Below are 98,315 nucleotides of genomic sequence, written 5' to 3'. Positions count from 1 at the left end.
TAGCCGACTGGGCCGTCCTGACCGGGGTCATCATCTACCTGCGCCGCCACGAGCTGGCCTGGGTGGCTGATAGTAGCCACCAGGGTCCCGACATCTGGGCCCAGGTGGGCATGGCTGCAGCGCTCTTTGCCATCATGACCTCATTCGTCACCTCCTACGCCCGGGCCCGGGCCGAGGCGGAGGGCTTCGAGGCCAAGAACGGCATCGCCACCAGGTCGGACCGGCTGGTCATCATCCTGGTGGGCATGGCCCTGACCGGGGCCGGGCTGCCCCTGGCCATACTCAGCTGCTTCCTAGTCCTGCTGGCCCTGCTGGGCATCGTCACCGTCTGGCAGCGGATCAGCCACGTTGCCAAGGACATGAGCCGCAACCCGCAGCCTGCCAACCCCAACCACGAGTGAGCCTATGCCGGATCGACTGCTCATCTTTCTGGCGCAGCACGCGCGTCTGGTGCCCGAGCGGCTGCTGCGTGGCCTCTTCCTGGCGGCAGCCGACCTCTGCTGGCTCTTCCGGATAGGCGGTGTCAGACAGCTGGAGCGCAACCTGGCCCATGTCATGCCAGAGGCCGACCGTCGTAATCTGCGGCGCACCTCGCGCCAGGGCATGCGCTCCTACTTTGTCTACTTCGTCGAAGCCCTGACAGTAGGAGCGCGCACCAAGGAGCAGCTGCTGGCACGCATACACGGCGGCGGCAACGCCTACCCGGCTCCGGCCAAGACCGACATCGGCCTGCGCTCCCTGCCCATCGGCATGGGCCACCAGGGCAACTGGGATTACGCGGGTTTCTGGGCCTGCTCCACGGTCGGTCAGGTCACCACGGTGGCCGAGCGGCTGAGGGACCAGGGGATGCTCAACACCTTCGCGGACATCCGTCGCCGCCTGGGCATGAACATCCTGCTGACTGGTGAGCCGGACATCACCGGCCGTCTGACAACCCTGCTGCGGAAGCCTGATCAGGTGGTGCCCCTGCTGGCCGACCGCGACCTGAGCCGCCGAGGCGTCTTCGTCAAGGCCTTCGACTCCTGGATTCGCGTGGCCGCAGGTCCTGCCGTCATCGCCCTGGATGCCCGTCTGCCCCTCTATACCGTGAACATGCACAGGGAAAAGCTGACGGGGGAGCGCCGCCGGCAGGCCAAGACCCCATATGGCTATGTCTGCCAGGTGGACGGGCCCATCGCCATCGAGCCCTACCTGGAGATGCCCCGGGAGCAGGCCATCAACGACCTGACCCAGGCCTGGGTGGACCAGTGGGCCCAGGGCATTCGCGAGCATCCCGAGGACTGGCACATGCTCCAGCCGATTTTCCTTGAGGATCTGGATCTTTCCCGGATGCACGACCTGCCGGACTTCATCCTGGCCCAGGCATCCAAGAACAAGGGAGGTGACGGGCATGAAAGCACCCGAACAAAGGTCTGAGCAGGAATCAGAGCGCGCCGCCATCAAGGCGCCCCTGCGGGTGGGGATCATCTCGCCCTACTCCTTCGAGACCCCGGGCGGTGTCCAACTGCACATCCGCGACTTCGCCAGGCATCTTATGGACCGCGGCCACCAGGTGCAGGTTCTGGCCCCGGGCCGACGCACCCAGGACATGCCCCTCTGGGTGCATACCACCGGCTCCTCCCTCTCCATCCCCTACAACGGATCCGTGGCCAACCTGAGCTACTTTGGCGTGGCTGGCCACAAGACCCGGCAGTGGGTCAGGCAGGGTCACTTCGACATTCTGCACCTGCACGAGCCCGAGGTGCCCTCCCTGAGCCACAAGCCCCTGCGGCCCGGATTCATCCCCTGCCCCTATGTAGCCACCTTCCATGCGGCCTTCGATACAACGCCGCTGGCTCTGAGACTGACCAGACGCTACCTGCGCCGATACCTGGCCAACATCAGCCAGGCCATCTTCGTCAGCCCCTCGGCCATGCAGAACGCCAAGAATCTGCTGGAGCCGGGCATACCCAGCCAGATCATCCCCAACGGCATCGAGACCAGAGCCCTGCGCAATGCCCGGCCGCGCCCGGAATGGCAGGGGAGCGAGCGGGAACCCACCATCGGATTCCTGGGACGGATGAAGGAGGAGCGCAAGGGGTTCAAAATCTTGGCCCAGGCCGCACCTGCCATTTTGCAGCGCGTGCCCGGAGCCCGCTTCCTGTGTGCAGGGGACGGCCAGGCGGAGGCCCGGAAAATACTTGAGGACGTCGATCCCGGACTGGCCCGGCACTTCACCTTCCTGGGTCGGATCAGCGACGAGGACAAGGCCTCCTTCTACCACAGCCTGGGCCTGTATGTGGCACCACAGACTGGGGGAGAGAGCTTTGGCATCGTGCTGGTCGAGGCCATGGCGGCAGGCTGCCCGGTGGTGGCCTCGGACCTGCCAGCCTTCGAGGATGTCTCCCAGAACGGCCGAAGCGCACGTCTGTTCACCACCGGAAACCCCCAGGACTGCGCCCGGGCGGTCCTTGAACTGCTGGACGACCGACCTGCCCGCCTGAACCTGGCCTCGTGCGGAATGCGTCGTGCCAGCGACTACGACTGGGATCGGGTCACCGACCAGGTTCTGGATGTCTATGCCCGGGCCTTGGCGGCCCGGCCCGATCATCGCCGTGGACTGCTGGGCAGGCTGGTGGGCCGGAAGGCTGGTTCTCCTTACGATGAAGCCCCCACGGAAGGGCCTGAAAACTCGTAAAATTGTCGAAGAGCGGAACTAGAATTCCATTCGTTTACGCATTCGTACCGTCAGGAGACATATGTCAGGGCATTCGAAGTGGGCGACCACCAAGCACAAGAAAGCAGCCATCGACGCTAAGCGTGGCAAGCTCTTCGCCAAGCTGATCAAGAACATCGAGATCGCTGCCCGCACCGGCGGCGGTGACCCCGACGGCAACCCCACCCTCTACGACGCCATCGTCAAGGCCAAGAAGTCCTCCGTGCCCGCAGACAACATCACCAGGGCCGTCAAGCGTGGCTCGGGCGAGGAGGCCGGAGCAGCCAACTACGAGACCATCGTCTACGAGGGCTACGCTCCTGCCGGCGTGGGCATCATCATCGAGTGTCTGACCGACAACCGCAACCGCGCGGCCGCCGAGGTCCGTTCCACCCTGACCAAGGGCGGCGGCTCCCTGGCCCAGAACGGATCGGTCAGCTTCAACTTCGAGCGCAAGGGCCAGATCATCGTCCCCTCGGAGGGACTGGACTACGATACGGTCTTCGAGAAGGCCGCCGAGGCCGGTGCTGAGGACGTGCAGGACAACGGCGAGAGCTACACCGTGCTGACTGCCCCCGGCGACATGGTCAACGTCCGCAAGGCCCTCCAGGACGCCGGTATGGACTACGACTCCGCCGACCTGGTCCTCAACCCCAAGAGCGAGGTCACCCTGGACCTGGACTCCGCCCGCAAGGTCTCCAAGCTGATCGACAACCTGGACGACCTGGACGACGTGCAGGAGATCTACAGCAACTGGACTGCGCCCGACGAGGTCATGGCCCAGTTGGACGACGAGTGACCTTATGATCGTTCTCGGCGTCGACCCGGGGCTCACCCGATGCGGCGTTGGCGTTATTGAAGCCGGTGCATCGCGCCGGCTTTCCTTTGTTCATGTGGACGTCGTGCGCTCAGACCCCGAACAGAGCCAGGACCTGCGCCTGCTGGCCATCTACCAGGGGCTGACGGCCGCCCTGGACCGTTTCAGCCCCGACGTGGTATCCATCGAGCGGGTCTTCGCCCAGTCCAATCACAACACCGTGCTGGGAACCGCCCAAGCGGCAGGGCTGGCCATGCTGGGAGCGGCACAACGGGGGATTCCCGTGGCCCTGCACACACCCACCGAGGCCAAGATGGCCGTGACCGGCAACGGGCAGGCTGACAAGATCCAGGTGCAGCGGATGGTGGCCCGCATTCTCGGGCTCAACCAGCTGCCCAAGCCCGCCGATGCCGCCGATGCTCTGGCCCAGGCCATCTGCCACGCCTTGCGACCTGCCGGGGCCATCCAGGGCGGTGAACGCGAAGAGCATCTGACCCAGGCCCAGCGTCAATGGGCCCAGGCCTCTGCCAAGTTTGGAAGGCACCGGGGAGTCCAGCGAGACATGTAAGCTGATTCGAACAGACGTTCGATTCCATCGAGGGGTGATCAAGTGCTGGCAATGCTGACCGGGCGGGTGGCCGCCATCGAAACAGGCTCTGCCGTCATCGATGTTTCGGGGGTGGGTTTCGAGGTGCGCATGCCCCAGTCGGATCTGGCCTCCATGCGGGCCGAATCCACGGTCACCGTCTACACCGCACTGTCCCTGACCCAGGACGCGCTGACCCTCTACGGGTTCCTCAGCCGCACCTCCAAATCCCTCTTCGCCCAGCTGCAGAAGGTCAGCGGCATCGGACCGCGCGTGGCCCTGTCCATCCTTGCCACCCTGAACTCGGACCAGCTGGCCCAGGCCGTGGCTGACGGCGATGCTGCGGCCCTGTCCCGTGCGCCGGGCCTGGGCAAGAAGGGCGCTCAGAAGATCATCCTCGAACTCTCCGGCAAGCTGGATCTGGATGCCGGCACAGGCACGCAGGGACCCGCCCAGACCGACGATGGCGCCCACCAGGTGGTTGAGGGACTGATCTCCCTGGGCTGGCTCCAGCGTGATGCCGAGCAGGCCGTGGAGCAGACCTGCAGCGAGGGCGGATACACCCTGCCCCTGCAGTCGGCCGACATTCCCAAGGTGCTCAAGCAGGCCCTGACCCGGCTGGACAGGGGGCGCTGATCCATGGCTGACAAGCAGATGTCTACGGGATACATTGACTCCCAGAATGGCGACGCCCAGGAGGAATCCCTGCGGATGGTCTCGGCCAGGCCCATCGAAGGCGAGCCTGTCAGCGACGAGGAGCTACGTCCTGAAACCCTGGACGGGTTCATCGGTCAGCCCCGGCTCAAGGCCCAGCTGGGGCTCTTCCTTGAGGCCGCCAAAAAGCGGGACGTGGCCCCGGATCACATCCTGCTGGCAGGCCCTCCAGGTCTGGGCAAAACCACCCTGGCCATGATCGTCGCCCACGAGCTGGAGGTGCCCATCCGCGTCACCTCGGGCCCGGCCGTTCAGCATGCCGGCGACCTGGCCTCCATCCTGAGCTCCCTGGAGGCCGGCGAGGTGCTCTTCATCGACGAGATCCACCGCCTGCCCAGGGCCGCCGAGGAGCTGCTCTACATCGCCATGGAGGACTTCCGCGTGGATGTCATGGTGGGCAAAGGCCCCGGAGCATCCTCCATTCCGCTGACCCTGCCCAGGTTCACGGTCATCGGCGCCACCACCCGTGAAGGCATGTTGCCCTCGCCCCTGCGGGCTCGTTTCGGCTTCACCGCCCATCTGGACTTCTACCCGGAGGAGGAACTGGAGAAGCTGGTCGAGCGATCGGCCAAGGTCTTGGGCATTGTCCTGCAGGATGATGCCGCCCATCAGCTGGCCCTACGCTCCCGTGGCACGCCCAGAATCGCCAACCGCCTGCTGCGCCGGGTGCGCGATTGGGCCATAGTCCACGATCTTCCCCAGGTCGGCCCCGATGACGTCAAGCAGGCCCTGGCTCTCTACCAGATCGACTCAGAGGGGCTGGACCGCCTGGATTTGGCCGTCCTCAAGGCCATTGTCAACAGTTTCGACGGCGGTCCAGTGGGCCTGAACAATCTGGCCGCCATGGTGGGCGAGGAGGCCGAGACAGTCGAGACGGTCTGTGAGCCCTACCTGGTGCGCGAGGGCTTCCTGGTGCGCACCCCAAAGGGCCGTGTGGCCACCACCAAGGCCTGGGAGCACCTGGGCCGCAAACCGCCCGAGGATGTCATGAAGCTGTTCTAGACTGGGGTCTTCGCAGCAATGCACATCGCCGTTTGATGCCCGCCAAAACAAGGAGTGGAAACAACCATGGGATCCATGCTTTTCATGATCGTCATCATCGCCCTGATGATAGCCATGATGTGGGGAAGCTCCCGCAAGAGCAAGCAACAGCAGGCCGCCGTGCAGGACTTCCGCCAGTCCCTGCAGCCCGGTGACGAGGTAGCCACCACGACTGGTCTTCTGGGCAAGGTCGTCTCCGTGGACCTGGAGAAGGAGCAGGTGGTCATCGACTCCGAGGGTTCGCAGTCCCGCTGGCGCATCCAGGCCATCACCAAGCCCCCCATCGTTCCCGCCTACATCCACGACGACGAGGTTGACGAAAACGGCAACCCCCTGCCCGAGAATGCGGATGCCCCCGCCGAGGTCACCGACGCTGAAGACACCACCGCCGACGATGCTGCCACAGAGAACTCTGCCGCCTCCGAGGGCAAGGATGAGGCCGAATCCAGGTCGGATTCCGAGCCGGAGCCGGAAGACGAATCAGACACGGCCGAGACTGAGGATGAGGAAAAGTCCGATGACGCTGACGAATCGGATGCGTCCAAGGATTCCAAGGATTCGGATTCGACTTCCGCCAAGTCCTGAACATCATACGCGCGCCACACCTTCCGTCAGGCTGACTCCGAACGGAAACGCGGCGCGCGTATGATGGCCCCGGCAACCACTTCCAAGGAGCAAGACAGAAAGAAGATCATGGCTCAATCGGACGATATCAAGGTTGGAGAACTTAAGCAGGTGGGCGATGACGACGCCGCTTATCTGATCTCATTGATCCGTACCATTCCGGACTTTCCCAAGAAGGGGATCCTTTTCAGGGACTTCATCCCGGCCATGTCGGATCCCAGGGGATTGGCCATCATCCTCGACGCCATGAAGCGCACCCTGCCCGTCAAGCCGGAGGACTTCGACCTGGTAGCCGGGCTCGAGGCTCGCGGCTTCTTGATCGGCCCCCAGCTGGCCTGCGACCTGGGTAAGGGCTTCCTGCCCATGCGCAAGGCTGGCAAGCTCCCCGATCCTACCTACAGCCAGGAATACGCACTCGAATACGGCAACGCCCGCATCGAAATCGAGCAAGGCTCCCTGCGCCCTGGTCAGCGAGTCCTGATAGTGGACGACCTGATCGCCACCGGCGGTTCCGCCCAGGCAGCTGCACGCCTGGTGGAGCAGGCCGGAGGCCAGGTGGCTGGTTTCAGCTTCGTCATGGAGCTCAACGGTCTGGACGGTCGCAAGGCTCTGGGCGCCTACCCGGTCACCTGCCTGATGAACATGCCCGCCTGAGCACGATTGGGGGACCATCACCATGGATTTGTACGAATACCAGGCCAGGCAGCTGCTCGCTGAACATGGCATCTCCCAGCCAAGGGCCGTCTATGCTTCAACCGCAGAAGAGGCCGGCCAGGCAGCCGACGTCATCGGCTATCCCTGCATGATCAAGGGCCAGGCCACCATCGGCCACCGGGGACAGGCCGGAGCCGTCAAGCGGGCCGAGAATCACGAGCAGGCTGTGGCACTGGCTGAGGCCATCCTGCCCATGAACATCGATGGCCATCCGGTCAGCGGGATCCTGGTCACCGAGGCCCGCAACATCCTGCACGAGTACTACCTGTCCATCTCAGTGGACCGCACCTCCAGGGACTACGATGTCCTGGCCACGGCCAGCGGCGGCACCGAGGTGGAGACCATCGCCCGCGAGCATCCCGAATCGGTTCGGCGCCTGCACATCGGCCCCCTGGAGGATTTCGACAGGCAAGCCGCCCGCACCATGGCCGAGCGCATCGGCTTCTACCATGCCGATCTGGAGCAGGCCGCGCAGATACTTCTGGGCATGTGGCACACCTTCCAGGACAGTGACGCAACCCTGGTCGAGATCAACCCCCTGGCCAAGGTGGGCGACCCTGATGACGAAGCCACCAAGCACCTGGATGCCCTCGATGCCAAGATCTCCCTGGACGGGAACGCAGCCTTCCGGCACGACGGCTGGAAGCGGTTCACGGACCCAGCCCAGGTCGACCCTCTGGAAGCCAAGGCCAAGGCTGCAGGCTTGCACTACGTCCATCTGGACGGCCAGGTAGGCGTCATTGGCAACGGCGCAGGACTGGTCATGAGTTCCTTGGATGCGGTGGCCGGGTCAGGAAAGCGCCAGGGCCTTCCTATCAGGCCCGCGAACTTCCTCGACATCGGCGGCGGAGCCTCTCCTGAAGTCATGCGTACCAGCCTGGACGTGGTCCTTTCCGACCCCAAGGTCCGTTCGGTCATGGTCAACGTCTATGGAGGCATCACCTCCTGCCAGCAGGTGGCCCAGGGCATCCTGACCGCCGTGGATGCTGAGGGTGAGCAGGACCAGAACGACGACCGGCCCATCGTGGTCCGCTTCGACGGCAATGAGGCTGCCGAGGGGCTGGACCTGCTGGCCAAGGCCCAACAGCCTCGGCTCAAGGTGGCCCGCACCATGGAGGAGGCGGCAGACCAGGCCGTGGCCCTGGCCGCCCAGGCAGGAAAGGAGACGGGACGATGACACTCTTCATTGAAGACGGCGCCCCCGTCATGGTCCAGGGCATGACCGGTCACCAGGGCATGGTCCACACGGCCCACATGATGGCGGCCGGCACCAACATCCTGGCCGGAGTCAACGCCCGCAAGGCCGGAATGACGGTTGACTTCGACGGTCCGGACGGCCAGACCCGTCATGTGCCCGTATACGCCGACTGTGCAGCCGCCCGCCAGGCTACCGGAGCCCGCACCTCCGTGGTCTTCGTCCCGCCCAGATTCGCCAAGGATGCCATGGTCGAGGCTATCGAGGCCGGCATCACCCTGATCGTGGTCATCACCGAGGGCATTCCCGTGGCCGATACCGCATACTGCGTGGCCCTGGCCAGGGAACGCGGCTGCCGCATCGTCGGCCCCAACTGCCCAGGACTGATGACCATGTCCGACCGGCCCAACGGCGTCGGCGTGGATCTAGGTATCATCCCACAGGGCATCGCCGGTCGCGGCCCGCTGGGACTGGTCTCCAAGTCCGGCACCCTGACCTATCAGCTCATGGGGGAGTTGTCCTCCATCGGCTTCACCGCCTGCCTGGGCATCGGCGGCGACCCCATTGTGGGCACCACCATGCTGGAGGCCCTGCAGGCCTTCAACCGCGATCCTGAGACCAAGGCCTGCGTCATGATCGGCGAGATCGGCGGCTCGGCTGAACAGGAGGCCGCCCACTGGGCCTCCACCCACATGACCAAGCCCATCGTGGCCTATATCGCCGGCTTCACCGCCCCAGAGGGCAAGCAGATGGGCCACGCCGGAGCCATCATCTCGGGCGGCAAGGGCACGGCCGCCGACAAGAAGGAAGTGCTTGAGTCCGTCGGCATCAAGGTGGGCACCACACCCGGCGAGACGGCCCGCCTGACCCGCGACCTGCTACGGGAGCATGCCATCATATGACCGACAGGGTGAAAGTGTGGCTCCGGGGGGCCCTCGAGGCCTTCCTAGCCATACTTATCTACACTGTCGCCCTCGGCGCCTGCATGGCCCTGCTCCTGCTCATCATTTCCATTGAGGAGGGCGGGCCATCACTGTCCATGGCCACTGTGGCCCTGACAGAGACCATCACCCTGCTCACCCAGGGCTGTGGATTCACGGCCGGGGCCCTGACCCTGACCATCATCCCCCTGCTGCTGACCGGCCTGCTGATCTGGATGATTCGCTCCCTGGTCAGTCGACTGGGCATGTCCGTCGGTGGTTGCATTGCCGGCCTGGTCGTCTGGGTGCTGTGCAGCCTCATCCTCATGCAGGGCAGTCAGACCGTCCAGGTGGACACCACCCCGGTCATTCTTTTGCGGACCAGCCTGGTCTTCCTATTGGGTTACGGCTGGGCCTGGGTCCGCTCTGAACCGTTCCGCCAGGCTTTTACCAAGCGAATCAAAGAGGCCGTGCCCGTTCAGGTTCGCAGGACCATTCGGCTCGGGCTCACGGCAGGATTGATACTCTTGGCCGTCATGCTGGTCGCCGGCCTGATCGCCCTGATTGTATGGATTGCCCTCTATCACGGAGACGTGGGTCGTCTGTTCAAACTGACACGTATGGGCACCGCCTCGGCTGTAACGACCAGTCTGGCCTCCCTGGCCTGGCTGCCCAATCTGATCATCTGGGCTACCTCCTGGCTCTTCGGAAGCGGTTTCAACATCGGCGGGCTGGCGACCTTCACCCTCTGGTCAGGACACGCCTCAAGTCTGCCCTCGCTGCCCCTCTTCGGGCTGTTTCCGGAGCCAGTCTCCCGGCAGGAGGTTCGTCTGCTCCTGCTCAACCTGCCTCTGCTGGCCGGAGTGGTTGCGGGCATTCTTCTGCTTACCGGACCATGGGGTGTCAGAATTCACGCCGCTGTGCGCCAAGCGGGACTGAAATCCCGGGATACCGCAGTTTGCTTCCTGATGGCAACCTTGGCCATGGCCCTGACCTGGCTGGTCACCCTGCTCGGTCTTGCCCTGCTTTTCCAGCTCTCCAACGGGGCCCTGGGCCGCCAGCGTCTGGCCGGAGTTGGCGTACCCATAGCCTCCTCCCTGCGCATGATCGGGACCTCCCTGGGGGTCGGCCTGCTGGGAGTATGGCTGCTGGCACTCGTCATCGCCGCCCTGATCATCATCAAGGACATCCTGATTGACTATCTGCGTCAGGCAGACATCAAAAAAACTTCCGCCAAGGCGGAAAACAAGGAAAAACACAACCAATCACGCGGTCAGGGGAGAAAGGAGTCCAAGGCAACCGACCGAGCAGACACACCACGACAGGTTTCGTCCACCCGCAGACCAGGCAAGTAGGTCCGAAGGTGGCGGGGCGCCTCGGCATTCAAGCATAGGAGTAGGAGTTTCCATGGTCACCACGAATCGAACCATCAACCGAGCACTGGTCTCGGTCTACCACAAGCAGGGTCTTGAGGCCCTGGCATCGGCCTTCCGCCAGGCAGGCACCGAGGTCGTCTCCACCGGCAGCACCGCAAAGAAGCTGCAGGATCTGGGCGTCCAGGTCACCCCGGTGGAAAAGGTCACCGGTTTTCCCGAGAGTCTTGACGGCCGGGTCAAAACCCTGGATCCGCACATCCATGCCGGGCTGCTGGCCGACATGACCAATCCCGACCATGTCCAGCAACTCAAGGACTTGGGCATAGCCCCCTTCGACCTGGTGGTGGTCAACCTCTACCCCTTCGAACAGACCGTCCTCGAGGGCGCCGATGCTGACCAGTGCCTGGAGCGCATCGACATCGGCGGCCCTGCCATGATCCGGGCCGCCGCCAAGAACCATGCCAGCGTGGCTGTGATCACCGACCCTGACGACTATGCCCTGGCAGCCGACCGCATCGCCTCCGGCACCGGTTTCAGCCTGGCCGAACGCGGACGTCTGGCTGCCAAAGCCTTCGCCCTGACCGCCTCCTATGACGCGGCCATCGCCGAGTGGACAGCACGTACATGGGTTGACGACAAGCAGGACAAGGCCGAGGATCAGAAGCCAGCCCAGGCGTTGACTCGCACCTGGCGTCTGGCCAGCCAACTGCGCTACGGGGAGAACCCCCACCAGAAGGCCGCCCTCTACCTGGACCCGTTGGACCGGGACGGTTTCGCCGCCGCAGAGCACCTGGGCGGAGCCAAGGAAATGAGCTACAACAACTACGTGGATGCGGATGCCGCCTGGCGCTCGGTCTGGGACTTCCCCGACCTGCCCGCAGTGGCCGTGGTCAAGCACTCCAACCCCTGCGGTCTGGCCGTGGGGGAGGACACCGCCCAGGCCCACCGCCGCGCCCACGCCTGCGACCCCATGAGCGCCTATGGCGGGGTCATCGCCGCCAACCGCACGGTCACCCTGACCATGGCCCAGCAGATCAAGCCGGTCTTCACCGAGGTGATTGTGGCTCCAAGCTATGAGCCCGAGGCCCTGGACCTGCTGCGGACCAAGAAGAACCTGCGCATCCTGTCTGTGCAACGCCGCCCGCGTCAGCGCCCGATCATCCGTCAAATCGACGGGGGAGCCCTGGTGCAGACGCCCGACCTGATCGACGCCCCGGGAGACGATCCCTCCACCTGGCGTCTGGTCTCAGGCAACCCAGCCGACCAGGCAACCATGGATGATCTGACCTTCGCCTGGCGGGCCATCCGCTCGGTCAAGTCCAACGCGGTACTCCTGGCCAACCAGGGAGCCACCGTGGGCATCGGCATGGGCCAGGTCAACAGGGTGGACTCCAGCCACCTGGCAGTCGAGCGGGCCAACACCCTGGATGAGGGCCGTAACCGCGCCAAGGGCTCAGTGGCCGCATCCGATGCCTTCTTCCCCTTCGCGGATGGTCTGGAATATCTGATCCAGGCCGGCATCAGGGCCGTGGTGCAGCCGGGAGGATCCATCCGTGATCCAGAGGTGATCAAGGCCGCCCAGGATGCCGATCTGACCATGTATCTGACCGGGACACGCCACTTCTTCCACTGATAAAACCGGACCCTGCGGTCAAATGTCGCCCTGCGGCAAATTCTTTGACCGCAGGGTCCAATGCGGTGATATGCTGAATGAACTGACCAGCGATGATGCTGACTAGGTACCCATAATTCGAAGGAGATATTGTGACCTATCAGACAGTCAATCCTTTTAACAACCAACTGATCAAGACCTATCCAGATGCCACCGATGAAGACCTGGAGAACGCCCTGGCCCGTGGCCATGACCTCTACAAGACCTGGCGCAAGCAGGAGGGCCCCGGTGACCGTCCCGCACAGCTGCGTCAGGTTGCCAAGCTCTTCCGTCAGAACGAGGATACCCTGGCAGCCAACATGACCCTGGACATGGGCAAGCTGGTGGGCGAGGCCCGCGCCGAAGTGGAGCTGTGCGCTGACATCGCCGACTATTTCGCCGACCACGCGGAGGAGCTGCTGGCTCCCGTCCCCCTGGACAACCCCGCCGGCAAGGCCTACTACGTCAAGCAGGCCACCGGCATCGTGTTCATGGTTGAACCTTGGAACTTCCCCTACTACCAGATCATGCGCGTGTTCGCCCCCAACTTCATTCTGGGCAACCCCATGATCCTCAAGCACGCCTCCAACGTGCCGGGTTCGGCTGTGGCCTTCGAACAGACCGTGAAAGAAGCAGGAGCCCCCGAGGGCAGCCTGACCAACCTCTTCGTCAACTATGACCAGGTGGACCGTGCCATCGCCGATCCCCGCGTCTCTGGCGTGGCCCTGACCGGGTCGGAGCGCGGCGGCGCCTCCGTGGCCAAGTCGGCTGGAGCCAACCTGAAGAAGTCCTCCATGGAGCTGGGCGGCAACGACGTCTTCATCGTCCTGGATGACGCTGACTGGGATCTGCTCAAGAAGGTGGCCCCAAGCGCCAGGCTGACGAACGCCGGCCAGGTCTGCACCTCCTCCAAGCGCTTCGTCGTCACGGAAAAGCACTACGATGACTTCGTCTCGCTCATCGTCGATGCCTTCTCACACGCGGTTCTGGGCGATCCCAGCAACCCCGAAACCACGCTGGCCCCCATGTGCATGGTCTCCGCCCGCGACAACCTGGCCAAGCAGGTCGAAAGCGCTGTGGCCGGTGGAGCCAAGGTCGCCTACGGCAACAAGCCCTATGATTCGCCGGGGGCCTTCTTCACCCCGACGGTTCTGACGGACATCGACCGTAACAACCCTGTCTACAACCAGGAAATGTTCGGCCCTGTGGCCTCCATTTACAAGGTGGCCAACGAGGATGAGGCCATTGAACTGGCCAACGACTCCAGCTACGGCCTGGGCGGTGTGGTCTTCTCCTCGGATACCGACCATGCGGATGCCCTGGCCCGTCGCATCGAGACCGGCATGACCTTCATCAACGGCGGATGGGTGACCATGCCTGAATTGCCCTTCGGCGGCATCAAGAACTCCGGCTACGGCCGCGAGCTCTACAGCCTGGGCTTCGACACCTTCGCCAACGAGCATCTGATCTTCCAGCACAAGAACTGATCGGACTGCTCCGGCTCCTTGTTGAAACAGCGACCGTGCCATCATCGTCCAAGGGCGATGGCGGCACGGTCGCTTTGCGTCAACAGCACTGGTAGGCTCGAACCGACAGAGCATGTGCGGAAGGCAGGAGAACATGGCAGACGCGGCTAAGACTGAAAACCCGAACCTCAAGCCCCCGCAACCGCCCAAGACTTCTGGTCGAGGCCACCCCTTCGTCTCGGAGGCTCAGGAGGGTCGTCCTATCTGCGAGGCCATCATCTTTCTCGTGGTGCTTGTCGCCGCGCTCGTGGCCTTCTGCGGATACACATGGGCCGCGACTGGACTGGTGTCCGTCGCGGCCCTGGTTTGCGGCGCCCTGCGTCTGATCCTGAAGGAACGCAGCCCCTGGAAGGTGCGGTCGGTGCCCTTCGATGCCTTCATCAGCATCGCCCTGGGCATTGGCCTGCTGGTCACCTACACCAGCATTCAGCTGATGCTGTGACCCCTCTCAGCTTTCAGTAGGCTTGTCTTCGGATTGATCATCACTGTCTTCTGTTTCCGAAGCAGTATGAAGGGGCTCGACCTGCAGATCGGGAATGGTTCCTGCATTAGCGGGGGCAACAGCATCCTTTCCAGCATCAGCATCCTGCTCTGCATCGGAATCGGATAGAGACGATACATCGACGGTCTGAGCCGTGGTGTCTGCAGGGGCGGTCGTGTCAGTTGTATCAGCAACAGGGGTTTGAACCGGAGCAGGAGATGCCTGGGCACCTGCGGGAGCAACGGCATCAGCCTGAGCATCCGAGCCCGCCTGAGCCTGGGCACTGGGGGCAAAAGCATCAGCTTGTGCTTGTGCCTGAGCATCTGCATCCACCTGTGCAACTCGCTGCGCATCAGTGGCAGCGCCCATGGCACGCATGGCCATGTTGTCGGTGATGATGCTGGTCATGATGATAACCAGGGCCACCAGAGAAGCAGCAAGCAGGGGGCAGATCCAGAAGAGCCAGAGCTGCGAGATCGGGCTGACGGCCATGTGCTTGGACTGGGCGAAGATGGCGATGCCAGTGGAGCGAGCGGGGTTCAGCCCCGAGCAGGTGATGGGGTAGGTGACCAACACGCCGACGCCATAGGCCAGCCCGGTGTAGAGAGCATGGTTGCGGCGGGCACGGCCGTCAGAGCGCAGGGTGGTGATGGCCGCAGCCACCACGATCATGCAGCCGATCAGCTCAACCACGATGGCCATGGGCGCCCCGAAGGCGATGTGCTGCTGACCCAGGGTGGCCGCAGCGGGCGAGCCGCCGGAAAAACCGTTGACCGAGAACATGAGCCAGGTCCTGTCCGGCACGGATTTGCTGACCGGCACAAGGGCAACGGCAAGTGCGCCAGCGCCAATAGCGCCGATCACCTGGGCGACGATGTAGATCAGACCATCCACCATGCTGATCTGTGAGGTGAACATGGCGGCCACGGTCACGGCGGGGTTGAAGTGTCCGCCGGAGACGCCGCCCAACATGGCCGTCACGACCAGGTAGGTCAGGGCGGTTCCCAGGACCGGCAGCACCACACTGGGCTGGCCCATGACCAGCTGGCCGAAGCTGTAGGACAGGTAGATGACCGCGCAGATCAGGAAGGTGCCCGCCAGCTCGGCGGCGGCACGAATCCAACGAACATCACGAGGCCTGATCCGCCTGCGGACGGGCTTTGCGGCAACCTGCCCGTCGGCCTGTTCGAGGACCGGCTCAGCACTTGCTTCCATAGTCATGTTCCCCACCTTGCAATCCCTTCGACGACAATGAACAACAACAGCTTCCAGCTTAGGGCAAGCCAACAACACTTCCCTAGGCTCCGATATAGTATGATATGACCTTTTGGCGGCTGCGGTCGCCCGGAACGTTAACCGTTACATATCTATCAGGCCACGTTGGGAGAACGATGCCACATCCATACACACAGGCGATCAGAGCGCGCGAACAGGGGGAGGAAGGCATCCGCCTCCAGAAGGTGCTGGCCCAGGCCGGATTCGGCTCTCGTCGCAAATGCGAGCAGATCATCACCCAGGGCAGGGTCGAGGTCGACGGCGAGCTGGTCACCACCTTGGGCAGCCGGGTGGACCCATCCCACCAGCAGATCCGCGTTGATGGATCGCGCATCCATCTGAACGACAAGCATGTCACCCTTGCCCTGAACAAGCCCCGTAAGGTCCTTTCGACCATGGACGACCCCAAGGGCCGGTTCACCCTGCGCGACATCATCGGGGACCGCTACGAGCGGGTCTTCCACATGGGCAGGCTGGACTATGACTCCGAAGGCCTGATCCTCATGACCGACGACGGGGAGCTGGCCCAGCACGTCATGCACCCGCGCTACGAGGTGGAGAAGACCTATATCGCCACGCTCAGCGGCCACATTGGCGGCAATGTCTGCCGGCGGCTGGTCACCCAGGGTGTGGAGCTGGATGACGGCCTGATCCGCCTGGACCATTGCGCCATCATCGACCACAACCGCGAGCACACCATCGTCAAGGTGGTCCTGCATTCGGGCAAGAACCGGATAGTCCGGCGCATCTTCGGCGCCATCGGCTACCCGGTGACCCGGCTGGTGCGCACCCAGATCGGCCCCATCCGACTGGGCGAGATCCGTCCTGGCTCCTATCGGGTGCTCTCTGCAGCTGAGATCAAGGCTCTGGATAAGGAGGTCGGACTGTGATCACCGTCGCCATCGATGGCCCTGCGGGAGTGGGCAAGTCCTCCACCTCGCGGGCCCTGGCCAAGCATTTCGGCCTGGCTTACCTGGATACGGGCGCCATGTACCGGGCGGTCGCCCTATGGTGCATGGACCGCGGGCTGGACCTGGACGCGGACCAGCCCGACCAGGAGGCGATCACCGAGGCCGTGGCCGAATCCATCACCGGTGGCCACCTGGTCATGGGACTCGACCCCGAACATCCCAGAGTCAGCCTGGACGGTCGTGACGTGGATGAAGAGATACGCTCTACCAGGGTCTCCGAGCATGTCTCCGTAGTCTCTTCGATTCCGGCTGTGCGACATGTCCTCATCGCCGCTCAGCGGGCCATCATGGCCGACCAGGAGCGGGGCGTGGTGGCCGAAGGACGGGACATCACCACCGTGGTGGCCCCGGATGCCCAGGTCCGTGTACTGCTGACAGCCCGTGAGGAGGTCCGCCAAGCCCGTCGAAGCGGCCAGGCCCAGGCCGGGTCAGCCGGCGCCGAGGATCTGGCTGCCCGGGATGCCCGGGATTCCAAGGTCACCTCCTTCATGAGCGCAGCCGACGGGGTGACCACCGTGGACAACTCCGATCTGACCTTCGAGCAGACCCTGCAGGTCCTGATCGATCTGGTCTCCTCGGCCATGGAGGAGGACTCCTACGACGAGTACGCCCGGAACCTGGACGACTATGAGCTGGATGAAGAAGACCGCGCCCTGTTGGAGGGCGGCTCCGAGAACCAGGATGATCAGGACCAAGGCCCCAAGGCCGTGGGCGTGCTGGCCGTGGTGGGAAGGCCCAACGTGGGCAAGTCCACCCTGGTCAACAGGATCCTCGGCCGCCGTGCCGCCGTGGTCGAAGACACCCCTGGAGTGACCCGGGATCGTGTCAGCTACGAGGCCGAATGGGCCGGCACCCAATTCAAGCTGGTGGACACCGGCGGCTGGGAGAGCGATGTGGAGGGTATCGAATCCGCTATCGCTTCCCAGGCACAGGTAGCCGTATCCCTGGCTGATGCCGTCATTCTGGTCGTGGATGGCCAGGTGGGGCTGACCGCCAGCGACGAGCGGATCGTCACCATGCTGCGAGCCGCCGGCAAGCCGGTTGTCCTGGCTGTCAACAAGCTGGATGACCGGATGGCCGACTACACCGCCTCCGAATTCTGGAAGCTGGGCCTGGGCGAACCCTATGCCATCTCCGCCATGCATGGCCGGGGTATAGGTGACCTGCTGGACGCCGCGTTGGAACAGCTCGGCAAGGCTGAGAAGACCTCGGGATTCCTCACCCCGGAGGGCCTGCGCCGGGTGGCCCTGGTCGGGCGGCCTAACGTGGGCAAGTCCTCCTTGCTCAACCAGCTGGCCCACGAGGAGCGGGCCGTAGTTCACGATGTGGCCGGCACCACCCGTGACCCGGTCGACGAGGTGGTACAGGTGGACGGCGAGGACTGGCTCTTCATCGACACCGCCGGCATCAAGCGTCGCCTGCACAAGATCTCGGGGGCCGAGTACTACTCCAGTCTGCGCACCCAGGCGGCCATCGAACGCTCGGAACTGGCGCTGATTCTCTTCGATGCCTCCCAGCCCATCGCCGATCAGGACTTGAAGGTCATGAGCCAGGCTGTGGATGCGGGTCGGGCCATCGTCCTGGTCTTCAACAAGTGGGATCTGCTGGACGACTTCGGCCGCCAGCGTCTTGAACGGCTCTGGCAGACCGAGTTCGATCGGGTCACCTGGGCCGAGCGGGTCAACCTGTCTGCCAAGACCGGCTGGCACACCAACCGGCTGGCCAAGGCCATGCGCACTGCTCTGGAATCATGGGATAAGCGCATACCAACCGGCAAGCTCAACTCCTTCCTGGGCAAGGTTCAGGCTGCACACCCGCATCCGTTGCGGGGCGGCAAGCAGCCGAGGATCCTCTTCGCCACCCAGGCTTCGACCAGGCCGCCGCGTTTCGTGATCTTCGCCACCGGCTTCCTGGAGCACGGCTACCGCCGCTACCTGGAACGCTGCCTACGCGAGGAGTTCGGCTTCGAGGGCACTCCCATCCAGATATCCGTGCATATCCGCGAAAAGAAGAAGCGCAAATAAAGAAGGTCCCTGGGCCGGTTCTTTAGTCGGCCCAGGGACCTTGCCTTCTCGACTAGACGGCCTTGTTTGCAAATCCTTGTAGAAAGAACTGTGTTTCTGGACATTTCTTGTATTTAGGGGACCTCCAAATCCTTCCAAAAGATTCAGATAGTCCCCATTACGTATATGCAGATCTGTTATTTGCAGTCTCCTTCAAACCACTCATTGCATATAAGCACTAGCGGTGGTACACGGGTCCGCCCTGCCCGGCATACTTTCTGCCAGCGTATGAACCATAGGCACATATGAGTACAAGGACGATTGCCAGAGCGGTTCCACAGGTCCAATAGAGTCTGACTCCGCTATAAGCCAAGGCAGACAGGATCATGACCACGCCCAGAATCATGAAGAGCACCCCGCCAAACTGCTGACAACGGCGCCAAGCCTCGCGGCTGGCGTAGGCACCTGGCACCCGGAAACCGCTGATGCCGTTGGGTCTGGTTTTAGGAGCAAGATTGCCGATGACTATGAGAGTCAGACCGGTCAAAAGCATGGCGACCTTATCAATGCCGAAATCCGTCGGCCACCAGCCCCAATGAGGATCAGCGTAAGCTAATTCGAACAGATCTAAAACCGCAAGAATAATCTGCATGCATAGACCACCCAGCAGAAAAACGGTCAAGGTATGTCCCACTTCATCACCACGTTTAATCAAATATGCGCGCAGGACGATCATGAGGATGGTCCAAATCAGCGCAATGACAAGACAGAAGCAGGGCATCCAAACCAGCCCCTGGGGAGAGCCCCAGCGGTCCACCTGGTTCTGTGCGTTCCAATGAAGCGGTACGTTTTCATTCGGTAGACGATTGACCACTATGCGGCTTACGCCCAGCATGATTATCCCCGGCAACCACTGAGCCGCGACAAGGGTCGGGACGAACCGACCCGCTTTGCTGCCATCCGCCATGAGAGTCTCCTTAGGATTCAGAAACCGCCGTCGAACCAGTTTCCTTGCTCACAGTCTGAGGCTCAGACACACTTCTCTTGTCGCTGGCGCTGGTCCGCAGGCGGTAGAGCCACTGAATAGTGCTGTCCAGCACGCTCAGATTGAGTTCGTAGATGACCCTGGTGCCCTGCTTGTGGCCGACAATCAGGTCTGCTTCTTTCAACTTCCGCAGATGATAGGACAGCTTGGATGGCGTCATTCCCAGCTTTTCGGCCAGGCGTCCAGCCTCCATGCCGCCCTGCTCCAAAAGATCCAGCACACGACGACGCAGGGGATCAGCCAGAGCCGCTGTTGTTTCTTGAATAGCCATAAGTCTCCTTTTTCGATGATTTTCTCTAGTATTTGCATGCTAACATTGTTTCAACCAATATTGTATATCTTCTTCAACTTTTATGCGCTTTTCACTCACTGAGCGCAAAATAATTGACAATCGCCCGGATTGATGCCTGGCGTGGCGACATTAAACTGTTGAACATACCTACTTTTCTGAAGCCAAGGCTGATTGGGGAGAACATTGGCTCAAACCCGGTGAGCCAGACCCGATCTGAGGTCATGCTACTATGAATAACTTCGGCGAATAGGAGAATTTGCGGCATGGGCGAAAATGGAATAAAAGTCAACATTGGCAAGGCCGCCATCTTCGATCTCGACGGCACTCTTCTGGATTCTATGGGAGTCTGGAAGGAAATCGACCAACGATTCTTCGCTCGCCGCAACATCCCCATGCCGGACGATTACGCATCTGTAGTCGCCTCCATGCAGACCGGCGCCATCGCCAGATACACCATCGACCACTTCCACCTTGACGAGCGCCCAGAAGATCTTGTGGAGGAGTGGAACGAGGACGCGCTCCTGCTCTACGCCACAGCTGTACAACCCAAGCCACATGCACTCGATTACTTGCAAGCGCTAAAAGCCAGCGGTGCCGCCCTGGCTGTGGCAACCAGCCTCCCGCCACGCCTGCGACAGGCTGCTCTGAAGCACGCTGGGATGACCGATTGTTTCGACCAGGTCTGCAGCGTGGATGATGCCAAAAGCATTGGCAAGGAGGAACCCGAAATCTACCTGTTGGCTTCACGGATGCTGGGCGTTGCGCCCGACCACTGCACAGTGTTCGAGGATCTTCTGGTCGCCGTCGATTCGGCCAAACGCGCTGGGATGAAGGTCTGGGCCATGTACGACCAGTCTTCGGCCAAGGATTGGGATGCCATTCGCTCTGAGGCCGATGGCGCTATCACTGACTTCGCCCAGGCGCCTACCATTCTCTGACTCGCTCCGCAACGGCCGGAGCCAGCTGTTACCATGAAAAGCGTCAAGTAGTTTGGTGGAGGCGTTATGGGCAATTCAGGCAGGATAAATGCCGGTTGCTCAAGGTGGCTGTACTCACGTTTGCTCGCTCGTCTGGGATTGCAGAATTGGTGGCCGGCAGAGACCGACTTCGAAATGATGATCGGAGCGGTGCTGGTCCAACATACAGCCTGGGGAAACGCGGCCATGTCCATCGAGCAGCTGCGCGAAGCCGATCTGCTCAACCCCTGCAACATGGCCGGCGTCGACCTAGCAAGGCTGACAAACTTGATCAGATCAAGCGGCTTCATGAAGGCCAAGGCACGCACCTGCAAAGCCCTGGCTCAGTGGCTGCTGGCTCACGGCATCCGCACGGCCGATGTTGAGGACTGCACGGATGAAAGCCTGCGTGACGACCTGCTCACCATTGCCGGGGTTGGACGCGAGACGGCGGATGTCATACGGCTCTATGCCTTCGGCCAGCGCTGCTTCATCTGGGACGCCTATGCACGCCGGATGCTGGACGGTCTGGGGTGGGCCTCCTTGCGGTCATACCAGGAGGGTGAAGAGTACGAGGCGGATTTTATTCGGGTTGAGCAATGGCCACTGAACGATCTGCGCGAATACCACGGGCTGATCGTGCAAGCAGGTAAAAACCATCGCAATCCCCAAGCCTATGCCGCCTTCCTTAAGGAACTTGGCAGTCCTGAAAGCTCTTCCAAGTGAGTTGATCCCTTGTGGTTCGGCCGAGTCACAAGGCATATGACGGTATCCCGATACGGCACCCTTATACAGCATATATGACTGCATCTTATGACCGTATTCCCGCGTAACAATCTTGTCCGCACCTCTATGAATCGCGCACAATAAGGCATCGATTTGACTTCAAGCGGATTGAACTCCGTAGACTATGTTTCATCCGCATACCCGGCAGGCGAATATGCCAGGTAGTGAAGAATGGGGAGCAGGAGCATGAAGGCAGCAAAGTTTGTAAAGCCAGGCCGCATCGAGCTGGAGGAAGCGCCGATGCCGACCATCGAAAAGCCTAAAGATGCCGTGATTCGGGTCATCCGGGCCTGCGTGTGCGGATCCGACCTGTGGTGGTACCGGGGGATTTCTTCAATGTCCTCAGGCAGTCACGTAGGGCACGAAGCCATCGGCCTGGTCGAGAAGGTCGGCTCGGATGTCTCTCATGTCAAACCTGGTGACTTCGTCATAGTGCCTTTCACTCATGGCTGTGGGCACTGTGCAGCCTGCAGGGCCGGCTTCGACGGTGACTGCCTTGATCCGGACAAGCGGGGGAGCGGCGGCTATCAGAGCGAGTATCTGCGATTCACCAATGCGGACTGGGCCTTGGCGAAGATTCCAGGCCAGCCCGGGGACTACAGCGACGACATGCTGGACTCTCTGCTGACCCTCTCCGACGTGATGGCCACCGGTTATCATGCAGCCGCTACAGCCCAGGTCAAAGAAGGCGACACAGTCGTGGTCATGGGCGATGGAGCGGTGGGTCTGTGCGGAGTTATAGCAGCTAAGCTGCGTGGGGCCGAACGCATCATCGCTATGAGCCGGCATGAGGATCGCAAGAAGCTGGCGCGTGAATTCGGAGCGACTGACATTGTGGCTGAACGCGGCGACGCTGCTGTGGAGCAGGTCATGGCCCTCACCGACGGAGCCGGAGCTGATGCGGTTTTGGAATGCGTGGGCACCGAACTGTCCACCGATACCGCTGTCAGGGTGGCCCGGCCTGGCGCAGTGGTCGGCAGGGTGGGCGTGCCGCAGCAGGCTACCATGGACACCTCTAAGCTGTTCTGGCGCAATGTTGGGCTGCGAGGAGGCACGGCCGCAGTCACCACATATGACAGGCATCTGCTGCTTGACCAGGTGCTCAAGGGCAGCATCCAGCCGGGCAAGGTCTTCACCAAGCGCTTTGCCTTGGATCACATCCAAGAAGCCTATGAGGCCATGGACCAGCGCACCGCCATCAAATCCCTGCTGCTTGTTGGCGAATGAGACTGCGATAATAATCAGTTGATCCCCGCCGCTACTGACTTTGCCAGTGGCGGCGCGTAAGCATGGCTGCTCGAGCATGCCTCTTATTTCGAAAAATCAGGGTCGAATCAGGGATAATTCAGGGTAAATCAGGGTATTTCATCCCTTCTTGCTCTGATATTAATGAAATTGACTGATGACGACAAGGATGACCGTCATACAGGGGCAAGCGACGAACGAGGGCACATGACATCTGCGAGGCGAATCAGCATTACTGAGCGTAGATGCCTCGGTCTGGAAGGTCGTCGATGATCATCCAAGGGAAAGATGCAACTATGAATAACCCCAACGTAAGCGAAAGCAGAGGCCCGACACCAACGATTGAAGCTACGGGGCTGTCCATGGTGGTCTCCCCTCGCCGCGGCGATTCGCTGACCATTCTCAATGACATCGCATTCACTGCGTATCCGGGGGAGATGACCGGCATCATCGGGCCGTCAGGCAGTGGCAAATCGACGCTGCTGTACTGCCTGGCTGGGCTGGAGAAGGCCACTAGCGGCAATGTGCTTCTGCTGGGCAAGGACATAACCCGTCTGGGGCTGTCGGCCATGACCAAGTTCAGACGCCAGCATCTAGGCTTCGTATTCCAGTCCTACAACCTGATCACCAGCATGACAGTCGAACAGAATCTGGCTCTGCCATTCACCCTTCGCGGATCCCGCTTTCCCAGAAAGACGGCGGATTCCCTCTTGAAGTACTTTGGCCTGATCGATCAGAAAAAGAAAAGCGTCACCCTGCTGTCGGGCGGCGAGCAGCAACGTGTTGCCCTGGCCCGCGTGCTGTTATCCGACGCAGACGTGGTATTCGCGGACGAGCCAACTGGCGCCCTGGATCAGGAATCCGGAGAAAAGGTCATATCGGTGCTGAAGGAACTTGCCAACCACGAAAAGAAAACCATCGTTTTGGTGACGCATAACAATGAGGTGGCAGGCCAGTGCGATCGGCTTTTTGCCGTACGCGATGGCCGTATCAGCCAACAATCACTTTGGTCGGCTTTCGTACATTGAAACTCCTGGAGTTTCGTCCTTATAAATACCATCTATCTCAAGTTCCATTGGTATTGGAAAGGCGCTTCCAAGGACAACCGCAGTACCAGGGGCAAAACTGGGTAATCGACTGACTTGATCAGCCGTGATGGCCGGAACATTCCTTTTTATGTAATCCAAATCAATAGCATTTTGAATTCTATGAATGATAAAGGCGCCAGTCTGTGATAGTACGACCTTCGATAATTCACTTGGGATTTGGCTGATTATCGTTAAATGAACGCCGAATTTTCTACCTTCGCGAGCAATTTGATTAAAAATACTGTCGTCGGTTAGATCATTTTGGCGAATATATCTATGGGCTTCATCAAATATAAGATAAACCGGTTCTTTGTCATAATACTTAGCTTTTCTATTTCTCTCAAACAGAGTTCTTGCGACATAATTAGAAAATAATTTAAGTCCATCGGAATCAGGCATACCAGATACATCAAATATAATGCACCCTGCAGTTTCCCTGTTCAAAATAGACGAAACGGTGTTGCTACTTGAATTACTAAGAATGTTAGCAGAATATTTTTCCTTGAGGTTATAAAGCTGAGTAACGAGCCCCTCCGAGTAAGAACGGGCTTGCTTATTGCCCCTGACTTCTTCTTCTGCAAATACAAAATCTAAAGATCTCTCAATATCGTCCATTGATATTTCATCGGCTTCTTTTAAGAATTTGTCCTTATCATCAAGAACTTTATTGATGTCAGGTCTACCTGCATCCATATATGCATCAGTGAGATAGTGACGGAAACATTTCTGCAGCGTATCCTGCAATCCATCAGGCAAATTTCCATAGTATAAATTATAAAGATCAAACAACTTCTTGAAGCTTCCAGGCTTCTTAACAACTTTGTTGTTTCTAGGCAAATTCAAAATAAATTCTCTCTGTAATCCTTTTTCCGCAAATGGATATCTTATATCATTCCCAAGTAAATCTATATATTTCGAAATCAGAATTCGTCTTGACGCATGACCGTCTGCATTCGTATCCTCTAAAGCCTGATAAGCTAGGCCGGCATAAAGCTTCTTCATTCCAGCCTCATTTAAAAACGAATAGCGAATCGTACGTTCGAGTAAGGGCTTTTGAATGCGTTGAGATGGATTTAGGATCGATGACCAATCATCAATTGACAGTTCGCCCGGGCATAAATGATATTCACCCTTTTGGTAATAAGTAATCTTTTCCGGATCTTTTTTTGCATATTTTTCCGCTATTTTTTTGTAATCTCCATGGAGATCAAACACAACAAATAGTGCTTTCTTTTTTACACAATGATCGCGATCAGGATCGACAAGTTCTTGCATTAACCCGTTGAGTAGCAACCGCATAGTGGTTGATTTTCCTGACCCTGTATTGCCTAGCACTGCTGCGTGTCCGCCAAAAAGATCGTCTAGTCCCAAAGAAGGTCGAATATTGCGATAACCTGCTAATTGCCCGACCGAATGTTTCACGTCACAGTCGAACAAGACGGCAAGTTCACTTTCGTCGCAAGCATATATATCAGAACCCACCATTGGAATATCAACAACTCCAGGACTGTAACCAGCCGAGCTGATTGCCCCTAAGGGAATAGCAGAAAAAACATAGTTATCCAAGAACCTATTTGAAGCCTCATGCCCGTATGGTTTTTCATACTCTTCTATAGCAATGACTTTGAATATTACTTTTACAGCGGTGTTCAAATAAGCAAATAGATACTGGTTGAGGCTATTTATATGTCGGAATTTACCCCACAACAACCGGTCAGTAATATCGCTTGCAACTGCGCGAAATCTGATTTTCCTTTGATCAACATAGATTATCGTGCCTATGCGCCACTCGCTTAGCTTATTTCTGTTAGAATCGATCATTCTTTGCCACCCCTTTTGGAATCCACATCAGTATGGAGTGCTGTGTCTGAGTCTTCAGCATCTGTATAAGTAAATATTGTTGGGGCAAAAAAGTCGGCAACGTCGGAGAACTTTAGTGGTGCATCTTCATCTATTTCCTTGCCTGCTGCATCTTTGTATGGATATATGAAATATGCATTAGGAGATTTTGCTTTTGCGTAAAATTTTGATAACCCATTGCGGTTAGCATCTGAGGCTATAGGCTTCGAAACAAAGGCGTAGAGTGTAAAATCTGGTCTGGCGAGTGCATCCAGTATCAATTTAGCAATATGGTCGTCACCAAAGCTAAAGCCGGCAGTAAACAGCACTGTGTTAGGCACAGCTAATGTGTTAACAAATTCTCTGAACAAGTCAGAGTAGGGCTCATTTTGAGTTAACGCATACTTAGAAGACGTTGGCGATATTAAGACATCCTGCCAATCTGCTTCATCATCAATATCATTTACAATTTGTGTCCTGATTATTTGCGAATTTTCACTATCACTTTTCCAATTAATAGAACCATGTAATTTGACAAGTCTAAAAAATGGATTAACTAATTCCAAGTGATCTTTAAAGCGATTTTCTAGATCAGCTGGTCTCCTATGGAATTCAGTCATTGAAAATGTGCTTTTTATACCGTTCGTAAAGCCGTCAGTATAAGCATATCTACTGGATTCTAAAGCACGTTCGTGGCATAAATCATAGTTGGTCGTGAATAGATTTACGACATCATAGTGCCCGTTACTTTGTGCGTTTACAACTCTCCTTGATTCTCCTAATCCTTGAATCACTTTTCGATAGTTATTGCTTACGTTGCAGATATTGTCTTCATCTGAATCCTTGTTTTCCCCTGAACTCTCTTGCTCCTCCTCTGCGTCTCCGATATTGTCTTCATCTGAATCCTTGTTTTTCCCCGAATTCTCTTGCTCCTCCTCTGCGTCTCCTTCACGAATCTTTTTTAGCAGCGACGTTACAATACTCTTATACAAAGCGCTGTCTTTTGCTTCATCCACACCTCCCAAGACCCGATAATCAAGCCATGAAAGGAACGGTTCAATATCTTTGAAGTTTTCGCTTTCCTTCTTTACCTCCTCACTATTCGCATCGGTACTTTCACTTAAAGTTGTTTGATTGTCACTAGCTCTCTTTTTGAGAAACTCTTCAATTTTTTTATCTAGGCTAGTTTTGTCTTCACCTTCTAAAGAATCTCGGTACTCACTGAAAACGCTACCCATTAAGGGAACTGTCGGCATAGATGCGCCCGAACCTATGAGCGTAGAGAGATTTACAGAGTTCGCTAATACTGATTGAACCAAGATGCGAACTTGCTGTTTCGAATAATGCTCCGACTTATTGAATCCACCTCTTTCCACATTATAAAAGGGTCCTTTTGCTTCCTTGCCCGCTTCAACACCCTTGTCATCTGACATAAATCGAAACCCCCTTGATTTCCTCTTTAAAATACTCAACAGGAATTACATCGTTAAAATATCACTAAATGCATTGATTCAGAAACAATTATAATTGCAGAGCATATACCAAATTTGGTTCACTAAAGATATAAGAAGATATAAGAAGATATAAGACAGTAATAGACGTTTTACAATATGCATTAAGGAAGCGGATACTGACCAATCAAGATACAGATGATCCGGATTTCTTATAGGGGATTAACTCAATTTAATCAAATGAACTACCCCCCCCCCTCAGATAGGTGACATGGTTCATGTTTAAAATCAAATATGGCGAATGAGGATTCCTGGCAAGTGCTGTACCCTATATTTAATGTCAGGCATTTAGTAAATTTAAATAAATCTAAATGAACGTTTAACAGAAATGATATTTCATTTCCTTTTGCGCAAACGGCAATTACATTGTACACTAAGTATAAAAAGTGCCTTTTAAAATACAAAAAATTATAAAATCAAGCTAACTCGGCTGCTCATCAAATACGGCTAACATAAATAATGGAGGACCGTCATGGCACGACCTACCACCAATGAAGAACTCATCAAGGCGGCTGATGATGGCTTCGACAAACTCATCGCGTTGCTTGAGCCGCTGACACCTGAAGAACGCAATGGCCGCTTTTCCTTCGACCTGAGGAAAGAGAAGGGGGCCCATTGGGCACGCGACAGGAACATCAAGGATGTGCTCGTTCATCTCTATGAGTGGCATCAGCTGCTGTTGAATTGGGTCGAGGACAACCAGCAGGGCAGGACCCACGACTTTCTTCCTGAGGGCTACAACTGGCGTAATTACGGCGAAATGAATGTGAAGCTGCGTGACAAGCATGATGACACCACCTACGATCAGGCCTTGAACATGTTCGTCGAGTCCCATAAGAAGGTCATGGCCCTGGCGCAATCGTTCACCAACGAACAGCTATTCACCAAGGGCGCCCTCCCATGGACAGGAAACTCTACCTTGGGCTCTGCCTTCATCTCTTCGACCTCCAGCCATTACGACTGGGCCCTGAAGAAGGTACGGAAGTACTTGAAGGGGCGCAAATAAGCGCTAGGCACCTACACCTGATAAGAAGTTGCCTGATACACAGACGTTAATGAGTTGTCTTGCGACGGGATTCACAGTATGGTCGACCCTAAAAGCGACATCCCAACATATTCGTAATAGCAATGGAGCATAACCGCGATAACCGCTTGCATAGCCGTAAGCAAGACGATATCTAGGATGTAGACAAAACAGAGAAGGGCATCATCAGTGAAACGATCTCGCATTGATCCAGATGCTGATGATATAAGGCTGATCAAAATGGTGGCTGACGGAAATGAATCGGCCTTTGAAGCACTTTACAATAAGTATGCTCATACCGTCCAAGCCTTTATTTCCCTGCGAATATCCGACGATGAGGATGCCAGTGAAGTTTTTGCTGACACATGGCTGGGCTGCTGGCGTTCCTCAAAAACCTTCCGCGCAGACAGCAAGGTGCTTACCTGGATACTCAGCATTGCCCGACGGCAAATCTATATGAAACGTCGCAAACCGAAACTACCTGACCAAATGGATCAGATGGAACTTGACTCGATAACCGATGATCAGCTGGAGCCTGTAGAACTGGTCAATAAGGATCTGACGATGGAAATAATACAGCAAAGGATCGATGCACTCCCAGCAGAAATGGCATACACGGTAACCCTGGCTTGGCTCCACGAGTTACCCTACCCGGAAATAGCCTCCCTGCTCGACGTTCCGGTTGGGACTGTGAAGTCTCGTATTGCTCGGGCAAGGCAGATCCTGCGCCCGCAGTTGACCGACCTCACTCCAGTCAAACCCCATAAACTGCAGAGCCAGAGATAATTGAAGGGGTGATTATGACAGACGGATATAAGAGCACAAGCCCAGACGGCACAAGCCCAGTCACCGAAGAATACCGGGGTGAAGTTCAAGAGGCACTTAGGGAAAAAGAGCAGAATGCACAGCCGGCAGTTCCGGCTTTTGCTAGTGTAATGAAGGCCATCCACCAGAAGCCGTCGCTGGCAACGGATCAACCGATACCATTCATGCGCCAAGTACGTTCCTGTGGCCCACTTATTCGGGCCCAATTCCGCCTCATGCCGCGATATATCTTACTGTTGGAAATTGCGATAGCAGCGTGCTCCGTTTTCATTAGCAACCTTATGCAAGGTGCACGTTACGGCAGTCTCGGTATGCATATCTTTTCAAATATGCTCATGCTCAACATGGCACTGACAATAATCCTGGTTTTTTCCATTAAAGATGATCGTGAATTAATGCTCAGTATGCCCCTGGGGCCTCAAGTTGTAGTAGCTACTAGACTGCTACTGGCCTTTATCTCCAATATTGTCGTCGGGGGAGCAGCCTTGTTGATTGTGACCGCAATCAACCCTGGAATAAGGCCCCAACCAGTTATTGCCCAAACGATAGCCCCCATAACACTCCTGGCGAATATCGTGGCCCTGTTATGCATATGGCAATGCTCTTGGATTGCACTGCTCCTAGGGATACTTGCACCACTAATGAGAACTTTGCAGAACTTGAGGTCATCATTTTTCCTACCGGCATGGGTCAATTCGGTACCCACTACAACCGCAGCCTGGGCAGGGACCATCCTACTGACAGTGGGACTCCTATCTGCTGTTATCCTTACAGCCCCTCTTGCCTGGCATACTCAACTCGCCGGTGGAGATAAAAATTAATGAACCTTTTCATCCTCTCTCGCTACTAACTAAGCAGACGGAACGAGTAGCGAGCAATGTCTGGCAGCAGCCGAAAGCCAAAACCAGATATGAGGAAGGTGGACGAGGTTGGCTTTCGTAGGTATACAGCTCAAGAGGCTTTATAGGCTGGTATTACTGCCATTCATACTGACTGCAGGCATTCTTTTTGCGGGCTCCTTACTGGAGGGCATTTGGTCACCGGGCCGCATACGGCCGGTTATGATGGCTCTTACTCAGGTGCCAGTAATTGCTGCTGGCCTATCTACAGCTTTTGTGCTCAATAGTGACCCAATCGTTGAACTTGCTGAGTCAACTCCAACTGGATGGCGAAAGGTTCAAGTGACCAGGCTGCTTATCATTACCGGAGCATTTCTTGCTGCCGCAGGCCTTCTTTTTATCGGCTTGCATATGATGCGACTTTGGCCACGTGACATGGGATGGGTGAGCATCATTACCCCGGCTGGCAGTATATTCATTGTCAACTGTCTAGTGTTCCTTATAGCCGTACTTACCACGTCTATGCCAACATCGTCGCTGGCTTCCATAGCTATTTGGCTGTTTCTATGCTTTATATGGGATCCATACATCACCGATCCGGTCCGGCAACGACTCCTCCCAATGATTATTGCAGCAGCAGGCGCAATCTTCGGATGGAACATGTGCGGCGATGCGGAGCGCAATGTTGTAAGGGTGGCAGCCCTATGAGGATACTGAGCCTTGTACGCATCACGCTACTGATGTTTTATCGGCGCAAAGCCTTGTGGATAGCCAGCATACCGCTGGCGCTCTTCGCCCTCTTTTTGGCCTATGCTTCTCCTATGTCACCTGGATTCAGCAACATAGATGGTCTGGTCTTTACGGGACAGGTTCTTGCTATGTTCACCCCGTTGGCATACGCAGCATCTTTTAGCGACCTTATGACTGCCGGCAGGCGAACAGGTATGGACGAACTTGAATCCACCTCCCCCTTGCCGATGGCCGTCATCCGCTCAGCTCATGTCTTGGGAGCCTGGGTCATCTGCATATCATCTTCCCTGCTTTTCCTTGTATTGATCGCGTTCCACCAAGCCATTAACGGCAACGATAAGGCAATACTGGTGGCCCTGGCAGTAGCATTTGTCATACTCGCGCCATCAATACTGATTGCTATGGGGATATCCGCCCTGCTAGGAGCCCTGTTGCCCACGATCGTGGCCCGAATTCTTGCCGTCCTGGTATGGGCTTGGCTGGCTTTCTATACCCCCCTCTTACCACTTCCAACACTCAATGGTGGCCCGCTGGCAGTCATTGGCGATCCCATTGCACAGGGATGGTTCCATACCGATCCGGTGTACGCACCAGCGAACGGCCCCTTTACCGTCCAATCAGGAGTCATATCCCTGCTCTGGCAGGTGTGTATTATCTTGCTCCTTTTCACTGGTGCAAACATAGCCTCCAACCGCATAAAAGCTCGGGTCTGACTTTCATCTGACTTTGAAAGGAATAACTCACATGTTTATCTCTATTGACCATCTGACCAAGGATTTTCGGGGGAGACCAGCCGCTCTAAACAATCTGACCGTTGATCTTCCACAGGGCATGATAGGACTTATTGGTCCAAATGGTGCCGGTAAAACAACCCTCATGCGCATTCTCACCGGAATAATCAAACCGACTAAAGGTAAGATTTGTATTGATGGGCAAGACCTCTCTTCCTCGGCCAACAGGCGAAATCTAAAACGGCACCTGGGTTATCTGCCACAGCACATCACCCCCTACGAGAACCTGTCCCCGCTTGAATTCCTTGACTATATCGGCATCTTGAAAATGATTGACAACAAACACGTGCGGCAGGAGCAGGCGCATACCCTCCTGGAGCAGGTGGGATTGGAAGACGTGATGAACCAACCTATCGGAGGGTTGTCCGGGGGTATGAGGCGCAGGGTTGGCATCGCACAGGCCCTTATGGGCGACCCCCAGCTACTGGTAGTCGACGAACCCACAGCGGGGTTGGATCCCGAAGAGCGCATGCGGTTCCGCACGCTCCTTGCCCAGCTGGGGCAGGATCGAACCGTTATCCTCTCCACCCACATACTCGATGATGTTGCACAAACCTGCCCTTGGGTGTGTGTATTACGTTGCGGACGCAACCAGTATGACGGGCCGACAGAGGGGCTGATCCATGAAGCCGCCGGTCATACCTGGATCACGCCCCCTATCGCGGCCCCACCGGAAAATGCCACAATCATCAACGCGGAACCCACCCCACAGGGGACAAGATACCGCATAGTTACCGATACACCGCCCGCGGGCTCTGTAGAAACTGCGCCCAACCTTGAGGACGGATATATGGCTTTGGCCAGCGAGCGCTAGAAACCGCCTCCAAGTATGAAAGAACGTCGATAATTATGAAACGAATCAAGCAGAGCCTTAGGACCCTTTTCCTGATATGCGCCACAGTTATGCTGACAGTGGGGGTTGTCGGCTGCGCTGATGGCATGAAGCACCCTGAAGAGTATTCCACTGATGGAAGCAATAAGGTTGCAGCTACCAGTAACCCGCAAACAATTTCGAAAGAAGATCTGGGTCACACCTGGCCTCTTAATGTTGATGAGGGCACCGTGTCATGCAAGCTCAGCAAGCAGGGAGAGCCCATCCTCCGCTTTACCACTTCAGATGGTGAACAGTACGCACTGAACCAGGTACAAGACAATGAGCATCTCAAAAGCATTGAAACATTAAAATCAGATAAGAGTAAGTCAGTAGGAACTCTGATGAGCTTCGCCTTCTCGGTCTGCGACGTCCCAAAATAAACCAGTTTTACAGAGCTTTGCGGTTTGTCCTCTTCAGGTAGCCTACCTGATCTTACCGGGTGCAGAGCATCCTGCCGGATTATGCATCTACATTCTGTTACAACCGTGCCATTCAACTGGCTGGCAGCGCAGTTGGAATGCACCTCTTACCACCATGTTTTGCCGGCCATCGAGACTGGAGCCAATAATTATCTGCTCAAAGACATAGAGCCTTATGTTTTAACCCACCAGCCGTTAGGGACATCTAATCGTTGCTCTTAGAATCAAATCTTGACGGGGGAGAAGGGCTTGAACTTTGCTCATTGACCGTGCGAGTTCAGATAAACTTCGGTCGGCTTTTTATCGACAGCCAAGGCAGCCGTAAGGGTAAGAGCCAGGCCTTCCGGAGTGTGAATCCTGGCTTCAAGCGAGTTCCACGGCTTACGTATTGGAGCTGAAGTGGATCCCGGACGAAGGCACTCGCATGCATCCACAATCTTGCCTATCTGCTTTTCCGTGACTGCTACGCTCAGGTTTCCTATGGACTCCATCTCTGTGTCAGGGCTGCCAGTATTGGTACCACTTTTACGAATCAGCACATCCTGAAAGGCCCAGCGCCGCAAGTGAATCATCATGCCTGGCATGGTGTATAAATTGACGAAACCCAATCCCTGCGTCCAGAAAACCTCTGATTCTTCTAGATCATGGCTATACAGGCACATGAACATGGGCATGAGGTAGATGCCCCTATAAGGTTCCGGCGGCTCCGCATCCTTCCCTGGCTCCGGCACGGGACTTATGCCTGCACCTGTATAAGCAGAAGCTTTGGTCTGGTCATGGTTGTGCATGGTTACCTCGTTCATTAGTTGAAGGATTTTCAATTGGGTTGTCAAACAGAAAAGTGATACGTGGATGGAAGATACTGACTGCGTCACTCCCATTTGGCGGTTGACGGATCTATCCCGATTGCACGCGCTGCGGTTTCGATTGCGACCAGTATCCATTGCGCCAATCCAGGTTCCAGTTGTTCATAGTGGGATCTGAAACGTGGGTCAGCCACATACATGCGTCCAAGAATGACGTGCATGGAAGGCGTTACGTGGAACCATGACAGAGCCTGCCGATGCTCGTCAATCAGTTCTAGAACCTTATCTGAGGACGGTGGCAGACCTTTTCGCTTGGCTTGTGCAAGCTCACTTTCTACATTTTTGAGCCGGGCCGTGTCCTTTTTCCGCTCTTGCTCGGAGCACATGGCTTTTCGCTCCGCATACTCAAGCCACTGCCTGCTAGTACCCCAGCGTTCGTATGCTTCCGAAAAGTACTGGTCCTCCTGATCGGTCTTGGTGGCGGCTGAATCATTACCCGACTTCCCCTCAGCAAGGGCTATGAGCTGGTCCAAACGATCCGCAGCTTTCCTAAGAAGCTGGATTTTCTCCTCAATTCGCGAGCGCTGACCCCGCAACTCGTCCAAAGCCAAGGGTGTCTTGCAATTGAGCAACGCCTTGATTTGTCGGGCATTGAAGCCCATCTCCCTGTATGTCACAATTCGCTCCAGCTGTCCGACGTCATCCTGCAGATAATGCCGGTAATTCGACTGGTCGCGAAAGGGGGAGATCAGTCCTTCCTCCTCCCAGTGACGCAACATTCTCCGACTGACCCCAGTAAGCTCAGACATCTGACCGATGCTCAAGCCGCTCCTGCTGCCATCGCCACTGAATTCGCTCTCTCGTGTCATGCCTTGACCCTAAACCCTGCCATTATGTCAAGGTCAAATCGTTTGTTTTCTGGGGGATGGGTGAGTGAGTGCATGCACACGCCGGCCCCTAGCGTCCCAATATCCAGTAACAGGTTCTTGATGAGGACGCTTTTGGTTCTGCTCGTTTGCAAAGTAGCCCCTATTCAATCATGAAGACGACTAAATCCAGCAAGACTCTTTTCCTATGGATATAAATCAGCCTCATCAGCAGCGACTTGTCCCCTGCAGGGGACAGTTTCTTTACCCGCGTTGAGGGATTGCATCCGCCGAACTTGCATAGGAATCAGTTGAATTCCGATTGGAAGGGGAGGCACAATGACATATACGGACGAAAACAATGACCCGCAACTGGCTGTGGCCACACAGGGGCTGGTCAAGGCCTATGGCGATTTTAAAGCCGTGGACGGGCTGAATCTACGGGTGCCGGCTGGCGAGGTCTATGGACTGCTGGGACCAAACGGAGCCGGAAAATCGACCATCATGAAGCTCCTTCTGGGATTGACAAAACCGACTTCCGGAAGCATGTGGCTGCTAGGACAGCAAGTCGGAAAGAAGACCACGATCCAGCCAGGCCGTGTGGGCACCACTGCGCGGCACAATGCCCCAAAGCCAGATGAAAGATCCGACGGATACACGATGGAGCACCCGTAAGGGGACGGCTGTGCCTCGTCACTCCAAGAGAGCGGACAGGTCAGCCCCGTTTCTCCTCGTCTCGCAGCTCGTCGAAGTCATGCGCCGGTACCGTACCTGAAGGCCACCAGGGACCGGTCCAAACCGCACGGGCTCATCTCTTCCGCAACCGGGACGGCCGCCCACGGCTCTGGTCCACCGACACCGCCGAATTCAAGGCACTCCTCTAGAAGGCCGGCAAGGACTCGGCCGAACGGACCGGGCACAAGACTCGCTACTGCGCTGTCACCCTCATGCGCAAGGCAGGCAAGGACACCAAGGCCATCGAGGAGATGATCGGCCACACCAACATCATGGTGGACGACATCTACACCACCATCGACAGCGAGCAGCGGGCCGACGCGGTCAAAGCCATCCCCGACGCCCTGCGGCTGCCTATGTCGCTCCTACCCGCAGGCTCCGAACCGACCGGAGAACAAATTGCGGAGGAGGAGTGGCGACCCCACGAGTACTCTGTGGGTCAACGCAAGGGCGTGGGCGGCAGGAAGGCGGAGCCCGACAAGACTTGATAATAAGGAAAGTCCTGCCGAAGCGAGGCAGATGTCGTTAAGAAGATTGGGCCGACACAGGCATGCGAATACGACAGGATTTCGAACACTTGAGGCCATGACCTGCGCGTCGGGGAAGCTTGACTTGATGAGCGTAAAACAGACTGTGCCCATCTTTAACTTATTTATTGTGTCCCGAATAAACAGTTTCAATCCCTGATTGTTTTTACTGAGAGAACTGATTGCTTGACTTTCTCCGATGCGAACAAAATAAATGTTGAACATGATTTAAGAAACTGAACTCCGCACTGCGTTGGGAAATGGGCAACAATAATTCGGCACTCCGCGAGATGACAAATCCTTCAAACTGAGCATCACAGCCCATCAGAATCTGACTATCAACTAAACTAAAAAAAAAATAGATAAGGGACGCTGAACAAACGAATGTAGATATGACACAGCAAACAGCTATATCGTATGAGGAAAGCAAAGCTCAATCATCAATGTCGGAGGAGGAAGTTCACAAGAATGTGCAAAATTCAGAAAGATGCAGAAGTAACAAAGTTGGAGCTTGCTGCTGTTTATGATGATTACAAAGTAATTAAGAGTCAAATACAAGTTGATGATGTAGTAAAACGTGCGATCCAGGAAGTACCTGACAATAAACCCACCGGTCGCGAAGAAATCAAAAAATACAAAAAGTACTAAAAAAGAGCTACAGCGCAGAATAGACTATTGGGTCGAAAGCAAGACAAGAGAGAAACTGACTTGCTTACAAAAAATAGTTCTATTCGGTAGTATGATTATTATAGTTTCCATATTTGCCGTCCAGCAAAGATTACCCTTGATATTAGAAATTTTCTCACCTGAAACTAGACGTACCATATACCTCATCTGTTATTTCACGGTTCTCATTTTACCAGCCATCAGTGCAGCTTGCACCAGTATCGCTAATATAGCGGTGAAGAGATATGATAGAGCAATAGAGCTGCTGTGCGAAAAAGAGCAAAAAATCTTCAAGCGGTCAGCAGCATACCAACATAAAATCGCTTGGAAAACAATCACAGAGGCTCTAACTGTCATAACAGCATTCATCGCTGCAATCAGTCTGATAAAAGTCTAACTCTGGTTTCTGCACTGTGGAAGAATATTATCTGAATTATAATCCCAAAGTAACCAATAGATGAGGGAAGAAACCTATCAAGATAAGCTCCGAATCCCCCCCCCCCGTCCGCTCCTTCGAGCTTGCAATCTACTCCAAGTCTTTCTTCCTATATTCGTGGATGCCCTTCTTTGCCAGTCGCTTCCACTTGTCCGTCGTCTGGGCGCTGACGGATTACTCTACGCATACCGAGCCGCATTTTTGAATCCTGAAAGTGGATTGGTATGTACCTAGTCATTAGAGCTAGTGAATTTACACCCTATTATCAGTTGCGTTATTTTGTGATGGCTTTCGAATGCATCTCAATATTTGTAGAAACACAATGTACATAGTATATGCCTATTAAGCGAAGCTGATAGAGTAAGAAAACGGATCGTAGGCCAATGAGGAGCAGAAAAGATGATACCGGACATAGAGCCTAGCGGTTTTTTGCCTGTTGGCAGGTATAGTTGCAGTCTCAATGAGGTGAGAACCCGTTTTGTTGATTCCGAAAGTTATGCTCAATCAGTGACAAGACGAGGTATATGGTCTGATTTTTTGGATTACCTCTCTGCTTTGCGTTCTTTGACACCGGTCTGTGCGGTTTGGATAGCAGGGTCGTTTATTAGTCGGAAAATCAATCCGAATGATATAGATATCGTGCTGCTATTGGATGGTGAGGAGCTGGATGCTAGATTCCCTGATATGAGTGTACAAGCGAAGAACTTCCTCCTCGCGTCTGGCAGAGGGCATCTAGGATGGGCTCACTTACGGATACCGCTGAAAGTCGATACGTATACGGTTACTTGGCGGGCATTCATGAACGGAAACCCGAATGATAACAATCGTACTAATTACTTTTCATGGCGGGGATATTGGGATGACTTTTGGCAACGTTGCAGATCTAATCAACCTTCTTCATTGAGAAGAGACTCAAGACCTGAACGAGGATATCTGGAGGTGGTTCTTGATGGCTACGGACAGTGACCGTGATTTGCCTGTGAATTCTGCGGGTATCGAATCTACTGGTAGACACAACCTGATTGACCTTATCCCTTCTAATATGGCTGTTCCGAATTTCGAAGCGTCTGATTTAGATAGAATATCCTTCGAAAGTTTTGTATCAAGTCATACGAATCAGCCCGGGAGAAATCTGACATCAAAAGGCCGTTTGCACGTCATAGAAGGCAATTCATCTGAGCATCGCGCCGATTTGAGGAACCTAAGTAAGTTGTTGCTGAATTTTCAGAATTTGGCGGATAGTGTGGGAGGATCCCTAAACGGGCACAAAAGCAATCGAGGCAAGCTGCCTTCAACTGTACTGGAGAAAACTCGCCTTGATTTAAACGCAAGTCCTATGCCCGGTTCCGTGGTTTTCTCAATCAGCCCCAGGATATTGCCTAGTGCTGAACTGGAAGGCAGAGATACCGCGCTCATCGATCCTGAAACGGACCAATTACTGGACCTTGTTTTTCCAAGAATCAACGAGCTTTTTGGGTTGATGGTTGCATTGCCAGAAGATCCGACCCAGGAATTGGAGGCGGATAACTCGATTCTAGCGAATCAACTACGGGAACTTGGGCCAAGGGTAGCTTCTTCGCTACATCATCTGGCTGACAGTTCATATCATAGTAATCTGTCTCTAGATTTGTCCTGGGAGGAGCCGGGGAAACCAACCTTGCAGTCAGACCGTCTAACACCATCTCTTGCGGAACGTGCAGCTGAACTTATCTCTCACAGCTCTACTGATGAAGAAGAATCGCAGATTAAGGGTGTCATGCGCACCGTCAGCGACATTACAGCTTTGGCTATCACACCCTTTGAAAACGGAAACCCGTTGGAGACCATACATGTTGTGGGATCTAATTTACCTGAAGGGTCACTCGAAGGAATTGAAGTTGGTTCGCGTGTGGTTATAGAAACAGTAGTGACTAGGACATCGGGATCATTCTCTGGTGAAGAGGGCGAAAAGTATCGAGCCACTGCAATTCACCTCCTTTAGAGACAGATAGCGCATGCATTGTTTATTTACGATGTGTACTTGCGGTCTATTAAGATTTGCGCCCGGTGCCAAGTCCGCCACGACTCTGAACCAGTGAAGAATCACTTGGTGTTGCAGAAGTCGTTTGCCATGTAGGTGATCAAGGCTGGATATCTTTGCTCTAGAGATGGCAGGGTCGTCTTTCCATATCTCACGCGGTTCCGCTCCGAGGCGAACATGGGTTACAGCCAGTCCGGCCGCCAGCATTTCAACCCTACTGGCGGCAACTGCGATTGTTCCTTATTGGCCATCCTCTGCCTGAAGAGGCCGGTTTCAACACGGGGCAGGCGACCTATACGGGGTAACCTCTCCGCGGCTCACCGCTCGCGGCTGAGCCAGGCTGCCTAACAACGGCCGGCCGCAGCTCGGCGACATCCTGCTCAATGACGTGCACCAAGTCGCGTTCTACCTCGGCAACGGCAAGCTCACCCAGACCGGCCAAAGTGAGTACAACAGCGCTGAAGAGGCCAGGGAGACCAAACTGGCGGCGAAACTAATATTTCCAACTATTACAACTTTCTTTGGGATTGTTATCTCAGGTGGAATGGTGATGATGACATGCCATTGAGTGATGGAGATATCAGCAGACTGAGTAAGACCGCAACACGGGAGGTGTTATCCTATACCTACAGTAAATCGACCACGCCGTTCAACTACCTCACCGCAAGCTACGATGGGTCGCAGCCGTCCCTGGACAAGGCCAACAAACTGCCCCATGAGCCATGGCCTACGAAGGTCCCGGAGCGGCGGACTGCGAGGACGCCTACGGTGCCATCAACCAAGCGGCCGGCTCGGCAAAGGTAAGACAGGTTAAAATCGAGGCGCTCGAGACGGCGGTCAAGGCGGTAAGCGCGGTCAACGGGATCGACCCCACGGGCGACGCCGACATCGTCGACAAGGCCGTACACGATCTGCTCGACCACATCAAAATAGTCGTGACCGCCACCAGCGGCGTCTAGACCGCATGTCAGCAAGCAACTCATTATTTTTCACCCCCGCGCCCGACACCAAGCCTGGGAGCGTGGGCGTTTTCGCGTTTCAGCGAGGATTTATCCATGTTTCCGACGATCTGCCCGCGATGGCTTGCACACATCACGGAGTCTGGTCTTGTCGTGCCGTCCGGCTTCCCCTAATAATGCGGACGGCATGATATTTTATTTGAGGCATTGGCTGAGTGTGCTGGTGGTCTTGCCTTGGATGGAGTGGCGATGCATGTCGTAAGAGTTGAGCAACCGCCAATGCTTATGTTTTTATGATCATGCTCATTTTGCAAAACTAATGAATATTGACCATTGCTATCACCATGATCAGAATTCGACTAAAAAGCAATTCGAAGTATCCATCAACTTCTTTTACTATGGTTTCATAGCCTGCACTAACGTCTAAAGTTCCAGCCTCAGCTTATCAATATTATTTTTGATAGTAGTTGAAGAAGGTTTCATTGGTTTTCCAGGCGAAGGTTTTTTGACATATAGATATCTCCCTCATACCTTTTGCCGTTCTGATGGATCTTTGTATTGCAAAGCCAGTCCCCACTTTTTTCTTCATAAAGATTGATGGATGGCGTGCCGTCAAGCCCGATGATAAACGCAGTATTCCCGGTATGCATATTCGCAACGCCATAGGACAATGGAAGCCGCCACATAGATTCTTTAACGTAAGCTATCACAGGCATGTTGTAAACGCCTCTGAAATTTTGTACACGCACAGATTCCGGAATTCTGCTCTTTGTGTTGTAGTTCGCGCTTAAATCTACTTCTATGCCTGAGCACTCTATGGTAATCGGCGGATTAGGCTCTCCAGCCCAGTCATAACCTTCAGGCTCTCTAGGATCCAAGACTTTTGGACTTATCTGCACTACGTTAGGCGCTTTGACCATCAGATGAATCACATCGCAGTAATCATAAACGGCGGGAATCGGTGCGAACGGTTCAATCTTTTCTCTGTCCTCATCCTTAATGCCTCAGATTAAATACGAATGCAAATAGTGATCACTACCGGAAGGGTTGTTTCCAATTTTCAACCATGCATCCATGATGATTTCACTCATATCTTTTAGTGCTTCGTCTACTATGTAAGCCTCCTTGCTAGGTCTTATTTGATCCTCATTCAGGATACACGGCAAAAACCGATAAACATGAAGGCCTATAGGCTTAGTCCACGAACTTAAGCAACTCGATAATTGCCTCGATGTCAGACCTATCATCTAGGTGTGGCCTATCTCCCTGATGACATCTCTTAGATCCCCGACAACCACCCGGCTATGTGCCGCGTCGAACGACGAGCGGGAGCGGCTGATCATCCTCTTACTCAAGAGCTTGAACCAAGTTATCGGCCTGGAGCAGCAGGCCGGACTCAGCCGACGGGACCGCGAGCGCCTCTCAGTCGCCCACCAGCAGATAAGATCTGACCTCGCCACAATGCGGTACTGGGCAACCAAGAAAACAGTCACGGAGATCAAGTGCGGGTACAGGGCGGATCGGTGATTTTGCTGATTATGGCACACAATTGGCACACAAGCCGCCGATTACCTGTTGCTCCAGGAGATAGGGTAAAACCCCTACATCCGTTTGGGGAGTAAGGGTTGTGTTGGTGACCCCGGAGAGATTCGAACTCTCGACCTACAGATTAGAAGTCAGTAGCTCGTCTCGTCTTTATCTTGTTACCGCAAACCTGGGAGCATCCCTTATGCAAGAGCTGCCCCCGCCGCTCAGCTCGCCTTCTGCTGGGTCAGATCATAAACAGTGACGCTATCAACCGTGGTTGCGGTATAGTGCTTGGCCACCCACTGTGAGATTTGCGTGGCAGTGTCAGAACCTCCCATCTGGTGGCCGCCCATCTCACCGGCTATGTAGTAATGAACCTGCTTATCCTTCACGTACTGCTTGAACTGTTCCAAGCTGGGGTAAGGGTCGGAACCATTGAACCCGCCAATGGCCATGACCGGCTTTTGAGAAGCCAGCTGATAGCCCGCCGCCTGCTGGGAGCCTGTTGTGGCCGCGGCCCAACGATAGGAGTCAGATGACTTTTCCAGCTCGGCGACGATCTTGGAACTAGATCGGCCTCCACCAAGTAGATTTCCTCCTTTCATCCTTCTGCCTCCTGGTCCACCCTGGAATGCAGATTTGCTTCTGCGCTGTGAACGCGTGGAGGGCGTACCCGAAGTGCTGGATCCCTCATGTGAACCCGAGGAATCCTGGCCCATGGGACCTGGTCCTTGAGAACCCATGCTGGGAGCCTGTTGACTATTCAAACTGCCACCAGGCATCTGGCCCTGCTTGCTCGACTGACCCTGCTGATTCATTGGGTCTTGGCCCATTAAATATGAACCCATGGGACCGCCGTCACCACCAGGTATACCTTGCTGCATATTGCCAGGTGCCATGCCGCCTGCCTGCCCACCGCCAGGCTGACCATTACCGGGCTGACCGCCACCGGGAGCACCTCCGGGCATACCACCGGGGCCACCACCCATGCTCCCTGAAGTCAGACTGGGACCGGCCAGGACGATTGATCCCATGTGTCCTTGGGATACGGTGTACAGCGTCCATGCAGCAGGGCCAGCCATAAGCCCTATGACTGAGAAAATGAGGGCTGCAAGAGCGAGTCGTCGTATTCGCAACAGTCCAGCCAGGGCAAAACCGAGGGCGCCCATGAGACCTATTATGAGAATGGACCACTTCAGCCACGGAAGCCACTGGGATCGACCTGCCAGGCTGAAATCCCAGAAGGCCGTGAAGGCGATAAGAATCGGCGTGACGATCCTGGCCCAGAGCTTGTCCCGGGCGATCCACAGACTGAATGCGCCGATGGCCACCATCGCAGCCAGGGCTGGAGCCAGAGCCACGGTGTAATACTGATGGAAAATACCGGCCATAAAGCTGAAAATGAGCCAGGTGACGGTCAGCCAACCTCCGAAAGCAATGACACTGGCCCTGCGCACGTCAGTGCGGACGGCCCTGCCGATAACCAGCAAGCTGATGACAATGCCGGCGAAAGCCAGAGGAGCCAGCCAGGAAATCTGCGTGCCGAACTCGCCGCTGAACAGGCGATTGAGACCAGTCTGGCCCCACTTACCACCGCCGCGACCGCCACCAGCCGGCATGCCGCCTCCCTCATGACCGTGGCCAGGTATGACGGATCCTTCTTCGCTGCCGGTCAAGCGTCCAAAACCGTTGTAGCCAAAGGTGAGCTCAAGGAATGAGTTGCGCTGGGAGCCGCCTATATAAGGTCTGTCGCTGGCTGGCACGATGACCGTCAGCAATACCCACCAGCCGGCAGCGACGATCATGGAAGCAATGGCAGCCAGTGAATCCAGGATGCGACGAACCATGCCTGTAGGCGAGGCCAGAAGAAAAGCCAGAGCAAAGCCAGGCAGTACGAGCAGCACCTGCAGTTGCTTGGTAAGGAAGCCAAACCCGATCAGAGCCCCGGCCAGGACCATCCACCATGTGCGCTTTCGATTGCCAGAAGGATGGTTGACATACTCCAGAGATCTGAGGAGCGCATGAGTAGCACCAGTCATCAGTAGCACCAGCAAGGCATCGGGGTTGTTGAAGCGGAACATGAGCGCGGCTACCGGAGTGAGCATGAAGATGAAACCGGTGACAATGCCCGCCCAGTTGCCCCAGTAACGACGCACGGTGGCATAGAGCAGGTAGGTGGTCGCCACCCCCATCAGCGCTTCCGGCAGGAGGATGGCAAAGGAATTCAAACCGAAGATGCGCACGGAAAGCGCCATCAGCCAGAGGGCTGCCGGCGGCTTGTCCACGGTGATGGCGTTCCCTGAGTCCAGGGACCCCCAGAGAAAGGCCTTCCAGCTGACCGAGCCTGCCTGGGTCGCAGCTGAATAAAACTCGTTGGCGTACCCGGAGGCCGTGAGGTTGATGAAGAATATTGCGCAGGCTGCAAGCAGCATGACACCCAGCGCCATCCAATCCCCACGAGTCCGTCGCGGCAGAATATACGCGCGGGAAGCGTGCTCATCAGCGACTACATCTGCGCTTGTTGATCGTGGCGGATTGAAAGTCCGCGAATGCTGGGAGAAGCCATAGCTGCTGTGAGAAGCCAATGAAACGTTCATGATAGGTGAAGTTTGCTCTTTCTGTATGTGATTTCGTTTGCTGTCAGCCGCTCAACATGCGGTAGTCTCTTTGCCTGGATTCTGCATACGTGAATGCGGGTCCTCCTCTTTGGCAGGCAAGAGGGATCCGCGCAGCTCATGCAGGCGGATCTGATCCCAGACGGCAGGGGAGTCCAGGTCAACGCGAAGCTGCTCGACCGCTCGGGCCTCCATACCCTCCCTGACCCGGTGCATGCCTTCCAGATCCTTCTTCACCGTGTCTGGGATGTCGACCGTCGAGCCGGCATCCTCTACCCAGCGGACAGGAAGCTCCAGCATGGTCATCCCAGCCTGTTGGGCTCGCACAAGCAGCTCCGTATCGAAGAACCATTCATCATCCTTCACCTGAGGCAGCAGGGCACGCGCAGCCTGGGCAGTAATGGCCTTGAAACCGCACTGGGCATCATGAAAGGAGACAGCCAGATATGAGCGGAGCATGAGGTTATAGGTGCGCGAAATGAATTCACGTTTGGGGGAGCGGATGACCTTAGACTGCGGCATGAGACGCGAGCCAAAGGCGATGTCGGCCCCGCCCTGGAGCAGGGGAAGAATAAGGCTGCCCGTAGAGCCGATGTCAGTGGATAGGTCCACGTCCATGTATGCGACGACTGCCGCTTTGGAGCTGAGCCAGGCCTGTTTCAGGGCGTACCCGCGACCCTTTCTCGCGAGGTGCAAGGCACGAACCTGGTTGGGGCACCAGTCACACAAGGACTTGGCTATCTGCCAACTGGCATCTGTGCTGGCATTGTCCGCAATCACGACGTTCCAGCTGAAGGGTGTCAGATCTCTGACGTGACGATCCAGGAAGCTGCATAAGGTGGATACGGAGTCAGCCAGCTGAACCTCCTCGTTATATATGGGAATGACAATATCGGCATCGACCGGTTTTGGACTGCCGTAGTAGATAGGCAAACCAACCTCACCCTCTGGGATTTGCCTGTTGCCAGAAGAGCGCCTGTAAGGCACATTGGACTGCCCACTAATGTTTCTTTCGAGAATGTTCGCTGTGTTCATGACTCATAGTAAACAGCGGCTTCTTGGGCTATTCCTCAAACTTGTCTTTATAAACTGATTGGACTCCTTAAAAAGAATCATGAGGATTTCTCAATGTTCGCTGATACAGCTGCACCAAATATCCGCAGTCAATGCCGCAGTGTTCTCGGCTATTACGCAACTGTAGATAGCTTGCCGCTCAAAAAAGTGCCACGGACAGAGTTACCACTTAGTACTGTTTCAGCGCTTAACGACGGCATCTGTTTGAGGATATTAGTACGAATATGACATACATATTGAGAAATCAAAACCGTGCATTTTAAATAGAGAAGATAGAAGACTCTATTGCCATATGGGCAGCTTCTGCCAGTCGTCCGGGAAGCCCATTGGTTTGAGTGGAATGCCAGGATAGCGGTTCATCAGGTCTATGAAGTTTGTACGCCAATGAGTGACGCCCAGTTGCTTCAGGAGGAAGTGTTCCATGGTCAGGAATCCTGCAGGACCTTTCGACTCCGGTCGGCGGAAGGGCTCCCATTCGTTACCCCACCAGTCGGCATTTGCGGGATACAGCTTGGGTTTGATGGGTGTCATCTTCGGATCTATGCAGTTCCAGAAGCGGTCATGGTGGGCGGTCTTGTTGCGGGCGACACGGATATTCTCGAGCCAACCGCGCAACAATTTCTCATTGCCGACACCGGGCTTGTTCGACATGATTCCCAGTTGCGAGGCCAACCTGCGTTTGATGGCAGGGTCAGCACCCTTGTAGAAGATCTTCTTGAAATCGCCGTAGGACAGGCAATCCACTAACATCCAAATGGGCGGCAGCGGGTCGCGGTAGGTGCTCTTGAAATGCTTAAGCTGTGGCAGCGAAGATCGCTTATAGTCCTTGGCTATGCCGGCAATCGCACTCTTATGCTCTTCGGTACTGAGTCCAGGCAGACCGGCAGGCTCAAGGTAACCGAACGGACCCGTTGCTTTGGCAAGTTCAGCAGCCATATAGCTTTTGAGAAAGATCTCGATGCTGACGATGCCATCGAAGACGATGTTACGTAGTTCCTGGTCGAACACGTACCGTTCCCAAATGGGATCCCAAGCAGTCTTCAGAAGAAAGGGCAACTTTCGTTTACTGCTACCCACCATAGGAGTAAGGAAAGGATACCAGTAGCCCTTGAGGCGATAATAGCCTACCAACTCCAAACGATCCGCAAGGTCCTGCACGCTGATGCCTGTCAACCCGTTATCCAGAAGCAGTTGGGCCAGGTCTGCAGAGTCGCGGTAAGGATGGCTGGGGTATGGGGGCAACTTGGTTGCAGTTGTGAATCCCATGTGCCCTCCGGGTAAAAAAATACCGCCATAGTATGCGTTCCACCCCGAAAGGCAGTAGAGGCAGTGGCGGCTTCTAACAGCACTGACTTTACAACGTGCTGGCGCCGAACGCAAAACTTCAAGACTCGATTGCCGCTCAGAGCTAAGGCTGAGCGTACACGGCACTCAACGAGATGATATCTCGGACCAGACACTAGGCGGTGGATTTGATTATGACCCCTCTACCAGACTCCCGCAGTTGCCCTGGGTACGCTCCTTTGTGGTTCTGCACAGAACGGGAGGATACCGGTGACCTCAACCCTGACCGTCCGCCAGGCCGAAGCCAGCCACATACGTCAACTGGTCCATGTTGACTACCACGACCTACGTGATTGGATGGAGGAGGGTGGCATAGAGGACTTGCGACTGTATTAGCGCAGGAATACATCCGCAGAAACCATCAGCAGCAAGGGAAGGCGCGGCCGCGTTGCCGGGGACTCTGAGAAAGAAACTGATGACGGCTTACGCTCAGCTCAACGTCGACCCCGAGGATCTTCTGGCCGATTATGAACTCACAGCTGGCGAATGAAAGGAAACGTGAAGAACGAGCTAAGCGCCGACGATATGCAAATAGGTATCAAAGGACCTGGAAATACAAATAATTCCAAGGCCTAAGACCTTGGAATCGTTGCTATTTGGTCGGGCCGGCGGGATTTGAACCCGCGACCCCTTGACCCCCAGTCAAGTGCGCTACCAAACTGCGCTACGGCCCGACGGTGCATCAGCACCGAGTAGAGATAGTAGCACAGCGTCACCGGGCCGACAATGGCCCGGCGAGTCCCGGCAGACAAGTGCAGACAGACGGGGCCACATGATCAACTTGCTATCATTATTCTGAACGATCGGCGCAACCCGCGTCGGCCGCAAGTCGTCCCAGCCCGGAAGGGGTTCCATGAGCACAGACGTTTTCGACCTTTCGGCCGCAAAGATGCGCGACAAGGGCATGAGCGAAGTCTCCATCAACCAGTTCAGGCACCTTTACGAAACCTGGGAACGGGGAGATGCCAAAGCCTGCGTGCGCGAAAAGGACATCACCCCGCTCAAAGATGTGCCCCGCACCAAGGACATCCACGACGCCATGGATATGAACATGGCCCTAGATGCGTTCTCCCGCACCGCCTTCATCAAGCTCAACGGCGGGTTGGGCACCTCCATGGGCCTGGAAAAGGCCAAGTCCCTGCTGCCCATCCGTCGCCACAAGGCCCGTCGGATGCGCTTTCTGGACATCATCATGGGCCAGGTGCTGACTGCCCGCAAGCGCCTAGGAGTACCCCTGCCGCTGATCTTCATGAACTCCTTCCGCACCTCCCGCGACACCATGCGCGTGGTCAAGCAGGACCGCCGCTTTGTCCAGAACGATGTGCCCATGGAGATCATTCAGCATATCGAGCCCAAAATCGACGCCGACACCGGCCGTCCGGTCGACTTCCCGGCCAAGCCCGATCTGGAATGGTGCCCTCCCGGCCACGGCGATATCTTCTCGACCATCTGGGAGACCGGTCTGCTGGACACACTCAAGGAGCAGGGGATCGACTACCTGTTCATCTCCAACTCCGACAACCTGGGCGCCAGGCCTTCAAGGACCCTGGCCGGTTATTTCGCGCAGTCCGGAGCGCCCTTCATGATCGAGGTGGCCGAGCGGACGGAGGCTGACCGCAAGGGCGGCCACATCGTCATCGACAAGGCCACCGGACACCTCATCCTACGAGAGATGTCCCAGGTGGATCCGCACGACCGCAGCTCGGCCATGTCCATCCGCAAGCATCCCTACTTCAACACCAACAGCATCTGGGTCAGGGTCGATGCCCTGCGCGACAAGCTGGCCGAATACGACGGGGTGCTGCCCCTGCCCATTATTGAAAACCGCAAGACCGTCGATCCCACCGACCCTTCCACCAGACCCGTGGTGCAACTGGAGACCGCCATGGGTTCCGCCGCCACGCTCTTCGAGGGAGCCATCTGCGTGCAGGTGGACCGCATGCGCTTCCTGCCCGTCAAGACCACCGACGACCTGTTCATCATGCGCTCCGACCGTTTCCATCTGACCGACTCCTACGAGATGGAGGATGGCAACTACGATTTCCCCAACGTCCAACTGGACGAACGCTACTACAAGTACATTGCCGATTTCGACGAGCGCTTCCCCTACGGGGTTCCCAGCCTGGCGGCTGCCAACTCGGTCACCATCGAGGGGGACTGGACCTTCGGCAGGGATGTGACCTTGTATGCGGATGCCCATTTGAGCGACCTGGGGCGTTCCTCATATGTGCCCAATGGCCAGTATGTGGGACCCCAGGGTATCGAACCGGACGAGTGGGTCTAAAGCCAGGCGCAAGAAGGTTCAGCCTGTCAAGAAAAGGGACCGTATTTGAGTGTTTGGCTCCCACGTTCCTGAAAATGAATCTATGATAGACAGATGTGCGCTAGGCGCACTAATAGTCAAAATTTTAACGATACGCGAGGACTGATGGCAGAAGGTACGAACGGAAGACGGCGTTTCTCAGATAAGTGGGGCAAACACGAACTCGATGTCCTGGCCGTCTTATCGTCCGCTTTCCCTCAATGGTTGACTTCTCGGCAGATAGCGCAGCGGGTCAAGGCCTATGCCGACTCCTATGGCGAGCTGGCCGATCAGGCTGCCAAGGCCGCCTTCGCCAAACAGTTCCAGCGTGATCGAGCCAAGCTGGCAGCCATGGGGATTGCCATCGAATCCCGCCAGCCCGAGTACTCCTCCAAGTCCGAGGGGCAGGATTTCGCCTCCTACCGCCTGCAACTGGGGGACGAGCCCCGCATCCGTATGCACTTCAACCAGGAAGACATGCCGGTGTTGGCCGCAGCCAACTATCTGGCCCGATCCATCGCCATGTCCCAGGAGGCATGCGAAGAGCCGGTCCGCCCGGCCTCGCGCACCACTCCTCGGGTGCCGCAAGTGCCCATCCCTGGTCTGGGCCTGGATTCCATAGCTCCTGGACTGGGCACCCAACGCATTCCCGACAACCTGGTCAAGGTCATCGACTCCCGCCGCTTCGCCGCCACCGTGGACGTGGACGGAGAGAATCTGAACGTGGCCTATGCCGACTCGGACGATCTGGCCATGTTCGTCCTGGAACACCCCGATGCCTCCATCGTCAGCCCGCAGGAGGCCGCAGACGCCTTCCGGCGGCGCCTGGACGCTGCCGCCCGCTTCAAGCTGGCCGACGAGTCGATAAGCCCCGGCGCGGCAACGGTCATTTCCCCGGAGATCGCTCGCACCAGCGTCGAGCACTTTGCCACCGACCTCAGTGATGACGACACCGACCTCAGGCACGCCCGCCGAGCCAGCGCATCCTCCTTCCAGACCGGATCCGAGGTGGATCGCCGCCTGCGGCTCATGCTCTTCCTGTCTGCACACCTGGGCGAGGAGTTCTCCCTGGCCGAGCTGGCCGAGCGCTTCATCGGCCACCCCAACAGCAAGGAAGAACTGCGCAAGTACGTCAACACCATCCACAAGGACATCAACACCCTGACCACGGTCTCGGACGACGGGGAAATGGCCGGCAGCCAGTTCTTCGACATCGACTGGTCACTGCTGGACGACAGCGGCATCGTCTCGGCCACCAATTCACTGGGGCTGGAACGACTGGCTGGCATTTCGCCCCAGTACCTGAGCATGCTGACCGCCTCGCTCAACTACCTGGCCCACTCGCCCCTGCTGCCCGAGCAGTCCCGCACCCAGGCCGAGTCGCTCTACCAGCGCCTGCGCACGCACGTAGGGCCTGGTGAGACACCCTGGCTCTCCCTTACCGGGTATGAGACCGAACCTAAGAGCTTCTCGGTGGTTCGCCGAGCCATCAAGACCGAGTCCTTACTGGACATGGAGTACACGGATGCCGCCGGCCGGACCCGCCGCAAGGTGGTAGCCCCTGCCAAGATCTTCGTGGATGAGGGCGTCTACTATGTCGCCGCCTGGACCGATATCGGCGACGCAGCAGAGGGCACTGAGGCTGCGGATGCGCCCTCGGATTCCAGCCGCCACCTCAAGCAGGGTACCGGGCGCAACAGGCAGTGGCAGGTTCTGCGAATCGCCAGAATCGAACATGCGACCATCGTCAAGCCCAGCCACAAGGTGGAGTTCCCCGACGTGCCGGTCAGCGAGCTACGCAAGTGGTCCTTCGACAACGGCACAGCCGCAGTCTTCATCACCGACCGGCCGGATCTGCCCTACATCAAGTCCCTGCCGGGCGCCTCGGTGGAGCCCTGCGGATCCGGGCAGAAGGTTCACCTGACCGTCTCCTCGGACTCCTGGTTCGTGGCCTTCTGCATCGCCCACGCCAAGCACATCACCGCAGTGGCGCCCAAGACCCTGCGCACCATGATCCTGGCCCGTGCCCAGCGCGAGATCACCATCAGCGACGCTCACGACAAGGAGCAGGACCGGCACTAGTCCCGGTCGGAGAGGAGTTCCATGCCTGGATGGATCTGGATCCTTCTGGTGATCTTCATGCTGGCCATGCTGATCGGTGGAGCCGTCTACGCCATCCGTCACGCCATGGCAGCCAGCCGCTCGATCGGGCGGGTTTCGGACGATCTGAGCCGCCATATGCCCCAACCCCCGGCTGCGGGGCAGACCCAGGCAACGGATAGGACTGAGGGCCCGGCCTTCGCCCTGCCCCTGTCGCAGTCAACCGAGCGATACAGCCAGGCCCATGCCCTGGTCCTGCAACGCAAGGAGCAAGGCAGGAGGAACCATGGCCGTATCTGGCGGCGGTGGAAGCAGTTCAATAAGTAGTTCTTGGAGGAACATGTCAGGTCATCGTCACCACGGACAGGATTCATCAGCATCCGAACCGGGGCCGGCGGAACGTTACGCCCGTTTCAGTCGTCATCGCAAACGAATGACCGGTGCGCCAGCACGCTTTCAGTCCAAGCTGCCCTTCCCTTTGGATGACTTCCAGCTGGAGGCCATCACCGCCCTGGAGGATGGCGATAACGTCCTGGTGGCCGCTCCCACCGGCGCCGGCAAGACCATTGTGGCCGACTTCGCGGTATTTTTGGCCCAGGAACAGAACGTCAAGACTTTCTATACCACCCCCATCAAGGCCCTGAGCAACCAGAAATACCATGACCTGGTCGACCGCTACGGCGAGGACCGGGTGGGACTGCTGACCGGCGACACCTCTATTAACTCCGAGGCGGACATCGTGGTCATGACCACCGAGGTCCTTCGCAACATGCTCTATGAGCAGTCCTCGACCCTGACGGCCCTGAAGTACGTAATCCTGGACGAGGTCCACTATCTGGCCGACCGCTTCCGGGGGCCCGTCTGGGAGGAGGTCATCATCCATCTTCCGGCCTCCACCCGCATTGTGGGACTGTCAGCCACCGTGTCCAACGTGGAGGAATTCTCCGACTGGATCTCCTCGGTGCGCGGACGCACCCATCTGGTGGTCTCCGAGCGCAGGCCCGTGCCGCTGGAGCAGCATGTCCTGGTCCAGGCTGACAGACACACCGAGCCAGAGATCCTGGATCTGTATCGGCACGACGGCTCAGGACGACAGACCCCAAAGATCAACCCGCGTCTGGTCTCCCGGCTGGCCCAACTGGACAAGGCCGGACAGGAACGCATCCAGGCCCGCGACAAAGGGCACCGCCACCGCCATGGCCGTGGCGGCAGGCCGGAGCGACGAATGGGGGAGCGGTATCGTCCAAGCCGGGCCGACGTGGTCGATGAGCTTGACTTCATGGACATGCTGCCCGGTATCTACTTCATCTTCTCCCGTACCGGTTGCGACCAGGCCGTCCAGCAGTGCATCCGGGCGGGTCTGCAGCTGACCACCGACGAGGAGGCCCGCCGCATACGGCACATCGTGGACTCCATGGCGGCCGGCCAGCTCAGCAAGGAGGATCTCAAGGCGCTGGGATTCTCCCAGTTCCGCTTCGCTCTGGAGCAGGGCTTCGCCGCCCATCACGCTGGCGTGGTCACCCTCTTCCGACAGATAGTCGAACATCTGTTCGAATTGGGACTGCTTAAGGTGGTCTTCGCCACCGAGACTTTGGCCCTGGGCATCAACATGCCCGCCCGCTGCGTGGTGGTCGAGAAGTTGGAGAAGTTCGACGGCACCGGCCATGTGGCCCTGACCCCCGGCGAGTTCACCCAGCTGACCGGACGGGCCGGCCGGCGCGGCATCGACGACATCGGCCATGTAGTAGTGGTCGATCACCGGGACTTCAGCCCCAAGACCATGGCCGCCCTGTCCAGCAGGAGGGTCTACCCGCTGCACTCCAGCTTCCGGCCCACCTTCAACATGGCTGTCAACCTGCTCAACTCATCCAGCTATACGCGTGCTCGGGATACCCTGGACCACTCCTTTGCCCAGTGGGAAGCCAACCGATCAGCTTCGGAGCTGGAGGAACGCATCGAGACTCTGACCAACGGTCTGGAGGACTACCGGAAGGCTGCCCAGTGCAGCCGTGGCGATCTGATCGAGTTCATGCGCATTCGCGCAGCCCTCTCATCAGCCCAGAAGAACGATCGCCGCCGCCTGAAGCGGCAGAGGTTCACCAGTGAAAAAGCCCGCGATCGGGCATTCCGAGATCTTGACCGGCACATCGATCAGCTGCGCGAGCAGGAGCGCAACCATCCCTGTCGCCAGTGCCCGGATCTGCCCAAACACCTGCGCTGGGGGAACCGGTGGATCCGCATGGACAAGGAGCTGCAGCGCACCCGGGAACAGTACGAGTCCAAGACAGGGTCAGTTTCACGCCAGTTCGACAGGATTTGCCAGATTCTGGCCGACCTGCGCTACACACGGCCCGTGGATCCTGACGACTGCCGACTGACCCGGAAAGGGCAGCTGCTTCGGCGCATTTACAGCGAGCAGGATCTGAGCCTTGCCGAGATCCTGGATCGTGGCATCCTCAACGATCTGGAGCCCGCTGAACTTGCAGCGGCCGTCTCCGGGCTGGTCTACGAATCCCGCCGTGGGGTAGGGGAGCAGCCGGGGGAGAGGGCCGGGTATCGAGCTCCCAGGCTGGTTGACGCCATGGAGGATATGAAACGTCAGTGGTCTCAGGTACAGGAGCGCTGCGACCAGGCTGGATTGGAGTTGCCCCCGGAACTCGACTTTGGCTTGGGGCCGACCATCTACGATTGGGCCTGCGGTGACTCGCTGACCACCATCCTGCGTGACAGCGATCTGACGGCGGGGGACTTCGTGCGCAACGCCAAGCGTCTGTCCGATGTGCTCACGCAGATCGTCCAAGTGGAGCCCTATCTAGGCAGGGGAGGGCACCACCTGGCCAGGACTGCCAGCATCGCCGCAGACCAGGTCAATCGCGGCATTGTGGCTTATACAGGCGTGGAGTGAACACGGGCCCAATCCGGGAATAAGTATCAGGTCAACACTGTTCTGTAGCTTGGAGGCAGTGACGGACACGAGTATGGAGGAATCATGGCAGAGCGCAGTCTTCGCGGCATGAGTATTGGGGCGAAGTCCCTGGAATCCGATCAGAATGTGGATTTTGCTGCACGCAGCGAGGTCGCCTATGTCTGCCCCAAGGGCCATCGGACTATCCTGCCCTTGGCTGAAGGCGCTGAGGTGCCGCAGGAGTGGGAGTGCCGCTGCGGGCAGATTGCCCACCTTGAAGGACATGACGAGCAGGAGTCCGGCAAGACCGGCAAACCGACCAGGACCCACTGGGACATGCTGCTGGAGCGCCGGTCGGAGGACGAACTCAAGGCAGTGCTTGACAAGCGTCTGAAAATGCACCGTGAAGGATGGTTCCCCGACTATGAGTAAATCACCGCGCCGTCTGGTTCTGCTGGATCTGGACGGCACCCTGACCGCCTCGCATCCAGGCATTATCGCCTCCGTGGTGCAAACTTTCAAAGAGCTAGGTCATCCCGTGCCCGATGAAAGCGAGCTTCGCCGATTCATAGGCCCTGCCGTTGAAGTATCCCTGCGCCGCAACGGCATCAGAGAAGAAGACATCGATAAGGGCGTCCAGATTTACCGGCGCTATTACAGCGAGATAGCGGCATTTGAGGATCCTAACCATCCTGGACAACACATCCCTGGACGTCTGCTCGCTACGGTCTTTGACGGCATCCCCGAACAGCTGAATCGTATGCACGAGCAAGGTCTGACCTTGGCCGTGGCCACCTGCAAGCCCGAGTACCAGGCCCAGCCGGTATGTGACCACTTCGGACTGACGCCACTGGTAGATGGCGTCTATGGTGCCAGCAAGGACTCCACGCGAATCACCAAGGCCCAGGTCATCACCCACGCTCTGCAACAGCTTGGCTTTGATGCCAACCAGGGTGACCGAGCCCTTATGGTCGGCGACCGCTGGACTGATGCCGATGGTGCGCTGGAAACCGGCCTGGACTGTCTGGGATGCGGCTGGGGCTATGCTGAGCCCGGAGAACTGGTATCTCACGGCTGTTATCGAGTCATCAACCAAGTCGACCAATTGTGCCAGGCTGCCGAGGATTACTTCGCCAACGATCAAAATCAGCACTGAGTCGGCCAGAACTGTATCGTCTCTTTTAGGGTCACCCGAGGTCACCTGGGTGACCCTTATAATTTGTGAGTGATGCTATTGCAACCTCACCGAATTGGCCACAACCGAGTAACCATGAAATCAACGGAAAACGCAAAATCGAATCGTGACCTAATAAGCCGATAATGTACGTTATGTCAAATTACTTATCGTTTTTCTCCCCTGTTTCGGCTTCCACCGCGACAATCATGCAGCCCGCTGACGCTGCTCGTGCTGCTGCTCCAGGCGCTGGCGCAGACGCATAGCCGTCAGCTCGTCGATAGGTCGCTCAGGCAGACCCGGGGTCAGCTGTCCAGTAGTCAAATCCACATGATCACAGGTCTGCAGCTCAAGATCCATGCGATGCCAGATAGCACCCACAGAGATAGCAAAAACGGCACGCCCGGACTGCATCAGCGCAAAGACCTGATCAGGTCCTGAACATTCGGTGACCTGATCACCATCGCAGACCACCGTTACATGCTCGAGTTGACCGACTGTTCGACGCTCGAGATAGTTCACCGTGTTCGTGGCATTGACCAAATTGACACCGGCATCCAAGAGACGCTTGAGGACAGCCAGGATGACCACATCTTTGAAGGAGTAGAGCCTGCGGGAGCCTGACCCGTGTGAGGCCTTGATTGACGGCTCTACAATCCTTTTGCGAGCCCAATAGTCCAGTTGCCGATAGGTGATGCCAGCCACCTTGGCCGCGACCGTTCCCCGGTAGCCCCGGGTCGTGCCCTCAGCCTGCTCAGGCGAAAAGAGTTCACCCTGTACCAGCGTCGGCATCTCACCGGCCATGTCATGCCCCCTGTCAGTTCTTGGCGATGACTGCCCGATTATCGAAGTAGACCAATCTGAACTTGCCGATCATGATCTCGTCGCCATTGTGCAGGTCGGCCTGGTCCACGCGTTCGCGGTTGACATAAGTGCCGTTGAGGCTGCCAGTATCCTCGACCCGAAAACCATGGTCAGTCCGCACGAATATGGCATGCGCCCTGGAAACTGTCGAATCGTCCAACAGAATGTCCGCCTTCGGATCACGACCCACGCTGACCTGATCCTCGTCCAACAGATAACGCGATCCTGACACCGCTCCCCTGGTAGAAATCAGCAGGGCTGTACCCTCAGGCAATCGTGCCATGGTCTCCAAGTCGTCCTTGGTCAGTGGACGGTCACCGTTGGAGGTGACTGGAATGTTCAGGGCCGGCATGCCGATGATGGTCGTCTCGCCCGCAGTGGGAATAGGATCTGTCATAATTGCCTATTCTACAGGCTTTGCATACTGGTAGTCCTGCACGCGTCGAACCTGGTCGATTCTGACACTATTTGACTGCTCCACGGATACGGTCGCATGGAACTGCACCTTGATCCGCGAACCCACTCCCCCGGCGATCTGGACGGCATTCTGCAGGCTGTCCGGATCCCCAATGGCCTTGACAACGTAGGGGCTGCGCAGCTTGGCGTGGTCACACTGCAGGCCGGTGCGGGTGTCCAACAGATAAGTACTGGTAACCACCCGGACATCGTTGAAGGATATGACCTCGGCGCCGGCGTTGCGCAGCTCTTCGATCAGATTGAACATGGTAGAAGCATCCACCCGATCACTGTCTTCGGTGACTGTCACCACCACTCCCCTGCCTTGTGCAGGCAGCCGCCCGGCCAGGATGCCGCTGCTCTGCTCATTCTGCTGGGCTATGCGGGCGGCTTCCTTTTGCTTGTCGGCGGCGGACTTGATGGAGGTCAGTTGCTGGTTGAGCTGGCTCTTGCGCTCCTCCAGCTTGTCGACCTGGTTGCTGGTCTCATCCAGCACCCGCACCAGCTCCTCCTCGGACAGACTCTGGTAGGAGGACTGGTTATTATGCACCTGGACCGCATACCCAAAGCCCAACAGGGCGCACATCAGGGCCACCAGGACGCTGGTAACCAGCCTGACCCTGGTGGCGTTGGAATTAAGGGTGCGCAGAGGCCGACGACGAACCACCGGAAACGCACCGGTCTGTGTATCGTCGGCCGGAGCCCTGACCCGTCCGGGCCTCCTAGGCGGAATGCTCTTGGGCATTCCCTCATCGCGCTTCTTCCTCAGGGTGTGTCTCATATGCTCACCCCTTGAAAATGAACCGCCGAATAGCGGAGACGTTGGAGAAGATGCGGATGCCCAGCACCACAATGACGGCCGTAGACAGCTGAGAACCCACGCCCAACTGGTTGCCCAGGAAGACCAGAAGTGTAGCCGTGATCACATTGGAGATGAAGGAAACCACGAAGACCCGGTCCGAGAAGCTGCGTTCGAAGTAGGAGCGGACCGCGCCCATCAGAGCATCCAGGGCGGCCACCACCATGATGGGCAAATAAGGCTGCAGGACAATGGGAATGTCGGGCTTGAGGAAGATGCCCGCCACCACGCCTAGGATCAGGCCGAGAATTGCCGACATGTCAATGACTCCTTCCGGCATAGGACAGATTGGGCAAACTCACTGCATTCAGACTCAGGCGTCGCTGTTTGACCACATTGATAGTGATGTTCGCCTTCTTCAGGTCCCGCAGACGGCCCTGCAGATCGCTACGAACCATCAGATCGGACAAGGCACCTTGATCGCCGATGGCTTCGATCTTATAGGGTGACTCGATCGAGGTGGTCCCCACCAAAATGGTCTGACCGGCCGTACGCACTGATGTCTGTGTTCCTATTCTATTGCCGTTGATGGCGATGGCTTCGGCCCCCGCAGACCAAAGCTTGGTCAGGAACCACTGCAGGTCCTGGTCGGTGAGCAATTTGATCTGATCAGCATTCTCCCGGGAATCTTTGGAGGCAATGGGGTTGGCCAAGGTGATGACGACGCCCTGCCCCTGTACCTTGCTGGTGCCGTTGGTCAGATCGTCAGCGGTCTGCGTACTGCTCTGCCCCTGGCCGCCCTCTTGAGCCGAGAGCGTATCGATGTTGCCGTTAAGATCCGAGATCTGACTGTTGAGATCGTTGGCACGCTTGCTGACCGCCTCCACCTGGGAGATGAGCTTCTCACGTACCTTCTGACGGGGGTCCCGGTGCAACACCTGCACTATACCCGTGCCTGCCAGGCCGACCAGTACACAAATGACGAAGACCAGTATCCGATTGACCCAGACGCTCAGCGGCGATCTACGCTCGGCAGGCAGCAGACGGGCATCCTCGAACATTGGATCCATGGGACGGTTGGTCAGGTCGTCAATCAGCCTCAAAGACTCATCAGCCATGCGCCGACGCATGGACTCCTGCGCAGGCTCCGAGCTCTCCTGGTCCACATAGTGACGTTCCAGACCTGCACTGGAATGCGAAAAAGCCGCCCGACGGTGAATCAAGGCACGGTCAGGCGGCACGGGGAAGGATTCGGGGGTCATCTGCGGCTCAGTCATGATGGCTGTCCTGACGAAGCAACCCGATGCCCTGACGTGCGTAGATCAGCCCTGCCAGCCAGTAAAGGCCAACCCCCCAAATGACGGCCGCAAGTGCCACCAGGTGGAAGAGACGGAAGAAGGTTGAAGTGCCCACGTCCGCAAAAATCAGGGCCGGTATGGCCAGCATGAGCACGGCCGTTCCGGTCTTGCCAGCGAAGTGCACTGGCAAGGGGCCATAATCGTGCTGGGCCAGCGCCAAAACCAACAGACCCATGAGCACATCCCGGACACCTACCAGGGCCAGAAGCCACCATGGCAGTATGGAGGCGATGCTCAGGGCAAGGACGGAACAGAGAATCAGCAGCCGATCGGCAACCGGGTCAAGGATCTGCCCCAGCTTGCTGACCTGGTTGAACCTGCGGGCAATGATCCCATCCACACCGTCTGAAAGGGCCGAAATCAGCATGACCACCAAGGAAATGATCAGATGACGGTTGGCCACCAGATAGGCGATAAGAGGTATGGAGAGGATACGAAGCAGGCTGATGACATTGGGTACGGTTAGAATTACCGACCTTGGCTCAGGGCTGTACCTGCTGCGTGAAATTCGATCAATCAGTGCCATCCGACTACATTCTAGAAGCTTGAAGGGCAGTTACAAGGATGGCACGCGCACCGATCTCATAGAGGCGATCCATGAGGCTGTTCACCTGGTCCCTGGGAACCATGGCCCTGACTGCGGCCCACTGCTTGTCGTGCAGGGAGGAGACTGTCGGCGACTCATAGCCTGGTGTGATGCCCACGGCCATGGCCACGCGCTCAACCGGGATGTCGTAATCCATCAGTACATAGCGGCGGGCTGTCAGCACACCCTCCAGCCTGCGGGACATGACCGCCAACCGCTCATCGTCTGGATCCAGACGGGGTGATCTGATGAGAATCCCCTCCGACTTGAGAATGGGATCGCCGAAGACCCGTAGCCCGGCGTTACGCAGGGTGGTGCCGGTGGAGACCACATCGGCGATCAAGTCGGCTACCCCCAGCTGAACCGACGACTCCACTGCGCCGTCCAAGTGGATCAGTTCGGCCTTGAGTCCCTTGCTGGTCAGGTAGTCCTCAAGAAGCCGGTCGAAGGTGGTGCCAATGCGCTTGCCGTCCACGTCCTGCAAGGTGTTGATGGCACTGGCTTCCGGAGCGGCGAATCTGAAGGTGGACGCGCCGAATCCCAACTGCGTGACCTCGACGGCCCGGGTTCCGGAGTTGAGCAGAAGGTCACGCCCGGTGATGCCCAGATCGATGGTTCCCAAGCCGACATAGACCGCTATGTCGTTGGGTCTTAAGTAAAAGAGCTGAATGTCGTTGTCGACGTCATCCACCACCAGTTGCCGATCGTTGGAACGCAGACGATAGCCAGACTCTGACAGCAGCCTCCATGCGGGCTGGGACAACATGCCCTTATTGGGCACCGCGACCTTCAACACGGCAACCTCCTAATTGCGGAAGCGAATCTACAGCGGGATAGGATCAGGGGTCACAGATACCTGTAGACATCCTCCAGGGTGATGCCCCGATCGATCATCATCACCTGAATGTGGTACAGCAGTTGGCTCATCTCCTCGGCCGTCCGCTCCTTGCCCTCATACTCAGCGGCGATCCAGGTCTCTCCAGCTTCTTCATTGATTTTCTTGCCGATGAAATGCGTGCCCTTATCCAGCTCGCCCACGGTCAAGGATCCTTCCGGACGTTCCTTGGCCTTGGTCGTAAGCTCCTCAAACAACCCATCGAAGGTCTTCATCTGGCTATCTCCATTCTTCCTGCAAAACCTGTCAGTCCTTGTAGCTTACCTGCGCGGCCTGTCTGATCTGGTCAATGGCCTTGGCCGGGTCGTCAGCGCCGTAGACCGCAGAGCCTGCGACCAAAACGTCGGCTCCAGCTTTTGCCACTATAGGAGCCGTGGTGGGGCTTACCCCGCCATCCACCTGGATGTGGGTCTTCAGGCCGCGTGCGGTGATCTGGTCACGAAGGCGGCGGGTCTTAGGCATCTGATTGTCCAGGAACTTCTGGCCGCCGAAACCTGGCTCCACGGTCATGACCAGAATCATGTCAAACTCATTGAGAATGTCGAATATCGGCTCCACAGGTTCGGCAGGGCGCACGGCCAGGCAGGCCTTGACCCCCATGTCGTGCAGCTGGCGAGCCAGACGGACCGGGGCATGGACGGCTCCGGTATGGAAGGTGACGGAGGCAACACCCAGCTTGGCGAATTCCGGGGCCCAACGGTCGGGATCCTCGATCATCAGATGCACGTCCACCGGTAGGTCGGTCACCTGGCAGATGCGCTCCACCACGGGCTCGCCAAGCGTCAGGTTGGGAACGAAATGGTGGTCCATCACATCCACGTGAACCATATCGGCATTGGCAATAGCCTTGAGATCCCGCTCCAAGTTGGCGAAATCGGCGGAAAGAATGCTGGGTGCTATCTGAATGCTCATGGAGATTATTCTATGTTGTACGGAAGACCGGCGGCACCGGTTTATGGCTCAATTGCACACCTACCGACTCCCGGATAGCCGACCCCTGTCCTACTTGCTCCGGGCCTCGGATTCCTGACGCACCTCAAGCTCGGTGATGGTCCGCAGCTTTTCGGACAGCAGGGAGGTCGGCTTGCCCTTGCGTGCTATGAGGACGAAGGCTGCAGCCGCCAGGAAGAAGACCGTCATGGACACCCAGACGTTGACCCTGACACCAAGGAACTCATGGGCGAAGTCGATGCGAAGGGCCTCGATCCAGGTGCGCCCCAGGGTGTACCACATGACATAGAGGGCGAAGAGCGAGCCCGCCTTGAGCACGTTCACGGCCTTGTGGCCGATCCAGACCAGGAGGGCCGCGCCAATCAGGTTCCAGATCATCTCATACAGAAATGTGGGCTGGAAGAGGGTGCCTGTCGGACAGGTGGCCCCGTCATAGCACTGTTCGCTGCTGCCAATGGCGGAACCTGCCGCATCGATCTTCAGTCCCCAGGGCAGCGTGGTGGGGGCCCCGTAGAGCTCCTGGTTGAACCAGTTGCCCAGCCGCCCGATGGCCTGGGCCACCAGAAGGGCAGGAGCCACACTGTCGGCCAGCAGGGCGGTCGGATAGCTCTTGTGACGGCACCAGGCCCAGCCTGCCAGTGCTCCCAGGAGGACCGCACCCCAGATACCCAAACCGCCACGCCAGATGCGCAGAATATCGGCTGGATTGCCATCAGCTCCGAAATACCGCTCAGGGGTGGTGATGACGTGGTAGAGCCTAGCGCCGACGATGCCGGCCGGTACCGCGCAGATGGCGATGTCCAGAATCTGGTCGGTCCGGCCACCCTCCTTCTTCCAGCGCCTGGCGGTGATCCAGGCAGCCACGATGATGGCCAGAAGCATGGTCAGCGCATAGAACCGGATGGTGACCGGCCCCAGATGGAAGCTGGAGATTCCTGGCGATGGGATGTAGGCAAGCGTCATAAAGCCCCAATCTAGCCCCTGGGCCTTACAGCCCCACTCACTTCCTGGCCTGGGAGATGCCCCAACGCAGGTCGGAGCAAACCTCGGCCAGGGACTCCAGTGCCTTTCTACGGTCCTTCCGCGGCCTGCCCTCGTCATCCAGAAGGCAGTGGACCAGGGCCGAGCCGACGATGACCCCGTCCGCGTAGGCCCCGACCTGAGAGGCCTGCTGGGCGGTAGACACCCCGATGCCCACGCAGACATAAGGGGCACCAGCCTGCCTGACTCTCGCCACCAGGTTCTGCGCCGAGTTGGACATGCTGGTACGTTCGCCGGTCACGCCCATCCGGGAGGTCGCGTAGACGAATCCTCTGGCTGCACGGGAGGTGATCTGCAGACGTGCATCAGTTGAGTCGGGCGAGACCAGATAGACCCGGTCAAGACCATACCGGTCCGACTGCTCTATCCATTCCCCGGATTCGTCGACGATCAGATCCGGGGTGACCAGCCCGGACCCGCCGGCCTCGGCCATCCGGGCGGCAAAATCCGCTACTCCGTGATGCATGATCAGATTCCAGTAGCTCATGACCAGAGCCCTGGCACCGTCCGCCTGAACCTGGCGGACCGCGTCGAAAACACCCTCGACCTTGACGCCATTGTCGATGGCACACTTGCTGGCCGCCTGGATGACCGGGCCATCCATGACCGGGTCGCTGTAGGGCAGCCCGATCTCGACGATGTCGACCCCGCTTTTCACCATGACCCGCATGGCCTCCAAGGATGTGGGCACGTCAGGGAATCCGTAGGGGAAGTAGCCGATGAATGCCGGCCTGCCCTCTTGGCGGAGGGCCTGCAGCGTGGACGCCACCAGGCTGGCCGTGCGGCTGAACCCCTTAGGCTGGACAGGCTGGGATTGCACAGGCTGGGGTTGGACAGGCTGGACGAACGTTTTCTGCCACTGCCATTGCTGGTTGACCATCATCGGGCCTCCTCTTCTGCTTGATCGCTTCTGCTGTGCCCGGCCTGGGCTTCCAAAGCGCTGGCCTCCTGCTCGGACAGGTAGCCGAACCATCTGCCCGCCGTGGCTACATCCTTATCGCCCCTGCCCGAGATGTTGATCAGAATGACAGGATTCCTGATTCCCTTGCGCAAAAGGTCGGTGGCTGCCTTGCTGGCTCCGGCCAAGGCGTGCGAGGACTCCAGGGCAGGGATGATGCCCTCGGTCCGGCAGAGGTCGCTGAAAGCCTGCATGGCCTCCTTATCGGTTGCGTAGTCATACTTGACCCGGCCCATGTCGTGCAGCCAGGCATGCTCAGGCCCCACCGAGGCGTAATCCAGACCGGCGGAGATGGAGTAGGTGTCCATGGTCTGACCCTGGTCGTCCTCCAAGAGATAGGACTTGGTTCCTTGGAAGACGCCGATCTGACCGGTGCCTGGCGACAAGCGAATGGCGTGCTTGCCCGACTTGGGCCCGTCTCCGCCGGCCTCATATGCGTAGAGGGAGACTCGTGGATCGTCCAGGAAGGTGTTCATGATGCCGATGGCGTTGGAACCCCCGCCGACGCAGGCCACAACCCCGTCAGGATGGTCGATGCCGTATGCGGAAAGCTGCGCGGATGCCTCTTCGCCGATGATCTTCTGGAAGTCCCTAACGATGGTTGGGAAGGGATGGGGGCCGGCAACCGTGCCCAGCAGGTAGTGGGTGGACTCCACGTTGGTCACCCAGTCGCGCAGGGCCTCATTAATGGCATCCTTGAGGATCCTGGTCCCGGTGGTCACCTCGACGACTTCGGCTCCCAGCATCCGCATCCTGGCCACGTTCAGGGCCTGCCTGCGGGCATCGATCTGCCCCATGTAAATTCGGCACTTGAAGCCCAGGAGGGCACAGACCGTGGCCGTGGCCACACCGTGCTGACCGGCACCGGTCTCCGCGATGACCCGGGTCTTGCCCATGCGCTTGACCAGGAGCCCCTGACCCAGGGCGTTGTTGATCTTGTGGGCGCCCGTGTGGTTCAGGTCCTCCCTTTTCAGGAAGACCCTGACCTGGCCGCCGACCCGATCGCCGATCAGCTTGGCGAATCGAGGAGCTGGTGTCAGGGCCGAGGGACGCCCCACATAGACCCGGTTGAGTCTGTTCAGCTCCTCACGGAAGGCCGGATCGGCCTTGGCCTCCTTGTAGACACGCTCCAGCTCATCAAGGGCGCCCACCAGGGCCTCAGGGACGAAACGTCCGCCATAGGGGCCGAAATAGGGACCGTCATGGGTCGACAGGGGTCTGGCCTCGGCGGCCTTGAAGCGGTGACCAGCATGAACCAGCAAGCGAACCGTACCCTCCTGGTCCTGGGAGGTGACCAGACCTTCTCCTATCAGGACCGCATCGGCCCCGGCCCGCGCGTACCGCTCCAGCTCGACCGTGCCGAACACTCCGGACTCGGCCACCTTGACCACATCCTTGGGCAGGTTGGAAGCCAGGCGGGCATACTGGTCGACGTCGACGCTCAGGTCCTTCAGATTCCGGGCGTTGATGCCAATCACCTTGGCACCGGCCGCGATGGCCCGTTCGATCTCCTGACGATCATGCGTCTCGACCAGGGCGGTCATGCCCAGGCTCCCGGCCAGGTCCAGCAGGTGCTTGAGACGTGTGTCATCCAAGGCTGCCACAATCAGCAGGATCATGTCGGCCCCGTTGGCCCTGGACTCCCAGACCTGGTAGTCGGAGACGATGAAGTTCTTGTTGAGCACGGGAATGCCCACGGCCTGTCTGACCTGCCGCAGATCCTCCAAGGATCCCAGGAAGCGTCTGCCCTCGGTCAGGACCGATATGGCCGAGGCACCCCCGTTGGCATACTGCCGGGCTAGAGCGGCGGGATTTTTGATGTCGGCAAGGTACCCCTTGGAGGGCGAGGCTCGCTTGATTTCCGCGATGATCGGAATGCCGACGCTCTCCCTGAGCAGTCGCGCGGCATCCAGAGGTTTGCGCTTCATGCTCCTGACCTGTTGCTTGAGACTTTCCAAGGGAATCTGTTGCACCCGGCTCCTTGCATCCTCCACGGCGCCGGCAACCAGTTCATCCAAGACGGTCATAGAGCCCTTCCCTCCAGTTTCCTGTGTATTCCCTGTCACAACCTTAGCGTCTTTCTGCACTGGATTACCCATTACCCTTCCTCGCTCTGCATCTGTGCCTGAGTACGATTGCCCTGCACCGCAGGCAGGGGCCCTCCGGCTTCAAAACATGACCTGTGTCCGGTGTGGCAGGCCGCCCCCACCTGGTCGACTTCGATGAGCAAGGCGTCCCCGTCGCAGTCGATGCTGACCCCCTTGACGTATTGGACATGCCCGGAGGTGTCTCCCTTGCGCCAGTATTCCTGTCTGGAACGGGACCAGAAGGTGACCCTTCCCGTGGTCAGGGTCCGTCTCAAGGCCTCCTCATCCATGTACCCGACCATGAGCACCTGACGGCTGTCATACTGTTGGACCACAGCGGCAACAAGTCCCTTGGAATCCTTCTTCAGCCTGGCCGCTATGCTCGGATCCAAACGTGCTTCCTGGTCCTTCGAAGACTGTGACATTGATCCTCATTCTCCTGATTTGTCCGACACATCCTTGCCGGTTGATTGTTTATGGTATGGGTATGGTTTCCCGAAGACTGCCAACATGGCCAGCAAGTGCCATGCAGCATGTGATGTCGAAATTATCTGCCAGATTGGGTTCAGGCCTGCCATCGAACCGGATACCCGGCCGTATGGAGCGCCTGCTTGACATCCTTGATGGACACCTGGCCGAAATGGAAGACGGAAGCCGCCAGGACCGCATCGGCCCCGGCCTTGACCGCAGGAGGAAAATCGGCTGCCTTGCCTGCGCCACCGCTGGCGATGAGGGGAAGGGATACGGCCTTGCGCACGTCGGCGATCATCTCCAGATCGAATCCCTGACGGGTGCCGTCTGCATCCATGGAGTTGAGGAGGATCTCACCGGCTCCGAGTTCTTGGGCCTGCTTGACCCAGTCGATGGCATCTATGCCGGTGGACTGATGGCCACCCATGGTGGTCACCTCATATCCTGAGGTAATGCCCTGAGCATTGGATCGGCGGGCATCGACCGAAAGCACCAGGACCTGACGACCGAACCGCTGGGCGATATCCCCGATGACCTGCGGATTGGCAATGGCTGCCGTGTTGATGCCGACCTTGTCGGCCCCCGACCGCAAAAGAGTGTCGACATCCTGCGGGGTCCGCACGCCTCCGCCGACGGTCAATGGAATAAAGATCTGGTCGGCAGTGCTCTTGACCAGGTCCACCATGGTGGCTCGCCCGCTTCCAGAGGCTGTCACATCAAGAAAGGTCAGTTCGTCAGCGCCCTGCTGGTAGTAAGCGGAAGCCAGTTCGACCGGGTCGCCCGCATCGCGCAGATTTTTGAAGTGGACGCCTTTGACCACACGGCCCTGGTCGACATCCAGGCAGGGAATGACACGAACCGCTACCGCCATGCGACCTGCCTTCCTGCCTGAACCGATTTGTTTGAGTCAAGACCTTAGCTGCTCTGGTGTCCGAAGACCCTGGCATGTCCACACTATGGCATGAACGCATTGCAAAAGCTGATTCAGGCCTGAAGCTTGACGGCCTTGGCTGCCAGCTGCCCGCAGGCACCGTCGATGTCCGATCCGCGGGTGTCCCTCATGGTTGCAGTGATGCCAGCCTTGTGGAGGATGTCCAGGAAGCGCTGCTCGTCCTCGGACTTGGAGGCCGTCCAACGAGACCCCTCGATTGGATTCAAGGGTATGGGATTGACGTGCGCCCAGTCGTCCCCGTAGTGGTTGAGGCGCTTGGCCAGAAGGCGGGCATGCTCGGCCTGGTCGTTGATGCCACGCATCAGGGCATACTCGATGCTGACCCGTCTGCCACTGGCCAGGTAGTAGTCGTGGGCCGCGTCCAGAACCTGGGTGGTGTTGAAGCGCCTGTTCATGGGCACCAGCTCGTCGCGCAGCTTGTCGCTGGGAGCATGGAGGGAGACGGCCAGACGGACCGGAATGCCCTCTTTGGTGAGCTTGCGGATGCCGGGGACCACACCCACCGTGGAGACGGTGATGTTCCTGGCCGAGATGCCGAATCCCTTGGGCGGCAGGGCGCTGATCTGTCTGACCGCGGAAAGCACAGCCCGGTAGTTGCCCATGGGTTCGCCCATCCCCATGAAGACAATGTTGCTCAAACGCCCGGGTCCTCCGGCAACCTGTCCGGACCGCATCATCCGGTAGGCGGCCCTGACCTGTTCCAGAATCTCGCCGGTCGACATGTTCCGGGTCAATCCAAGCTGACCGGTGGCGCAGAAGGGGCAGCCCATACCGCAGCCGACCTGGCTGGAGATGCAGAGGGTGGCCCTGGATGGATAGCGCATAAGTACGGACTCGATCCTGGACCCGTCGAAGAGCTCCCAGAGGGTCTTGATGGTCGTCCCCTGGTCCGCTTTCTGGACAGTGACCGGGGTGATCAGTTCAGGGAAGAAGCGGTGCGCGGCCTCCTGACGGCTGGCTGCGGGAAAGTCCGTGAAGTCGTCCGGATTGGTGGACAGATGGTTGAAGTAATGGTTGGCCAGCTGCGAGACCCGGAATTTCGGCAGGCCCAGTTGCGCGCAGACCTCCTGACGCTCCTGCTGGTCCATATCCGTAAAGTGGCGCGGCGGCTTGCCTCGACGGGCGTGGTCGGCCGCCAGAACGTCGCGGAAAGCCCCATCCTTGCCTCCTGGGGTGATGCCGGTTTCAGGCTCGGCACCGGTCAAATCGACATCTGTCATACCTCTACCTCATCCTGTATCAGCCGTCGATACCGGTCACAGACCGGTAATCAAAAGAACCAGTGTGATGAACGGTGCGGACATGAGGATGGAATCCACCCTGTCCAGCACTCCGCCATGGCCCTTGAGCAGGTGGCCCATGTCCTTGATCCCCAGGTCGCGTTTGATCAAGGATGCGCTCAGATCCCCTAGGGTGCCTGTGGCTCCGACCATGATGCCCATGAGCAGAGCGACCCACCAGATCCGCCCCCAAATCGCCATGGGATAGGTGGCCGCGAAGATGACCAGGGCGCCAACCAGGCAGCAGAGCATGGAGCCTGCCAACCCCTCCACGGATTTGCCGGGAGAGATGCGGGGCGAGATCTTGTGCTTGCCGAAGAGCGAACCAAAGAGAAGACCACCGATGTCGCTTAAGGCGGGCAGGAAAATCACCATGAATGCGTGTGCGGCGGGATGCCCGCCGAAGGTGGTGGGCAGGGTTATCAGACAGGCCAGGAGGGTGATGTAGACAACGGTCAGAAGGGTGACGCCCACATTGGCCAGGCTGCTTGATCGGCTCTCCCCATCTGCGGCGCCATAGGAGGCATCGGCCATGGTCTGCGCATCCTTGCCTGAGAGCTTGGCGTTCACCGCCTTGACCAGCCGACCGCCCAGGCGATGGTTGCGGGTGGCCGCAAGGGCCCCAACCAGGGCGGTGATCAGAACTCCGGCGGTCATGACCGCCACGTGATCAGGAGCGTAGAAGGAGGCCAGCATGGTGGCAGCCGAGCAGACCCAGAGCTCGACCACCGGTATATGCAGGCCAGCCGTGGCAAAGTCCACCCTGAGCTCCCAGAGCCCCAGGGTCATGAAGATCACGATCAGGTAGATGAATGCGTCGATGCGCACCAGGATGCAGGCCAGGATGATGACCACCAAAAGCGCGCCAGTGGCCACCGCCTGCGGCATGTTGCGCCCGGTCCGCTTGTTCAGGCTTGCGACGGCATCCTGACCGGCCTTCTCGGCCGAGCTTTCCTTAGTACTCATGAAGTGTGGACCCTCCCCAGGCGGATCAGACCTCGAGGATCTCCTTCTCCTTGGCATCCAGGAGCTGATCAATCATGTCGTTCTTCTGCTTGGTGACGGTCTCCAGCTCCTTCTGCAGCCGGTTGCCTTCATCCTCGCCCAGGTCGCCATCCTTGACCTTGGCCTCCAGCTCTTCCTTAACCTTGCGCCGGATGTTGCGGACGGCCACCTTGCCTTCCTCGGCCTTGGTCTTGGCCAGCTTGACGTAATCCCGGCGACGCTCCTCGGTCAGCTCGGGCATGGTGACCCTGATGACGTTGCCGTCACGGCTGGGATTGACGCCCAGGTCCGAATCACGGATGGCCTTCTCGACCGCACCCGCCTGGGAGGGGTCGAAGGGTGTGACGGCCAGGGTGCGAGGCTCCGGGACGCCGATGGATGCCAGCGACTTGATGGGCGTGGGTGTGCCATAGTACTCCACCATGATGTCGTTGAGGAAGGAGGGGTTGGCACGCCCGGTCCTGATTCCCGAGAAGTTCTCCTTGGTCGCCTCGATGCTCTTGTCCATCTGCCTTCCGGCCTGGTCCACCACTGTGGTCATGATCTGCTCCTTGCTGTATGGACCATCCGCCTGTGCGCGCGAGGTCCGTCATTCTTATACTCTACGGCCATGGGGCCACAGGGGCCAAGCGACGCGGGGTGTGCCCGCAACCGGTCACAGGGTACGATCAGGACCACCGTGGACCAGGGTGCCCAGACGCTGGCCCTTGAGCGCTCCGGTCACGTTGCCTTCACCCTCCAGTCCGAAGACACGGATGGGCATATCGTTGTCCCGGGCCATGGACAGGGCTGCCGCATCCATGACGGCCAAATTGTCCACCAGAGCCCGCTGGTAACTCAGGTTGGTGAACATGCGCGCAGAAGCCTGCTTGTGCGGATCAGCCGTGTACACGCCGTCCACACCGTTCTTGCCCATGAGAACCTCTACACAATGAATCTCCAGAGCACGCTGGATGGAAACGGTGTCGGTGGAGAAGTAAGGCATGCCTGATCCGGCGCCGAAGATGACCACACGACCCTTTTCCAGGTGACGGATGGCCTTGAGCGGGATATAGGGCTCGGCCACCTGACCCATGGTGATGGCTGTCTGCACCCTGGTGGCCTGACCATCCTGCTCCAGGAAGTCCTGCAGGGCCAGGCAGTTCATGACCGTGCCCAGCATGCCCATGTAGTCGCCGCGCGAACGCTCGATTCCGGCCTGGCTGAGCTCGGCTCCGCGGAAGAAGTTGCCGCCACCCACCACGATGGCTACCTGCACGCCACCCTGTACCGCCTGGACGATCTCCTTGGCCACCCGCTTGACTACTTGCACGTCGATGCCGACCTCGCCTCCCCCGAAGGCCTCTCCGGAGAGCTTGAGCAGCACACGACGAGGCGATGCTGGGTTTTGCGCTGAATCGGATCCGGTCATAAAAGCCCTTTCTCCAAACATGATGACGGGCGAAATACGCCGGTAACCAGGGTATCGGGGCTGGACGACAACCCCTTCTTGGTCAGGCTCGGGACAAAAGAAGGGGAGCAGCCACGAAAGCCACTCCCCTATCGTCAATTACCATCAATGCTGGTCATCTGCCTATCCCTCAGCTCAGGATCAGGCCAGACAACTCAGTACATTGCTGGGCTACTCCTCTTCGTCGCCCTTGCCGACCTCGAGACGGGCGAAGGCCAGGGCCTTGCCGCCAGCCTGCTTGAAGAGGTCGCCAATGGTCTTGGAGGTGTCCTTGACGTACTGCTGCTCCAGCAGGACGGTCTCCTTGAAGAAGGCGTTCAGACGCCCCTCGACGATCTTGGGGATGATCTTCTCGGGCTTGCCTTCGGCCTGGGACTTCTCAGTGGCCACGCGACGCTCGGACTCCACCACGTCGGCAGGCACATCCTCGCGGCTGAGCCACTTGGGGCTCATGGCGGAGATCTGCAGGGCCACCTCATGGGCCACCTGGGCGCCGGCCTCATCAGTGGCGATCATGGCCACGATGGAGGGGGGCATTTCCACGGACTTGCGGTGGGCGTAAATCTCCACACGGGGGCCCTCGACCCGGGCCACCTGGCCGACCTTGACGTGCTCATGGAAGAGCGCGCCGGCCTCCTCCACGGTCTCCTTGACGGTGCCGGACTTGGATGGAGCGGCATCGACCTGCTCGGCGTTGGAGGCATCAGCCTTGGCCACGTCGTCGATGACCTCCTGGCCGAACTCGACGAACTGAGGGGTCTTGGCCACGAAGTCGGTCTCGGAGTTGAGCTCGACGGCGTAGCCGATCTGACCCTGTCCACCCTCGACGACGGTGGAGGCGATCAGGCCCTCCTGGGCCTTGCGGCCCTCGCGGGCGCCTGCGGCCTGGATACCGGTGGCGCGGATGATCTCCTTGGCGCGGGCCATGTCGCCCTCGGCCTCGGTCAGGGCCTTCTTGACGTCCATCATGCCGGCGCCGGTCTGATCGCGCAGCTCCTTGATCAGTGCAGCGGTGATTTTTGCCATGAAACTCTCCTATCTAGACGTCAGATTTCAGGCGGCCTGATCGGCAGCGGGGGTCTCCTGCTGCTCTTGCGCAGGCTGCTCGGCCTGGGGAGCCTGGGCAGTCTCCTGGGCCTGCTCCTGCGGCTGTCCGTCCTTGTTCTCCAGCAGGTTCTTCTCCCACTCGGCCATGGGCTGGTCGGAGGCCTCCTCGGTCTTGGCAGCCTTGCCGGAGCGCTCCAACAGACCGTCAGCCACGGCATCGGCCATCAGCCTGGTCAGCAGCTCGACGCCACGGATGGCATCATCGTTGGCGGGAATGGGGTAGGTGACAAGTTCGGGATCCGTGTTGGTGTCCACCAGGGCCACGACCGGGATACCCAGCTTGTTGGCCTCGGAGACCGCCAGGGCCTCCTTGTTGATGTCGACCACGAACAGGGCCGAGGGGGTGCGGTTCATGTTGCGGATGCCGCCCAGCTGGCGCTCCAGCTTGTCCTTCTCGCGACGCAGCAGCAGGAGCTCCTTCTTGGTCAGCCCCGAGCCATGCACGTCGTCGAAGTCCATCTCCTCCAGCTCCTTCAAGCGGCCGACCCGCTTGGTCACGGTCTGGAAGTTGGTCAGCATGCCGCCCAGCCAGCGCTCGGAGACGTAGGGCATGTTCACCCGGGTGGCCTGGGCCTTGATGGCCTCCTGGGCCTGCTTCTTGGTCCCCACGAAGAGCACGGTGCCGTTGTGGGCCACGGTCTGCTTGATGAAGTCATAGGCCTGGTCGATCAGACCGAGCGACTTGAAGAGGTTGATGATGTGGATGCCGTTGCGCTCCATCAGGATGTACTGCTTCATCTTGGGGTTCCAACGACGGGTCTGGTGTCCGAAGTGGACGCCGGCCTTCAGCATTTCGCTCATGGTGATCTGTGCCATGTCTATACCTTTCATTGTCGGTTATTGCCTGGCCATGTGCACCTGCGTGCAACTCCGAGGAGCCGACCGACACAGGACGTCGCGGACATGGCGCGAATTTGCGGCGTGTGTTCGGGAATACTCTTGGCGCGCCTGCCCGCCCGTGACAGCAGACCTGCGCAGTGACACGCCGAATTACCATGATACCCGAGGCCAATGACCTCGGGTATCATGTTCGCGCTCTGCCTACCTGGCTGATCTCAGCTGCTGCATGGCCTTGCGACGGACGTCGCTCTCCAACCGATCCACATAGACATGGCCGTCCAGGTGATCGCACTCGTGCTGGATCATCCGCCCCATGATGCCATGGCCCTCAAGAGTCACCGTCTTGCCATCCAGGTCGATGCCGTGTGCTCGGGCGTAGTCGGCACGCCTGGTCGGATACCAGAGGTTGGGCAGGGACAGGCATCCCTCCTCGCCATACTGCTCGCCGGAGGTCTTGTCGATAACCGGATTGATGATGTAGCCCACCTTGCCACCAATGTTGTAGGAGAAGACGCGCAGGCCCACCCCGATCTGATTGGCCGACAGGCCTGCCCTGCCCGGGTCGTCCACGGTGTCCACCAGGTCACGGACCAGACTGCGCACAGCCGGGGTGATGGTGGTCACTGGATCGCAGGGGGTTCGCAAAACCGGATCGGGAACCACTCTGATTGTACGAATCGCCACTGCTTACTCCTCGTCATCCCGGCCGTCGTGGCCGTCCTTCTCGTCCTGCGGGGCCGCTTCCTCCTCCTGGCGGCCATCACGCTTGCGTCCGGTCATGCTTGCCAGGGAATCGCTCATGGTGGTCCGTGCCCTGCTGACAATGTCGTTCTCCTTGGCAGCAGGCTTGGCTGGCGTCCTGGGCGCATAGAGGACCTTGTCCACGAGTTCTGCGTACTGGCGGAGCACCTCGGGACGCACGACCTTCAGGCTGGGGGTCAGAGTGCCGTCCTCCTGACTGAAGTCCTTGTCCAGCACCAGGAACTTGCGCACCGACTCGGCCCGCGAGACGTTGCAGTTGGCCTTGTCCACGTACTGCTGGATGAAAGCATGGATGGCCTCGTTGTGGCTGGCCTGCTCCATGCTCATGTCAGCGTCCAGACCCTGGGAGGTCAGCCAAGACTTCAGCATCCCGGCATCCAGGGTGACCAGGGCACCTACGAAGGGCCTGCCGTCGCCCACAACCACGGCCTGGGAGACTATGGGGCAGGTGCTGATGACATCCTCCAGGGGAGCCGGGCTCACGTTCTTGCCGCCGGCGGTGATGATGACGTCCTTCTTACGGCCGGTGATGAAGACGAAGCCCTGGTCGTCGATCTGGGCCAGATCACCGGTGTGCAGCCAGCCGTCCTTATCGAGCACGGTGGAATCAAGCTCAGGCTGGTGGTAGTAGCCTATGAAGACGCTTGGACCCTTGACCAGGAGCTCATCGTCGTCGCTCAGCCTGACCGTGATGCCCGAGCCAGGACGGCCGACCGATCCAACCTCGTTGGCATCCTCGAAGTTGACGATGCAGGGTGCTGCCGTCTCGGTCATCCCGTAGCCCTGAATGAAGGTGATCCCGTCGATCCCATTGAAGAAATGGGCCAGGTCGGCGTTCATGGGTGCGCCGCCGCAGGCCAGGTAGCTCAAGTTGGAGCCCAGGGCGGACTCGATTGTGTTGCCGACGGTCTTGGTGTAGAAGGCGTGGGCCAGGCGGGTAAACAGCGAATGGCCGTTCCCCTCCTGCTCGTCCTTGGACCACTTGATGAAGTGCTTGGTGGCCTTGGCGAAGACCTTGCCGGCCATGCCGGTGCCGGCCTTTTGCGAGGCAGCGTTGTAGACCTTCTCGAAGACGCGGGGCACGCCCAGCAGATAGGTGGGCCGGAAGGTGCGCAGATCGGTCAGCAGGTGCTTGGCGTTGGAGACGTATCCGACCACGCCCTGGGCGCCGATGGCCACATACTGGATGTAACGGGCGAAGCAGTGGGCCAGGGGCAGGAAGAGCATCAGGCGGGAGGGCGCTGCCAGCATGTGGTAGAGCACATCCCAGCCCACGAAGACGATGTGGACGAAGTTCCGGTTGGAGAGCATGGCGCCCTTGGGCTCCCCAGTTGAGCCCGAAGTGTAGACGATGGTGGCCAGATCGTCGGCCTTGACTTGGGCAATGGCCTGATCCAGGCGCTCATCTTCGATCCCCTGGCCGAATTCGCTGACTGCGTTCAGGCCCCCGGCTTCGAAATTGAAGACGTACTTGAGCTTGGGCGAGGATCCCCGGACCTGCTCCAGGATCTGTGCATGCTCCGAGTCACCGGCAAAGGCCAGGATGCAGTCCACATCCTGAACGATCTTCTGGGCCTGGCTGGGCGAGTCGGTCTCGTAGATGGGCACAGAGACCGCCCCAATGGCAGCGCAGGCAAAGTCCGTGACCCCCCAGTCATAACTGGTGGAGGCGTAGATGACCACAGTGCTGCCCTTTTCCACGCCCAAAGCCATCATGCCCTTGGCCACGGCGCGAACCCGTGCGGACATCTGCCCGGCCTTGACATCGTGCCAGTTTCTGGTCATGGGATCCTGCCACTGGGCAACCAGCTCTTCAGGGTCACGGGCGGTGCGTTTTGCCAGGAGTGAATAGATGGTGTCCTTGTCCGTCGTCGGGTGTTGAAGCTCGACCGTATATTCACGCAACATACCCACCATCATATGGGTCAACCCGCCAAAGCCGCCGCCTAGCCCATGTCGAAGCGCACACAGACCCAGCGCGAACCGCTTCTGGCGACGATCAGGTTGGTCAGCACAGTGCGCTCGCCGACCAGAAATCCGATGGTGGTTTCGTACCGGTCACGGTCTACTCGGTAAATCTCAACCAGTTTAGGAATCAGCGGCAGATAAGTCATGCCGGCATGGTCCGCTGTTCGGACCATGCCCAGATGCCGATCCCGTAGCAACTGGGCCAGCAGGGCCAATCGTTCCATACAGACGCGGTTGAGCACACGATCCAGGCTCTTCATAGGTAAACGACCCCGCAACACATCGAAGACCCTGGATGCCAAGGCGCACAGATTGACAAGAATACGCTTGAGATCCGCAGACAGACCCTCATGCCCGGCAGCATCCCCAGGCCGGATGAAGTTGACCGTTCGCACTGTCAGATTGATGTCGCCAAATCCCAAGGGCACCTGCGTACAGGTAGACGGCCACCAGCCGCCGACCTCCTGTCCTGTCGACTCCTCGGTTGCTTGATCTTGGTCCCAGACCGGTGCCAGATCCATATACTCCGTCATACTTCTCCCCTCGCACTACTATGTGCTTGTTCCCCCTCCCATGCCGGCGAGGTGCACTGGGCAACCGACGCAACGACAGCGAATACGTCCAGAGTAAGAATGCACTGAGGGATTGTAAAGGCCGGTTCAGGAATGTGGTCAACCTGGACCGGCCTTTAGACAGATTGTGGATAAATGGACCGTGAATGTCCTGCTCTACTCAGCAGCGGGGGGCGGGGGTCACTGCCACACGGCACTTCTGGAAGTTCTTGACATCCACATAACCGGTGGAAGCCATGGCCCGGCGCAGGGCCCCGATCAGATTCAGACTGCCGTCGGTGCGATCGCTGGGACCGAAGAGTATGCGCTCCAGGCTGCCCACCTGACCGACCTGGACCCTGCGGCCCCTCGGCAGTTCAGGATGATGAGCTTCGGCCCCCCAGTGCATGCCCTGGCCGGGAGCCTCCGTAGCCTTGGCTAAGGGCGTGCCCAGCATGACCGCGTCGGCCCCCATGGCCAAGGCCTTGACAAAGGAACCCGAGGTACCGGTCTCCCCGTCAGCGATGACCTGAACGTAACGTCCGCCCGACTCGTCCAGGTAGTCGCGACGCGCCTCGGCCACATCCGAGATGGCCGTGGCCATAGGCGCTTGGATTCCGACGGTGGCGGAATCAGTGGATGACGCTCCCCCGCCGAACCCGACCAGCACCCCGGCGGCTCCGGTGCGCATCAGATGCAGGGCAGCCTGATAGGTGGCGGCCCCGCCGACGATGACCGGAACGTCCAGGTCGTAGATGAACTTCTTCAAATTCAGGGGCTCATGGCTGGTGGACACGTGTTCGGCCGAGACCGCCGTTCCTCGGATCACGAAGAGGTCCACTCCCGCATCGACCACCGTGGCATAGAACTCCTGGGTGCGCTGAGGGGACAGGGCTCCGGCCACCGTGACTCCGGCCTTGCGAATCTCCTGCAGACGGCGGGTGATCAGCTCCGCCTTGACCGGCTCCCGGTAGGCCTCCTGAATGACCCCGGTCGCCTGCTCCGGCGAGGCATGTGCTATCCGGTCCAGCTGCGGACGCGGATCCTCATAACGGGTCCACAGTCCCTCCAGGTCCAGCACGCCTAGTCCGCCCATCCGTCCCAGGGCTATGGCCGTCTCCGGGCTGGTGACCGAATCCATGGGCGCTGCCAATAGCGGCAGGTCGAACTCGTAGGCATCCACCTGCCAGGCCGTGGAGACATCCTGGGGATCCCGGGTCCTTCTTGAGGGAAGTATGGAGACATCATCGAGCGTGTAGGCCACCGTGGCCTTCTTGCCGAGACCGATTTCGATTTCCTGTGTCATGTCTGCCAGCCTAGCGCCTCACAATGACGCTCCGGCGTGCTACGAACGGGTTACGAACATGGCAACAGAGAGTAACAAACTTGGGATAAAACAGTTCGCGAGCGCAACTGAGGCATCGGGAGCAGGATCCGGCCCCCGACCCGCCGACCGATAGGAGGCCGCCATGGACAAGATCGCCGTGAAAGGACGCATCGTCGAACTCGACGGTGACGAGATGACCCGGGTCATCTGGAAAATGATCAAGGAACGGCTGATTCTGCCCTACCTGGACGTGGATCTGGACTATTACGACCTGGGCATCCGCAACAGGGACGCCACCGACGACAAGGTTACCGTGCAGGCGGCACAGGCCATTCAGCGCGAGCACGTAGGCGTCAAATGCGCCACCATTACCCCGGACGAGGCCCGGGTAAAGGAATTCGGCCTCAAGCGCATGTGGAAGTCGCCCAACGGTACCATCCGCAACATTCTTGGCGGAACCATCTTCCGCGAGCCCATCGTCATCGACAACATCCCCCGGCTGGTTCCCGGATGGTCCAAGCCAATCGTGGTGGCCCGCCATGCCTTCGGGGACCAATACCAGGCTACTGACTTCACTGTTCCCGGGCCGGGAAAGCTGAGCGTCGTCTTTACTCCTGAAGACGGGAGCGACCCGGTGACTCGAGAGGTGACCGTCTACCCAGGTCCAGGCGTGGCACAGGTCCAGTTCAACCTTGATAATTCCATCCGCGACTTCGCGCGCTCCTGCTTCAACTACGCCCTGCAGAGGCACTATCCGGTCTACCTGAGCACCAAGAACACCATCCTCAAGGCCTATGACGGCCGGTTCAAGGACATTTTCGCCCAGGTCTACGCGCAGGAGTACCAGAGTCGGTTCGAACAAGAGGGGCTGACCTACCAGCATCGGCTGATCGACGACATGGTGGCCTCCTCGCTCAAGTGGCAGGGCGGCTATGTCTGGGCCTGCAAGAACTACGACGGCGACGTCCAGTCCGATGCAATAGCTCAAGGGTTTGGCTCCCTTGGCCTTATGACCTCCATGCTGATGACGGCCGATGGACAGACCGTAGAGGCCGAGGCAGCCCATGGGACCGTGACCAGGCATTACCGGCGCTGGCTCAAGGGGGAAACCACCTCCACCAACCCGATCGCCTCCATTTTCGCCTGGACCGGCGGGCTCAAGCAGCGGGCGCGGCTGGATGACACACCCAAGGTGGCCGAGTTCGCGCAAACACTCGAATCCGTGGTCATCGAGACCGTACGCTCCGGTCGCATGACCAAGGATCTTGCCAGCCTGGTGGGTCCTGATCAGCCTTGGCTGGACACCGAAGGGTTCATGGACGCCTTGGACCATGCTCTTGCCGAGCGTATGTCTTCAGGTGCTGCAGCGGCAGACTAGCAGATAAGACAACAACACCCTCTTTTTGCCATTGCAGACGGTTATTGCAGGCGATTACTCTCCGCAGATCAGCCTTCACTGTCAGTTCCACCGGCGAGGACCGTCTACGCGAAACATCGGCCTTTCATACGCTCCTGCCCGAGAGCCCATAGAATGGTTGCTCGGGACCCGGCCAGAGTCGGGCTCTGTCGGAACGAAGGAGCGAACGTGAAGAAGACCGGCTTTGCACGGCATTTGTCCGGCTTGCTGGCCCTGCTGGCGAGTTTGGTCATGGTGGCATCGGCTGGTGCTTGCGGTGGTCCGGCCTTGGGCAGTGGGCAACAGTCTCCGAGCGCCCCACAGAGCCAAGGGGCTACTGCGGCCGCTGAGGTCCCCGGTCGGGTGGCTATTTTCACTCCCTCCGACGGCATCACCCTCTCCCAGCACACGCCCATCAACAAGTGGGCCGCGCTGGTTCCTGAGCTCAAGGCAGCACTGGCCAAGGAGCATCTTCCCAATAAACACATCGATGCCTACACCAGCGGGAACCTGGAGGATCAGAGCAAGGAGCTGCAGGATTACCTGGTCAACCGCCTTTCGGAGCGCAAGGCCGGAAAGACTTCAGAGCCGACCACACTGGTGGTGGCACCCATGACCTCGCCAGATTCCATCACCCGCCAGTATGGCGACTATATCAGCCAGTCATTGGATGCCGATGCCAAAGACAAGGCGCGCGCACGTCTGGTCTCTTCTCTGCGTCTGGCTGCGGGCGCGGGCATGCATGTGGTCCTGCTGGCCAACCAGGTGCCGGGCATCCAACCGGATCTGTTCGTGCAATTATCTGATGCACGGGCCATCGGTCAGATGCAGGCGGACAAACTGACCAGCAAACTGGAACTGGACAAGGCCAGCAAGGACAACCCCTGCCGCATCGAAATCCTGCTGCCGAACCGGACAGCTGACGCATCATCTGATGCATCCCCTGCTGACAAGGGTGTTGAAACCGTCCAGGCTGAGCAGAATTCCTTCCCCGCCCAAGCTTTCGCAGGAATCTGGCAGGTGCTGGGGCCCTACTTCAAGGATGGACGGGCTATCAGCCCCTCTGGGCTCCTGAAGGCAGACAGCACCGAAAAGGACTGGCAGGCTATCGCCTTTGATCCAGGCAAGGATGCTTCGGCTGCCGGCAAAGAGCTGGCGACCCGCCTGGCCACGAACGATGACGCCAAGACCCACACCGAGGTGGACGGCATTCTGGCCATGAACGACTTCATTGTTTCCGGCGTGGTCTCTGAGCTCGGGGATCTGGGTTATCGGGGTTCATCGGCGGACGTCAACCCGGAGATCTCAATATCAGGCATTGTGGGATCCATGGTCGGTCATCAGGATCTGCACCGGCAGCGCGTGCCCAAGCCTGCTCAGAGCCCTGCAGCCCGGAATCCGACAGCATCGCAGGCTGATCCTTCACAGACCACGGGCAGGACTCAGGATTCCACACCCTCGGACGACCATGCTGCCTGGCCCGTCATCAGTGGATACGGCGCCTACGTGGACAATATTCCTCAAATCGTGGACGGACGGCAGTGGATGACTGGTCTGGAGGACAGACTGGGTCTTGCGGCTGATATGGCCAAGGCCTGTGTCGGGCTCAACAGCCAGGGCAAGGTGCCAGCCATGGATACGATCCACACCGTCAACCAGGACGGCAAACAACTGCGCCGCCTGTCAAGACCCTTGGTTGCGGTTTCGGCCTCCAACCTCAAGGCGGCTCTGATTGATACAGGCTACATCAAGCCAGCCGACGCGGGTCTCTGAGCATAGATCTTCTGCTCGATCTGGTCTTCATACCGCTTGAGAACCTCCTGGCGACGGGGCTTGTATGATGCGGTGAGCAGTCCGTTTTCACGAGTGAAGTCCTGGTCCAGAACCAGATAGCGGCGGATTCCCTCGGCCCGGGAGACCTGCGCATTGGCCGCGTCTACCGCACGATCGATCTCCGTGCGGATGATAGGGTTCTCCCCAGCCGAAGCGGCATCGTCCAAGGGTTCGGCGCCCTGGTCCCGCAGCCACTTGTTGACCTCCTCGAGATTGAGGGTGATCAGGGCCGAAATGAAAGGCCTACGGTCCCCGATGACCATGCAATGGCTGATGATGGGCGAACGCTCAACGGCTGTTTCCAGCAGCGAAGGCGAGATGTTCTTGCCCCCTGCAGTGATGATGACCTCCTTGCGCCGACCGGTCAACCGAACGAACCCATCTTCGTCCAGACTGCCCAGATCGCCGGTCAGCAGCCAACCGTCGCGAATCTGCCTGGTGGTGATTTCCGGATGGTTGTGGTAGCCCATGCAGACATCGGGGCCCTTGACACACAGCTGGCCCTCCTGGTCGATGCCCACGGTGATGCCGGGCATGGGCAGGCCGATGGTGCCCAGCCTGTAGCCCTCGGTGGGGTTGACCGTCACCGGACCCATGGTCTCGGTCATGCCGTAACCCTCCAGCAGGGGCAGACCTATGCCGTTGAAGAAGTCCGCAATGTCCCTATCCAAGGGGGCACCGCCCGAAATGGCATACTTGACCCGGCCGCCCAAGGCCTCCAGGATGGGGTCGTAAACGGTGCCTGTGTACATGAGGTGCTTGGTCTTCAGCGACATGGGAACCCGGCTTCCGGTCTGCTGATGACGGGACCACTGCCTGGCCACTCCTGCAGCATCCAGGAAAATCCTGCCCTTGGCGCCTGTTCCGGCCCGCTGGGAGGCAGCGTTGTAAATCTTTTCGAAGATTCGCGGCACAGCCAGGATGAAAGTGGGCTTGAAGGTCTGCATGTCCTGCAACAGATTGCGGATGGACCCGGTAAGCCCCAGGGTGAGATCCGTGGCAATGGCGAAGAACTGCAGGCAGCGGGCGAAAGCGTGGGCCAGGGGCAGGCAGAGCAGAAGCCGCTTGCCCTCACCCAGACAGATGTCAGGGACTGCCTGAGTACCTGAACGGACAGTGAAGACGATGTTGCTATGGCTGAGTTCTATACCCTTGGGCTTGCCCGTGGAGCCTGAGGTATAGACGATGGTGGCCAAGTCGGAACCCTGCACCGAGTCGGCACGGGCCTGGAAGTCTGCCTGATCCACCGCCCGTCCGTAGGCGGTCATAGTAGTCAGTGCCCCCCTGCTGATCACATACAAGTCGTTCAGATAGGCACACTGGGAGCGAACTGCATCCACTCGGGCCCTCATATCGTCATCCTCCAGAAAGGCCATGCCGACATGGGAGTCGTTGAAGATGCGCCGAATCTGATCGGGAGAGTCGGTCTCGTAGACCGGCACCGTCACAGCTCCGATGGACAGGATGGCCATGTCCAGGGCAGTCCATTCCCATCGGGTGTGCGCGACGATAGCCACCGAATCTCCCCGGCCTACCCCCCGGGCCATAAGCCCCTTAGCCAGCGCGATCACACGGTCGCGAAATTCACGGGCCGTTATCGTGCTCCACTCGCGTCCGCTCCGGTATTCGATCAAAGGATCGTCGCCCAGGCGCTCCACCCTGTCCTCAAGCAGGGAGAAGACACCGGCATCGGCGTCTATGGGCTTCTCAAGCGGACGCGTAAATTCTTCCTGCATGTTCTGCATGACCACTCCCTGCTGAAACGGCGTTATGCTTTACGATTCTAACCGCTCCCCCGGGCCGGCGATATACCTGGTCTGCAGACGCGCGAGTCTCGCAAGCGGACCGCGCACTCCTATAGAGGCTTGAGACGAATGCGGTGCCGTCCGACTTTAGCGCCTGGATCCAAATAGTGATTGTGACCATCTTTCAGCCCCCAGTGCAGACAATCTTGATCACAGTGGTCAGAGACCCCCTCTACTTCTCCCCAGACTGTGCCGGCCTGCAGCCGAGTTCCTGCCGGCAATGAGCTCTTCGCTGGCTCATAGGTGGAGGTCAGTTTGCCGTGACGAATGGAGACCACGTCCTTGCCTGCTACAGAACCGACAAAAGTGATGACACCATCTGCCGGGGCCCGGATGTGCCTGCCTTGTTGCACTGCCAGATCGATCCCGCGATGACCGCTCAGCCATGGATGATCCGGAGGATCGAAGGGACGCATAATCTCTGGGACGGCCTTATCACCAGGCAAAGGTTCAAGGGGCCACAGCCAGCCCCGGCGACAGGCTGAGGCCGATGAGGTAACTCGACCGTTCTGCGCCGGAGCTGCAGCCGAAGGCAGGGTCGGCGCAGGCTGAGACGCGACGGTTGCCGTAGGCCCCGCGGTCGACAGGACCAGTGCCAGCGTCAACACCAGCAGCGTCCTGGGAAACCAAGGGGGCCGACAGCCGGAAGGCATGATGGGCATCCGGCTGGTAACTCGCCCAATGCCCTTGTTCTTATGGTCACGCGCACAGGCCATAGTCGCACCTTCATTCCGTCATCGTGGGTACCCGATTGGGCGCCCACCATCATGATGGATTGGATACCAAAGCTGCTTGAGCCGGAAGGAAGTATGTGGTCGAATATGTAATCGTCCACACCCGGATTGACAGCAGAGAAACCATACTTGAAAATCCTGGAAAGGTGTTTTTATCCAAGATGACTTCATTGACCCCTTAAGCCAGATGAATGACCGTCCAGGAGATGGGAGGCAGTTGAAGGCTTATGGCATCCTCATCCATCCTGAAGTCTTGCCTGGCGTGCATGACGACCCGCTCCTGATGTTCAAGGGTGTTGCGAGCCGATGGGTCATCCTCGTGCAGGATGCTGACCGTCGCCTTCCGATGTCGATCCTGTTCAGGCAGCGCGATTCTACAATCAACGGAACGCTCAAGACTACGGTTGACCGCAAATATGCTTAGGGAACCGTCGGCACCTCTGACGGCCACAGAATCAGTCATGGGCACCTGGCCATAGCGGGAGGTCTCATAGGTGTCGCAGCTTTGCAGGCTCTTGAGTACACGGGCACCCCGCGCATAACGGGCAGTCAGGGCGAAGGGATAGAAAATGGTCTGCCTCCAGGCCGGGCCGCCGGGCTCGGTCATGATGGGGGCAATGACGTTGACCAGCTGCGCCAGGCTGGCCGCATGAACGACGTCAGCATGCCTGAGCAATGTGATCAGCAGGTCACCCACCACCACGGCATCTGCCACCGAATAGACATCCTCCAAAAGCGGCGCGCCAAGCGGCCAATTGCCGATGCCTTCCGGCGATTTGCTGGCCTGAGCATCCTGGTACCAGACATTCCACTCATCGAAGGAGATGAAAACCTGATGATCACTGCCCAGCCGGGCACGCGAGGCGGCGATGATGGCCGCCACATCGGTAATGAAACTGTCCATGTCCACGCCGGAAGCCAGAAAGCTGGCCATGTCTCCATCCTTGGGCGCGTAATAGGCATGGCATGAAAGGAAGTTCACATTTTCGAAGCAGCGCTCCAGGACGGTACGCTCCCAGAGACCGAAAGTGGGCATGGTGTGCGAAGAAGATCCACATACAACCAAATCCAGTTCCGGATCGATCATCCGCATGGCCACAGCCGTCCGGTTGGCCAGATCGGCGTATTCCTGTGCACTCTTGTGGCCGATCTGCCAGTCGCCGTCCATTTCGTTGCCCAGGCACCACATTTTGATGTTGAAGGGGCGATCATGGCCATTGGCACGCCGCCGTTCCGACAACTCGGTACCAGATGGCACATTGCAGTATTCGAGCAGATCCAAGGCCTCCTGCATGCCCCTGGTGCCTAGGTTGACGGCTTCCATGAGCTCGTTGCCACCCAGCTTATCCAGCCAGTCGCTCATCTCATGCAGGCCGAACTCGTTGCTTTCGCTAGAGTGCCAGGCCAGGTCGAGGCGACGAGGACGGCTTTCGCGCGGACCCACGCCATCTTCCCAGCGATAGCCTGAGACGAAGTTGCCGCCCGGATATCGGATGGTGGTCACGCCTAATTCCTTGACCAAATTCATGACGTCACCGCGAAAACCCTGCTCGTCTGCTGTCGGATGACCCGGCTCATAGATGCCCGAATAGATGCCCCGGCCCAGGTGCTCCACGAAAGATCCGAAGAGTCGATCTTCAATGGGCGTGGACTCCTGCTCCTCATCCACCTTGAACTGTGCCCTGCTCCTGTGAGTTTGCTGCCCTTGCGTCACTGTCTGACTCCCTCGTTCTGACTTTGTCGTCCATGCTTCTCATCCATATTGGAACTACGGATCATCTGAATGGTACAACGTTGTGTATTCTGCAAAGCACTCGGCTGCAGCTTCGCACAATCTCGAAAATGGACCGCCTGGTGTTAAACGAAAGGTTGCCTAATCATTCATCTTGAAAACAATTCGATCAAATGATCATTCTGATATTTGTGCATACAACAATCTAGAGCACCTGGGGCAATGGGCTTGCATTCGTCGGATTGATCGCACAGTAAAAATAAAAACCGCCGGAAGACCGGCGGTCGAGAGCTCCCGCAGCTGGGCTTGAACCAGCGACATTTCGATTAACAGTCGAACGCTCTGCCAACTGAGCTATGCGGGAATGTCCCGTTCAACTCTCGCTGAACACAATTACCATACTATAGTCAGGACCCTCGCATCCGACAACTTGGCGTGTCGATTACATGAGAATCCTGTCCATGGGCATGGCCGAATCGATGGAGAAGTCAGGAGCGGAGGGGGACAGTCCGGCCTGAACCAGATTGACGCCCAGCATGGCCACCATGGCACCATTGTCCGTGCACAGGTTGATCTTGGGAATGCGGACCTTGATGCCCTCCTGCTCGCCGAATTCCTGAAGCTTGCCACGCAGCTGCGAGTTGGCCGAGAACCCGCCGCCGACAATCAGAGTATCCGTGTCGAACCTGTGGCATGCGGCCATGGCCTTGCGAGATAGAACGGTGGCCACGGAATCAGCCAGGGAGGCACAGACATCGTCCACGGGAATGTCGAGCCCGGCCTGCTGTCTGCGTTCGACCCATCGAGCCACGGCGGTCTTGACCCCGGAGAAGCTGAAGTCATAAGGATGCTCGGCCCCGGCCCGACCCTTGGTCAACCCCTGGGGCACGGCGATGGCGTGGGGGTCGCCCAGACGGGCATGGCGGTCGATGTGGGGGCCGCCCGGATAGGGGAAGCCAAGCAGGCGTGCGATCTTGTCGAAGCACTCCCCTGCCGCGTCGTCCAGGGTGGTGCCCACCACCTGGATCGATCGCGCCAGATCATCCACATGCAGTAACGAGGTGTGGCCGCCGGAGACTATCAGGGCCAGGGCATTCTTAGGGAAGGGTCCGAATTGGAGCTGGGTGACCGCTATGTGTCCGATGACATGGTTGATGCCATACAAGGGCTTCTTCGCCGCCCAAGCCAGCGCCTTGGCACCGGAAACGCCTGCAGCAAGGCATCCAGCCAGTCCAGGACCAGCCGAGACCGCTATGGCATCCACTTGGGACAGGTCCATATCCGCATCCTTCAGGGCCTTGGAGACGACCGGTACAAAGGACTCAGCGTGTGCCCGCGAGGCGATCTCGGGGATGACGCCACCATAGCGGGCGTGCTCGTTCATGGAGGATGCCACCACGTTGGACAGCAGCCGGTTGCCCTGAACCAGGGCGGCAGCGGTCTCGTCGCAGGTGGATTCGATGCCAAGCACCAGTGGCTCACTCATGGTCAATGATCCTTTCCTGTCCTTCCGAAGGCTTGTTGCTGACAAAACCCACCGGTCCCGGTCCAATCGAACTCAAAGGTCTGGTCATAGCCCAGGCATCCACGTCTTCAGGCTGATAGTAACCCTTGCATAGACCGGCCTGTGAGAAGCCAAAATTCTTGTAGAGGTCAATGGCCGCAGGGTTATCTACGCGGACCTTCAGATTCATGCGTTGCAGACCCTCGCGATCGGCTCCCGTAATTATCCTGGCCAGCAGAGATCCTGCAATACCCCGATGCCGGGCCTCCGGCAAGACCCCGAGGGTCATCAGCTCGGCATCCCTTTCGCCTGACCAATAACCTCCGTAGCCCAGGATGGCACCCTGGTCTTCCCAGACCAGGTAGGTGCGTGAAGGCGCAGACAACTCGAACCGCAGCTCCTGCCGGCTCCAGGCCTGGTCACCGAAGACGCGCGACTCCAGATCTACCAGCCGGTCCAGGTCCTCAAAGACCGCCCCGCGAATCATGATTGGATTGCCACGTGCTTAAGCGGATTGGGCACTGAGACGTCCGGCCGACGAAGATAAAGGGGCTCCACCGGGTCGATCAGCCCATGCTGGGCACGTCTGCTAGCGCAAGCAGCCATCAGGCCTGTCCCCCGTGTCCGATCCGCCAGGAAGGATCCTTCATCCAGCACCACCCGTATATCGGAATGCCTATTCAGACGCTCCCATTGATCGGCATAGCGGCCGGCTCCATGACCGCTAATGACCAGAGTGACAGGATCCTGATCCACAGACTCCCGCTCTTCCACAATGGCCGCGATCTTCTCACAGATCACCGTTGGATAGTCGATGCTCATGTCGGTCAGCGGCTGGGCCGGGGCCTCCGCGCCATCGAAGTCGTCGAAGAGACGGTAGTAGAGCTGCCGCCGGCGTGCATCGTTGACAGCCAGCACCAGAAGCCGTGTATGGTCCTGACCCTGCCGCTTGAACCGGCTGTAGGCATAGCGGGCCTGCGGCTCCAGGATGTCCTGTCCCAGCAGACGGGCACCCGTGGCAAACGCCAGGGCTTTGGCGGTGACGATGCCTGCCCGCAGACCGGTGAAGGGTGCAGGCCCCAGTCCCACCACGATGGTCCGCAGATCGTCTGCAGACAGCCCAGCCTGATCCATGACCTTGGCGATATTGACCTGGAGGCGTTCTACGTGCGAGCGCGAGTCGGTCTCGATGCACGGCTCCCGCCCCGGCAGCCCAACAGTCGAGCCATAGGAGGTATCGATCACCAAAAGGGACGTATCGGTCCCGCTCATGCAGTCATCGCCTTTCTCAGCTGATCCATTCTATTGGCCCAAGACGGACCCACTCCACGCAGACGTACCATACGCTGACCCTGGGAGCTGGGTGGCGCCTCAGGATCTTCCCGGGGATCCACGGGTCTGGCGATGCTCACTTCCAGACGTTGATCGGCCAGGGCAGAGGCCATCTGCTCGCCCCATTCCATCAGAATGATGGTCCTTTGGCCCGGGTCTTCCAATTCCTCATCCAGACCAAGGGACTCCAGCTCGTCCAGGAGCCGATCCACGGCATCCTCTCCAGGCAGATAGTCCTGTCCGCCCAGCCGGTAGGCATCCACGTGGATCAGGGTAACCGGCGAGCCGTCGGACAGGCGGCCATGCAGCTCCCTGGCGATGGTGAACGTGGGCGAAACCACAGGGCTGTCCACTCCAAGTCCGTCGCCCAGCCCCTGGGCCAGTGTGGTCTTACCCGCCCCCAGGGGTCCGGACAGGAGGATCACGTCCCCGCCTTGCAGACACGAGGCCAGGTTTCTGCCCAGGCGTTGCATGTCCTCGCCTGTAGGCACCGCCAGTTCCAATCCATCCTGCTGGCTCATGCCAATGTCCTTCCCTTGGCGGCGATCAGCTCCACTGCCCGTTCCAGAGCATAGCGAGCATCGCCACTGCTGGTCTTGCTGATCTCATCAGCCTGGGCCAAGGCCTCGATGCAGGCCGCCAGGCCAGAGGAGGTCCATCCATGCAGCTGTCTCTTGGCCTCCCGCAACTGCCAGTAGGCGGCCTTGGCCTCGGCTGTGGTAATGGATCCCGACTCGATGGCCGCCTCCTTGGCTAGCGTCCGCAGCTTCAGGGCCAGTACGCCAATCAGGGAGACTGGTTCGTTGCCCTGCTCCAGAGCCGTACGCAGAGCGACGACGGCTTGGGCCGGCCTGCCAGCAAGGGCCCTGTCCGCCACCGCAAATCCGGATACAGCCGGGTTGTCGGTCAGATAACGGTTGACGATCTCCAAGGTCATGGGATCCTGGTCAAAATCGAAGCAGAGCTGGGAACACATGGCAGCCAGTTCCGGAGTGCGCTCGCCCAGAACATCCACCAGGCGCTGGGCAGCCCGTGGCTGGATACGGCGCTGATGGGCTTTGAAACGCCCATAGACGAAGTCGACCTTGTCGTCGAACTTCTTCAGATCCGGCATCCGCTCCGTAACCGCACCGGCTCGCGCCATTTGGTCCAGGAGTCTGCGGCCCCGGTTGCCCCCGTCATGACGTGCGATGACGATACTGGATTCGTCCCCTGCGCTCTCGCGGCAGAAATCAATCAAGGCCTGGCTCAGGGCTTCATCAGCCGCCTGCAGATCATCCAGACAAACCACGGCCGTCTGACTGAGCAGGGAGGGTCCGACCGCCTCCTGAAAGGCGTAAGCGTCGCAGTCCGCCGCGTCCAGCTCAATGTATTCGCTGTCCGGGTGAGCGACGCATGCCTGCGCGCACAGCTCCTTGAAACGCTGAGCGTTGAGGAAGGGATCGCCGCCGACCACCAGGTGGACGGAAGGGTTCTCCTGCTGAGCTTTGGTCATGACTCAAATCTCCCTTCATCGCTGGACATTACCCTCGGTCATCTTTGAAGACCAGCTGGGCTAGAAGGCCATAGGTCTGCCGTAGCCAGCCCTTGATTGACACCCAAGCCGACGGCCGGAAGGGAACCCCGGAATTCACCCCTGTCACAGCCGGCCATGGATGATCTCGCTCCAGAGCACGGATGAATCGAATCAGCCGATGTTCGATCACGGCCATGAGACCCAGACCAACCAGGCAGGCGCTGCCGACCGGTCCCGCTGGCCAGGCCGCCGGAGCAGCCGCTTCGCCCAGCCACCTGGCGGCAAAAGCCATGACTCCGGTACCCAGGGAGGTCAGTCGGGCCAGAAACAGACCCACTGGAGGCCAGAGCCAGGAAGTGAGCAGTGCCAGCAGACCGGTCACTGTGGCAGCGTCGACCACAGGAGTGACCAGCAGGTTGGCCAGTGGAGCCAGTAGAGGCAACCCGGGACTCATCAACACCTGCACGGGCAGGGTTCCGGCCTGGGCGCACAGGGTTGTGGCCAATGGACGTGCCAAAAATGTCGGAAGATGATCTTCAAGAAGGGCCGCCAACCTCCGGTTACCCAGGCCGATTCCCAGCACGGCTCCACAAGAGAGCGCGAAGCCGAAGCTGGCAGCCATGGAAGGTCGCAGGATCAGCACCAGCAGGACACACCAGGACAGCGTGTTCAATGACTGGGCAGGCCGGCAGGCAGCCAGAGCCAAGGCCGAAAGAAGCCCCATGGCCTGAGCTCGCAGAACTGAATCACCTGGGACCATCAGCATGCCCAAACCCAGATAGGCGGCAGACAAAACCAAGGCCATCAGCAAGGGCGGCGAGCGCAGGGCTCGCATGATCCTGACCAGCAGCGAGGCCAGGATCATGAAGTGCCCGCCAGAGACCGCCATCAGGTGCAAGATGCCCGATGTCCGGAAGTCCTGGGTCAGACGGGTGGCATAGGCAGGCTCCACTGCCGGCCTGCCCAGGGAGCCATCCGACCCGGGCAGGGCCTGGTTGCCCAGAATGCCCATGGTCAAACCCGGCACCAGGATCCGTCCTTGATCGTCCAATCTGCTGGTCTGTTCGAGAAAGGCCCTTTGCATACGGGCGATCAATCGTCTACAGGGGCCTGGCGGCTCGACCTCTTTCGCCCCGTCTTCCACAGCCAGCCAGGGAATAGGACGGCCGTAAGCAGAGGGCTCCAAGAGGCCTCGCGCACGATACTGCCCGCCCTGTTGCAGCAGGCATGACCGGCTTCGGGCGAAAAAGATGATCCGTTCATCGGAAGGCATGCGCACCCCCGCCACAGTCACCCATGCCAGCCTGACCTCCGCCTGACAGTCCCAGCCTCGCCGAGAGGATGCATTCATGGGGCCCACAGCCCAGCCACGAACCTCAGCCAGCGCTTTTCCCTGACGGATCTGCCGAGCTGCCGGCCCGCTGCGCACTGACTCATGACCAACTGCGGCGGCCAATGCCACAGTCAGAGCCACAGCAGCCAAGACAGCCAATGTCGGCAGCTTCCGAGGACCAAGCCAGGTGGAAATACACGGAGACCGACAAACTTGGTGCAGCCGGATCCGCCGGCATGGGCGATAGGGTGGTCGCGATACCTGACCCTTGCAATCAGAGTCCTCTGCAACAAGCAAGCAAACGAGTTTGAAGGCAAGCAGGACCATGGCTATCAGCAATAGGAGCGCCAAGACAAGCGGCATCAACCAGACCGACATACCCATGCCGCCTCTGGACTCCCCTGCCGTTTTGGACCAGTCGCCGCTCTTGGCTGATCCGGCCACGGATCCGCCCACGCTCCGGTCCAGAAGCCACGGGACCAGCAGGGCAATAGCCCAGGCCAGACAAGCGGCGGGAAGCATGCGAAGATTGCGATTGCCATTGTCGCGATCAGCAGCAAGACGATCTTCTGCCCGGCAGGTCATCATTGCGCCACCAGATACGGGCGTAATCGGGCCAGGGTCTTGGCACCGATGCCGGGAACATCCAGAAGCTGATCGACCGAGGCGTAGCGACCACCGAGAGCACGCCGATGCTCCAGTATTTTTGCTGCCGTGACCGGACCGATCCCCTTGACATTCTCCAGATCCTCTTGACTGGCACTATTGAGATTCACCCGTCCGGTCTGATCCGCTGTCCCCGCGGAGGCACTGGAGGCCGGAGCTGCAGAGGCATTGCCTGCCCCTTGGTCATGTTGAGCGGAATCCGAGGCCGATTCGGTATGCCCGCTGCCTTCGTCACCATGGGTGTTCCGTCTACCATCGCTTCCTGAAACATGCTTGCTTCGGTGTGCAGCACCGTTGGCATCGCCCTTTGCCGGGACCGATGACTTGCCCCCGGATCCGTCGACTGCCACTCCTGCGGCCAGTGCCCGTTCCTGCTGGGCCAGCAGGGTCAGACTGATCGCAAGGGCAACCACCAGAATAAGAATGGCTGTCAAGGCCTGAAGCGGCGTAAACGACCAGACGGGCCGATCACGCCGAGTCTGGGATTCGGCCATATCTTCGGCCGACCCCCTTGACCTGGCGGATTGATTCTGAACCAGAGCCTGCAGGGGCGGCGCCGGCGGCTGGGTGATGTTGATGCTCATGGACCCAGCCTGACATGAAAAAGCCCCCCGATATGAGGTCGGGGGGCTATGTGGTCGAAGGTCATCGCCTGTCCACAGCCTGGCTGCGGGCAGTGCAGGATCAGGCCGGCACGACCGAAACGATCTTGGGTGCCTTGACGATGACCTTACGCGGCTCCTTGCCACCCAGCCGCTCATGGACGGCGGGCAGTGCCAGGGCCATGGCCTCGAGTTGATCAGGCGCGATGTCGGGGCTGACCTGCAGCTTGCCACGGACCTTGCCCTTGACTTGGACCACGGCGGTGACTGTGTCCTCGCCGAGATAGCGATCATCCCAGGTCGGCCACTGGGCATGCGCCAGGGACTCCTTGTGACCCAGCCGGCTCCAAAGCTCCTCGCAGATGTGGGGGGCGATGGGCGAGAGCATGAGCACCAGGGGCTCGATGGCTGCCCTGGGTGTCGGATTCAGCCCGGTCAGATGGTTGTTGAGCACGATCATCCTGGCAATGGCCGTGTTGGGCCGCATGGCCTCCATCTCCACAGTCACGTCGTGGATGGTGGTGTTGAGCAGCTTCAGGGTCTTCTGGTCGGGCTCTCCCTCGTCCAGGACCACCTCGCCGGTCTGCTCGTCCACCACGTTGCGCCAGAGCCGCTGCAGGAAGCGCATGCCGCCCACCACGTTGCGCGTGTTCCAGGGCCTGGACTCATCCAGGGGGCCCATGCTCATCTCGTAGAGGCGGAAGGTGTCGGCCCCGTAGGTGCGATACATGTCGTCAGGGGTGATGATGTTCTTAAGGCTCTTGCCCATCTTGCCGAACTCGCGGTTGACCGGCTGCCCCTGCCAGGTGTAGCTGACCTTGCCACCCTCATCATGCTCCTCCACCTCGGCGGCGGGCACGTACTGTCCGCGTTGGTCCGTGTAGGCGTAGGCCTGGATCATTCCTTGGTTGAAGAGCTTGTGGAAGGGCTCCTTGGACGAGACGTATCCCAAATCGTAGAGGACCTTGTGCCAGAAGCGGGCATAGAGCAGGTGTAGCACCGCGTGCTCCACACCGCCCACGTAGAGATCGACGCCGCCCGACTCCCCGGCCGTGGCGTTGTGCTTGGGACCCAGCCAGTAGTCGTATTCCTCCGGATCAACCATGTGCTGGTCGTCCTTGGGGTCGATGTAGCGCATGTAGTACCAGCAGGAGCCGGCCCAGTTGGGCATGGTGTTGGTGTCCCTGTGGTAGACCTTGGGGCCGTCGCCCAGATCCAGGGTCACGTTCACCCAGTCCTGGTTGCGGCTCAGCGGGGCCTCGGGGCTGGATTGGGCATCCTCGGGGTCGAAGGTCTTGGGCGAATAGTCGGGCACATCCGGCAGGGCCACCGGCAGCTGGTTGTCGGGCAGCAGGTGGGGCAGGCCCTGGTCGTCATAGACCACCGGGAAAGGCTCACCCCAGTAGCGCTGACGGGAGAAGAGCCAGTCACGCAACCGGTAGGAGACCGTTCCATGGCCCACCCCGGCCGACTCCAGCCATGCGGTCACTTTCTCGATGGCCTGGTCAACCCGCAGACCGTCCAGGCTGAGCGGATCGCCAGCGGCCTGGGTGGCCTGGACCGAAGAGTTGACCACAATACCGTCATGGGAGACGAAAGGTGCCTTGCCCCGGTAATCGTCCAGGGTCTGTCCGGAATCATCCAGCGGGCTGACCGTGTAGACGACAGGCAGGCCATACTTGACAGCGAAATCGTAATCGCGCTGATCACCGCCTGGCACAGCCATGATGGCGCCCGTGCCGTAGTCCATCAGCACGTAGTCGGCGGCGAAAATGGGCAGCTTGGCCCCGGTGATGGGGTTGACCGCATACAGACCGGTAAACAGGCCGGTCTTGGCCCCGCCTTCGTCCACACGATCCTTGGCGGTCTTGGCCTCGGCGGCCCGTCGATAAGCCTGCACGCCCTCCGCAGGATTGGCATAACCGCCCTTCCACTGTTCAGGCACATCCTCAGGCCACTCCTGAGGCAGGTGCTGCAGCAGGTCGTGCTCGGGAGAGACCACGGCAAAAGTGGCACCGAAAAGCGTATCGGGACGGGTGGTGTAGACCTCCATGGTCTGATCGCCGTCAGGGCTGGGCACGGTAAAGTCCACCGAAGCCCCGTGCGACTCCCCGATCCAGTTGCGCTGCATGAGCTTGACCTTTTCGGGCCAGTCCAGAATGTCCAGATCCTCCAGAAGCCGGTGACCGTAGGCGGTGATGCGCATGGACCACTGCTTGAGTTCGCGCTGGTAGACCGGGTAGTTGCCGCGCTCGGAGCGGCCCTCAGCGGTCACTTCCTCGTTGGCCAGGACCGTGCCCAGTCCGGGGCACCAGTTGACCGGCGAGCGCGAGATGTAGGCCAGACGGAAGTCGTTGAGCACCTCGGAGCGCTCGGCCTCGTCCAGGTCCTCCCAGGAGGCATCGGGATGACCGGGGATGGGCCTGCTTCCGGACTTGAAAGCCTCGACCAGTTCGCTGATAGGCCTGGCCGAGCCCGTCCCCCCGTCGGCACGGCGGTAGTCGGGGTCGTACCAGGACTCGTAGATGCGCGAGAAGATCCACTGGGTCCAGCGCACGTAGTCCGTATCGATGGTGGCGAAGGAGCGGCGGTCGTCGAAGCTGAGCCCCAGCCGGTGCAGCTGCCAGCGCATGTTGGCGATGTTCTGCTCGGTGGTGACCCGGGGATGCTGGCCGGTCTGGACCGCATACTGCTCGGCGGGCAGGCCGAAGGCATCGTAGCCCATGGCGTGCAGGACGTTCTCACCTTTCATCCGGTGGTAGCGGCTGACCACGTCGGTGGCGATATAACCCAAGGGATGGCCCACATGCAGACCCTTGCCCGAAGGATAGGGGAACATGTCGATGACGAAATAGGGACTGCGGCCTCCGGCGTGATCTCCCTGGGCATCGGTCAAATCACCCTTGGTGTTGGCTGCCCAGAAGGTGCCCTCCTTGTCCCAGCGCTTCTGCCAGCGCTCCTCGATGGTCTGCGCCATGGTGGCATCGTATCGGAACTTGGGCTGATCGGATTCCTGGGTCTGCTGATGATCCCTGTCTTCATTCGCGTTCATATGGTGAATTATCGCCATTCACATGGACACGGCCGAGCCAATGTCCAGCATCCGTCATCCTGGCGGAAGCCTTGCTCAGCGATCGCCGGGCCGCAGAGTGCGGGCGGCGGCATCAATGGAATAGCCGATGGACTTGGAGGCCCGGCCCAGGGCAGCCTTGAAGGACCCGTCCCGCATCATCCTCTTCAAGGCCTGGTCGATGACGTCCACCAACTCCGGATCCCCGTGGGGCACGCCGATACCGTAATGTTCGTTGGAGAAGGGCTTACCGACCAGGCGCAGTTGGCCACCGCCACGAACATGAGCCAGTCCGGCCAGGGCAAAGTCGTCACCGCTGGCGGCATCCGTATCCCCGCTGAGCAGGGCCGTGATGCACTCGGGGAACTCCTCCCGCTCCTGGACCTGGGCCTGGGGTGCCAGCGAGCGCACCAGAGCCCCGGAGGTGGATCCCGCCGCCACGCAGACCCGCTTTTGGGCCAGATCCTCCACCCCGGCAATATCGTTTTGAGCGCGACGAACCAGAAGGTCCTGCCCGGCAGCCAGGTAAGGCCCGGCGAAATCCACCAGCTTCTGCCGTTCCTGGGTTATGGAGTAGCCGGCCACAACCATGTCCACCTGACCCTGTTCGAGCATGCGCTCGCGGTCCGCAGGTTTCACCTGGCGGAAAACAATCTGCGACTGGGCGTATCCCAGCTCATGGACCACGTACTGGGCCACATCCACATCCAGACCCCGGTACTGGCCGGACTGGGCAAATCCAAGCCCGGGCTGGTCGAAGGAGATACCCACGCTGATCTTGGGCCCAATGGAACCCGCCCGGTAACGATCCTCCTGGCGGCCGCACCCGCTCAGGGGCACCGCCAGAACCAGTGCCGCCAGAGCCGCCGCAATCCTGCGTGCAAACATGATCGGCCCCTACTTGAACATTCTCGAACGCGTCAGGAACCAGGTTACCAAGGCGGTCACCAGACCCGAGAGAATGACCACGACCGCGAAGCCCCAGGGTTTGTCGGTAAAGGGCATGCCGAACATGCCCTGGTTGAAGTTCATGCCATACATGGAGAAGATCAGCGTGGGTACCGACAGGCTGATGGAGATGATGGTGAAGATCCTCATGACGTTGTTGACGTTGTTGGAGACGATGGAGGCGAAGGCATCGGTCATATTTGAAAGCACGCTTGAGTAGATGTTGGCCATCTCGATGGCCTGCTTGTTCTCGGTGATCACATCGCCCAGAAGGTCCTCGTCGTCCGGATAGCGCTTGATCCGCTCCAGCCCGGTCAGCTTCTCCAGGACGATCTCGTTGGACTTGAGGCTGGTGGCGAAGTAGACCAAGGTCTTGTTGAGCTCCAACAGCATAAGAATTTCGCGGTTCTGCATGGAGTGACGCAGCTTGAGCTCCAGCCGGTCCGACTCGCGGTCGATGATGCGCAGGTAGCGCAGATAGAGGGTGGCGTTGCGGTAGAGGATCTGCAGGATGAAGCGGGACTTCATAAAGGTGTTGAAACCCCGGATGGTGCCCTCCATAAAGGGATGAAGCAGGACGGTGTCCTGCATGCAGACGGTGACGATCAGATCCTCGGTGACGATGATGGACAGAGGGATGGTCTCGTAGTAGTCCCGGCCGTCGCGTTCCTCAGCCCGGGGAATGTCGACGATGACCATGGTGTACTCGTCCTCAACGTCCACACGCGAGCGCTCCTCATCGTCCAGGGGGGCACGCAGGTCAGCCAGGTCGATACCGGTGGTCTGGGAGACGTTGGCCAGCTCGACATCGGTGGGCGCCGATAAGCATATCCATGAGCCCTTGGAAGCCTTGCCGATCTGCTCGATCTGCCCGTTCATGGTGCTGAATACTCTCATCATCGCCATCACCGCCTCTCGTGCTCGAACCTGGCCGACGTTTCTGGCCGAACCGATAGTAGCAGACAACCAGTTACCGCCGTGTTCAATTCCGCAGGGTAGTCCCCGGTCATCCCCGCCATGGCCGCAGGACGGCGGGTTGGATTTTGGAGGCGTCGAAGCGAAAATGCCCGGTGATGGGACGGTGGCCTGGCGAGCCCAGGTAGTCGTTCTCCCTGTCGCGCTGGCCCATGTTGTGCAGAAGCAGGGGAATGCCACGGCTGTCCCTTCTATCGGAGGCCATGCCGATGTGCCAGGAGGTGTCGAAGATGACGATGTCGCCCTGCTGCCACTGGTCGGTGGTCGCAGTGTCGTTGGTCAGACGCTGGGCATGCCGGGACAGGAATACGCCGAGGACGTTGGTCCGCCTGAAGTCGATGTTCGGATCCGGGCTGTTGATCACTCCGGCATAGGCCCCAGGAGACGAGGCGATATCGGCATCGACCATGGTCTTCAGATCGTAGCCGGCCTGCCGGAAGGCCCTCCAGATCTCGTCGGTGCAGGCGCCGCGGTCATCGGGAGGATAGCCGCCCTGGTAGTAGCCGCTGTCATAATGAGGATGGCGGCGGGCCTCCTGATGGGCTCCACGCACCATGGCCGTGTAGTCATCCACGCCGTCATGGTTGTAGTCTACAGGCGAGGTCAGAGGCGAATGGGCCGCGGTCTGCTCTGGAGAATATCCAGGAGGGCCGTGAGAAGCGGTCCTGGGGCCGTTTGCGGAGGAGTTTTGATTGTCTGAATGGCGAGCAGGCCCGACGCCCACCAGCCTGCCAGCCAGGGCCAAGGAGCCCGCCACAATCAATGCAAGCGCCAGCAGGACAGCCGCCCACCGCAGAACCACTGTCCGCCGCTGGCTGCGGCCGCCGCGGTTTCGCTCTGTAGACACAGCGGTCACCTCATCCGGTTGCGCAGGGGCCTGCCATCCATGAACCGATGAAGGTTATCCAGGCAGATTTCCCGAACCTTGTCCATGTTGGAGGGCAGGTAGGCTCCCCCGGCCACATGCGGGGTGAGCAGGCAGCGTGGTTGCCTCCAGAGCGGGTGGTCTTCAGGCAGGGGCTCCGGTTCGGTCACATCCAGACCTGCACCGAAAATGCCGTCCTTATCCAGGGCTTGGGCCAGAGCCATGCAGTCCACGGCATCTCCCCTGCCCGCGTTGATCAGCACGGCGGTGGACTTCATCAATGCAAGACGATGGTCATCGATGATGTGCCGGGTCTGCGGCGTTGAAGGCAGGGCCAGAGCCACTACATCCATCTCAGGCAGCAGGGCATCCAGATCATCAAAACCAGCCAGACGGTCGAACCCCTCCACCGGCTGGTCGGGATGGCGCCTGATACCGATGGTCCGAGCGCCTACGGCCTTGGCCAGACGAGCGAAGGAGGCTCCGATATCCCCTGTGCCTAAAACCAGGACCTGGCAGCCATGCGGCGAAAGGACGGCCCCGCGAGGTTCCCAACGTCCCAAACGCTGATTGTCCCGGTAGGCCGGCAGGTCCTTCATCAGAGCCCACATCATGGCGAACATGTGCTCGGAGACCGACTGCCCGTAAGCGCCTGAGGCGCTGGTCAACATGGCGTCCGGAGGCAGAACCCCCGGTTTCATGTAGGCATCCACACCCGCGCTGCTGGTCTGCAGCCAGACCAGGTTACGGCAGGCAACTACCTGCTCGGCCGGCGGATTACCCAAAATGATCGTGGCCTCCGATCGGAGGGATTCAGGGACATCGATGAGCCAATGCATGCTCTGCCGCATGTCCGTGTCGACAATGAACTCCTGGCGAACGCCTGGAGCCGCCTGGAGGAATTCCTGTCGTTCACTCTGGTCCAAGGGCAGGCAGTTGATGATGAGCTGGTCCCCAGGATGATTCTCGTTCCGCTTTTGAACCCGCACTTCGGCATCGTTTTTGCCGGTCATGGTCCGCCGCCTTTCCGTTGCTGCCGACCCCCTTGGTCGCCCCTTGTTCATCATGCTAGCGCACTTGCAAGCTCAGGAATGCCTCAAGACCATTCGAGGATAAAATCCATCAAATAGCTCACAATCCCTGCAATTCCGGGGCAACACACTGAGTTGCTCCATTCGCCAATCCCGGTGTACTATAAGCAAGGCTTCACCAAGCAAGGCAAGCACGGGGCTATGGCGCAGCTGGTAGCGCGTCTCCATGGCATGGAGAAGGTCGGGGGTTCGAATCCCCCTAGCTCCACAGATAGGATCCCGAGGTCACCTCGGGATCTTTTTATATTCGTTGGGCTTGCAAACGCCAGATCGGGG

At 58.7% G+C, this 98,315-nt stretch carries 90 protein-coding genes, 4 tRNA genes and 1 pseudogene; 42 read left to right on the top strand and 53 right to left on the bottom strand.

Annotated features, from left to right (window positions below; all coding sequences use genetic code 11):
* The 15 genes and pseudogenes from P273_RS10050 to P273_RS0106965 all read left to right on the top strand — a co-directional run.
* Positions 1-401 (top strand): annotated as a pseudogene (locus P273_RS10050) (CDP-alcohol phosphatidyltransferase family protein); the annotation flags it as partial.
* A 4-nt stretch (positions 402-405) separates the two neighbouring features.
* Positions 406-1,416, top strand: coding sequence for a phosphatidylinositol mannoside acyltransferase (locus P273_RS0107030; protein WP_024627749.1), 1,011 nt, complete (start codon positions 406-408; stop codon positions 1,414-1,416).
* Positions 1,391-2,677 (top strand): glycosyltransferase family 4 protein, encoded by a 1,287-nt coding sequence (locus tag P273_RS0107025; RefSeq protein ID WP_024627748.1) that lies wholly within the window; start codon positions 1,391-1,393, stop codon positions 2,675-2,677. Before P273_RS0107030 ends, P273_RS0107025 begins: the two co-directional genes overlap by 26 nt.
* Positions 2,678-2,738: 61 nt before the next feature.
* Positions 2,739-3,494, top strand: coding sequence for a YebC/PmpR family DNA-binding transcriptional regulator (locus P273_RS0107020; RefSeq protein WP_024627747.1), 756 nt, complete (start codon positions 2,739-2,741; stop codon positions 3,492-3,494).
* A 4-nt stretch (positions 3,495-3,498) separates the two neighbouring features.
* Positions 3,499-4,080, top strand: coding sequence for a crossover junction endodeoxyribonuclease RuvC (gene ruvC, locus P273_RS0107015; protein ID WP_024627746.1), 582 nt, complete (start codon positions 3,499-3,501; stop codon positions 4,078-4,080).
* A 42-nt stretch (positions 4,081-4,122) separates the two neighbouring features.
* The gene (ruvA, locus tag P273_RS0107010) at positions 4,123-4,734 is read left to right on the top strand and encodes a Holliday junction branch migration protein RuvA (protein ID WP_024627745.1); all 612 of its coding nucleotides are present in this window, start codon (positions 4,123-4,125) and stop codon (positions 4,732-4,734) included.
* Positions 4,735-4,737: 3 nt separating this feature from the next.
* Positions 4,738-5,814, top strand: a complete 1,077-nt coding sequence (gene ruvB, locus P273_RS0107005) for a Holliday junction branch migration DNA helicase RuvB (protein ID WP_024627744.1) — start codon at positions 4,738-4,740, stop codon at positions 5,812-5,814.
* A 66-nt stretch (positions 5,815-5,880) separates the two neighbouring features.
* Entirely contained in the window at positions 5,881-6,438 is a 558-nt protein-coding gene (locus tag P273_RS09840; protein WP_155804717.1) for a preprotein translocase subunit YajC, read from the top strand.
* Between the two features lie 108 nt (positions 6,439-6,546).
* A complete protein-coding gene (locus tag P273_RS0106995) occupies positions 6,547-7,131 on the top strand; it encodes an adenine phosphoribosyltransferase (protein WP_024627742.1) in 585 nt (194 codons plus the stop codon).
* 22 nt (positions 7,132-7,153) lie between these two features.
* Positions 7,154-8,368, top strand: a complete 1,215-nt coding sequence (gene sucC, locus P273_RS0106990; RefSeq protein ID WP_024627741.1) for an ADP-forming succinate--CoA ligase subunit beta — start codon at positions 7,154-7,156, stop codon at positions 8,366-8,368.
* Positions 8,365-9,288, top strand: a complete 924-nt coding sequence (gene sucD, locus P273_RS0106985; RefSeq protein WP_024627740.1) for a succinate--CoA ligase subunit alpha — start codon at positions 8,365-8,367, stop codon at positions 9,286-9,288. The genes sucC and sucD overlap by 4 nt, the downstream gene beginning before the upstream one ends.
* Positions 9,285-10,661 carry a DUF6350 family protein gene (locus P273_RS0106980; protein WP_024627739.1) on the top strand — a complete coding sequence of 459 codons (1,377 nt, stop codon included), beginning with the start codon at positions 9,285-9,287 and terminating at the stop codon, positions 10,659-10,661. The genes sucD and P273_RS0106980 overlap by 4 nt, the downstream gene beginning before the upstream one ends.
* Positions 10,662-10,713: 52 nt before the next feature.
* Complete coding sequence (purH, locus tag P273_RS0106975; protein WP_024627738.1) at positions 10,714-12,315, top strand: bifunctional phosphoribosylaminoimidazolecarboxamide formyltransferase/IMP cyclohydrolase; 1,602 nt, start codon at positions 10,714-10,716, stop codon at positions 12,313-12,315.
* Positions 12,316-12,446: 131 nt separating this feature from the next.
* Positions 12,447-13,820, top strand: coding sequence for an NAD-dependent succinate-semialdehyde dehydrogenase (locus P273_RS0106970; protein WP_024627737.1), 1,374 nt, complete (start codon positions 12,447-12,449; stop codon positions 13,818-13,820).
* Positions 13,821-13,953: 133 nt separating this feature from the next.
* Complete coding sequence (locus P273_RS0106965; protein WP_024627736.1) at positions 13,954-14,301, top strand: hypothetical protein; 348 nt, start codon at positions 13,954-13,956, stop codon at positions 14,299-14,301.
* Positions 14,302-14,307: 6 nt separating this feature from the next.
* Here the strand turns inward: P273_RS0106965 and P273_RS09580 are convergent, their stop codons facing one another.
* The gene (locus P273_RS09580) at positions 14,308-15,561 is read right to left on the bottom strand and encodes an MIP/aquaporin family protein (protein ID WP_081709308.1); all 1,254 of its coding nucleotides are present in this window, start codon (positions 15,559-15,561) and stop codon (positions 14,308-14,310) included.
* Positions 15,562-15,731: 170 nt separating this feature from the next.
* Between P273_RS09580 and P273_RS0106955 the strand changes: the two genes are divergently transcribed.
* A complete protein-coding gene (locus P273_RS0106955) occupies positions 15,732-16,505 on the top strand; it encodes a pseudouridine synthase (RefSeq protein WP_024627734.1) in 774 nt (257 codons plus the stop codon).
* Positions 16,502-18,610, top strand: coding sequence for a bifunctional cytidylate kinase/GTPase Der (gene der, locus P273_RS0106950; protein ID WP_024627733.1), 2,109 nt, complete (start codon positions 16,502-16,504; stop codon positions 18,608-18,610). Before P273_RS0106955 ends, der begins: the two co-directional genes overlap by 4 nt.
* 217 nt (positions 18,611-18,827) lie before the next feature.
* On the opposite strand, the gene P273_RS0106945 is transcribed toward der, so the two are convergent.
* Positions 18,828-19,556: an SdpI family protein gene (locus P273_RS0106945; protein WP_024627732.1), complete on the bottom strand. Its 729-nt coding sequence runs from the start codon at positions 19,554-19,556 to the stop codon at positions 18,828-18,830.
* Positions 19,557-19,566: 10 nt separating this feature from the next.
* Positions 19,567-19,905, bottom strand: coding sequence for a metalloregulator ArsR/SmtB family transcription factor (locus P273_RS0106940; protein ID WP_024627731.1), 339 nt, complete (start codon positions 19,903-19,905; stop codon positions 19,567-19,569).
* Positions 19,906-20,189: 284 nt separating this feature from the next.
* Here P273_RS0106940 and P273_RS0106935 point away from each other — a divergent pair, with 284 nt between their 5' ends.
* The 4 genes from P273_RS0106935 to P273_RS0106920 all read left to right on the top strand — a co-directional run bounded on the left by P273_RS0106935 (position 20,190) and on the right by P273_RS0106920 (position 23,941).
* Positions 20,190-20,864 (top strand): HAD family phosphatase, encoded by a 675-nt coding sequence (locus P273_RS0106935; protein ID WP_034524945.1) that lies wholly within the window; start codon positions 20,190-20,192, stop codon positions 20,862-20,864.
* A gap of 120 nt (positions 20,865-20,984) precedes the next feature.
* A complete protein-coding gene (locus P273_RS0106930; RefSeq protein WP_024627729.1) occupies positions 20,985-21,608 on the top strand; it encodes an endonuclease III domain-containing protein in 624 nt (207 codons plus the stop codon).
* Between the two features lie 246 nt (positions 21,609-21,854).
* The gene (locus tag P273_RS0106925; RefSeq protein ID WP_024627728.1) at positions 21,855-22,895 is read left to right on the top strand and encodes a zinc-dependent alcohol dehydrogenase family protein; all 1,041 of its coding nucleotides are present in this window, start codon (positions 21,855-21,857) and stop codon (positions 22,893-22,895) included.
* A gap of 314 nt (positions 22,896-23,209) precedes the next feature.
* On the top strand, positions 23,210-23,941 hold the full coding sequence (locus P273_RS0106920; RefSeq protein WP_051354165.1) for an ABC transporter ATP-binding protein: 732 nt from the start codon (positions 23,210-23,212) through the stop codon (positions 23,939-23,941).
* Here P273_RS0106920 and P273_RS09835 read toward each other — a convergent pair.
* Entirely contained in the window at positions 23,915-25,822 is a 1,908-nt protein-coding gene (locus P273_RS09835; RefSeq protein WP_081709306.1) for an ATP-binding protein, read from the bottom strand. The genes P273_RS0106920 and P273_RS09835 overlap by 27 nt on opposite strands.
* Positions 25,819-27,273 carry an SIR2 family protein gene (locus tag P273_RS09575; protein WP_024627725.1) on the bottom strand — a complete coding sequence of 485 codons (1,455 nt, stop codon included), beginning with the start codon at positions 27,271-27,273 and terminating at the stop codon, positions 25,819-25,821. The genes P273_RS09835 and P273_RS09575 overlap by 4 nt, the downstream gene beginning before the upstream one ends.
* A gap of 550 nt (positions 27,274-27,823) precedes the next feature.
* Between P273_RS09575 and P273_RS0106905 the strand changes: the two genes are divergently transcribed.
* The 7 genes from P273_RS0106905 (at position 27,824) to P273_RS0106875 (ending at position 32,834) form a co-directional block, all read left to right on the top strand.
* A complete protein-coding gene (locus P273_RS0106905) occupies positions 27,824-28,357 on the top strand; it encodes a ClbS/DfsB family four-helix bundle protein (protein WP_024627724.1) in 534 nt (177 codons plus the stop codon).
* A gap of 207 nt (positions 28,358-28,564) precedes the next feature.
* Positions 28,565-29,161: an RNA polymerase sigma factor gene (locus P273_RS0106900; RefSeq protein WP_024627723.1), complete on the top strand. Its 597-nt coding sequence runs from the start codon at positions 28,565-28,567 to the stop codon at positions 29,159-29,161.
* Positions 29,162-29,175: 14 nt separating this feature from the next.
* Positions 29,176-30,021, top strand: a complete 846-nt coding sequence (locus P273_RS0106895) for a hypothetical protein (protein ID WP_024627722.1) — start codon at positions 29,176-29,178, stop codon at positions 30,019-30,021.
* Between the two features lie 108 nt (positions 30,022-30,129).
* Positions 30,130-30,747, top strand: coding sequence for a hypothetical protein (locus P273_RS0106890; protein ID WP_024627721.1), 618 nt, complete (start codon positions 30,130-30,132; stop codon positions 30,745-30,747).
* Positions 30,744-31,502, top strand: a complete 759-nt coding sequence (locus tag P273_RS0106885; RefSeq protein ID WP_024627720.1) for a hypothetical protein — start codon at positions 30,744-30,746, stop codon at positions 31,500-31,502. The genes P273_RS0106890 and P273_RS0106885 overlap by 4 nt, the downstream gene beginning before the upstream one ends.
* A gap of 31 nt (positions 31,503-31,533) precedes the next feature.
* Positions 31,534-32,394 (top strand): ABC transporter ATP-binding protein, encoded by an 861-nt coding sequence (locus P273_RS0106880; protein WP_024627719.1) that lies wholly within the window; start codon positions 31,534-31,536, stop codon positions 32,392-32,394.
* A gap of 35 nt (positions 32,395-32,429) precedes the next feature.
* Positions 32,430-32,834 (top strand): DUF2511 domain-containing protein, encoded by a 405-nt coding sequence (locus P273_RS0106875; protein ID WP_024627718.1) that lies wholly within the window; start codon positions 32,430-32,432, stop codon positions 32,832-32,834.
* Positions 32,835-33,133: 299 nt separating this feature from the next.
* Here the strand turns inward: P273_RS0106875 and P273_RS0106870 are convergent, their stop codons facing one another.
* Both P273_RS0106870 and P273_RS0106865 read right to left on the bottom strand, forming a co-directional pair.
* Positions 33,134-33,661 (bottom strand): hypothetical protein, encoded by a 528-nt coding sequence (locus P273_RS0106870; RefSeq protein ID WP_051354163.1) that lies wholly within the window; start codon positions 33,659-33,661, stop codon positions 33,134-33,136.
* Positions 33,662-33,744: 83 nt separating this feature from the next.
* Entirely contained in the window at positions 33,745-34,548 is an 804-nt protein-coding gene (locus tag P273_RS0106865) for a MerR family transcriptional regulator (protein WP_024627716.1), read from the bottom strand.
* 336 nt (positions 34,549-34,884) lie between these two features.
* Between P273_RS0106865 and P273_RS0106860 the strand changes: the two genes are divergently transcribed.
* The 5 genes from P273_RS0106860 (at position 34,885) to P273_RS0106835 (ending at position 39,888) form a co-directional block, all read left to right on the top strand.
* Entirely contained in the window at positions 34,885-35,220 is a 336-nt protein-coding gene (locus P273_RS0106860) for an ATP-binding cassette domain-containing protein (protein WP_024627715.1), read from the top strand.
* 272 nt (positions 35,221-35,492) lie between these two features.
* Positions 35,493-35,768, top strand: a complete 276-nt coding sequence (locus P273_RS0106855) for a hypothetical protein (protein WP_024627714.1) — start codon at positions 35,493-35,495, stop codon at positions 35,766-35,768.
* 507 nt (positions 35,769-36,275) lie between these two features.
* Entirely contained in the window at positions 36,276-36,455 is a 180-nt protein-coding gene (locus tag P273_RS0106850; protein WP_024627713.1) for a hypothetical protein, read from the top strand.
* A 1,403-nt stretch (positions 36,456-37,858) separates the two neighbouring features.
* Positions 37,859-38,890, top strand: a complete 1,032-nt coding sequence (locus P273_RS09995; protein ID WP_155804715.1) for a hypothetical protein — start codon at positions 37,859-37,861, stop codon at positions 38,888-38,890.
* 761 nt (positions 38,891-39,651) lie between these two features.
* Entirely contained in the window at positions 39,652-39,888 is a 237-nt protein-coding gene (locus tag P273_RS0106835) for a hypothetical protein (RefSeq protein ID WP_024627710.1), read from the top strand.
* Positions 39,889-40,367: 479 nt separating this feature from the next.
* On the opposite strand, the gene P273_RS09990 is transcribed toward P273_RS0106835, so the two are convergent.
* The 6 genes from P273_RS09990 to P273_RS0106800 all read right to left on the bottom strand — a co-directional run bounded on the left by P273_RS09990 (position 40,368) and on the right by P273_RS0106800 (position 47,122).
* Positions 40,368-40,808 carry a hypothetical protein gene (locus P273_RS09990; RefSeq protein WP_155804714.1) on the bottom strand — a complete coding sequence of 147 codons (441 nt, stop codon included), beginning with the start codon at positions 40,806-40,808 and terminating at the stop codon, positions 40,368-40,370.
* Positions 40,809-41,519: 711 nt separating this feature from the next.
* Positions 41,520-41,631, bottom strand: a tRNA-Arg gene (locus tag P273_RS09985).
* Positions 41,632-41,639: 8 nt separating this feature from the next.
* Entirely contained in the window at positions 41,640-43,862 is a 2,223-nt protein-coding gene (locus P273_RS0106820) for a glycosyltransferase family 39 protein (protein ID WP_024627707.1), read from the bottom strand.
* Positions 43,863-44,063: 201 nt separating this feature from the next.
* Complete coding sequence (locus P273_RS0106815; protein ID WP_024627706.1) at positions 44,064-44,963, bottom strand: dolichyl-phosphate beta-glucosyltransferase; 900 nt, start codon at positions 44,961-44,963, stop codon at positions 44,064-44,066.
* 423 nt (positions 44,964-45,386) lie between these two features.
* Positions 45,387-46,370: an Abi family protein gene (locus P273_RS0106810; RefSeq protein ID WP_024627705.1), complete on the bottom strand. Its 984-nt coding sequence runs from the start codon at positions 46,368-46,370 to the stop codon at positions 45,387-45,389.
* A gap of 675 nt (positions 46,371-47,045) precedes the next feature.
* Positions 47,046-47,122 (bottom strand) — tRNA-Pro (locus P273_RS0106800).
* Between the two features lie 179 nt (positions 47,123-47,301).
* Here P273_RS0106800 and P273_RS0106795 point away from each other — a divergent pair.
* The 6 genes from P273_RS0106795 (at position 47,302) to P273_RS0106770 (ending at position 54,911) form a co-directional block, all read left to right on the top strand.
* On the top strand, positions 47,302-48,732 hold the full coding sequence (locus P273_RS0106795) for a UTP--glucose-1-phosphate uridylyltransferase (RefSeq protein WP_024627704.1): 1,431 nt from the start codon (positions 47,302-47,304) through the stop codon (positions 48,730-48,732).
* Between the two features lie 144 nt (positions 48,733-48,876).
* Complete coding sequence (locus P273_RS0106790; RefSeq protein WP_024627703.1) at positions 48,877-50,832, top strand: YafY family protein; 1,956 nt, start codon at positions 48,877-48,879, stop codon at positions 50,830-50,832.
* A gap of 21 nt (positions 50,833-50,853) precedes the next feature.
* Positions 50,854-51,177 carry a hypothetical protein gene (locus P273_RS0106785; RefSeq protein WP_024627702.1) on the top strand — a complete coding sequence of 108 codons (324 nt, stop codon included), beginning with the start codon at positions 50,854-50,856 and terminating at the stop codon, positions 51,175-51,177.
* Positions 51,178-51,190: 13 nt separating this feature from the next.
* Positions 51,191-53,755 carry an RNA helicase gene (locus P273_RS0106780; RefSeq protein WP_024627701.1) on the top strand — a complete coding sequence of 855 codons (2,565 nt, stop codon included), beginning with the start codon at positions 51,191-51,193 and terminating at the stop codon, positions 53,753-53,755.
* 84 nt (positions 53,756-53,839) lie between these two features.
* The gene (locus tag P273_RS0106775) at positions 53,840-54,187 is read left to right on the top strand and encodes an RNA polymerase-binding protein RbpA (RefSeq protein WP_024627700.1); all 348 of its coding nucleotides are present in this window, start codon (positions 53,840-53,842) and stop codon (positions 54,185-54,187) included.
* Positions 54,180-54,911 (top strand): HAD hydrolase-like protein, encoded by a 732-nt coding sequence (locus P273_RS0106770; RefSeq protein ID WP_024627699.1) that lies wholly within the window; start codon positions 54,180-54,182, stop codon positions 54,909-54,911. The genes P273_RS0106775 and P273_RS0106770 overlap by 8 nt, the downstream gene beginning before the upstream one ends.
* Positions 54,912-55,136: 225 nt before the next feature.
* Here the strand turns inward: P273_RS0106770 and P273_RS0106765 are convergent, their stop codons facing one another.
* From P273_RS0106765 to P273_RS0106650, 24 genes are all read right to left on the bottom strand, one after another.
* A complete protein-coding gene (locus P273_RS0106765) occupies positions 55,137-55,721 on the bottom strand; it encodes a MerR family transcriptional regulator (RefSeq protein WP_232342020.1) in 585 nt (194 codons plus the stop codon).
* 25 nt (positions 55,722-55,746) lie between these two features.
* The gene (locus P273_RS0106760) at positions 55,747-56,190 is read right to left on the bottom strand and encodes an FHA domain-containing protein (RefSeq protein ID WP_024627697.1); all 444 of its coding nucleotides are present in this window, start codon (positions 56,188-56,190) and stop codon (positions 55,747-55,749) included.
* Between the two features lie 6 nt (positions 56,191-56,196).
* Positions 56,197-57,030, bottom strand: a complete 834-nt coding sequence (locus P273_RS0106755; protein WP_024627696.1) for a DUF881 domain-containing protein — start codon at positions 57,028-57,030, stop codon at positions 56,197-56,199.
* Between the two features lie 4 nt (positions 57,031-57,034).
* Complete coding sequence (locus P273_RS0106750) at positions 57,035-57,367, bottom strand: small basic family protein (protein WP_015021764.1); 333 nt, start codon at positions 57,365-57,367, stop codon at positions 57,035-57,037.
* A gap of 1 nt (position 57,368) precedes the next feature.
* Positions 57,369-58,325: a DUF881 domain-containing protein gene (locus tag P273_RS0106745; protein ID WP_024627695.1), complete on the bottom strand. Its 957-nt coding sequence runs from the start codon at positions 58,323-58,325 to the stop codon at positions 57,369-57,371.
* Positions 58,318-58,932 carry a CDP-alcohol phosphatidyltransferase family protein gene (locus P273_RS0106740; RefSeq protein WP_029676262.1) on the bottom strand — a complete coding sequence of 205 codons (615 nt, stop codon included), beginning with the start codon at positions 58,930-58,932 and terminating at the stop codon, positions 58,318-58,320. The genes P273_RS0106745 and P273_RS0106740 overlap by 8 nt, the downstream gene beginning before the upstream one ends.
* 4 nt (positions 58,933-58,936) lie before the next feature.
* The gene (hisG, locus tag P273_RS0106735) at positions 58,937-59,788 is read right to left on the bottom strand and encodes an ATP phosphoribosyltransferase (RefSeq protein ID WP_024627693.1); all 852 of its coding nucleotides are present in this window, start codon (positions 59,786-59,788) and stop codon (positions 58,937-58,939) included.
* 50 nt (positions 59,789-59,838) lie between these two features.
* Positions 59,839-60,102, bottom strand: a complete 264-nt coding sequence (locus tag P273_RS0106730) for a phosphoribosyl-ATP diphosphatase (protein ID WP_024627692.1) — start codon at positions 60,100-60,102, stop codon at positions 59,839-59,841.
* A 31-nt stretch (positions 60,103-60,133) separates the two neighbouring features.
* Positions 60,134-60,799 (bottom strand): ribulose-phosphate 3-epimerase, encoded by a 666-nt coding sequence (gene rpe, locus P273_RS0106725; RefSeq protein ID WP_024627691.1) that lies wholly within the window; start codon positions 60,797-60,799, stop codon positions 60,134-60,136.
* Positions 60,800-60,889: 90 nt separating this feature from the next.
* Positions 60,890-61,801, bottom strand: a complete 912-nt coding sequence (gene lgt / locus P273_RS0106720; RefSeq protein WP_024627690.1) for a prolipoprotein diacylglyceryl transferase — start codon at positions 61,799-61,801, stop codon at positions 60,890-60,892.
* A 37-nt stretch (positions 61,802-61,838) separates the two neighbouring features.
* Positions 61,839-62,759: a tryptophan synthase subunit alpha gene (gene trpA, locus P273_RS0106715; protein WP_029676260.1), complete on the bottom strand. Its 921-nt coding sequence runs from the start codon at positions 62,757-62,759 to the stop codon at positions 61,839-61,841.
* Positions 62,759-64,864, bottom strand: coding sequence for a tryptophan synthase subunit beta (gene trpB / locus P273_RS0106710; protein WP_024627688.1), 2,106 nt, complete (start codon positions 64,862-64,864; stop codon positions 62,759-62,761). The genes trpA and trpB overlap by 1 nt, the downstream gene beginning before the upstream one ends.
* A 71-nt stretch (positions 64,865-64,935) precedes the next feature.
* Complete coding sequence (gene hisI / locus P273_RS0106705; protein ID WP_024627687.1) at positions 64,936-65,349, bottom strand: phosphoribosyl-AMP cyclohydrolase; 414 nt, start codon at positions 65,347-65,349, stop codon at positions 64,936-64,938.
* Between the two features lie 140 nt (positions 65,350-65,489).
* Positions 65,490-66,266 carry an imidazole glycerol phosphate synthase subunit HisF gene (gene hisF, locus P273_RS0106700; protein ID WP_024627686.1) on the bottom strand — a complete coding sequence of 259 codons (777 nt, stop codon included), beginning with the start codon at positions 66,264-66,266 and terminating at the stop codon, positions 65,490-65,492.
* A gap of 113 nt (positions 66,267-66,379) precedes the next feature.
* A complete protein-coding gene (gene rlmN / locus P273_RS0106695; protein ID WP_024627685.1) occupies positions 66,380-67,567 on the bottom strand; it encodes a 23S rRNA (adenine(2503)-C(2))-methyltransferase RlmN in 1,188 nt (395 codons plus the stop codon).
* A 36-nt stretch (positions 67,568-67,603) separates the two neighbouring features.
* On the bottom strand, positions 67,604-68,593 hold the full coding sequence (locus tag P273_RS0106690) for a phosphatidate cytidylyltransferase (RefSeq protein WP_024627684.1): 990 nt from the start codon (positions 68,591-68,593) through the stop codon (positions 67,604-67,606).
* Between the two features lie 25 nt (positions 68,594-68,618).
* Positions 68,619-69,173 carry a ribosome recycling factor gene (frr, locus tag P273_RS0106685; RefSeq protein ID WP_024627683.1) on the bottom strand — a complete coding sequence of 185 codons (555 nt, stop codon included), beginning with the start codon at positions 69,171-69,173 and terminating at the stop codon, positions 68,619-68,621.
* 114 nt (positions 69,174-69,287) lie between these two features.
* Complete coding sequence (gene pyrH / locus P273_RS0106680; RefSeq protein WP_024627682.1) at positions 69,288-70,043, bottom strand: UMP kinase; 756 nt, start codon at positions 70,041-70,043, stop codon at positions 69,288-69,290.
* Between the two features lie 210 nt (positions 70,044-70,253).
* Entirely contained in the window at positions 70,254-71,108 is an 855-nt protein-coding gene (tsf, locus tag P273_RS0106675) for a translation elongation factor Ts (protein WP_024627681.1), read from the bottom strand.
* A gap of 27 nt (positions 71,109-71,135) precedes the next feature.
* Positions 71,136-72,005: a 30S ribosomal protein S2 gene (gene rpsB / locus P273_RS0106670; RefSeq protein ID WP_024627680.1), complete on the bottom strand. Its 870-nt coding sequence runs from the start codon at positions 72,003-72,005 to the stop codon at positions 71,136-71,138.
* A gap of 225 nt (positions 72,006-72,230) precedes the next feature.
* Positions 72,231-72,713: a peptide deformylase gene (locus P273_RS0106665; RefSeq protein ID WP_024627679.1), complete on the bottom strand. Its 483-nt coding sequence runs from the start codon at positions 72,711-72,713 to the stop codon at positions 72,231-72,233.
* Positions 72,714-72,716: 3 nt separating this feature from the next.
* Positions 72,717-74,699 carry a long-chain fatty acid--CoA ligase gene (locus tag P273_RS0106660; RefSeq protein ID WP_024627678.1) on the bottom strand — a complete coding sequence of 661 codons (1,983 nt, stop codon included), beginning with the start codon at positions 74,697-74,699 and terminating at the stop codon, positions 72,717-72,719.
* Between the two features lie 38 nt (positions 74,700-74,737).
* A complete protein-coding gene (locus P273_RS0106655; RefSeq protein ID WP_034524942.1) occupies positions 74,738-75,292 on the bottom strand; it encodes a hypothetical protein in 555 nt (184 codons plus the stop codon).
* Between the two features lie 199 nt (positions 75,293-75,491).
* The gene (locus tag P273_RS0106650) at positions 75,492-76,616 is read right to left on the bottom strand and encodes a GuaB3 family IMP dehydrogenase-related protein (protein WP_024627676.1); all 1,125 of its coding nucleotides are present in this window, start codon (positions 76,614-76,616) and stop codon (positions 75,492-75,494) included.
* Positions 76,617-76,779: 163 nt separating this feature from the next.
* Here P273_RS0106650 and P273_RS0106645 point away from each other — a divergent pair, with 163 nt between their 5' ends.
* Both P273_RS0106645 and P273_RS0106640 read left to right on the top strand, forming a co-directional pair.
* Positions 76,780-78,015 (top strand): NADP-dependent isocitrate dehydrogenase, encoded by a 1,236-nt coding sequence (locus P273_RS0106645; RefSeq protein WP_024627675.1) that lies wholly within the window; start codon positions 76,780-76,782, stop codon positions 78,013-78,015.
* A gap of 207 nt (positions 78,016-78,222) precedes the next feature.
* Positions 78,223-79,806 (top strand): hypothetical protein, encoded by a 1,584-nt coding sequence (locus P273_RS0106640; protein WP_024627674.1) that lies wholly within the window; start codon positions 78,223-78,225, stop codon positions 79,804-79,806.
* Here the strand turns inward: P273_RS0106640 and P273_RS0106635 are convergent.
* From P273_RS0106635 to P273_RS0106560, 16 genes are all read right to left on the bottom strand, one after another.
* Positions 79,776-81,602 carry a long-chain fatty acid--CoA ligase gene (locus P273_RS0106635; protein ID WP_024627673.1) on the bottom strand — a complete coding sequence of 609 codons (1,827 nt, stop codon included), beginning with the start codon at positions 81,600-81,602 and terminating at the stop codon, positions 79,776-79,778. The two genes, P273_RS0106640 and P273_RS0106635, sit on opposite strands and share 31 nt — an antisense overlap.
* 119 nt (positions 81,603-81,721) lie before the next feature.
* Complete coding sequence (locus P273_RS09830; protein ID WP_253269592.1) at positions 81,722-82,387, bottom strand: M23 family metallopeptidase; 666 nt, start codon at positions 82,385-82,387, stop codon at positions 81,722-81,724.
* Positions 82,388-82,583: 196 nt separating this feature from the next.
* A complete protein-coding gene (locus tag P273_RS0106625; protein ID WP_024627671.1) occupies positions 82,584-84,119 on the bottom strand; it encodes an alpha-N-arabinofuranosidase in 1,536 nt (511 codons plus the stop codon).
* Between the two features lie 309 nt (positions 84,120-84,428).
* Positions 84,429-84,501, bottom strand: a tRNA-Asn gene (locus tag P273_RS0106620).
* 78 nt (positions 84,502-84,579) lie between these two features.
* Positions 84,580-85,623, bottom strand: a complete 1,044-nt coding sequence (gene tsaD, locus P273_RS0106615; RefSeq protein ID WP_024627670.1) for a tRNA (adenosine(37)-N6)-threonylcarbamoyltransferase complex transferase subunit TsaD — start codon at positions 85,621-85,623, stop codon at positions 84,580-84,582.
* A complete protein-coding gene (gene rimI, locus P273_RS0106610) occupies positions 85,616-86,128 on the bottom strand; it encodes a ribosomal protein S18-alanine N-acetyltransferase (protein ID WP_024627669.1) in 513 nt (170 codons plus the stop codon). Before rimI ends, tsaD begins: the two co-directional genes overlap by 8 nt.
* Complete coding sequence (gene tsaB, locus P273_RS0106605; RefSeq protein WP_024627668.1) at positions 86,125-86,913, bottom strand: tRNA (adenosine(37)-N6)-threonylcarbamoyltransferase complex dimerization subunit type 1 TsaB; 789 nt, start codon at positions 86,911-86,913, stop codon at positions 86,125-86,127. The genes rimI and tsaB overlap by 4 nt, the downstream gene beginning before the upstream one ends.
* On the bottom strand, positions 86,910-87,494 hold the full coding sequence (gene tsaE / locus P273_RS0106600) for a tRNA (adenosine(37)-N6)-threonylcarbamoyltransferase complex ATPase subunit type 1 TsaE (RefSeq protein ID WP_024627667.1): 585 nt from the start codon (positions 87,492-87,494) through the stop codon (positions 86,910-86,912). The genes tsaB and tsaE overlap by 4 nt, the downstream gene beginning before the upstream one ends.
* Positions 87,491-88,468 (bottom strand): DNA polymerase III subunit delta, encoded by a 978-nt coding sequence (gene holA, locus P273_RS0106595; protein WP_024627666.1) that lies wholly within the window; start codon positions 88,466-88,468, stop codon positions 87,491-87,493. The genes tsaE and holA overlap by 4 nt, the downstream gene beginning before the upstream one ends.
* Positions 88,469-88,496: 28 nt before the next feature.
* Positions 88,497-89,981, bottom strand: coding sequence for a ComEC/Rec2 family competence protein (locus P273_RS0106590; RefSeq protein WP_172637256.1), 1,485 nt, complete (start codon positions 89,979-89,981; stop codon positions 88,497-88,499).
* Positions 89,982-90,406: 425 nt separating this feature from the next.
* Complete coding sequence (locus P273_RS0106585) at positions 90,407-91,072, bottom strand: helix-hairpin-helix domain-containing protein (protein ID WP_024627664.1); 666 nt, start codon at positions 91,070-91,072, stop codon at positions 90,407-90,409.
* A 100-nt stretch (positions 91,073-91,172) separates the two neighbouring features.
* Complete coding sequence (leuS, locus tag P273_RS0106580; protein WP_024627663.1) at positions 91,173-94,142, bottom strand: leucine--tRNA ligase; 2,970 nt, start codon at positions 94,140-94,142, stop codon at positions 91,173-91,175.
* Positions 94,143-94,217: 75 nt separating this feature from the next.
* The gene (locus P273_RS0106575) at positions 94,218-95,048 is read right to left on the bottom strand and encodes a glutamate ABC transporter substrate-binding protein (protein WP_029676253.1); all 831 of its coding nucleotides are present in this window, start codon (positions 95,046-95,048) and stop codon (positions 94,218-94,220) included.
* Positions 95,049-95,057: 9 nt separating this feature from the next.
* Positions 95,058-96,008: a magnesium transporter CorA family protein gene (locus tag P273_RS0106570; RefSeq protein WP_024627661.1), complete on the bottom strand. Its 951-nt coding sequence runs from the start codon at positions 96,006-96,008 to the stop codon at positions 95,058-95,060.
* Positions 96,009-96,114: 106 nt separating this feature from the next.
* On the bottom strand, positions 96,115-96,930 hold the full coding sequence (locus P273_RS0106565; protein ID WP_029676252.1) for a DUF1287 domain-containing protein: 816 nt from the start codon (positions 96,928-96,930) through the stop codon (positions 96,115-96,117).
* A 5-nt stretch (positions 96,931-96,935) separates the two neighbouring features.
* Entirely contained in the window at positions 96,936-97,961 is a 1,026-nt protein-coding gene (locus P273_RS0106560) for a D-2-hydroxyacid dehydrogenase (protein WP_024627659.1), read from the bottom strand.
* Between the two features lie 213 nt (positions 97,962-98,174).
* On the opposite strand from P273_RS0106560, the gene P273_RS0106555 reads away from it, so the two are divergent.
* Positions 98,175-98,247, top strand: a tRNA-Ala gene (locus tag P273_RS0106555).
* The last annotated feature ends 68 nt before the right edge of the window (positions 98,248-98,315 follow it).

The sequence above is a fragment of the Bifidobacterium sp. A11 genome, from assembly GCF_000499185.1.
Lineage (GTDB): Bacteria > Actinomycetota > Actinomycetes > Actinomycetales > Bifidobacteriaceae > Bombiscardovia > Bombiscardovia mizhiensis.
The sequence above is the reverse complement of the archived record's forward strand: the minus strand, read 5'-3'. Positions and strand labels throughout refer to the sequence as shown.

Coding starts and splice junctions, on each gene's coding strand:
- P273_RS0106655 (WP_034524942.1), bottom strand. CDS start 75,292: ATGACGGAGTATATGGATCTGGCACCGGTCTGGGACCAAGATCAAGCA.
- P273_RS0106775 (WP_024627700.1), top strand. CDS start 53,840: ATGGCAGAGCGCAGTCTTCGCGGCATGAGTATTGGGGCGAAGTCCCTG.
- P273_RS0106870 (WP_051354163.1), bottom strand. CDS start 33,661: ATGCACAACCATGACCAGACCAAAGCTTCTGCTTATACAGGTGCAGGC.
- P273_RS0106635 (WP_024627673.1), bottom strand. CDS start 81,602: ATGCAGGAAGAATTTACGCGTCCGCTTGAGAAGCCCATAGACGCCGAT.
- P273_RS0106690 (WP_024627684.1), bottom strand. CDS start 68,593: ATGAGTACTAAGGAAAGCTCGGCCGAGAAGGCCGGTCAGGATGCCGTC.
- P273_RS0106785 (WP_024627702.1), top strand. CDS start 50,854: ATGCCTGGATGGATCTGGATCCTTCTGGTGATCTTCATGCTGGCCATG.
- leuS (WP_024627663.1), bottom strand. CDS start 94,142: ATGAACGCGAATGAAGACAGGGATCATCAGCAGACCCAGGAATCCGAT.
- P273_RS0106965 (WP_024627736.1), top strand. CDS start 13,954: ATGGCAGACGCGGCTAAGACTGAAAACCCGAACCTCAAGCCCCCGCAA.
- P273_RS0106660 (WP_024627678.1), bottom strand. CDS start 74,699: ATGTTGCGTGAATATACGGTCGAGCTTCAACACCCGACGACGGACAAG.
- P273_RS0106810 (WP_024627705.1), bottom strand. CDS start 46,370: ATGGGATTCACAACTGCAACCAAGTTGCCCCCATACCCCAGCCATCCT.
- P273_RS0106770 (WP_024627699.1), top strand. CDS start 54,180: ATGAGTAAATCACCGCGCCGTCTGGTTCTGCTGGATCTGGACGGCACC.
- P273_RS0106645 (WP_024627675.1), top strand. CDS start 76,780: ATGGACAAGATCGCCGTGAAAGGACGCATCGTCGAACTCGACGGTGAC.
- P273_RS0106875 (WP_024627718.1), top strand. CDS start 32,430: ATGAAACGAATCAAGCAGAGCCTTAGGACCCTTTTCCTGATATGCGCC.
- P273_RS0106925 (WP_024627728.1), top strand. CDS start 21,855: ATGAAGGCAGCAAAGTTTGTAAAGCCAGGCCGCATCGAGCTGGAGGAA.
- ruvB (WP_024627744.1), top strand. CDS start 4,738: ATGGCTGACAAGCAGATGTCTACGGGATACATTGACTCCCAGAATGGC.
- sucC (WP_024627741.1), top strand. CDS start 7,154: ATGGATTTGTACGAATACCAGGCCAGGCAGCTGCTCGCTGAACATGGC.
- P273_RS0106940 (WP_024627731.1), bottom strand. CDS start 19,905: ATGGCTATTCAAGAAACAACAGCGGCTCTGGCTGATCCCCTGCGTCGT.
- holA (WP_024627666.1), bottom strand. CDS start 88,468: ATGACCAAAGCTCAGCAGGAGAACCCTTCCGTCCACCTGGTGGTCGGC.
- P273_RS0106750 (WP_015021764.1), bottom strand. CDS start 57,367: ATGTCGGCAATTCTCGGCCTGATCCTAGGCGTGGTGGCGGGCATCTTC.
- P273_RS0106575 (WP_029676253.1), bottom strand. CDS start 95,048: ATGTTTGCACGCAGGATTGCGGCGGCTCTGGCGGCACTGGTTCTGGCG.
- P273_RS0106560 (WP_024627659.1), bottom strand. CDS start 97,961: ATGACCGGCAAAAACGATGCCGAAGTGCGGGTTCAAAAGCGGAACGAG.
- tsaB (WP_024627668.1), bottom strand. CDS start 86,913: ATGAGCGGGACCGATACGTCCCTTTTGGTGATCGATACCTCCTATGGC.
- purH (WP_024627738.1), top strand. CDS start 10,714: ATGGTCACCACGAATCGAACCATCAACCGAGCACTGGTCTCGGTCTAC.
- P273_RS0106730 (WP_024627692.1), bottom strand. CDS start 60,102: ATGAAGACCTTCGATGGGTTGTTTGAGGAGCTTACGACCAAGGCCAAG.
- P273_RS0106855 (WP_024627714.1), top strand. CDS start 35,493: ATGCGCAAGGCAGGCAAGGACACCAAGGCCATCGAGGAGATGATCGGC.
- ruvC (WP_024627746.1), top strand. CDS start 3,499: ATGATCGTTCTCGGCGTCGACCCGGGGCTCACCCGATGCGGCGTTGGC.
- tsf (WP_024627681.1), bottom strand. CDS start 71,108: ATGGCAAAAATCACCGCTGCACTGATCAAGGAGCTGCGCGATCAGACC.
- P273_RS0106650 (WP_024627676.1), bottom strand. CDS start 76,616: ATGACACAGGAAATCGAAATCGGTCTCGGCAAGAAGGCCACGGTGGCC.
- P273_RS0106790 (WP_024627703.1), top strand. CDS start 48,877: ATGGCAGAAGGTACGAACGGAAGACGGCGTTTCTCAGATAAGTGGGGC.
- P273_RS0106740 (WP_029676262.1), bottom strand. CDS start 58,932: ATGGCACTGATTGATCGAATTTCACGCAGCAGGTACAGCCCTGAGCCA.
- P273_RS09995 (WP_155804715.1), top strand. CDS start 37,859: ATGGCTACGGACAGTGACCGTGATTTGCCTGTGAATTCTGCGGGTATC.
- P273_RS09830 (WP_253269592.1), bottom strand. CDS start 82,387: ATGGCCTGTGCGCGTGACCATAAGAACAAGGGCATTGGGCGAGTTACC.
- hisF (WP_024627686.1), bottom strand. CDS start 66,266: ATGGCGGTAGCGGTTCGTGTCATTCCCTGCCTGGATGTCGACCAGGGC.
- P273_RS0106945 (WP_024627732.1), bottom strand. CDS start 19,556: ATGGCGGATGGCAGCAAAGCGGGTCGGTTCGTCCCGACCCTTGTCGCG.
- P273_RS0106765 (WP_232342020.1), bottom strand. CDS start 55,721: ATGCCGACGCTGGTACAGGGTGAACTCTTTTCGCCTGAGCAGGCTGAG.
- P273_RS0106820 (WP_024627707.1), bottom strand. CDS start 43,862: ATGGCGCTGGGTGTCATGCTGCTTGCAGCCTGCGCAATATTCTTCATC.
- P273_RS0107025 (WP_024627748.1), top strand. CDS start 1,391: ATGAAAGCACCCGAACAAAGGTCTGAGCAGGAATCAGAGCGCGCCGCC.
- P273_RS09575 (WP_024627725.1), bottom strand. CDS start 27,273: ATGTCAGATGACAAGGGTGTTGAAGCGGGCAAGGAAGCAAAAGGACCC.
- rlmN (WP_024627685.1), bottom strand. CDS start 67,567: ATGACAGATGTCGATTTGACCGGTGCCGAGCCTGAAACCGGCATCACC.
- trpB (WP_024627688.1), bottom strand. CDS start 64,864: ATGACCGTCTTGGATGAACTGGTTGCCGGCGCCGTGGAGGATGCAAGG.
- P273_RS09990 (WP_155804714.1), bottom strand. CDS start 40,808: ATGGTCAAAGCGCCTAACGTAGTGCAGATAAGTCCAAAAGTCTTGGAT.
- rimI (WP_024627669.1), bottom strand. CDS start 86,128: ATGATTCGCGGGGCGGTCTTTGAGGACCTGGACCGGCTGGTAGATCTG.
- pyrH (WP_024627682.1), bottom strand. CDS start 70,043: ATGACCGGATCCGATTCAGCGCAAAACCCAGCATCGCCTCGTCGTGTG.
- P273_RS0106980 (WP_024627739.1), top strand. CDS start 9,285: ATGACCGACAGGGTGAAAGTGTGGCTCCGGGGGGCCCTCGAGGCCTTC.
- P273_RS0106835 (WP_024627710.1), top strand. CDS start 39,652: ATGGCCTACGAAGGTCCCGGAGCGGCGGACTGCGAGGACGCCTACGGT.
- P273_RS0106850 (WP_024627713.1), top strand. CDS start 36,276: ATGTGCAAAATTCAGAAAGATGCAGAAGTAACAAAGTTGGAGCTTGCT.
- P273_RS0106585 (WP_024627664.1), bottom strand. CDS start 91,072: ATGAGCATCAACATCACCCAGCCGCCGGCGCCGCCCCTGCAGGCTCTG.
- trpA (WP_029676260.1), bottom strand. CDS start 62,759: ATGGTCAACCAGCAATGGCAGTGGCAGAAAACGTTCGTCCAGCCTGTC.
- rpe (WP_024627691.1), bottom strand. CDS start 60,799: ATGAGCATTCAGATAGCACCCAGCATTCTTTCCGCCGATTTCGCCAAC.
- P273_RS0106995 (WP_024627742.1), top strand. CDS start 6,547: ATGGCTCAATCGGACGATATCAAGGTTGGAGAACTTAAGCAGGTGGGC.
- P273_RS0107030 (WP_024627749.1), top strand. CDS start 406: ATGCCGGATCGACTGCTCATCTTTCTGGCGCAGCACGCGCGTCTGGTG.
- P273_RS09835 (WP_081709306.1), bottom strand. CDS start 25,822: ATGATCGATTCTAACAGAAATAAGCTAAGCGAGTGGCGCATAGGCACG.
- frr (WP_024627683.1), bottom strand. CDS start 69,173: ATGACCACAGTGGTGGACCAGGCCGGAAGGCAGATGGACAAGAGCATC.
- P273_RS0107020 (WP_024627747.1), top strand. CDS start 2,739: ATGTCAGGGCATTCGAAGTGGGCGACCACCAAGCACAAGAAAGCAGCC.
- P273_RS0106755 (WP_024627696.1), bottom strand. CDS start 57,030: ATGAGACACACCCTGAGGAAGAAGCGCGATGAGGGAATGCCCAAGAGC.
- P273_RS0106905 (WP_024627724.1), top strand. CDS start 27,824: ATGGCACGACCTACCACCAATGAAGAACTCATCAAGGCGGCTGATGAT.
- rpsB (WP_024627680.1), bottom strand. CDS start 72,005: ATGGCACAGATCACCATGAGCGAAATGCTGAAGGCCGGCGTCCACTTC.
- P273_RS09840 (WP_155804717.1), top strand. CDS start 5,881: ATGGGATCCATGCTTTTCATGATCGTCATCATCGCCCTGATGATAGCC.
- hisI (WP_024627687.1), bottom strand. CDS start 65,349: ATGTCACAGTCTTCGAAGGACCAGGAAGCACGTTTGGATCCGAGCATA.
- P273_RS0106795 (WP_024627704.1), top strand. CDS start 47,302: ATGAGCACAGACGTTTTCGACCTTTCGGCCGCAAAGATGCGCGACAAG.
- P273_RS0106935 (WP_034524945.1), top strand. CDS start 20,190: ATGGGCGAAAATGGAATAAAAGTCAACATTGGCAAGGCCGCCATCTTC.
- P273_RS0106895 (WP_024627722.1), top strand. CDS start 29,176: ATGACAGACGGATATAAGAGCACAAGCCCAGACGGCACAAGCCCAGTC.
- P273_RS0106780 (WP_024627701.1), top strand. CDS start 51,191: ATGTCAGGTCATCGTCACCACGGACAGGATTCATCAGCATCCGAACCG.
- P273_RS0106745 (WP_024627695.1), bottom strand. CDS start 58,325: ATGACTGAGCCGCAGATGACCCCCGAATCCTTCCCCGTGCCGCCTGAC.
- P273_RS0106760 (WP_024627697.1), bottom strand. CDS start 56,190: ATGACAGATCCTATTCCCACTGCGGGCGAGACGACCATCATCGGCATG.
- P273_RS0106865 (WP_024627716.1), bottom strand. CDS start 34,548: ATGACACGAGAGAGCGAATTCAGTGGCGATGGCAGCAGGAGCGGCTTG.
- lgt (WP_024627690.1), bottom strand. CDS start 61,801: ATGACGCTTGCCTACATCCCATCGCCAGGAATCTCCAGCTTCCATCTG.
- P273_RS0106880 (WP_024627719.1), top strand. CDS start 31,534: ATGTTTATCTCTATTGACCATCTGACCAAGGATTTTCGGGGGAGACCA.
- P273_RS0106860 (WP_024627715.1), top strand. CDS start 34,885: ATGACATATACGGACGAAAACAATGACCCGCAACTGGCTGTGGCCACA.
- P273_RS09580 (WP_081709308.1), bottom strand. CDS start 15,561: ATGACTATGGAAGCAAGTGCTGAGCCGGTCCTCGAACAGGCCGACGGG.
- P273_RS0106920 (WP_051354165.1), top strand. CDS start 23,210: ATGAATAACCCCAACGTAAGCGAAAGCAGAGGCCCGACACCAACGATT.
- P273_RS0106570 (WP_024627661.1), bottom strand. CDS start 96,008: ATGATGAGAGTATTCAGCACCATGAACGGGCAGATCGAGCAGATCGGC.
- P273_RS0106955 (WP_024627734.1), top strand. CDS start 15,732: ATGCCACATCCATACACACAGGCGATCAGAGCGCGCGAACAGGGGGAG.
- tsaE (WP_024627667.1), bottom strand. CDS start 87,494: ATGAGCCAGCAGGATGGATTGGAACTGGCGGTGCCTACAGGCGAGGAC.
- P273_RS0106885 (WP_024627720.1), top strand. CDS start 30,744: ATGAGGATACTGAGCCTTGTACGCATCACGCTACTGATGTTTTATCGG.
- sucD (WP_024627740.1), top strand. CDS start 8,365: ATGACACTCTTCATTGAAGACGGCGCCCCCGTCATGGTCCAGGGCATG.
- tsaD (WP_024627670.1), bottom strand. CDS start 85,623: ATGAGTGAGCCACTGGTGCTTGGCATCGAATCCACCTGCGACGAGACC.